The 115,343-nt window shown below is 35.4% G+C and carries 112 protein-coding genes, 1 tRNA gene and 1 pseudogene (2 of these 114 cut by a window edge); 47 read left to right on the forward strand and 67 right to left on the reverse strand.

The features are described from left to right. From V3Z67_RS01300 to lpdA, 15 genes are all read right to left on the reverse strand, one after another. A protein-coding gene (locus V3Z67_RS01300; RefSeq protein ID WP_330441619.1) for a BCCT family transporter crosses the window boundary here: on the reverse strand, positions 1 to 1,118 show its 5' portion. The gene continues 898 nt to the left of window position 1, outside the view; the window shows 1,118 of its 2,016 coding nt (coding positions 1-1,118); it begins with the start codon at positions 1,116 to 1,118; its stop codon lies beyond the left edge, outside the window. Positions 1,119 to 1,301: 183 nt separating this feature from the next. Then, positions 1,302 to 1,389: transfer RNA gene (locus V3Z67_RS01305), tRNA-Ser, on the reverse strand. 146 nt (positions 1,390 to 1,535) lie between these two features. Beyond that, positions 1,536 to 2,669: a 3,4-dihydroxy-2-butanone-4-phosphate synthase gene (gene ribB / locus V3Z67_RS01310; protein WP_330441620.1), complete on the reverse strand. Its 1,134-nt coding sequence runs from the start codon at positions 2,667 to 2,669 to the stop codon at positions 1,536 to 1,538. A gap of 1 nt (position 2,670) precedes the next feature. Continuing rightward, positions 2,671 to 4,146, reverse strand: a complete 1,476-nt coding sequence (locus tag V3Z67_RS01315; protein WP_330441621.1) for an LptF/LptG family permease — start codon at positions 4,144 to 4,146, stop codon at positions 2,671 to 2,673. Positions 4,147 to 4,154: 8 nt separating this feature from the next. Beyond that, complete coding sequence (locus V3Z67_RS01320) at positions 4,155 to 4,799, reverse strand: LolA family protein (RefSeq protein ID WP_330441622.1); 645 nt, start codon at positions 4,797 to 4,799, stop codon at positions 4,155 to 4,157. 1 nt (position 4,800) lies between these two features. Beyond that, positions 4,801 to 7,302 carry a DNA translocase FtsK gene (locus V3Z67_RS01325; protein ID WP_330441623.1) on the reverse strand — a complete coding sequence of 834 codons (2,502 nt, stop codon included), beginning with the start codon at positions 7,300 to 7,302 and terminating at the stop codon, positions 4,801 to 4,803. 43 nt (positions 7,303 to 7,345) lie between these two features. After that, entirely contained in the window at positions 7,346 to 7,714 is a 369-nt protein-coding gene (locus V3Z67_RS01330) for a diacylglycerol kinase family protein (RefSeq protein ID WP_330441624.1), read from the reverse strand. A gap of 12 nt (positions 7,715 to 7,726) precedes the next feature. Continuing rightward, on the reverse strand, positions 7,727 to 8,224 hold the full coding sequence (tpx, locus tag V3Z67_RS01335) for a thiol peroxidase (protein WP_330441625.1): 498 nt from the start codon (positions 8,222 to 8,224) through the stop codon (positions 7,727 to 7,729). Between the two features lie 120 nt (positions 8,225 to 8,344). Then, on the reverse strand, positions 8,345 to 8,863 hold the full coding sequence (locus tag V3Z67_RS01340) for a helix-turn-helix domain-containing protein (RefSeq protein ID WP_442902254.1): 519 nt from the start codon (positions 8,861 to 8,863) through the stop codon (positions 8,345 to 8,347). Positions 8,864 to 8,989: 126 nt separating this feature from the next. Continuing rightward, entirely contained in the window at positions 8,990 to 9,250 is a 261-nt protein-coding gene (locus tag V3Z67_RS01345; RefSeq protein WP_330441627.1) for a DUF6952 family protein, read from the reverse strand. Further along, positions 9,231 to 9,545 (reverse strand): thioredoxin family protein, encoded by a 315-nt coding sequence (locus V3Z67_RS01350; protein WP_330441628.1) that lies wholly within the window; start codon positions 9,543 to 9,545, stop codon positions 9,231 to 9,233. The genes V3Z67_RS01345 and V3Z67_RS01350 overlap by 20 nt, the downstream gene beginning before the upstream one ends. Before the next feature lie 18 nt (positions 9,546 to 9,563). Then, positions 9,564 to 10,202, reverse strand: coding sequence for a peroxiredoxin (locus tag V3Z67_RS01355; RefSeq protein ID WP_330441629.1), 639 nt, complete (start codon positions 10,200 to 10,202; stop codon positions 9,564 to 9,566). A 113-nt stretch (positions 10,203 to 10,315) separates the two neighbouring features. Continuing rightward, entirely contained in the window at positions 10,316 to 11,782 is a 1,467-nt protein-coding gene (gene nhaC / locus V3Z67_RS01360) for a Na+/H+ antiporter NhaC (RefSeq protein ID WP_330441630.1), read from the reverse strand. An 88-nt stretch (positions 11,783 to 11,870) separates the two neighbouring features. Then, positions 11,871 to 12,335 carry a DUF305 domain-containing protein gene (locus V3Z67_RS01365; protein ID WP_330441631.1) on the reverse strand — a complete coding sequence of 155 codons (465 nt, stop codon included), beginning with the start codon at positions 12,333 to 12,335 and terminating at the stop codon, positions 11,871 to 11,873. A gap of 175 nt (positions 12,336 to 12,510) precedes the next feature. Then, positions 12,511 to 13,899, reverse strand: coding sequence for a dihydrolipoyl dehydrogenase (gene lpdA / locus V3Z67_RS01370; protein ID WP_330123195.1), 1,389 nt, complete (start codon positions 13,897 to 13,899; stop codon positions 12,511 to 12,513). Positions 13,900 to 14,198: 299 nt separating this feature from the next. Between lpdA and V3Z67_RS01375 the strand changes: the two genes are divergently transcribed. Then, positions 14,199 to 14,456, forward strand: coding sequence for a hypothetical protein (locus V3Z67_RS01375; protein ID WP_330441632.1), 258 nt, complete (start codon positions 14,199 to 14,201; stop codon positions 14,454 to 14,456). Positions 14,457 to 14,530: 74 nt separating this feature from the next. Here the strand turns inward: V3Z67_RS01375 and V3Z67_RS01380 are convergent, their stop codons facing one another. From V3Z67_RS01380 to V3Z67_RS01390, 3 genes are all read right to left on the reverse strand, one after another. Then, positions 14,531 to 15,361: an OmpA/MotB family protein gene (locus tag V3Z67_RS01380; protein ID WP_330441633.1), complete on the reverse strand. Its 831-nt coding sequence runs from the start codon at positions 15,359 to 15,361 to the stop codon at positions 14,531 to 14,533. A 65-nt stretch (positions 15,362 to 15,426) separates the two neighbouring features. Then, entirely contained in the window at positions 15,427 to 16,422 is a 996-nt protein-coding gene (locus tag V3Z67_RS01385; protein WP_330441634.1) for a glycosyltransferase family 2 protein, read from the reverse strand. After that, positions 16,419 to 16,871, reverse strand: a complete 453-nt coding sequence (locus tag V3Z67_RS01390) for a type I restriction enzyme HsdR N-terminal domain-containing protein (RefSeq protein ID WP_330441635.1) — start codon at positions 16,869 to 16,871, stop codon at positions 16,419 to 16,421. The genes V3Z67_RS01385 and V3Z67_RS01390 overlap by 4 nt, the downstream gene beginning before the upstream one ends. 50 nt (positions 16,872 to 16,921) lie before the next feature. Here V3Z67_RS01390 and holA point away from each other — a divergent pair, with 50 nt between their 5' ends. From holA to ettA, 4 genes are all read left to right on the forward strand, one after another. Beyond that, complete coding sequence (gene holA, locus V3Z67_RS01395) at positions 16,922 to 17,926, forward strand: DNA polymerase III subunit delta (RefSeq protein WP_330441636.1); 1,005 nt, start codon at positions 16,922 to 16,924, stop codon at positions 17,924 to 17,926. A 51-nt stretch (positions 17,927 to 17,977) separates the two neighbouring features. Continuing rightward, complete coding sequence (locus V3Z67_RS01400) at positions 17,978 to 18,157, forward strand: CAL67264 family membrane protein (RefSeq protein ID WP_035130957.1); 180 nt, start codon at positions 17,978 to 17,980, stop codon at positions 18,155 to 18,157. Positions 18,158 to 18,286: 129 nt separating this feature from the next. Continuing rightward, entirely contained in the window at positions 18,287 to 20,368 is a 2,082-nt protein-coding gene (locus V3Z67_RS01405) for an ATP-binding protein (protein ID WP_330441637.1), read from the forward strand. Positions 20,369 to 20,465: 97 nt separating this feature from the next. Beyond that, entirely contained in the window at positions 20,466 to 22,157 is a 1,692-nt protein-coding gene (gene ettA / locus V3Z67_RS01410; protein ID WP_330441638.1) for an energy-dependent translational throttle protein EttA, read from the forward strand. Positions 22,158 to 22,190: 33 nt separating this feature from the next. On the opposite strand, the gene V3Z67_RS01415 is transcribed toward ettA, so the two are convergent. The 4 genes from V3Z67_RS01415 to V3Z67_RS01430 form a co-directional block, all read right to left on the reverse strand. Beyond that, positions 22,191 to 22,907 carry a hypothetical protein gene (locus V3Z67_RS01415; RefSeq protein WP_330441639.1) on the reverse strand — a complete coding sequence of 239 codons (717 nt, stop codon included), beginning with the start codon at positions 22,905 to 22,907 and terminating at the stop codon, positions 22,191 to 22,193. A gap of 102 nt (positions 22,908 to 23,009) precedes the next feature. Continuing rightward, entirely contained in the window at positions 23,010 to 23,510 is a 501-nt protein-coding gene (locus V3Z67_RS01420) for a hypothetical protein (RefSeq protein WP_035130963.1), read from the reverse strand. Positions 23,511 to 23,612: 102 nt separating this feature from the next. Then, entirely contained in the window at positions 23,613 to 24,398 is a 786-nt protein-coding gene (locus V3Z67_RS01425) for a hypothetical protein (RefSeq protein WP_330441640.1), read from the reverse strand. Positions 24,399 to 24,453: 55 nt separating this feature from the next. Beyond that, positions 24,454 to 25,284: a UDP-2,3-diacylglucosamine diphosphatase gene (locus V3Z67_RS01430; RefSeq protein ID WP_330441641.1), complete on the reverse strand. Its 831-nt coding sequence runs from the start codon at positions 25,282 to 25,284 to the stop codon at positions 24,454 to 24,456. Positions 25,285 to 25,421: 137 nt separating this feature from the next. Between V3Z67_RS01430 and aroC the strand changes: the two genes are divergently transcribed. From aroC to V3Z67_RS01475, 9 genes are all read left to right on the forward strand, one after another. Then, positions 25,422 to 26,483 (forward strand): chorismate synthase, encoded by a 1,062-nt coding sequence (gene aroC, locus V3Z67_RS01435; protein WP_330441642.1) that lies wholly within the window; start codon positions 25,422 to 25,424, stop codon positions 26,481 to 26,483. Between the two features lie 128 nt (positions 26,484 to 26,611). Next, the gene (locus V3Z67_RS01440) at positions 26,612 to 28,117 is read left to right on the forward strand and encodes a T9SS-dependent choice-of-anchor J family protein (protein ID WP_330441643.1); all 1,506 of its coding nucleotides are present in this window, start codon (positions 26,612 to 26,614) and stop codon (positions 28,115 to 28,117) included. Positions 28,118 to 28,480: 363 nt separating this feature from the next. Then, entirely contained in the window at positions 28,481 to 29,158 is a 678-nt protein-coding gene (locus V3Z67_RS01445) for a hypothetical protein (protein WP_330441644.1), read from the forward strand. A 75-nt stretch (positions 29,159 to 29,233) separates the two neighbouring features. Next, a complete protein-coding gene (locus tag V3Z67_RS01450; protein WP_330441645.1) occupies positions 29,234 to 29,773 on the forward strand; it encodes an NADPH-dependent FMN reductase in 540 nt (179 codons plus the stop codon). Next, on the forward strand, positions 29,757 to 30,437 hold the full coding sequence (locus V3Z67_RS01455; protein WP_330441646.1) for a TIGR02117 family protein: 681 nt from the start codon (positions 29,757 to 29,759) through the stop codon (positions 30,435 to 30,437). Before V3Z67_RS01450 ends, V3Z67_RS01455 begins: the two co-directional genes overlap by 17 nt. 101 nt (positions 30,438 to 30,538) lie before the next feature. Beyond that, positions 30,539 to 31,474: a transglutaminase domain-containing protein gene (locus tag V3Z67_RS01460; RefSeq protein ID WP_330441647.1), complete on the forward strand. Its 936-nt coding sequence runs from the start codon at positions 30,539 to 30,541 to the stop codon at positions 31,472 to 31,474. Between the two features lie 28 nt (positions 31,475 to 31,502). Beyond that, entirely contained in the window at positions 31,503 to 32,486 is a 984-nt protein-coding gene (locus V3Z67_RS01465) for a transglutaminase domain-containing protein (protein ID WP_330441648.1), read from the forward strand. A gap of 116 nt (positions 32,487 to 32,602) precedes the next feature. Further along, positions 32,603 to 34,456, forward strand: coding sequence for a DNA topoisomerase IV subunit B (locus V3Z67_RS01470; protein WP_330441649.1), 1,854 nt, complete (start codon positions 32,603 to 32,605; stop codon positions 34,454 to 34,456). Positions 34,457 to 34,505: 49 nt separating this feature from the next. Next, positions 34,506 to 37,148 carry a DNA gyrase/topoisomerase IV subunit A gene (locus tag V3Z67_RS01475; RefSeq protein WP_330441650.1) on the forward strand — a complete coding sequence of 881 codons (2,643 nt, stop codon included), beginning with the start codon at positions 34,506 to 34,508 and terminating at the stop codon, positions 37,146 to 37,148. A gap of 35 nt (positions 37,149 to 37,183) precedes the next feature. Here the strand turns inward: V3Z67_RS01475 and V3Z67_RS01480 are convergent, their stop codons facing one another. From V3Z67_RS01480 to V3Z67_RS01530, 11 genes are all read right to left on the reverse strand, one after another. Continuing rightward, positions 37,184 to 39,502 (reverse strand): zinc-dependent metalloprotease, encoded by a 2,319-nt coding sequence (locus tag V3Z67_RS01480; protein ID WP_330441651.1) that lies wholly within the window; start codon positions 39,500 to 39,502, stop codon positions 37,184 to 37,186. 154 nt (positions 39,503 to 39,656) lie between these two features. After that, on the reverse strand, positions 39,657 to 40,436 hold the full coding sequence (locus V3Z67_RS01485; protein WP_330441652.1) for a TerC family protein: 780 nt from the start codon (positions 40,434 to 40,436) through the stop codon (positions 39,657 to 39,659). Positions 40,437 to 40,446: 10 nt separating this feature from the next. Next, complete coding sequence (locus V3Z67_RS01490; RefSeq protein ID WP_330441653.1) at positions 40,447 to 40,818, reverse strand: DNA topoisomerase IV; 372 nt, start codon at positions 40,816 to 40,818, stop codon at positions 40,447 to 40,449. Continuing rightward, complete coding sequence (locus V3Z67_RS01495; RefSeq protein WP_330441654.1) at positions 40,815 to 41,402, reverse strand: DUF1572 family protein; 588 nt, start codon at positions 41,400 to 41,402, stop codon at positions 40,815 to 40,817. The genes V3Z67_RS01490 and V3Z67_RS01495 overlap by 4 nt, the downstream gene beginning before the upstream one ends. After that, positions 41,389 to 41,628 (reverse strand): DUF6095 family protein, encoded by a 240-nt coding sequence (locus V3Z67_RS01500; RefSeq protein WP_035131221.1) that lies wholly within the window; start codon positions 41,626 to 41,628, stop codon positions 41,389 to 41,391. The genes V3Z67_RS01495 and V3Z67_RS01500 overlap by 14 nt, the downstream gene beginning before the upstream one ends. After that, a complete protein-coding gene (locus tag V3Z67_RS01505; RefSeq protein ID WP_330441655.1) occupies positions 41,628 to 42,374 on the reverse strand; it encodes a hypothetical protein in 747 nt (248 codons plus the stop codon). The genes V3Z67_RS01500 and V3Z67_RS01505 overlap by 1 nt, the downstream gene beginning before the upstream one ends. Positions 42,375 to 42,384: 10 nt before the next feature. Then, positions 42,385 to 42,930: a hypothetical protein gene (locus V3Z67_RS01510; protein ID WP_330441656.1), complete on the reverse strand. Its 546-nt coding sequence runs from the start codon at positions 42,928 to 42,930 to the stop codon at positions 42,385 to 42,387. Further along, complete coding sequence (locus tag V3Z67_RS01515; RefSeq protein ID WP_330441657.1) at positions 42,920 to 43,309, reverse strand: hypothetical protein; 390 nt, start codon at positions 43,307 to 43,309, stop codon at positions 42,920 to 42,922. The genes V3Z67_RS01510 and V3Z67_RS01515 overlap by 11 nt, the downstream gene beginning before the upstream one ends. 5 nt (positions 43,310 to 43,314) lie before the next feature. Next, the gene (murQ, locus tag V3Z67_RS01520; protein ID WP_330441658.1) at positions 43,315 to 44,130 is read right to left on the reverse strand and encodes an N-acetylmuramic acid 6-phosphate etherase; all 816 of its coding nucleotides are present in this window, start codon (positions 44,128 to 44,130) and stop codon (positions 43,315 to 43,317) included. Between the two features lie 24 nt (positions 44,131 to 44,154). Further along, the gene (locus tag V3Z67_RS01525; protein ID WP_330441659.1) at positions 44,155 to 44,877 is read right to left on the reverse strand and encodes a ZIP family metal transporter; all 723 of its coding nucleotides are present in this window, start codon (positions 44,875 to 44,877) and stop codon (positions 44,155 to 44,157) included. A gap of 3 nt (positions 44,878 to 44,880) precedes the next feature. After that, positions 44,881 to 45,612 carry an SAM-dependent methyltransferase gene (locus V3Z67_RS01530; RefSeq protein WP_330441660.1) on the reverse strand — a complete coding sequence of 244 codons (732 nt, stop codon included), beginning with the start codon at positions 45,610 to 45,612 and terminating at the stop codon, positions 44,881 to 44,883. A gap of 76 nt (positions 45,613 to 45,688) precedes the next feature. On the opposite strand from V3Z67_RS01530, the gene V3Z67_RS01535 reads away from it, so the two are divergent. Together V3Z67_RS01535 and V3Z67_RS01540 are read left to right on the forward strand one after the other, a co-directional pair. Continuing rightward, on the forward strand, positions 45,689 to 46,834 hold the full coding sequence (locus V3Z67_RS01535) for a THUMP domain-containing class I SAM-dependent RNA methyltransferase (RefSeq protein ID WP_442902255.1): 1,146 nt from the start codon (positions 45,689 to 45,691) through the stop codon (positions 46,832 to 46,834). 63 nt (positions 46,835 to 46,897) lie between these two features. Then, a complete protein-coding gene (locus V3Z67_RS01540; protein ID WP_330441662.1) occupies positions 46,898 to 47,131 on the forward strand; it encodes a hypothetical protein in 234 nt (77 codons plus the stop codon). Here V3Z67_RS01540 and V3Z67_RS01545 read toward each other — a convergent pair. Beyond that, the gene (locus V3Z67_RS01545; protein ID WP_330441663.1) at positions 47,124 to 48,083 is read right to left on the reverse strand and encodes a hypothetical protein; all 960 of its coding nucleotides are present in this window, start codon (positions 48,081 to 48,083) and stop codon (positions 47,124 to 47,126) included. The two genes, V3Z67_RS01540 and V3Z67_RS01545, sit on opposite strands and share 8 nt — an antisense overlap. A 418-nt stretch (positions 48,084 to 48,501) precedes the next feature. On the opposite strand from V3Z67_RS01545, the gene V3Z67_RS01550 reads away from it, so the two are divergent. The 9 genes from V3Z67_RS01550 (at position 48,502) to V3Z67_RS01590 (ending at position 56,614) form a co-directional block, all read left to right on the forward strand. After that, a complete protein-coding gene (locus V3Z67_RS01550) occupies positions 48,502 to 49,746 on the forward strand; it encodes an HD domain-containing protein (RefSeq protein WP_317163499.1) in 1,245 nt (414 codons plus the stop codon). A 23-nt stretch (positions 49,747 to 49,769) separates the two neighbouring features. Continuing rightward, entirely contained in the window at positions 49,770 to 50,792 is a 1,023-nt protein-coding gene (gene lpxD, locus V3Z67_RS01555; protein ID WP_330441664.1) for a UDP-3-O-(3-hydroxymyristoyl)glucosamine N-acyltransferase, read from the forward strand. A 13-nt stretch (positions 50,793 to 50,805) separates the two neighbouring features. Continuing rightward, entirely contained in the window at positions 50,806 to 52,194 is a 1,389-nt protein-coding gene (locus V3Z67_RS01560; protein WP_330441665.1) for a bifunctional UDP-3-O-[3-hydroxymyristoyl] N-acetylglucosamine deacetylase/3-hydroxyacyl-ACP dehydratase, read from the forward strand. Between the two features lie 10 nt (positions 52,195 to 52,204). Further along, on the forward strand, positions 52,205 to 52,990 hold the full coding sequence (gene lpxA, locus V3Z67_RS01565) for an acyl-ACP--UDP-N-acetylglucosamine O-acyltransferase (RefSeq protein WP_157481551.1): 786 nt from the start codon (positions 52,205 to 52,207) through the stop codon (positions 52,988 to 52,990). 70 nt (positions 52,991 to 53,060) lie between these two features. Beyond that, on the forward strand, positions 53,061 to 53,627 hold the full coding sequence (gene efp, locus V3Z67_RS01570; RefSeq protein WP_157481550.1) for an elongation factor P: 567 nt from the start codon (positions 53,061 to 53,063) through the stop codon (positions 53,625 to 53,627). 60 nt (positions 53,628 to 53,687) lie between these two features. Beyond that, positions 53,688 to 54,620, forward strand: a complete 933-nt coding sequence (locus tag V3Z67_RS01575) for a UDP-3-O-(3-hydroxymyristoyl)glucosamine N-acyltransferase (RefSeq protein WP_330441666.1) — start codon at positions 53,688 to 53,690, stop codon at positions 54,618 to 54,620. A gap of 3 nt (positions 54,621 to 54,623) precedes the next feature. Beyond that, positions 54,624 to 54,986, forward strand: coding sequence for a nuclear transport factor 2 family protein (locus V3Z67_RS01580; protein ID WP_157481548.1), 363 nt, complete (start codon positions 54,624 to 54,626; stop codon positions 54,984 to 54,986). A gap of 181 nt (positions 54,987 to 55,167) precedes the next feature. Then, positions 55,168 to 56,040, forward strand: coding sequence for a succinate--CoA ligase subunit alpha (gene sucD / locus V3Z67_RS01585; RefSeq protein ID WP_035131199.1), 873 nt, complete (start codon positions 55,168 to 55,170; stop codon positions 56,038 to 56,040). Positions 56,041 to 56,128: 88 nt separating this feature from the next. Next, positions 56,129 to 56,614, forward strand: a complete 486-nt coding sequence (locus V3Z67_RS01590; protein WP_330441667.1) for a DNA-deoxyinosine glycosylase — start codon at positions 56,129 to 56,131, stop codon at positions 56,612 to 56,614. A gap of 391 nt (positions 56,615 to 57,005) precedes the next feature. On the opposite strand, the gene V3Z67_RS01595 is transcribed toward V3Z67_RS01590, so the two are convergent. The 3 genes from V3Z67_RS01595 to V3Z67_RS01605 form a co-directional block, all read right to left on the reverse strand. After that, on the reverse strand, positions 57,006 to 58,754 hold the full coding sequence (locus V3Z67_RS01595; protein ID WP_330441668.1) for an ABC transporter ATP-binding protein: 1,749 nt from the start codon (positions 58,752 to 58,754) through the stop codon (positions 57,006 to 57,008). Further along, positions 58,751 to 59,500: a tRNA pseudouridine(38-40) synthase TruA gene (gene truA, locus V3Z67_RS01600; protein WP_330441669.1), complete on the reverse strand. Its 750-nt coding sequence runs from the start codon at positions 59,498 to 59,500 to the stop codon at positions 58,751 to 58,753. Before truA ends, V3Z67_RS01595 begins: the two co-directional genes overlap by 4 nt. 721 nt (positions 59,501 to 60,221) lie before the next feature. Next, positions 60,222 to 61,757: a YifB family Mg chelatase-like AAA ATPase gene (locus tag V3Z67_RS01605; RefSeq protein WP_330441670.1), complete on the reverse strand. Its 1,536-nt coding sequence runs from the start codon at positions 61,755 to 61,757 to the stop codon at positions 60,222 to 60,224. A 243-nt stretch (positions 61,758 to 62,000) separates the two neighbouring features. Between V3Z67_RS01605 and V3Z67_RS01610 the strand changes: the two genes are divergently transcribed. Next, positions 62,001 to 63,377 (forward strand): FAD-dependent oxidoreductase, encoded by a 1,377-nt coding sequence (locus tag V3Z67_RS01610; protein ID WP_330441671.1) that lies wholly within the window; start codon positions 62,001 to 62,003, stop codon positions 63,375 to 63,377. A gap of 30 nt (positions 63,378 to 63,407) precedes the next feature. Here V3Z67_RS01610 and V3Z67_RS17445 read toward each other — a convergent pair. From V3Z67_RS17445 to V3Z67_RS01630, 4 genes and pseudogenes are all read right to left on the reverse strand, one after another. Further along, positions 63,408 to 63,833: pseudogene (locus V3Z67_RS17445) on the reverse strand (transposase); the annotation flags it as partial. A 387-nt stretch (positions 63,834 to 64,220) separates the two neighbouring features. Further along, positions 64,221 to 64,415 (reverse strand): hypothetical protein, encoded by a 195-nt coding sequence (locus V3Z67_RS01620; RefSeq protein ID WP_330441673.1) that lies wholly within the window; start codon positions 64,413 to 64,415, stop codon positions 64,221 to 64,223. Between the two features lie 120 nt (positions 64,416 to 64,535). Beyond that, entirely contained in the window at positions 64,536 to 64,949 is a 414-nt protein-coding gene (locus V3Z67_RS01625) for a thiol-disulfide oxidoreductase DCC family protein (protein ID WP_330441674.1), read from the reverse strand. A 1-nt stretch (position 64,950) separates the two neighbouring features. Beyond that, positions 64,951 to 67,122, reverse strand: a complete 2,172-nt coding sequence (locus V3Z67_RS01630) for an endonuclease MutS2 (RefSeq protein WP_330441675.1) — start codon at positions 67,120 to 67,122, stop codon at positions 64,951 to 64,953. Between the two features lie 122 nt (positions 67,123 to 67,244). Here V3Z67_RS01630 and V3Z67_RS01635 point away from each other — a divergent pair, with 122 nt between their 5' ends. After that, a complete protein-coding gene (locus V3Z67_RS01635; RefSeq protein WP_330441676.1) occupies positions 67,245 to 67,910 on the forward strand; it encodes a uracil-DNA glycosylase in 666 nt (221 codons plus the stop codon). Here the strand turns inward: V3Z67_RS01635 and V3Z67_RS01640 are convergent, their stop codons facing one another. From V3Z67_RS01640 to V3Z67_RS01650, 3 genes are all read right to left on the reverse strand, one after another. Next, positions 67,911 to 68,843 (reverse strand): transglutaminase domain-containing protein, encoded by a 933-nt coding sequence (locus V3Z67_RS01640; RefSeq protein ID WP_330441677.1) that lies wholly within the window; start codon positions 68,841 to 68,843, stop codon positions 67,911 to 67,913. A 25-nt stretch (positions 68,844 to 68,868) separates the two neighbouring features. Beyond that, entirely contained in the window at positions 68,869 to 69,714 is an 846-nt protein-coding gene (locus tag V3Z67_RS01645) for a substrate-binding domain-containing protein (protein WP_330441678.1), read from the reverse strand. Positions 69,715 to 69,842: 128 nt separating this feature from the next. After that, positions 69,843 to 71,357 (reverse strand): succinate CoA transferase, encoded by a 1,515-nt coding sequence (locus V3Z67_RS01650; RefSeq protein ID WP_330441679.1) that lies wholly within the window; start codon positions 71,355 to 71,357, stop codon positions 69,843 to 69,845. A 126-nt stretch (positions 71,358 to 71,483) separates the two neighbouring features. Here V3Z67_RS01650 and V3Z67_RS01655 point away from each other — a divergent pair, with 126 nt between their 5' ends. Beyond that, the gene (locus V3Z67_RS01655; protein WP_330441680.1) at positions 71,484 to 72,317 is read left to right on the forward strand and encodes an AraC family transcriptional regulator; all 834 of its coding nucleotides are present in this window, start codon (positions 71,484 to 71,486) and stop codon (positions 72,315 to 72,317) included. Positions 72,318 to 72,327: 10 nt separating this feature from the next. Here the strand turns inward: V3Z67_RS01655 and V3Z67_RS01660 are convergent, their stop codons facing one another. Both V3Z67_RS01660 and V3Z67_RS01665 read right to left on the reverse strand, forming a co-directional pair. Further along, positions 72,328 to 72,675 carry a translation initiation factor gene (locus V3Z67_RS01660; RefSeq protein WP_330441681.1) on the reverse strand — a complete coding sequence of 116 codons (348 nt, stop codon included), beginning with the start codon at positions 72,673 to 72,675 and terminating at the stop codon, positions 72,328 to 72,330. 8 nt (positions 72,676 to 72,683) lie between these two features. Further along, complete coding sequence (locus V3Z67_RS01665; RefSeq protein WP_330441682.1) at positions 72,684 to 73,631, reverse strand: isopenicillin N synthase family dioxygenase; 948 nt, start codon at positions 73,629 to 73,631, stop codon at positions 72,684 to 72,686. Between the two features lie 342 nt (positions 73,632 to 73,973). Here V3Z67_RS01665 and V3Z67_RS01670 point away from each other — a divergent pair, with 342 nt between their 5' ends. Then, positions 73,974 to 75,965, forward strand: coding sequence for an alpha-ketoacid dehydrogenase subunit alpha/beta (locus V3Z67_RS01670; RefSeq protein WP_330441683.1), 1,992 nt, complete (start codon positions 73,974 to 73,976; stop codon positions 75,963 to 75,965). A gap of 338 nt (positions 75,966 to 76,303) precedes the next feature. Here V3Z67_RS01670 and V3Z67_RS01675 read toward each other — a convergent pair whose 3' ends face one another. Continuing rightward, positions 76,304 to 76,810, reverse strand: a complete 507-nt coding sequence (locus V3Z67_RS01675; RefSeq protein ID WP_330441684.1) for a DUF2911 domain-containing protein — start codon at positions 76,808 to 76,810, stop codon at positions 76,304 to 76,306. 181 nt (positions 76,811 to 76,991) lie between these two features. Between V3Z67_RS01675 and V3Z67_RS01680 the strand changes: the two genes are divergently transcribed. Both V3Z67_RS01680 and V3Z67_RS01685 read left to right on the forward strand, forming a co-directional pair. Beyond that, on the forward strand, positions 76,992 to 78,911 hold the full coding sequence (locus V3Z67_RS01680; protein ID WP_330441685.1) for a DUF294 nucleotidyltransferase-like domain-containing protein: 1,920 nt from the start codon (positions 76,992 to 76,994) through the stop codon (positions 78,909 to 78,911). Positions 78,912 to 78,917: 6 nt separating this feature from the next. Further along, complete coding sequence (locus V3Z67_RS01685; protein ID WP_157483000.1) at positions 78,918 to 79,523, forward strand: 3'-5' exonuclease; 606 nt, start codon at positions 78,918 to 78,920, stop codon at positions 79,521 to 79,523. On the opposite strand, the gene V3Z67_RS01690 is transcribed toward V3Z67_RS01685, so the two are convergent. From V3Z67_RS01690 to acs, 5 genes are all read right to left on the reverse strand, one after another. After that, positions 79,524 to 79,967 (reverse strand): DinB family protein, encoded by a 444-nt coding sequence (locus V3Z67_RS01690; RefSeq protein ID WP_330441686.1) that lies wholly within the window; start codon positions 79,965 to 79,967, stop codon positions 79,524 to 79,526. Between the two features lie 2 nt (positions 79,968 to 79,969). Then, positions 79,970 to 81,217, reverse strand: a complete 1,248-nt coding sequence (locus tag V3Z67_RS01695) for a tetratricopeptide repeat protein (protein ID WP_330441687.1) — start codon at positions 81,215 to 81,217, stop codon at positions 79,970 to 79,972. After that, positions 81,214 to 82,527: an AAA family ATPase gene (locus V3Z67_RS01700; RefSeq protein ID WP_330441688.1), complete on the reverse strand. Its 1,314-nt coding sequence runs from the start codon at positions 82,525 to 82,527 to the stop codon at positions 81,214 to 81,216. The genes V3Z67_RS01695 and V3Z67_RS01700 overlap by 4 nt, the downstream gene beginning before the upstream one ends. 84 nt (positions 82,528 to 82,611) lie before the next feature. Beyond that, on the reverse strand, positions 82,612 to 83,268 hold the full coding sequence (locus tag V3Z67_RS01705; protein WP_330441689.1) for a hypothetical protein: 657 nt from the start codon (positions 83,266 to 83,268) through the stop codon (positions 82,612 to 82,614). A 47-nt stretch (positions 83,269 to 83,315) separates the two neighbouring features. Then, positions 83,316 to 85,223: an acetate--CoA ligase gene (gene acs / locus V3Z67_RS01710; protein ID WP_330441690.1), complete on the reverse strand. Its 1,908-nt coding sequence runs from the start codon at positions 85,221 to 85,223 to the stop codon at positions 83,316 to 83,318. A gap of 331 nt (positions 85,224 to 85,554) precedes the next feature. Here acs and V3Z67_RS01715 point away from each other — a divergent pair, with 331 nt between their 5' ends. From V3Z67_RS01715 to V3Z67_RS01760, 10 genes are all read left to right on the forward strand, one after another. Then, complete coding sequence (locus V3Z67_RS01715; RefSeq protein WP_330441691.1) at positions 85,555 to 86,163, forward strand: flavin reductase family protein; 609 nt, start codon at positions 85,555 to 85,557, stop codon at positions 86,161 to 86,163. Further along, positions 86,163 to 88,475, forward strand: a complete 2,313-nt coding sequence (locus V3Z67_RS01720; RefSeq protein WP_330441692.1) for an oxidoreductase — start codon at positions 86,163 to 86,165, stop codon at positions 88,473 to 88,475. Before V3Z67_RS01715 ends, V3Z67_RS01720 begins: the two co-directional genes overlap by 1 nt. 15 nt (positions 88,476 to 88,490) lie before the next feature. Beyond that, a complete protein-coding gene (locus tag V3Z67_RS01725) occupies positions 88,491 to 90,107 on the forward strand; it encodes an AMP-binding protein (RefSeq protein ID WP_330441693.1) in 1,617 nt (538 codons plus the stop codon). Further along, positions 90,108 to 90,536 (forward strand): acyl-CoA thioesterase, encoded by a 429-nt coding sequence (locus V3Z67_RS01730; protein ID WP_052123202.1) that lies wholly within the window; start codon positions 90,108 to 90,110, stop codon positions 90,534 to 90,536. It abuts the gene before it with no gap. A 14-nt stretch (positions 90,537 to 90,550) separates the two neighbouring features. Continuing rightward, positions 90,551 to 91,522, forward strand: a complete 972-nt coding sequence (locus tag V3Z67_RS01735; protein ID WP_330441694.1) for a carbon-nitrogen hydrolase family protein — start codon at positions 90,551 to 90,553, stop codon at positions 91,520 to 91,522. 26 nt (positions 91,523 to 91,548) lie between these two features. Next, positions 91,549 to 92,652: a cupin domain-containing protein gene (locus V3Z67_RS01740; RefSeq protein WP_330441695.1), complete on the forward strand. Its 1,104-nt coding sequence runs from the start codon at positions 91,549 to 91,551 to the stop codon at positions 92,650 to 92,652. A gap of 21 nt (positions 92,653 to 92,673) precedes the next feature. Next, positions 92,674 to 93,591, forward strand: coding sequence for a fumarylacetoacetate hydrolase family protein (locus V3Z67_RS01745; protein ID WP_330441696.1), 918 nt, complete (start codon positions 92,674 to 92,676; stop codon positions 93,589 to 93,591). Positions 93,592 to 93,617: 26 nt separating this feature from the next. Next, complete coding sequence (locus tag V3Z67_RS01750; protein ID WP_330441698.1) at positions 93,618 to 94,373, forward strand: maleate cis-trans isomerase family protein; 756 nt, start codon at positions 93,618 to 93,620, stop codon at positions 94,371 to 94,373. 63 nt (positions 94,374 to 94,436) lie between these two features. Further along, positions 94,437 to 95,018 (forward strand): GDP-mannose pyrophosphatase NudK, encoded by a 582-nt coding sequence (nudK, locus tag V3Z67_RS01755; protein ID WP_330441699.1) that lies wholly within the window; start codon positions 94,437 to 94,439, stop codon positions 95,016 to 95,018. An 86-nt stretch (positions 95,019 to 95,104) separates the two neighbouring features. Continuing rightward, on the forward strand, positions 95,105 to 96,325 hold the full coding sequence (locus V3Z67_RS01760; RefSeq protein ID WP_330441700.1) for a DUF763 domain-containing protein: 1,221 nt from the start codon (positions 95,105 to 95,107) through the stop codon (positions 96,323 to 96,325). Here the strand turns inward: V3Z67_RS01760 and V3Z67_RS01765 are convergent. Next, positions 96,322 to 97,848, reverse strand: a complete 1,527-nt coding sequence (locus V3Z67_RS01765; protein WP_330441701.1) for a DEAD/DEAH box helicase — start codon at positions 97,846 to 97,848, stop codon at positions 96,322 to 96,324. The genes V3Z67_RS01760 and V3Z67_RS01765 overlap by 4 nt on opposite strands. Before the next feature lie 162 nt (positions 97,849 to 98,010). Between V3Z67_RS01765 and nfi the strand changes: the two genes are divergently transcribed. Next, positions 98,011 to 98,721 carry a deoxyribonuclease V gene (gene nfi / locus V3Z67_RS01770; protein ID WP_330441702.1) on the forward strand — a complete coding sequence of 237 codons (711 nt, stop codon included), beginning with the start codon at positions 98,011 to 98,013 and terminating at the stop codon, positions 98,719 to 98,721. Here the strand turns inward: nfi and V3Z67_RS01775 are convergent, their stop codons facing one another. Continuing rightward, on the reverse strand, positions 98,722 to 99,234 hold the full coding sequence (locus V3Z67_RS01775) for a DUF6155 family protein (RefSeq protein WP_330441703.1): 513 nt from the start codon (positions 99,232 to 99,234) through the stop codon (positions 98,722 to 98,724). A gap of 135 nt (positions 99,235 to 99,369) precedes the next feature. Between V3Z67_RS01775 and V3Z67_RS01780 the strand changes: the two genes are divergently transcribed. From V3Z67_RS01780 to V3Z67_RS01790, 3 genes are all read left to right on the forward strand, one after another. Continuing rightward, a complete protein-coding gene (locus V3Z67_RS01780; RefSeq protein WP_035131016.1) occupies positions 99,370 to 99,744 on the forward strand; it encodes a hypothetical protein in 375 nt (124 codons plus the stop codon). 128 nt (positions 99,745 to 99,872) lie between these two features. Beyond that, the gene (locus tag V3Z67_RS01785) at positions 99,873 to 100,160 is read left to right on the forward strand and encodes a DUF3817 domain-containing protein (RefSeq protein ID WP_330441704.1); all 288 of its coding nucleotides are present in this window, start codon (positions 99,873 to 99,875) and stop codon (positions 100,158 to 100,160) included. Next, complete coding sequence (locus V3Z67_RS01790) at positions 100,161 to 101,423, forward strand: mechanosensitive ion channel family protein (RefSeq protein WP_330441705.1); 1,263 nt, start codon at positions 100,161 to 100,163, stop codon at positions 101,421 to 101,423. Here V3Z67_RS01790 and V3Z67_RS01795 read toward each other — a convergent pair. From V3Z67_RS01795 to V3Z67_RS01810, 4 genes are all read right to left on the reverse strand, one after another. Further along, on the reverse strand, positions 101,420 to 101,812 hold the full coding sequence (locus V3Z67_RS01795; RefSeq protein WP_035131030.1) for an acyl-CoA thioesterase: 393 nt from the start codon (positions 101,810 to 101,812) through the stop codon (positions 101,420 to 101,422). The two genes, V3Z67_RS01790 and V3Z67_RS01795, sit on opposite strands and share 4 nt — an antisense overlap. Before the next feature lie 329 nt (positions 101,813 to 102,141). Further along, positions 102,142 to 103,083: a cation diffusion facilitator family transporter gene (locus V3Z67_RS01800; RefSeq protein ID WP_330441706.1), complete on the reverse strand. Its 942-nt coding sequence runs from the start codon at positions 103,081 to 103,083 to the stop codon at positions 102,142 to 102,144. A gap of 80 nt (positions 103,084 to 103,163) precedes the next feature. Further along, a complete protein-coding gene (locus V3Z67_RS01805) occupies positions 103,164 to 103,508 on the reverse strand; it encodes a hypothetical protein (RefSeq protein WP_330441707.1) in 345 nt (114 codons plus the stop codon). Positions 103,509 to 103,519: 11 nt separating this feature from the next. After that, a complete protein-coding gene (locus V3Z67_RS01810; protein WP_157481461.1) occupies positions 103,520 to 103,717 on the reverse strand; it encodes a hypothetical protein in 198 nt (65 codons plus the stop codon). A 291-nt stretch (positions 103,718 to 104,008) separates the two neighbouring features. On the opposite strand from V3Z67_RS01810, the gene V3Z67_RS01815 reads away from it, so the two are divergent. Next, entirely contained in the window at positions 104,009 to 106,309 is a 2,301-nt protein-coding gene (locus tag V3Z67_RS01815; RefSeq protein ID WP_330441708.1) for an acyl-CoA dehydrogenase family protein, read from the forward strand. Between the two features lie 23 nt (positions 106,310 to 106,332). On the opposite strand, the gene menC is transcribed toward V3Z67_RS01815, so the two are convergent. The 6 genes from menC to V3Z67_RS01845 are packed head-to-tail and all read right to left on the reverse strand — an operon-like array spanning position 106,333 to position 111,883. Then, a complete protein-coding gene (gene menC / locus V3Z67_RS01820; RefSeq protein WP_330441709.1) occupies positions 106,333 to 107,367 on the reverse strand; it encodes an o-succinylbenzoate synthase in 1,035 nt (344 codons plus the stop codon). Then, positions 107,367 to 108,044, reverse strand: coding sequence for a metal-dependent hydrolase (locus V3Z67_RS01825; RefSeq protein WP_330441710.1), 678 nt, complete (start codon positions 108,042 to 108,044; stop codon positions 107,367 to 107,369). Before V3Z67_RS01825 ends, menC begins: the two co-directional genes overlap by 1 nt. 26 nt (positions 108,045 to 108,070) lie before the next feature. Beyond that, on the reverse strand, positions 108,071 to 108,973 hold the full coding sequence (menA, locus tag V3Z67_RS01830; protein ID WP_330441711.1) for a 1,4-dihydroxy-2-naphthoate octaprenyltransferase: 903 nt from the start codon (positions 108,971 to 108,973) through the stop codon (positions 108,071 to 108,073). Between the two features lie 30 nt (positions 108,974 to 109,003). Next, complete coding sequence (locus V3Z67_RS01835) at positions 109,004 to 110,521, reverse strand: PH domain-containing protein (RefSeq protein ID WP_330441712.1); 1,518 nt, start codon at positions 110,519 to 110,521, stop codon at positions 109,004 to 109,006. Continuing rightward, entirely contained in the window at positions 110,511 to 111,053 is a 543-nt protein-coding gene (locus tag V3Z67_RS01840) for a PH domain-containing protein (protein ID WP_330441713.1), read from the reverse strand. Before V3Z67_RS01840 ends, V3Z67_RS01835 begins: the two co-directional genes overlap by 11 nt. Then, positions 111,041 to 111,883 carry a 1,4-dihydroxy-2-naphthoyl-CoA synthase gene (locus V3Z67_RS01845; protein ID WP_330441714.1) on the reverse strand — a complete coding sequence of 281 codons (843 nt, stop codon included), beginning with the start codon at positions 111,881 to 111,883 and terminating at the stop codon, positions 111,041 to 111,043. Before V3Z67_RS01845 ends, V3Z67_RS01840 begins: the two co-directional genes overlap by 13 nt. Before the next feature lie 249 nt (positions 111,884 to 112,132). On the opposite strand from V3Z67_RS01845, the gene V3Z67_RS01850 reads away from it, so the two are divergent. Next, the gene (locus tag V3Z67_RS01850) at positions 112,133 to 113,329 is read left to right on the forward strand and encodes a serine hydrolase domain-containing protein (RefSeq protein ID WP_330441715.1); all 1,197 of its coding nucleotides are present in this window, start codon (positions 112,133 to 112,135) and stop codon (positions 113,327 to 113,329) included. A 4-nt stretch (positions 113,330 to 113,333) separates the two neighbouring features. Here the strand turns inward: V3Z67_RS01850 and ygiD are convergent, their stop codons facing one another. The 3 genes in view from ygiD to menD are tightly spaced (at most 38 nt apart) and all read right to left on the reverse strand, a layout consistent with a single transcriptional unit that may run on beyond the window. Beyond that, positions 113,334 to 114,164, reverse strand: a complete 831-nt coding sequence (gene ygiD, locus V3Z67_RS01855) for a 4,5-DOPA dioxygenase extradiol (RefSeq protein ID WP_330441716.1) — start codon at positions 114,162 to 114,164, stop codon at positions 113,334 to 113,336. 11 nt (positions 114,165 to 114,175) lie between these two features. Then, positions 114,176 to 115,009, reverse strand: a complete 834-nt coding sequence (locus V3Z67_RS01860; protein WP_330441717.1) for a CvfB family protein — start codon at positions 115,007 to 115,009, stop codon at positions 114,176 to 114,178. Between the two features lie 38 nt (positions 115,010 to 115,047). Next, positions 115,048 to 115,343: the 3' portion of a 2-succinyl-5-enolpyruvyl-6-hydroxy-3-cyclohexene-1-carboxylic-acid synthase gene (menD, locus tag V3Z67_RS01865; protein ID WP_330441718.1), read on the reverse strand. It continues 1,360 nt past the right edge of the window; the window shows 296 of its 1,656 coding nt (coding positions 1,361-1,656); the start codon falls outside the window, past its right edge; it ends in the stop codon at positions 115,048 to 115,050.

The following is a 115,343-nucleotide window of genomic DNA, read 5'->3' on the forward strand; positions in this document are numbered from 1 at the left end:
GCGCTGTTACCAAAAACTGACATCCAGATAAAATTGAATAGGGTAGGAAGTATAAGTACAGCCGAAATAAACTCCCTTATTGTTCTCCCTTTTGAGATTTTAGCTATAAACAAACCTACATAAGGTGACCATGATATCCACCATGCCCAGTATAAAATAGTCCAGTTGTAAAACCAGGGTAATGTTTCCTCGTCATAAACATGAGTACTAAAGGTAAGATTAAAGAAATTGTTGATGTAGTTACCTATACCTTCGGTAAAGCTTCCAAGTAAGTATACTGTTGGTCCTAGTAACAAAACAAAAAGTAATAGAATAATTACACTGATTATATTGATGTTACTTAATAGCTTCACTCCTTTATTAACTCCGGCAACAGCCGATATAATTGAGATAGTGACCAATATGCTTACAATTAGTATTTGATTGATAAAACTATTATCTGAGACTATATTTAATGTTTGTAGTCCTGAATTGATTTGTACCACACCAAATCCCAGAGTAGTTGTGATACCGAAAAAAGTACTGCATAAAGCAAAAATATCAATGGCATTACCCAGTTTTCCGTTTATCTTGTTTTTTAGTAATGGATAAAAACAACTTCTAAGAGATAATGGTAACCTATACCTGTAAGCGAAATAGGAGAGGGATAAGCCAACTATTCCATATATAGCCCATGCATGTATGCCCCAGTGGAAAAAAGTGTAAAGCTGAGCATTTTTTGCCCTATTAATGTAATGGCTTCCTGAAAATATTTCGTTAGAATAATGCTGCATTGGCTCGGCTACACTAAAATACATTAATCCTATTCCCATTCCTGCAGCAAATAACATTGAAATCCATGAGAAAAAAGAATATTCAGGTTTACTGTCATTTTTTCCCAGTTTTATATTACCATATTTGCTAAACATTAAATAAACAAGGAAGATTACAAATATGGTAACTGCCCAAACGTATACCCAGTTGAGATTAACGAATATGAAGCCTTTTATTGAGTTTAAGGCGTTTTCAGTTAGTTTAGGGTAAATTGCAGATAGTAGAGTTATAAAAATTATAAAAATTAGGCTTGGCAGAGTTACACCTTTATTAAATGTGGTTCTTAACCTGGGAAACTTTATCATTGAGTATTTTTGTTTTGTGGAGTGAGTAAAATAACAATTCTAAATTTAATAATCAAGAATAAAATTTACCGTTTCTCATAAAGAGAATTACGATGGAATTTTTGGATAGAATAGATGCTAAAAACAAAAAACCTCAAAGTTTAACTTTGAGGTTTTGATTTAAGTTTCTTTTGAAACTTCTTTTGGCGGAGAAAGAGGGATTCGAACCCCCGGACCTGTTACAGTCAACGGTTTTCAAGACCGCCGCATTCGACCGCTCTGCCATTTCTCCAGTATGTCGCTCTCATTCCCTGATTGCGGTGCAAATATAGAAAGCTTTTCCGGTTTTCAAAAACATTTCAGGTAAAAAAAATAAAATATTTTCGTGTTATTTTTTAAGCCTTTCATTTCCTTTAAGTTAAGAAAAAAATATTTTTCTTAATATTCAACATACTCACTTATTTCTAAGCCATAGCCTATCATACCTACACGTTTTGTTTGTGCAGAGTTAGTTAGTAAACGTATTTTTGAGATATCAATATCATGTAAAATTTGTGCACCGATACCAAAATCCTTCACATCCATCTTAACTTGAGGTGCTTTATTTACACCTTGTGATTGTAATTCTTTTAATTCTTTAATACGATTTAAAAGTTCAGACGGTTGGATTTCCTGATTAATAAACAATATAGCGCCTTTTCCTTCCTTGTTAATACGTTTAAACATATTATCAAGCTTTCTGTCGGCATCGTTCGTTAAAGTGCCTAAAATGTCGTTATTAACCTGAGTAGAGTTAATTCTAGTAAGTACAGGTTCTCCTTTATTCCAACTACCTTTAGTTAAGGCAATATGCACTTGCTTATTTGTTGTTTGAAGATAGGCTCTTAATCTGTAAGTTCCAAAACGGGTTTCAACCTCAAAATCCTCTTTTTTCTGGATAAGGCTGTCATGTTGCATCCTGTAAGCTACAAGATCTTCAATAGAAACTAGTTTAAGATCAAATTTTTGAGCTACTTCATATAATTCAGGTAGTCGGGCCATAGAACCGTCTTCCTTCATTATTTCGCAAATAACACCGGCCGGACTAAACCCTGCAAGCCTGGCAAAGTCAATAGCAGCCTCTGTGTGACCTGTTCTCCTTAACACACCACCTCCTTTAGCAATAAGAGGAAAAATGTGCCCTGGTCGTCCTAAATCATATGGTTTTGTTTCAGGCTTTATTAGCGCCTCAACAGTCTTAGCTCTGTCGTGTGCAGATATACCAGTGGTCACACCATTACCTTTTAAGTCGATAGACACTGTAAAAGCAGTTTCCATACTGTCGGTATTATTACTTACCATAGCATGAAGGTTAAGTTCTTTACAGCGTTTTTCGGTTAGGGGAGTACATATAAGGCCTCTACCGTGTGTTGCCATAAAGTTTATCATTTCGGGAGTAACTTTGTCGGCAGCAGCTAAGAAATCGCCTTCATTTTCTCTGTCTTCATCATCTACAACAATAATTACTTTACCGTTGCGAATATCTTCTATAGCTTCTTCTATAGTATTTAGTTTTATATTTTCGGCAGACATTTTATTCTTCGTTTGATTTTAACTTAAATAATTTTTGAAAAGGTTTAGTTATTTGATGGATTATAGAATCCATATTTATCATACCAATATCATTGGTAGCTCTGTAAGTAAGTAATATGGCTAGCGGAGTCAATACAAAAGATGACATCCAGGAGCCTAAAAACGGAGGTATACCGTTTTCCTGAGCCAGTTTTTTACCAAATGTATTTATAAAGTGGAATATTATAAAAATGATAACGGCAAAAACAATAGGAAGACCAATTCCTCCTTTACGGATAATTGCACCAAGAGGAGCGCCAATAAAAAACATTAATATGCAGGCGTAGGCAATAACAAACTTTTCAAAGAAAGCCAGCCAGTGATTATTTATGTTTTTCATTCTTTCATTTTGAGCAGCTTTACTGTTTTTAATTATGGTGATATTGCTTGTTGTATTATTTGTAGCAATATCCAGTATTCTTTGTTTTTTTGAAGTTGTAAGCAGGCTCAATAAATTATTTTTATCTTTTTTAAGCGTATCTCCTTCTTTTTCAAGATTACTCAAATCTCTTTCAGAAGTACTTATTTTGCGGGAAAGTGTATTTGTAGTACGCTTTACTATATTATCGTGAATTGATTGTGTTTCTTTAGTATAGCTGTTTTGAAGAGAATCAAGAGTATAATTCAGTTCGCTTATATTAAGCATGCTGTTTGTTTGTGAAATTTGCTCTTCATCCATGTTATTTTTATTAAGCATGGAAAGATCAATATTCATTATTTGTTTGCTAAAAGTACTTTTTGCAAAGGGCATTTTTTTCTCATCCCTTACGTTTTTGGTTTTTAGCTCTTCGTAATAATAACCGTCAAACAACTCTAATTGAAGAAGGTTAGATGATTCGCTACTTGTAAGTAAGCCTCTTTCGGCTTTGATTATGGTAGCATATTCTTCTCCTTTTTTTCTTTTGTGGATAGTAACACCAGTTAGCTGTTCACCTTTTTCACCATCTTTTTTGTTGACTTTAATATTAAAATCATCGCCTATAGCATTAAACTGACCGGCAGCAATGGCCATTGCAGGTTGTCTTTGGATAATGTTTTTTCTTAGGTTTACAAACTTATATTCTGCCTTAGGAATAACATTGTTAGCAAAAATAAACGCCACAATACTAAGAGAAATAATAAAAATAGTAAGTCCTCTCATGGCACGGCCTAATGAAATCCCCGATGATTTCATGGCTGCAAACTCATAATTTTCGGCAAAGCTACCAAACGTCATTATACTCGCCAGCAATATTGATAAGGGGAGTACAAGGGGAATCATTTTTGGAGAATAAAACAAAAGAAATTTTATTACCAACCAAACACCAAGATCTTTCCCGGCTAATTCGGCAATAAACAACCATACACCCTGTAATATAAATATAAAGAACAGGATTATAAATACAGTGGCAAATGTCGTTATAAACGATTTGAGGATATAGCGGTCTAAAATTTTCACCGGAAAAACTAGTCTAATCTATTAATATAATAATTAGGATATTTACTCTCGGTAAAGGTAAAATGATTTTTTGACAATGGCTGATTAGTTTTAAAAGAATTTATGGTAAATGTAGTTTTACCGCCATCATCGTCTACCTCAATAAGATTGTAAATATGTTTTGTTTGGATATCAATACCTATAAGTATCTCTTTAACATTGTCTTTCCCTTCGGTAGGTTTTAATTTAACGTACTGTATTTTACGTCCTTTAACGTTTTGTAGTATATCCCATGAGTATTTGTATCCTGAAGTAAAAAACGTAAGCATTTTTGAAGGAGTAAGATCATCTTTTTTCTCACTGTCGTAGCTTGAAATTGTTATTTCTTCATCTTCGGGAACAATATTGTATGTTTTCTTACCGTCAAAAATACGGGTAATTCCCATAAAATTTAAAATATACAAATCTCCCTGCATACAAACATTTCCTTTTGTTTCCTGATTTAGGTTAGTGTTTGGATTAGTATAACTATACTTAAAATCAAAAACGATATTATCGTATCCTTTAATTTTAGAAGATACATCATCCAGCAACTGTTTTGCTTTTTGAGAGTTTTGTGCGCTAAGTGAAAAGGTGATAAAAAATACTATTATTACCTTGATTAATTTGTACATTTTAAAAGTTGTTTTCTTCATTCTTAAAAAATTGCTCCAAAGCCACTAGGTCAGGTATTAAAACATTTCGGGCCTTACTGCCTTCAAACGGGCCTACAATACCTGCTGCTTCCAGCTGATCTATAAGCCTTCCGGCACGATTGTACCCCAGTTTTAATTTACGTTGAAGCAATGATGCCGAGCCCTGTTGTGCTGTAACAATAACTTCGGCTGCTTCCCTGAACATAGCATCTCTTTCAGATATATCATTATCAAGATTGGTGCCACTTTCTTCGCCTACATACTCAGGTAGAAGGTAGGCATCAGGGTAAGCTTTTTGAGAACCTATAAATTCGGTTATTTTTTCTACTTCAGGAGTATCAACAAATGCACATTGTACACGGGTTAAATCGTTACCCTGTGTGTAAAGCATATCACCGCGACCAATAAGCTGATCGGCACCCTGGCTGTCTAAAATAGTACGTGAGTCAATTTTTGAGGTTACCCTAAAGGCAATCCTGGCAGGGAAATTTGCTTTAATAATACCGGTAATAACGTTAACCGATGGTCTTTGTGTTGCAATGATAAGGTGAATACCAATAGCACGTGCCAACTGAGCTAAACGTGCAATAGGGGTTTCTACCTCTTTACCTGCCGTCATAATAAGATCCGCAAATTCATCAACAACCAGTACAATATAAGGCAGAAAACGGTGACCGTTTTCAGGATTAAGTTTACGTTGCCTAAACTTGTCGTTATATTCTTTAATATTTCTAACCATTGCATCTTTTAAAAGGCTGTAACGGTTATCCATCTCAATACATAAAGAGTTTAATGTATTGATTACTTTAGTATTATCGGTTATTATAGCTTCTTCTGTATCAGGAAGTTTAGCAAGGTAATGTCTTTCTATTTTATTGAAAAGCGTAAGTTCAACCTTTTTAGGGTCAACCAATACAAATTTAACTTCTGCCGGATGTTTTTTGTATAGGAGGGAGGTAAGTAATGCATTTAAACCAACCGATTTACCCTGACCTGTAGCACCTGCCATTAAAAGGTGAGGCATTTTTGCAAGGTCTACCACAAATGTTTCGTTTGAAATGGTTTTACCTAATGCTACAGGTAATTCCATTTCGGCATTTTGGAATTTAGGAGAAGCGATAACGCTTTTCATAGATACCATAGTAGGGTTCTTATTAGGCACTTCAATACCAATGGTACCTTTACCCGGAATAGGTGCAATAATACGTATACCTAGAGCTGATAATGATAGCGCAATATCGTCTTCAAGATTTTTAATTTTAGAGATTCGTATACCCGCTTCCGGTACAATTTCATATAAGGTAACAGTTGGACCTACGGTAGCTTTAATTTGTGCTATATCAATCTTGTAGTTCTTAAGTGTGTCTACAATTCGGTTTTTATTTTCTTCAAGCTCTTCCTGATTAATGGTAATGCCACCCGAAGAATATTCTTTTAATAGCTCTATAGAAGGTGATTGATAATTTGACAGATCTAGGGTAGGGTCAAATTCTCCAAAATCGGCCACCAGTTTTGATGCCAGATTTTCTTCTACAACATCTTCCTCTGCCGATTTTTCTATAACAAAAGTATCATCATCGGTTTTAATTGTATCATCATTAGTATCTTCAGGTTCTTTTTCCTTCACAGCAGGATTAAGGTTTATTTCTGAAGAATGACTAATGGTAGGTTTTAATGACTCTTTGTCGATTTCGAAAGCCGACTTAGTCTCGGTAGTTTTTAATTCAATGTTTTCAAGCTCAGGGTCATCTTCCTCGTCATACTCTGGTTCTTCCGCAGCTTTAATATTGTTAGTTGGAAGTGGAGCTGCAGTAAAATTACTTTCTGCCTGTTCGGCAGCCATTTCCTGAAGTTTTCTTTCTTCTTCGGCAGCTTCTCTTTCCTGCTGTCTTTTCTCAAAGTAAGCTTTAATAGCGTCGGGAGAGATTTTAATCCTAAGAATAAGAAATACAACCAAGCCAAAAATCAATACTAATAAAGTACCTGTTTTAGCAAGATAGTCCTGCATGTAAAGGTTTATTTCATAACCTATAACACCTCCTAATTGAGGTAGATAGCTGTTAAAGAAACCGAATAATACAGATAGTATTATTGCCAGGTATAAATCCCAGAAAAGTGTTTTTTTAAGTTTGCTTACAGGTAAATCTAATACAAGATAAGAGCCAAGTAAAAAGAAAAAGCGAATAAAAATAAACGATGCTACACCAAAGCCACGGTATAAAAATAAGTCAGCAAGATAAGCACCAAACTTACCCAGCCAGTTATATACTTTTTCCTGCCTGTCACCTAAAACTGTAAGTCCGCTTTGGTCAAAATCACCATAGAGGAAATAGGAAACAAATGAAAGTAACAGTGCTATTGAAAAAAGAAAAAACAGTGCTCCCAGCAAAACCTTTTGTGATCTTGATAGTTGAAATTTCTTTTTTTCTGAAGCAGGTTTAGCTTCTTTTTTATCGGTATTTTTTTTGTTGCTTTTTGCCATTTATAAACTTGATCTACTTGTAAAAATAGAATAAAACCTTAAATCAGCAGAAAAATTTAGGGTAATAAATTATTATGCCTACTATAACAGCACAAAGTGCCGCAAAAAATACGGCACCGGCTGCAATGTCTTTTATGAATCCTATCTTTTCGTGATATTGCGGATGAATGAAGTCGGCTATTTTTTCTACAGCAGTATTAAGTCCCTCTATACTTAAAACCATCCCTATAGCCAGTGTTTGGAAAAGCCATTCGGTAGCAGATATTTCAAAATAAAAACCTGCTATTGTTACCAGTACACCAATTGACGCCTGTACCATTATACTGTGTTCGGTGGCTATAAGTTTACAGGCACCCTTAAAAGCATAGGTAAAGCTTTTAATCCTGCCGCTAATAAACCTGTTGTCCTTCATTAAAGAGAATTATTAAAGTGCTGCAAGAGCATTTTCATAATTAGGCTCGTCTGCAATTTCAGAAACCTGCTCAGTATATTTTACGTTACCGTTTTCATCTAATACTACAACAGCACGTGAGTGTAATCCTTCAAGAGGTCCGTCTGCAATTGTAAGACCATAGTTATTTCCAAAAGCACCGTCTTTAAAATCAGAAAGTGTAATTACATTATCAAGGCCTTCTGCACCACAAAAACGCTTTTGAGCAAATGGTAAATCGCGTGAAATACAAAGTACTTTTGTGTTTTCAAGAGAAGCGGCCTGCTCGTTAAATTTTCTTACAGATGTAGCACATGTTCCTGTATCAATGCTTGGGAAGATGTTAAGTACTAATTTAGAGCCTTTAAAGTCAGCAAGTGAAACTGGTGAAAGATCTGCTTTTACAAGTGTAAATTCTGGTGCAGCTGTACCGTTTTGAGGCAGCTCGCCTGATGTTTTTATCGGATTTCCTCCTAAAGTTATATTAGCCATTTTAATAGATTTGATTAGCTAACAAAAGTAAGAAAATATATTATAAGAAGAAGGTGGTAGCTTTAGTTTTATAAATACATTAAGAGTATAAAAAACTATTTTAAGCTAACTGTTTAAAGACTAAAGCTCGTCTATTTTTTTACGTTTGGTTTCTTTTATTGTTTTGTAATGAGTAGGAGTGAAGCCTGTTATTTTTTTAAACTGACTAGACAAGTAAGCAGCACTACTGTACCCCATTTTGTCGGCAATCTCATTAAGAGACATTTCATCATAAACCAAAAGCTCTTTTACTTTTTCTATGCGTTGTGCTATATAATATTTTTCGATAGTTGTGCCTTCAATGTCTGAGAACAGGTTACTAAGGTAAGTATAGTCATAATGCATTTTTTCGGACAACCAAAACGAAAGGTTTTGATTAAGTACTTCGCCTGAATGATGTATAAGAGCTATAATCTCATTTTTAATCTGTTCAATAAGCCTGCTTCTCTTATCGTTGATTATCTCAAAACCTAAGCGGGTAAGTGACTCTTCCAGTTGTTGCAATTGTGAGACAGATAAATCACCATCTATAGTTACTTCTCCCAGTTCTATTGATTTTACAGAGGCTTTTATGGCTTCGAGCTCAGTTCTAACCGCCATAATACAGCGATTACAAACCATGTTTTTTATATAGAGTTGCATAGTGATTTTAATATTTAAACAAATGTAAATAATAAACGCTTCCTGTTTCCAGGAAGCGTTTATTTATCCAAATTATGATAAAACCTAATTCTTATCAATCGAACCGAGAACACGTGACATAAATGTGTTTAATGCCTCTTTACGATCCATACCGTCTTTAACCAATTTATTTACCTCAAGAGCCCCATACATATTAGAGATAAGTTCTCCAATTACATCAAGTTCTTCATCCTTAAGAGAAGGAACTTCAGTTAGTGCCTCAAGTACGTCTAGGGTTTCAATTATGTAATCCTGATCGTTATCTTCTATAAATTGCGTTAAATGCTTAATTACTGGTAACTTCATTGACTAAATCGGTTAATACGTCTAACTTGTTTGTTTGTACCTGGTTTAAAAGACTTCCGTTTTTGAAAGTAGCAAATGTAGGCAGGTTGTCTACTTTAGCCAGCTTTCTTGATTCCGGATAGTTCTCGGCATCAGCTAATACAAACGTTATATTTTCATTTTCTGAAGCCATTTTTTTGAATTTCGGCTTCATGATTCTGCAGTTACCGCACCATCCTGCTGAATATTGTACTACTACAATTGGTTCAGCCGATACGATTTCTGCAAGATTATCTTTTTCAAGTTCCTGTAACATGGCTTCATCAAATATTTATTAGTTTACACTTAGGTAAGATGCAACACCGTTACGGTCTGCAGTCATGGCTTCTTTACCTTCTTCCCAGTTAGCAGGGCAAACTTCACCTTTAGTTTGTACGTGAGTATAAGCATCAACTAATCTTAGGTATTCGCTTACATTACGTCCAAGAGGCATATCGTTTACGCTTTCGTGGAAAATTTTTCCGGTTTCATCGATTAGGTAAGTAGCTCTGTAAGTTACGTTAGAACCCTCAAGTAAAACTGAATCAGTTTCTTCATTGTATCCTGCAGTTTCAACATCTAGAATACCTAAAATGCTTGAAAGGTTTCTGTTAGTATCTGCGATAAGTGGGTAAGTAACACCTTCAATACCACCGTTAGCTTTTGGAGTATTTAACCAAGCGAAGTGAACTTCGTTAGTATCACAAGAAGCACCAATTACGATAGTGTTTCTTTTTTCAAACTCACCTAGAGCAGCCTGGAAAGCGTGAAGTTCTGTAGGGCATACAAAAGTGAAATCTTTAGGGTACCAAAATAAAAGTACTTTTTTGTTGTTTTTTACAGCTTCTTCAAACACATTGATTTTAAGGTTGTCACCCATTTCTGAGATAGCATCAACTGTAATATTTGGGAATTTTTTTCCTACTAAAGACATACTATTAATTAATTTTTATGGTTTATAATTTTTATTTGTTGCAAAGATAGATTTTAATAGCTTTTGGTTATAACTACCATTATCATTTATCCCTATTGAAATATAGAGAATCCTTATGTTGAACGTAGTTTTCCGGCTAACGTTCTGATTTTTATACCAAGAGCCGCAAACGTAAGGGTCATTATAGGACTAAGTATATTAAAAAATGCATACGGTAAATAGGTAAGGGTAGGTACGCCAAGAACTCCCGACTGGTAGGCGCCACAGGTATTCCATGGTACAAGTACAGAGGTAACAGTACCTGAATCTTCTAGTGTGCGACTTAGATTTTCAGGAGCTAATCCTTTCTCCCTGTATGCTTCCGCAAACATTTTACCCGGAACAACAATAGCTAAATATTGATCTGAAGCTGTAATGTTTAAAACGACGCAACTTCCTACAGTGCTTGCAAAAAGCCCAAAAATACCATTAGCAACTTTTAGCATTGCATTACTTATAACTTTTAGAGCACCAATAGCTTCCATAATACCTCCAAATACCATAGCGCATATTATCAGCCATATGGTAGGCAACATTCCCACCATTCCTTTAGATTCAAACAAATCCTGAAGAGTTTTATTTGAAGTTTCTACTGTGCTGCTTATGGTAATGGAATTCATTACTCCTTTATAGCCTGAAATAAAATTCAATTTTTCACCACCACCAATTTTAGCTACTAGTTCAGGTTGAAATATTAAAGCAAATAGTCCGCCTAATAATGTACCTATCAATAGGGCTATAAGCGGTTCTGTTTTTCTAATAATTAATCCAATTACTATTACAGGTACTGCGAATAACCACGGACTGATAGCGAAACTTTCCTTAATGGCAATAAGTGTAGCCTGAGTGTTTTCAGCACTACCGTCTGCTGACTGGGTAAGGCCTAAAATAATAAACAGTATTAATGTGATTAAATAGGTAGGCACTGTAGTATAAGCCATATACTTTATATGGGTAAACAGGTCAGTCCCTGCCATAGCGGGAGCAAGGTTTGTAGTATCTGAAAGAGGAGACATCTTATCTCCAAAATACGCTCCTGAGATTACTGCTCCTGCAACCATACCCGGATTAATATGCATGGTGTTTCCAATCCCTATCAAAGCAACACCAATTGTAGCTGAAGTAGTCCATGAACTGCCGGTGGCTATTGATATTATAGAGCAGATGATTACGCAGGCAGGAAGAAATATTTCGGGATGTAAAATTTTAAGTCCGTAATAAATCATAGCAGGTACAATACCGCTTACAAGCCACGTGCCCGAAAGAGATCCTACCAGTAAAAGTATAAGTATGGCTCCCGCTGTAGATTTAATATTTTTAGATACTTTATTAAGCATCTTTTCATATGGCACCTTGTTAATAAACCCAACAATAGCAGCAAAAGCTCCACCCATCAATAAAACGAACTGATTGGAACCATTAATAGCATCACTTTTAAAAATGTAAACGTTGATTGCTAAAAAGCCGACAAGTAGTATGATTGGAATTAAAGCCTGGGTAAGGCTTATTTGTTTGGTGTTTTTATCCGGTATATTATTCATGAAGTGCCTTGCGAATTAAAAGAACGCAATATAGTAAAAATCTGATATTTAGTAAGGAGGGGAGTAGTACTATTTTTAATAGCCTGAGTTATTCTTCAGTACTGTTTTTTAATAGTTGTATCATCTCTTTCATCTGTTCGATTTCTTTTTGTTGAGATTCGATTATTTTTTTAGATAATTCCTGTACTTCGGGATCTTTTAAATCAGCATGCTGACTTGATAATATAGCTGAAGAATGATGTGGAATCATTGCTTCCATATAACGCACGTCATTGATGTAAGTTTGAGTTCTAAGCATAACAAAAGCAGATGTAAAAAGCAGTACCCCCGTTATAATTAACACATTGTTCTTTTTACGGTTTTTATACATTCGCTGCATAAATAAAAGCATAATAAAGCCCATAGGGACTACCATTAATATTGTCATATAAAAACGGTTGAGGCTAAAATAAATATGCTCTTCACTGGCTACATTGGTATACATTATGGCGTACATCACTATAAACGAAACCAGTAGCATGAGTAAAAACTTTCCGTAGTTTCCTTTTTCCATTACATTGCAATTTATAGTTTAACAAAGGTAAAATTACAAATTAACTATAGGGAACTATGTTATAGATAAGTGAAAGTATTTAATACTGAATAAGATTTTTATTATAAAGTAAACTACGTAAAATAAAAAAGGCTACCCCTAAGAAGGATAGCCTTTTTTTTATTTATTTAAGTTTTTATAAGTGAATTACTTCACCATAAGCATCTGCAACAGCTTCCATAACCGCTTCACTCATAGTAGGGTGAGGGTGAACTGCTTTTAGTATTTCGTGGCCTGTAGTTTCAAGTTTACGTGCTACTACTGCCTCAGCAATCATATCGGTAACACCAGCACCAATCATATGGCAACCTAACCATTCTCCGTACTTAGCATCAAAAATAACTTTCACAAAACCATCAGGAGTACCTGCAGCTTTTGCTTTACCTGATGCAGTGAACGGGAATTTACCTACTTTAAGCTCGTATCCTTTTTCTTTAGCCTGTTTTTCTGTAAGACCTACAGAAGCAATTTCAGGGGTAGCATAAGTACATCCGGGGATGTTGCCATAATCAAGAGGTTCTACGTGCATACCGGCAATTTTCTCAACACAAAGAATGCCTTCTGCCGAAGCAACGTGCGCAAGTGCCTGACCAGGAACAACATCGCCAATAGCGTAGTAACCAGGGATATTTGTTTGGTAGTAGCTATTTACTAATATTTTATCTCTGTCTGTAGCGATACCAACTTCTTCAAGACCGATGTTCTCGATGTTTGATTTGATACCTACTGCAGAAAGAACGATATCTGCCTCAAGTATTTCCTCTCCTTTAGCTGTTTTTACAGTAGCTTTAACTCCGTTACCGGTAGTGTCTACTTTTTCAACAGAAGAGTTAGTCATAATTTTGATACCTGCTTTTTTAAGTGAACGCTCAAATTGTTTTGATACGTCTTCATCTTCAACAGGAACAATGTTCGGCATAAACTCAACAATAGTTACCTGAGTTCCCATTGCATTGTAGAAATGAGCAAACTCAACACCAATAGCTCCGGATCCAACAACAATCATAGATTTTGGTTGTTCCGGTAATGTCATTGCCTGACGGTATCCTATAACTTTTTTACCATCCTGAGGAAGGTTAGGAAGTTCTCTTGAACGAGCTCCTGTAGCTATAATGATATGATCAGCACTAATTTCGCTTGTTTTACCATCTTTATCAGTTACATCTACTTTTTTACCTGCTTTTACTTTACCGGTACCATAGATAACCTCAATTTTATTCTTTTTCATAAGGAACTGAACACCTTTGCTCATACCATCGGCAACACCACGGCTGCGCTCAATTACCTTATTAAAGTCTTTGTCAAACTCTTTTACTGTTAATCCGTAATCAGAAGCATGCTTAAGGTAGTCAAAAACCTGAGCACTTTTTAAAAGTGCTTTAGTAGGGATACATCCCCAGTTAAGGCATATACCTCCAAGGTTTTCCTTTTCTACAACAGCTACTTTAAATCCTAGCTGAGAAGCCCTGATAGCAGTTACATAACCACCAGGACCGCTTCCTAAAACAATAATATCGTATTTCATCAGTATGTATTTTACCGGTTATTTTTACGCGTACGAAAATAAGTATTTATTTGCTTATTATAAAATGTTTGGATTTATTTCGTTTTATCTAAAAAATAAATATTAAACATCCTTTTTTTGTTAAAAAGCAGATTAAGTAATAAATAATTTAGCTATACTTAACATGTGTTAACAATTTATTTGTAATTTTACCAGTATTAAATCAAACCACGACCTATAAAAGACTATCAATCTTTTTTATGTTTTTGTGATATTTAATTTATAACTAATTGTTACAAAAATAATGTAGTGAAGGAATCATGAATAACAATCCTTTTCCAGTTAACCAATTTTACCCACAAAACAAATTAAGGATTATGAGGATTTTAAGTTTAATTTTGTCAACAATCGCTTTTTTCTCTACTGCCTTTTATGCTGTAGCAGAATTTCCTGACCTTACAACAGCAGGGGGAGTGTTATATTTCCTTATGTTGGTTATTTTGCTTTTAATATTTATTACCGCTATTGTGCTGAGTTTGCCTTCAGGTATAGTAAGGTTTGGTAATAAATTTAAATAATACCACAACGAAACAATCACCAAAAACAAAAGGCTGCCAAATGGCAGCCTTTCTTATTTCTTTAACCTTGAATATTATTTCTGGTTTTTCATTTCTTTTTCAATCATATCGTAGAACTGATCGATTTTAGGAAGAATAAGTATTCTTGTTCTTCTGTTTCTTGCACGTCCTTCGGCAGTGTCGTTAGACTCTAAAGGAACATACTCGCCACGACCTGAAGCTACAAGTCTGCCCGGCTCAATACCAAAGTCCTGTTGTAGTATTCTTACGATTGAAGTAGCCCGCTTAACACTTAAATCCCAGTTATCCTGCAGTACAGGGTTTTTAATTGGCACATTATCAGTGTGGCCTTCAACCATACATTCAAAGTTTGATTTATCTTTTACAATAGCTGCAACTTTACCTAAAATTTCTTTAGCTCTGTCGCTTACCTGATAGCTACCGCTTTTGAATAAAAGTTTATCGGCTATAGATATATATACAACGCCTTTTTCAACATTAACTTCAATATCCGGATCATCTATACCAACAGCTCTTTTAACGCTAGATACTAATGCTAATGTTACAGAATCTTTACGGGTAATAGCGTCCTGTAATCTTGATATTTTAAGATCTTTTTCTTTTAGGCTTTCAAGTGTTTTTTCTAAATTTTCAGCACCTTTGGAAGATAACGTAGTAACATTGCCTACATTAGTAATAAGGTCAGAATTTGTTTTCTTTAGATAATCAACTTGTTCAGCTAATGAACTTTTTTCTGATAAACAGGTGTTCAGTTTAACTGTTGCTGTATTAAGCAGATCCTGGATCTCTTTGTTCTTTGCTTCTAACTCGGCAATCTTCTTTTTGGATCCACACGATGTCAGCGTCATTGCTGCCAATGATAGTAATAGAACGGTTCTTTTCATAAGATTTGAAAAATTAATATTTGAAACAAAATTATGTATATTCCTGCAAATATTAACGTACTGTGCTATAAACTATTGTTAAAATTTTTCTTACCCGAAATGAAATAATCGTAAACAATACTCTTTGTTTTATAGTAGTTTTTGTATTGTTTTGATTTTCTTTTGTTTAAAAATTTAAACAATCGGGTATAAAAATAAAAATGTGCTTTTAGTACAGCCCATAAATGTGCAAATTTTCCCTGAGAGACGAATCGAAGTCCGGCAATACCGTCAAAACATAAACGTATAAAAAACACCGGTATCAGTTTGCTTTTTGGCAGATTTTTAGTCATCATCCAGAGGGAATTCCTAAAATTAAGGAAAGTCTTTTTAGGATTGGTATTTTTTAGGGTAGCTCCGCCTACATGATATACATATGAACTTCCGCAAACTTTTATTTTGTGGTTTTTATTAAAAGCCCTCCAACATAAGTCAATCTCTTCCTGATGTGCAAAGAAATCCTCATCAAGTCCGCCAAGTTCCCAAAACACATTTTTACGGATAAAAAAACACGCTCCCGAAGCCCAGAATATTTCAATATTATCATTATACTGCCCGTTATCCTTTTCAAGAGTTTCAAAAATACGACCACGACAGTAGGGGAAACCATATTTATCTAAAAAACCTCCGGCAGCACCTGCATATTCAAAAGTATCTCTTTTGTAATAATCCAGTATTTTAGGTTGTATTATAGCTGTTTCGGGGTCTTTTTCAAACAATTCGGCAATTGGTAATAACCAGTTTTCGGTCACTTCAATGTCTGAATTTACTAAAGCGTATATTTCTTCATTAACCTGTTTTAAGGCTTCGTTATATCCTTTAGCGTAACCGTAATTTCCGGTATTCTCAATAATTTTTATTTGAGGAAAAGCCAATTTTACAAAGGAAACAGATTCGTCTGTAGAGGCATTATCGGCTACATATATAGCAGCGTTTCCAGAATATTTAATTACAAAAGGCAGGAACTCCTCTAAAAGCTTCTTTCCGTTCCAGTTTAAAATTACTACAGCTATATTATTCATTGGTTAAGTGTAAATTCAGGCAGGTTACGCAGAAACTGATATTGTTCCTTTTCATAATCCATTTGGCAAAAGTAATGATTTAAGCCGTTTGTAATCATCATGTAGTTGGCTTTTAAAACCATATTATAACGGGCAATTTGGTCAAAAACATTCTGTGTTATTTTTACCTCAGGGGCTTTACATTCCACAAGGAGAAAAATACTGCCGTCCGGATTAAAAACTACAGCATCATATCGTTTTGTAAGTCCGTTAACCTTAAGTACTTTCTCTACATTTATATATGATTTAGGGTATTTATGTTCAAGCAGTAAATACTGTACCACATGCTGCCTTACCCATTCTTCTGGAGTAAGGAGAATGAATTTTTTACGTATTTCATCAAAAATGGCGATTTTATTTTCACTATTTTTGAATCGGAAAGTATAATTAGGAAAATTAAGCTTTTGCATAGGGCAAATGTATAGTTTTTTTAATTTTTAACTGATTAAACAATTATCCGGTGGACGAAGTAATTAAGATTGTTAACGATATTAAGCAGGGCAATATTAAGCCCATTTATTTTTTTATGGGTGAAGAGCCTTATTATATTGACAGGCTTACTGATTATATTGAAGACAATATTCTTAGTGAAGAAGAGAAAGGGTTTAACCAAACGGTTTTATATGGTAAGGATGTTAGTTTGGAAGATGTTATGTCTAGCGCTCGTAGGTATCCCATGATGGCCGAAAGACAGGTGGTGATTGTAAAAGAGGCTCAGGAGTTGTCCAGAACTATAGATAAACTTGAGGCTTATGCTCAAAATCCGCAGCCTACCACTGTATTGGTTTTTGCCTATAAGTACAAAACACTGGATAAGCGTAAAAAGGTTACCAAAACACTGGAGAAAGCCGGACTAGTATTTGAAAGCAAAAAACTTTATGAAAATCAGGTAGGTGAATGGATAAAAAGAGTGCTTTCAGGTAAAGGATATACCATTGAACCTAAAGCTGCTGCAATGCTTGTTGAGTTTTTAGGTAACGATTTGAGTAAAATAAACAATGAGCTTGAAAAGCTGATTATAATACTACCTAAAGGTACCGCTATATCCCCTAAACATGTAGAGGAAAACATAGGTATAAGTAAGGATTATAATGTTTTTGAATTACGTAAAGCAATAGGGGAGAGAGATCAGTTAAAGGCTTACAGAATTGCCGATCATTTTTCTCAAAACCCAAAAGATAATCCGCTTGTAATGACAACGGGGTTGGTGTTTGGTTTCTTTTCTCAGTTATTGCAATATCACGGACTTAAGGATAAAAGCGCTGCTAACGCTGCGAGAGTATTAAAGGTTAACCCGTATTTTATGAAAGACTACGATATTGCATTACGTAATTATCCTATGAAAAAAGTTAGTGCCATTGTAGCGGCACTAAGGGATATTGATGTGAAGAGTAAAGGGGTGGGAGCAAATGCAATATCACAGGCCGATTTGTTAAAAGAGATGCTTGTTAAGATATTTAATTGATAAAAATGTACGATATTTGCAGGCTTAATCCTGTAATAAAGAATATACAAAATGGGAATGAATAAAAACACCATCTTCGGATGGGCTTCTTTTATATTGTTTTTAATTGGGGCGGCGCTTGTTTTACTTGGAGTTTTAAAATATCCTGACTATGCTATTGGTTTTTCGGTAGTGGGCATAGGTTTCTTTGCTATATCATGGGCTTTTAATGCTTTAAAAGGAAGGGTTTAATTTAATATTCGTTTCCTTTGAAAAAAAGATGCAATAAAATTAATGTTTTAACATTTTATGTTAGAATTTATTTTTTATTACCTTTACTTTATTGTATCCTATTTTGTTTAAGTAAAATACCCCATTGTCTTGCTGATAGAAAAAAAAAATTTTCCTATACCACCTAACGAAAAGGAAAGGTTAAAAGCTCTCCATAGCTATAATATTTTAGATACATTATCAGAAAAAGAATTTGATGATATTATTCATTTAGCTTCTTTTATATGTAATACCTCCATTGCATTAATATCAATGGTAGACTCTAAGAGGCAGTGGTTTAAGTCTAAAATTGGTATAGATGAAACTGAAATGCCTCGTGAAGAGAGTTTTTGCCAATATGCTATACTTCAAAATGATATTTTAGAAGTGAATGACGCAACAATTCATCCTATTTTTAAAGATAATCCAAATGTAACTAAAGGTTTAGAAATACGGTTTTATGCCGGTGCACCATTAGTTACTCCAGATGGATTTAACATAGGAAGTTTATGTGTAATTGATACTGTACCCCGCTCTATTAATGATGATCAGCGTAGGGCTCTATATACATTGGCTAATCATGTAATGAGCCTTTTAGAAATACGAAAAAGAAATTCTAACCTAAGAGAAGAAGTAGCCCGGCTGGCTAAAAAAGAAATTGAATCTGTTAACAGGGAACTTGAAAGTTATAAAACGGCACTGGATGAAACCTCAGGTGTATTAATTTTTGATAAAGAAGGTATAATAACTTTTGTTAATGAAACAACCTGTAGCTATAGCGGGTACACAAAAGATGAATTAATAGGCACTCATATTAGCGATACCAATACCGGATATAATATAGATAGCATCTATACAAGTTTATGGAATACGGTTAGTGCCGGGTATGTGTGGAAAAATGAAATTGAAAGCATAACGAAAAACGGTAAACCATACTGGATGGAAGTAGTGGTAGTACCTTTTCTTGATAAATCAGGATATCCATTTAAGTATGTAGAAATAGCTAATGATATAACCGAGAGGAAAGCTGTTGAAAATGAGCTTATTAAGGCTAAAGAAATTGCCGAAAAAGCAATTTTTGTAAAAGACAGTTTCATAGCAAATATGAGCCACGAAATCCGTACCCCAATGAATGCTATTATTGGTTTTACAGATTTGCTGGCCCGTACAGATCTTAATGATAAACAACGTGAGTTTGTTACTAATGTTCAAACCGCTGGAGATAACCTGTTACTTATAATCAATGATATACTTGATCTTTCTAAAATAGAATCAGGTAAATTAGTTATAGAGCATTCTAAATTTAATTTAAAATCGGCTTTAAAGCATGTTTATGATCTGCTTAAAGTTAAGGCAGAACAGTCGGGGCTTGAATTTAATCTTTTTCTTGATGCTAATATGCCTGAAACCGTAGTAGGGGATAAAGGGCGTATCAATCAGATTTTAATGAACCTTGCCGGTAATGCCATTAAATTTACCGAAGAGGGGGATGTTACAATATCTGTTAAAAAAATAGATAATACCGACACTGGCTGTAAGCTTAGGTTCTCCATAAAAGATACCGGTATTGGTATAGAAAAAGATAAGCTTGAAGCTATTTTTGATCGTTTTACCCAAGCAGAAGAAAGTACAACCCGTCGTTTTGGTGGTACCGGACTTGGTCTTAATATTGTAAAACAGCTTGTTGAGCTAATGAATGGTGAAATAGGTGTAAATAGTAAACCGGGTAGGGGATCTGAATTTTATTTTATACTGGACTTTGAAAACGTGGGTGTTGATGAAGAAATCAAAGAACAGGAAGTAGAGAAAAAACCTAGTGATTCTTTAGGAAAGCTTTCCGTATTGTTATGTGAAGATAATTTCCTTAACCAGCATTTGGCAAAAAATATTGTAAAAGGCTTTGGTTTTGATATTGACATTGCAAATAACGGTCAGGAAGGTCTTGATATGCTTGAGAAAAAGAACTATGATCTTATCTTAATGGACCTGCAAATGCCGGTTAAAGATGGTTATCAAACTACAATTTATATAAGGAGCGAATTAAAAAGCAGCATTCCTATTATTGCTATTACAGCACATTCCTTAATTGGTGAACAGCAAAAATGTTTTGACCTTGGTATGGATGGCTATGTTTCTAAGCCTTTTAAGCAAGAAGAACTTCTGGATAAGATTAGAGAGGTAATCGTAAAATAACGAATTGATAAATACTACGCAGGTAATTTGAAATCTTTACATTTCAAACTATCTTTGTTGTTTATAAATACAAAATAAATTAATCTAATTACGTATAATGTCAGACGATAAGAAAGTAATATTTTCAATGTCCCGAGTAAGCAAAACTTACCAGGGAGCAAACAAACAGGTATTAAAGGATATATACCTGAGCTTTTTTTACGGGGCTAAAATTGGTATCCTTGGTCTAAACGGTTCCGGTAAATCATCGTTATTAAAAATTATTGCCGGTGTAGATAAAAGTTATCAGGGAGATGTAGTTTTTGCTCCTGGGTATACTGTAGGCTATTTAGAGCAGGAACCACAATTAGATGAAAATAAAACAGTTATTGAGATTGTTCGTGAAGGTGTGGCCGAAACCGTTGCATTACTTGATGAATTCAATAAAATAAATGATATGTTCGGTTTACCTGAAGTATATGAGGATGCCGACAAAATGCAGAAGCTTATGGACCGTCAGGCTGAGCTTCAGGATAAAATTGATGCAGCAGGAGCATGGGAGCTTGACAATAAGCTTGAAGTAGCTATGGACGCACTTCGTACTCCGGATCCTGACACTCCTATAAAAGTACTTTCGGGTGGAGAGAAAAGAAGGGTAGCACTATGTCGTTTACTACTTCAACAGCCAGATGTACTTCTTTTAGATGAGCCTACCAACCACCTTGATGCCGAGAGTGTATTATGGTTAGAGCAACACTTACAGCGTTATGCAGGTACTGTAATTGCAGTAACGCACGACCGTTATTTCCTGGATAATGTTGCAGGTTGGATTCTTGAGCTTGACAGGGGTGAAGGTATTCCATGGAAAGGTAACTATTCTTCATGGCTGGATCAAAAAGCTAAAAGACTGGAACAGGAGGAAAAAACAGCCTCTAAACGCAGAAAAACACTTGAGCGTGAGTTAGACTGGGTTAGACAGGGTGCTAAAGGTCGACAAACAAAACAAAAAGCCCGTTTACAAAACTACGACAGGTTATTGAATGAAGACCAAAAACAACTTGAAGAAAAACTTGAGATATATATCCCTAACGGACCTCGTTTAGGGACTAATGTTATTGAAGCTAAAAGTGTAGCAAAAGCTTTTGGTGACAAGCTTTTGTATGAAAACCTAAACTTCACCTTACCTCAGGCAGGTATTGTAGGTATTATAGGTCCAAACGGTGCTGGTAAAACTACTATCTTTAAAATGATAATGGACGAGCAAACACCTGATAAAGGAGAGTTTGAAGTAGGGGATACTGTTAAAATTGCTTATGTAGACCAGAGTCACTCAAACATTGATCCTGAAAAATCAATATGGGAAAACTTCTGTGATGGTCAGGAATTAATTATGATGGGAGGTCGTCAGGTTAATTCAAGAGCTTACTTAAGCCGATTCAACTTTAGTGGTAGTGAACAGAATAAAAAAGTATCTGCTCTTTCAGGTGGTGAGAGAAACAGGCTTCACTTAGCTATGACACTTAAAGAAGAAGGTAACGTGCTTTTACTGGATGAGCCAACAAATGACTTAGATATTAATACACTAAGGGCTCTTGAGGAAGGTTTAGAGAATTTTGCCGGATGTGCGGTTATTATTTCTCACGACCGTTGGTTCCTTGACAGGGTTTGTACTCATATCCTTGCTTTTGAAGGAGATTCTGAAGTTTATTTCTTTGAAGGAAGCTTCTCTGAATATGAAGAGAACAGGAAAAAACGCTTAGGTACTGATTTAACACCTACACGTATTAAGTATAAAAAACTTATCAGATAAATAAAAAGGGGAGCTTAAAAGCTCCCCTTTTTATTATAGTAGTTTTATTAAAACTACTAATACTATTATGTTTAACGGGATGTACCATAGCACCCAGTTAAATTTATTTTTATTAAATACTTTATTATTAGCATAACCACTTAATTTTCCGTAAACCACATCTGTGGCTTTTTCATTATCTCCCGAATTTATTACCTCCCATGCTTCGTTTATTATACCGGAAAAAGGTACTCGGTTAAAGAGGAAAATCAGTATCTTTTTTACCAAATATGGCAGGTTGTTAATCCTGTTTACTATTTCGGTAGCACTTACATGGGCTTTTGCGATTTTTGTCTCTCCATTTTTAGCTTTATCACTCACAACATCTACAGCAATACCACATACTTTTTTAAAGATAGGAGCTAATCCTTTAAAAGCCTCCCTTGTAACATTTATATATATATAGTTATAGGCTTTGTAAGCATACCAACATGTGAAAACAACACCTAAAAGTAATACTAGGATAGGGGTGTAAGCCTTACTCTCTCCAAGATTAAATAATGAGTATACAAAGAAGGATAGGTTTATTATAGCAAGTATTACCAGTGCCATTATTGATTTAAAAAGTCCTTTTCCGCCATGTTTTATTACCGAAAGCGGACTCCCTAAAAGAGTTTGTAACTTTTGTAGTGTGCCGTTGTCTACTTCAAGATTGTATTCTTTAGATTGACCATTAGATGTGTCCAATTGTAAGGTGATTTCTTCTTTCATTTATATTTGGTTATTTTTTTGAAAGCCAAATATATAATAATTAATAAAAAAAGCGCTCTGTATTTTAATACAGAGCGCTTTTTTATATACTTAGGTTGTGTATTAGAATCTAAATCTAACTCCTAAAGCGATATCCGGACCAAAATTATCCTCGCGGAAATCATCAGCAAAATAAATTTCAGGTCTGAAGTCAAGTGATAATTGTAATGGAATATCAAAGTTATATTCGATACCTAAATCACCTGCTAAAAGAGCAAAAGCGCCGCTGTCTTTGTCTCCATCATAATAGCCTGGTTTGTTATCGCCAAAACTCCACGTACCAAAACCACCACCTACGCCGGCATACCAGTTAAAGCCTCCTTCAATGTTCCAAACCCATTGGTATAAAGCAACAATTTTGAAAGCATCATAGTTATCAGAGTTTCTCCATCCCAAATCAGCTTCAAGTCTGTTGCTGCTGGATAGGTATCTTTGATAAGATATCTCTCCTCCAAAACCATCATTGTCTCCAAGTCTTAAACCAAGTGCATTTTGCCTGTCCTGTGCGTTACTGCTAATTACTAAACCAAGTAGTAAAAAAGCTGATAAAAATAGTTTCTTCATAATGTTGTTTTAGTTATTTATTTAACAAATATAGTATGTTGATTTTTGTAAGAATAGTTTCTTTTCAAATATTTAACATCTTTATTTTAGGGGTGTCAGGGCTTATTGCACGTTGTAAGAAGATAAAACTTCTTCCTGATGCTCTTCAAGAGATTGGGGTAAAGGAAGTTCTATTCCAAAGGTATCAGCAAGTTCATATTGCATATCGGTTACGGTATGAACCATGCCAATTCCATTAGCATAATATTGAGTTGAAACTAAAACATCTTGTGTAGGTAGAATAGTAAAAGGAAATGGTATATCTGGAATGGAAACTACTACTTTTAAGCTTAGTTTGACAGTTACAGCTTTTACATTATTATAAGATTGTCCGTCGGGAGTTGTGTATGAGGTATAGTTATCTCCTGCCTCGGCGGTAAGAGAATAGCTAACGCTTATATTATATCCTTCTAATTCCTGTTCATTTTGTCCGTTAAAAGTTGAAAGTACAGCTCCGGTAGAAGCATTAGGGTCAAAAACAACAAAATCACTAACAGTTAAGTCTACCGGGATTTCAGGTATACCTGTATTTATACCACCGCTTAGTAAAAGTTTACCATCTACATTTCTTAAAGCGTTGTTATTTAATGCTAATGAATAAAAACCCATTGGGAAACTTTCTGTTTTAAATTTCTTATAAGTAATATTGTTTATCACAGTGTCGTTTGCAATATATAGAGAGTCTCTTCCTGTCGTTCCGGCGACATCTACATCATATACCCAGTAATTACCTATAGATAATGGAATAGCGTTATTTATATCGTTTGGGGTATTACTGTTATCATCATCATTTGAACATGAAAAAATAAATAGACTAAATAGCAGTAATAGGTATTGATTTTTTTTCATTATAATTCAATTAAGTTAGTTTGTTGGCTAAGATAATTAAATTTATTAATGAGGATTATTTCCTGTTAAAAAGTAATGCAGTCATTAATTCATTTTCCAAATTTAAATCATTCTTAGAAGTTTCTTCTTCAGTGTCTACTTCAATCTCATTCATATACCTGTACAATTTCCACTGTTTATTATGATACTCCAACGAAGTAAGGTTCTCTATCCAGTCACCTGAATTTAAGTAGTTAACACTGCCTTTCTTATTTTCTTTAACTACCATTTTAGGCTCATGTATGTGTCCGCAAACCACATAATCATAATTATTTTCGATTGCTAGGTCAGATGCTATGGCTTCAAAATCTGAAATAAATTTCACCGCTTTTTTTACACCGGATTTTATTTTTTTTGAAAGGGAGTAGGGTTCACGCCCCATTTTTACCAAACACCAGTTTACAAAACGATTGAGTAGTATTAAGTAATCATACCCTATGCCTCCAAGTTTAGCTATCCATTTAGCATGACTAACAGAGTTATCAAATACATCTCCGTGAAAAAACCAGGCTTTTTTACCATCAATTTCTAAAACTACTTTGTCTACTATAGAGAAATTTCCCATAGTGGTATCGCTAAATTTTCTAAGCATTTCATCATGGTTTCCTGTAATGTAATATACGGTAGTACCTTTTGCTGCAAAATCAAGTATACGTTTAACTACTTTCATGTGTGATTTTGGGAAGTACGATTTCCTAAATTGCCATATGTCTATTATATCGCCGTTAAGAATAAGTATTTTTGGCTTTATTGTAGAAAGATAAGCCACAAGTTCTTTAGCATGACACCCGTAGGTTCCTAAGTGCACATCTGAAAGAACAACAATGTCAACAATTCTTTTTTTCATTCAGAATGTTTTATTGCAAAATAGACTGATTAACATAAACTGGCAGTTAATTAAACATTAACTTTAGGTTTTGTATGAAATAGGTTATAAAAAGAGATAAAAGCTTAAATTTGTATCAACTCACATTTTAATATAGCATGGCAGGAAATACATATGGTAATGTATATAAACTTACCACTTTTGGGGAATCTCACGGAGAGGCAATAGGAGGAGTTATTGATGGTTGTCCTCCCGGCATATCACTTGATTTTGATGCTATACAAAAAGAGCTTGAAAGAAGAAAGCCGGGACAGTCTGCAATTGTAACACAAAGAAAGGAAGATGATGAAGTTCAGTTTCTTTCCGGGATTTTTGAAGGTAGGACAACTGGTACACCAATTGGTTTTATCATACCGAATACAAATCAGAAATCGGCAGACTATTCACATATTAAAGATATATACCGCCCTTCACATGCCGATTATGTTTATGAACAAAAATATGGTATAAGGGATTATAGGGGTGGAGGAAGAAGTTCTGCAAGGGAAACTGCCAGTAGAGTAGTAGCAGGAGCCATTGCTAAACAAATTTTACCCGATATACAGATTAATGCGTTTGTTTCCTCTGTTGGAGATATTTTTATAGATAAACCGTATCAGGCATTGGATTTTTCATTAACCGAAAGTAATCCGGTACGTTGCCCGGATGAAACCACTGCTGCAAAAATGGAAGAATATATAAGACAAATAAGAAAAGAAGGAGATACAGTAGGGGGTACTGTTACATGTGTTATACAAAATGTACCTATAGGTCTTGGTGAACCGGTATTTGATAAACTTCATGCTGAACTTGGTAAAGCTATGCTGTCTATAAATGCTGTAAAAGGTTTTGAATATGGTAGTGGATTTTGTGGAGCTAAAATGAAAGGAAGTGAGCATAATGATGCTTTTAATCCCGACGGTACAACAAAATCTAACCTTTCGGGCGGGATTCAGGGCGGAATAAGCAACGGAATGGATATTTATTTCAGGGTAGCTTTTAAGCCTGTTGCTACTTTAATTCAGGAGTATGATGCTCTAGATAATACGGGAAATATAGTAAAAATGCAGGGTAAAGGCAGGCACGACCCATGTGTTGTACCAAGAGCAGTGCCTATAGTCGAATCGATGGCTGCTATGGTTATAGCCGACTTCTACTTTCTTAATAATATCTTTAAATAGGTGTCTATTTATTAAATACTTGTGAATTAAAGTAAATAATACCCTTTAATTTATTAAGAAAAGTTAAAATTAAATTGTTTGTCATTTTTTTTTTATTATTTTTGATAGTAAATTATAAAACTATCATCATGAAGAAAAAATTACTTTTGGGAGCTTTTTTATTCGGCTCTTTTTTGACTGTTAAAGCACAGGACAGTTGCGCAGAAGCAGTAGTCGTAACACCTGGTACTTACACAGTTGATGCTGTTAATGGTACATTTGGAGCTGGTTGTTGGCAAACAGCCGCAGATAATGCCGAATGGTATTCTTATACTCCATCTGAAAATTCATTAGTAACAGTAAGAACTGATATAGATGCTAATCCTGCAGCATCTACAGATACAAGATTCTCTGTATTTACAGGTACTTGTGGAGATTTAACTTGTTATTCAGGTAATGATGACGTTAGCGGAAGTGATTACCGTTCGGCTGTTACTTTTCCTGCAGAAGCTGGTACAACTTATTACATAGCTTTTGATAACAGATGGTTAAGTACTGGTTTTGACTTTGAATTATCTGCAGAAGCAGTATCTTGTTTTACACCTACAGGATTTGCTTATTCTACTGAAACGCCTCCAACAACAACAGATGTTACTTTAATATGGAATGCTCCTTTAGTAGGTACTGTTCAGGGTTATGAATATGAGTACGGACCTCAAGGATTTGAGCCAGGAAGTGGTATTGAAACAGTTGAAGTAACTGAAGCAATGGCTACAATGCCAAATTTAGATCCAAGTACTGTTTACGATTTATATGTACGTTCAGTTTGTAGTGATACAGATTCAAGCGAGTGGGTTGGTCCATTATCTTTCAATACTGTTTTCGAACCTGTTACTCCTGATTACACATATGGATTTGAGGAAGGAAACTTTGATTTCGGTGGTTGGTCTACTGTAACTACTAACCAAAATGCTGGAGTATGGGATGTTCTACAGGCAGGTCAAAATTTACCGGCTCAGGAAGGTGATTTTTTTGCTGGAGTTGCCCCATCTGGAGCTGCATCTGATACTTGGTTGTTCTCAAGAGGTATAACTCTTACTCAAGGAGATGAAATAACTTTAGCTTACTATGTTAGACAATTTATATCTGGTGGTACTACAGGAAATACTAATAGTTTAGTTGTAAGTGTTGGTACAGAAAGAAATGAGCTTTCTCAATCAACAATTCTGAATACACATTCAAATATTACTGAGCAGGAATTTACTCTTAAAAATGCTACTTTTACAGTTCCTGCTGACGGTGTTTACTATTTTGGTTTCCGTTGCAATAGTCCGGCTCATACTCAGGCAAGCAACAGCTACCTTTTACTAGACAATGTAATTGTTGATTCTCAATTAGGAGTTGAAGATCTTTTTGCTTCTCAATTATCAATTTTCCCTAACCCTGCTTCAGACATTATTAATATTGTAAACAATGAAACTGCTTCTATAAACGGAGTTGAGATTGTAGATATTAATGGTCGTACAGTTAAATTAGTAAGATATAATGGTGTATCTGAAGCTCAGGTTAACATTTCTGATCTTTCAGCTGGTATGTACTTAATGAATGTATCTTCTGATCAAGGTACTACTACTAAGAAAATCGTTAAAAAATAATTATTGATATAATAATTATAAATAATGAGTCGTCCTAAAATAGGCTGACAAGTTTTACAATAAAATCATATTAACCAGTCAGTATTTGCTGACTGGTTTTTTTATATATAAAGAGTTAGGTATTTCATTGATAAGCCTAAGAATGTAAAATATAATACTCCATCGTTGTGCAAAACACCTGCTATTTTCAAGATGCCAAAATGTAGATGCCATTTGTTTATGATTATTTTTTAATCCAAATATATTGATGTTTGCTTTAAAGTATGGGGTGAATACTCTATTTATTTATAATTTCCGTAACTTTATATCTAACCTTTAATCGAAGTTTTAAAAAAACTTTTCGGCTAAAATGTATTAATAACTATGAAGATAAAAGCATTACTTTTTGGAGTTTTATTAATTCTTGTAAGCTGTAAAGAATCATCAATGATGGAAGAGTATGGTATTCGTTTTTATTTTCACGAACCGCAACCTGTTAATGATTCTGACCTCAAATCTTTTCCGGCAAAATACAGAGGAATTTATGCTACTACAGATGAAGTAAGGGAATTACATATAGACGAAAAAGATATTTACTACAGGTATCTGCTTAATGGTGAAATTACAAAATCAGAACTCGAGACATTAACCGATAGTATTACTTATAATAACGGAAAGCTTACTGTAATATCTCCTGATGAGAGTATAGTTTATGATACTGAGGAAAAAGGTGATACCATATTTTTTCATAAACAAATAATAGATACAGTTTTCTCCTTGTCTGAAAAGCAGAGAGCTAAACGATTTAAGAGGCAGCTTGTATTGAGTGAAAAAGATTCTGTGTATTGGTCAGCAAGAATACTGTCAATTCATAAAGATACACTGTATTGGAAATATTTTAAGGATAAAAGCGATTTTAAGAAGCTTAAAGACTTAGTTAGCAATATACGAACCGATGAGGATACACTTAAAGTTTATCTTAATCCAAGCAGAAAAGAATTTGCCAAAATTCTGTCGTTAGTACCTTCCGGTTACAATAAATATCCTAAGAAGAAAGACTGATAATAGATTGTTAAACGGCTATACTATTGTAGTATTTTTTGTAATTTTAGAAATCAACCTAAAATTATAAACTATATGAAAATAGTAGCTTTTGGCGGAAGCAGTAGTAAAAATTCGATAAATAAAAAACTGGCAACCTATGCGGCAAAACTGTTTGAGGGAGATGTGGTAGAAGTACTTGATTTAAATAATTATGAATTGCCATTGTTTAGTGTGGATAAAGAAAAGGAAATTGGTAAACCTGAACTTGCCGGTAAGTTTTTGCGGAAGCTGGAAAGTGCTGATGTATTGGTTATTTCCGTTGCCGAACATAATGCAGGTATGACCGTTGCATTTAAAAATATATACGACTGGGCTTCAAGGCAAAAGAAAGAAGTATTTGCCAATAAACCATTGTTGTTAATGTCTACCTCACCCGGTAAATTTGGAGGTAAAAACTCGCTCGAAGCTGCTAAAATAAGCCTAAAATGGTATGGAGGTAATATAAAAGATACATTCTCACTGCCATCTTTCAATGAAAATTTTGATATGGAAAACGGAACAATTTCCAATAAAGAGTTTGATAATGCGTTAAAGGATATTATACGCAATTTCGACTATGAACTTAATTCTTAAAAGGTTTTTTAAGGTTTTTAAAAAGCTAATTATAGGTCTGTTTTGCTTTATACTGGTGTACGTAATTGCTACACTGGTATTGTCTTATATTACTGTAAACAGTAATGCTGAAAAAGGTGATATTGCTGTGTATGTAAACTCTAATGGAGTACATACAGATATTATAGTACCTGTAAAAAACGAAGTAAAAGATTGGACAGGGCAAATACTGTATAGTGAAACAAAGGCTAATGATACTTTGGCTAAATATGTAGCTTTTGGCTGGGGTGATAAAGGGTTTTACCTTAACACACCAAAGTGGAGTGATCTTAAGGCAAGTACAGCTTTTAACGCTGCGTTTTATATGGGTACATCGGCAATGCATACAAGGTTTTATAAAACTATAAGGCAGGATGATAGTTGCGTTAAGCTTACTATAACAAAACAGGATTACGAAATGTTGGTTGATTATATTGAGAAAAGTTTTGAGTATGATGAAAACGGAGAGGCAATCTGGATAGCTAACAGAAGTTATGGGCAGCATGATGCTTTTTATGAAGGTAACGGTAAATACAGTTTATTTTATACCTGTAATACATGGACGAACAATGCTTTAAAAGCTTCAGGTCAAAAGGCCTGTTTATGGACAATTTATGATAAAGCTATTTTAAATAAATACAGGTGATATTTGATATTTCATGAGTTTTTATGTTTAAGTAAATAAAAACTTTAGGATTTTTAGTCTTAAATATAAAGAGTATATCTTTGAGCCTTTAAAACACACCTATGAAAAAAATAACTTTACTCTTTTTACTACTTTCAGTAACTGTTTATTCACAAGACTTTTCAACTGTAGATGCTGCGGTTGCTTCTTATCCTCATTCGTTTAGCGATGTAAATCAATTGACTCAGCTTATAAAAAAGGATTTTACGTCTCAAAATCATAAGGCAAGGGCTGTTTTTAGCTGGATAGCCCAAAATGTTCAATTTGATGATGTACAGTCGGGAAAAGCTGCATTTACGTATAAAACCGAGCAGGAAAGGATTCAAAAAGAGAAAAAATATAAAGCTGAAATAGTAGTAAAGGCTTTAAAGGATAATAAAGCAACCAGTCGTGGTTATACAGAACTGTTTGAAAAGCTTTGTAATGAGGTAGGGCTTGAATGTGTCTCTATAGTTGGTTTTCTTAAGGCTTCCCCTCAGGATATGGGTAAAAGTCCTGTAACTATTAATCATTCATGGAATGCAATTAAAATTAACGATGAGTGGAAGTTTGCCGATGCTACGCTTGGAGCAGGTATTATGGTTGATCCCGGGCAGTTTAAGCCTAATTTTAATGATGGCTATTTTTTTACTGCACCAGATAAGTTTTTCCTTAATCATTACCCAAATGATGAAAAATGGTTATTAACCCAAAAAACTAAAGAAGAATTTATAAACCTGCCATTATATTACGGCGAATATATAAAAGCAGATTATACAATTACTGAACCTTCTGCAGCTGTGGTTACAATTCCTTCTGACGGAGAAATAGTTGTAAAGTTTAAGGATGCCAATCCATATATGGCTATATATTATTTTACAGACGGAGCCAATAAACTGGAATACCTGGAAATTGATGAAAATACAATGACAGCAAAAGCTAAAGTGAATAAAGGAACTGATCATTTTTTGAATATAGTTATTAATCAGCAGTTTGTTGTGACTTATATTTTAAAATAACTGGCAGGATTATTGGTGATTATTATGTATGAAAAAAGTATCTTTTAAGTCGGCTGTAGTCTTATTAATCATTACTTTGTTTAGTAGTAATATCTTTGCTCAGGATTTTACTATGGTAGATGTAATAGTTAAAAGATATCCAAATAAATTTTCGTCGTTAGATAAGTTTGCCGAAAAGGTAAATACTGATTTTACGCGTGATGATGAAAAGGCACGTGCCATATTTACATGGATTGCTCTCAATGTGGAATATGATATTGGTAAATATGGAGTTAATGAACGCCCTGTAGGTTTTTCATATCGCACAGAAGCCGAAAAACTGGCCAAATTGAAAGAAATGGACGAAAAGCTGGCTACAACTACTTTAAAAAATAAAAAAGCAGTGTGTCATGGTTATTCGGCCTTGTTTAAGGTAATTGCCAATAAAGTGGGGCTCGAAGCAGAAATAGTTCCCGGAACTTCAAAATCACACCCTTCACATGTGGGTGCAGGTCCGGGAGCGAGAGATCATGCCTGGAACGCTGTTAAGATAGTAGGGGAGTGGAAACTTCTCGATGTTACCTGGGCTGCAGGTACGGCAACAGGTAATCCGTTACGGTTTGAGTTTAGGTTTAACGATGCTTTCTTTTTTACCCATCCTGATACGTTTTTCCTCAATCATTTTCCTGATGATAAAAAATGGTTGTTGACAGATAAAACCGAAAAAGACTTTGCTAATTTACCGCTGTATTATGGTAATTATCTTTCGGGAGAATATGAACTAATCACTCCGAAATACGGAACTTTTAAAGGGGTAAGAAATGGTGTTTTATCCTTTAAAATAAAAAATATCAGTCCACAGGATACCGTTGCTTATGCATTTAGTAAGGAACGTATTTTTAAATTGGTAAAACCTGTTTTTAACGGTGATGTAGCCGAGTTTGAAGTGGAATTCAACAACAACTCAATTGGTGTTTTAACCTTGTATATTAACAGGAAATCGGTGCTTGCATACCGCATAAACAGGGGATAGGTCATAAAACATTAAAAAACTGATAAAAGTTGTCTGACTTTTAATAAGTTTCCCCTTTCGCGCTTTCTTTTTTTCCGCAGATATAATATATTAGCAGAAAATCCATAAATTTTACTATGCTGGAGGAGAATCAGTACACTGAAGATAACATCCGCTCGTTAGACTGGAAGGAACATATCCGTATGCGTCCGGGTATGTACATTGGTAAGCTGGGAGACGGCTCTTCGCCAGACGACGGTATTTACATTCTTTTAAAAGAGGTTATAGATAACTCTATTGATGAGTTTGTAATGGGAACCGGTAAAACCATTGAGGTTACCGTGAAGGATAAAACTGTAAGCGTGCGTGACTACGGGCGTGGTATCCCTTTAGGTAAGGTGGTAGATGTGGTTTCTAAAATGAATACCGGAGGTAAGTACGACTCTAAAGCATTTAAAAAATCAGTGGGTTTAAATGGTGTGGGTACCAAAGCGGTAAATGCACTTTCAAGTTATTTCAGGGTTGAGTCAGTTAGAGATAACCAAATCAAAACTGCCGAATTCTCTGCCGGTGAACTTACTGCCGAGGAAGAGCTTGCCGAAACATCTAAAAGGAAAGGTACTAAGGTTAGTTTCCTTGCAGACGATACCATTTTTAAAAACTACAAATACCGTAATGAGTACATTGTAAAAATGCTTAAAAATTATTGTTACCTGAATACAGGGCTTACAATAATTTTTAACGGTGAAAAATATTACTCTGAAGAAGGACTTAAAGATCTTCTTGGAGAAACAATAAATGAGGACGACAGGATTTATCCTATAATTCATCTTAAGGATGAAGATATAGAGGTTGCCATTACGCACAGTAAAACCCAGTACAGTGAAGAGTATTACTCTTTCGTTAACGGACAGAATACCACACAGGGTGGTACCCATTTAGGAGCTTTTCGTGAGGCTATAGTGAGGACTGTAAAAGAGTTTTACAACAAAAACTTTGAGGCGGCCGACATTAGAAAATCTATTGTTAGTGCCATTAGCGTTAAGGTAGAGGAACCTGTATTTGAATCACAGACGAAAACCAAGCTGGGTTCTACCGATATGGGACCAAACCAGCCTACGGTACGTACTTTTGTAAACGATTTCATTAAAACTAAGCTGGATAATTTTCTGCACCGTAACCCGGATGTGGCAGAAGCGCTGCTTAAAAAGATTTTACAGGCAGAACGTGAACGTAAAGAACTTTCAGGTATACGTAAACTGGCAAGGGACAGGGCTAAGAAAGCAAGTCTTCACAACAAGAAACTGCGAGACTGTAGGGTACACTTAACCGATGCTAAAAATCCGCGAAGTCTGGAAAGTACACTTTTCATTACTGAGGGGGATTCGGCTTCGGGTTCCATTACCAAGTCAAGGGATGTTAATACACAGGCGGTTTTCAGTTTACGTGGTAAGCCGTTAAACTCGTATGGCATGAGCAAGAAAATTGTTTATGAGAACGAAGAGTTTAACCTTTTACAGGCTGCGCTTGATATTGAGGAGGATATGGAGAACCTGCGTTACAACAACATTGTAATTGCAACCGATGCTGATGTTGACGGTATGCACATTCGCTTACTGTTAATTACCTTCTTTTTACAGTTTTTCCCTGAGCTGATAAAGGAAAACCATTTGTACATTTTACAAACACCTTTATTCCGTGTCAGGAACAAAAAGGAAACCATATACTGCTACTCTGATGAGGAACGCCGCAATGCTATTGATAAACTTAAAGGCAAGCCGGAGATAACCCGATTTAAAGGTTTAGGAGAGATTTCGCCCGATGAGTTCCAGCACTTCATTGGTCAGGATATTCGTTTGGATCCTGTATTGATGGACAAGGCGACATCAGTAGAGACCCTATTGGAATTCTACATGGGTAAAAACACGCCAGACAGGCAAGAGTTTATTATCAATAACCTGAAAGTTGAACTTGATGTTATTGATGAATAATCTCAATTGAGATACATATTATTTCAAATTTTAATTTGGAAGTAAATACATGGACGAAGAAAACTTAGAGCCGTTAGAAGGCGAAAATTTTTACGAAAAGTCGGATAATCCGGAGTCACAGGATACCATTACCAAGGTAACGGGTATGTATAAAGACTGGTTTCTGGATTATGCTTCCTATGTTATCCTGGAGCGTGCCGTACCTGCCATTGAAGATGGTTTTAAACCTGTACAGCGAAGGATAATGCACTCCCTTAAGGAACTGGACGATGGCCGTTACAACAAGGTGGCTAACGTGGTGGGGCATACTATGCAGTATCACCCGCACGGTGATGCCAGTATAGGTGACGCCATGGTACAGATAGGGCAAAAGGACCTGCTTATAGATACTCAGGGTAACTGGGGTAACATTCTTACAGGCGACGGAGCGGCTGCTCCCCGTTATATTGAGGCGCGACTTTCCAAGTTTGCGCTCGATGTGTTGTATAGCCCTAAGATTACTACCTGGCAGTCGTCTTATGACGGACGTAAAAATGAACCGGTACATCTTCCGGTTAAGTTCCCGTTATTATTGGCTCAGGGTGCCGAGGGTATTGCGGTAGGTTTATCTACCAAAGTGCTTCCGCACAACTTTCTTGAGCTTATAGATGCTTCGGTTAAGATATTAAAGAAAAAGCCTTTTACACTGTATCCTGATTTCCCTACAGGAGGTGTAGCCGATATGTCTAACTACAACGACGGTATGAGGGGTGGTCGTGTAAGGGTACGTGCTAAAATTTCACAGCAGGATAAGAGTACGCTGGTTATTACACAAATACCTTTTACCACTAATACTACTTCGTTAATAGACAGTATACTTAAAGCTAATGAAAAAGGGAAAATTAAAATACGAAAAATTGAAGATAACACTGCGGCTGATGTTGAGATATTAATACATCTTCCTAACGGTGTTTCTCCAGATAAAACTATTGATGCCCTTTATGCCTTTACGGCCTGTGAAACATCTATAGCGCCGCTTGGTTGTGTTATTCAGGATCAAAAACCGCTGTTTGTAGGGGTGAGTGACATGCTTAGAATTTCGACCGACAGAACGGTGGAACTTTTAAGAAGTGAACTGGAAATTGAACTTACTGAGCTTGAAGAGCAATGGCACTTCCAGTCGTTAGAACGTATTTTTATTGAAAACAGGATTTACCGCCGTATTGAGGAAGAAGAAACCTGGGAAGGTGTTATTAAAGCTATTGATGAAGGTTTAAAACCTTTTACTAAACACCTTAAGCGCGCCGTAACCGAAGAGGATATTGTAAGGCTTACAGAAATACGAATTAAACGTATTTCTAAGTTTGATATTGATAAGGCTCAGGAGAAAATTGAAGCTCTTGAAGGTGATATTGAACAGGTTAAACATAATTTAGAGCATATAATTGATTTTGCTATTGATTTCTTCCAGAATCTGAAAGAGAAATATGGTAAGGGCAGGGAACGTAAAACAGAGATTAGGAACTTTGACAATATTGAGGCTACTAAGGTTGTTTTACGAAATACTAAGCTTTATGTTAACCGCGAGGAAGGTTTTGTGGGTACCGGACTTAAAAAAGATGAATATGTTGCCGACTGTTCTGACATTGACGACGTAATTGTATTTTTAAGAGACGGTAACATGATGGTGACAAAAGTGGATGTAAAAACCTTTGTGGGTAAAGACATTATTTATGTTGCCGTATTTACCAAAAATGACAAGCGTACCATTTACAACATGATTTATCGTGATGGTAAATCGGGACCATCATACGTAAAACGATTTAATGTAACCAGTATTACCAGGGACAAATTGTACGATTTGACTCAGGGTAATAAAGGATCGCAAATAGTATACTTCTCGGGTAATCCAAACGGTGAGGCCGAAGTGGTTACCATACTGCTAAGACAGGTGGGAAGTATCAAGAAACTTAAGTTTGATCTTGATTTTGCTTCACTAGCTATAAAAGGACGTGCTTCAAAAGGTAATAAAGTAACAAGATACCCTATTAAGCGCATTGAGCTTAAAGAGAAAGGTATCTCTACTTTAAAACCGAGAAGAATTTGGTTTGATGATACCGTACAGCGTTTAAATGTTGACGGAAGGGGAGAGCTGCTTGGTGAGTTCAAATCGAATGACAGGTTGCTCATTATTAACCAGTCGGGTAAGGTAAAAACCATTATCCCTGACCTTTCTACTCACTTTGAGGAAGGAATGATTGTGCTGGAAAAATGGGTGCCTAAAAAGCCTATTTCTGCAATTTATTTTGACGGGGAGAAAACGCGTTACTATATAAAACGTTTTTTGGTTGAAAACGAGAATAAGGAAGAAATCTTTATAACCGAGCATCCTAACTCACAACTTGAAATAGTTTCTACTGATTACAGGCCTGTTGCCGAAGTGATATTCTCGAAGGTAAAAGGAGTACAGAAAGAAACCCTTGAAGTGGATATGGAAGGGTTTATTGCCGTAAAAGGTATAAAGGCACTGGGTAACCAGTTAACCACTGATAAAGTAAGGCAGATTAACTTATTAGATTCATTACCTTATGATGAGCCGGAAGAAGAACCCGAACCGGAAGAAATGGAAGTGAAGGATGAAGTTGATTTGACAGACGGAAATACAACAATAGGTCTTGATGATGACGGACAAATAACATTATCACTTGATTAATAAAAAAGCAGCTAATTTTTTAGCTGCTTTTTTATTTAGCGTTCAATAAAAATTTTCTTCAATACTTTTTCTGAGGTTTCAGTATCGGTAACTTCAAGCAGGTAAATTCCCTGAGATAAATTTTGAACATCAAATTTATTTTGATTTAAATTTTCTCTTACAAGCTGTCCCATTACGTTATAAAGTTTAGCATTAAAATTTATGGGTGAACTAAATTCAATATAAATATAATCTTTACTAGGATTAGGGTAAATGTTTACTAATGATACTAGTGATGTTTCATTAAGAGATAGTACTGACTCGACTTTAAAATCTACTGTATTAATATCAAAATAGATACTATTATTTGCGGCTACTTTTATTCTTGCATTTTCAATATCAATATTTGGCAATACTACAACTGCACTACCATTGTTTGGTGTACTGGCTAAAAGAGTGATTGGATAGGTATATCCTCCGTCTGTAGATAATGTTATAGATACTTCCTGAGTGTTTACCGGGGCAGTATCAGTTCCGTTTACATTCCATGTTATAGTTTGGCTTGAGCCCCCATTATAAACTATACCTTCAGTATTTTGACTTGTTACTTCAAAAGGACCTGCATCTGCAACTACAATTCTTATATCATCAGAATTAATTCCGCTTGCATTTATAATCTGTCCGTTATACTCTATCTGATGGTTATCATTAACTGTAACCCTTATGTCCATTTTACGAGGATGTGTAGGTAATTGTTCCTGATTGTTAAAATTATTATTTGCAATAACATCACTTATTTTTGGAAATGTTCTTGAAGGGTTTGCATTAGGAGTTAGCCTCATGAATAATGCCCCTTGGGTATCATCGGGTACAGGGATAAACTGAGGTGGCCCCGGACTCATGTTATCCCACACATAAGTAAGATTGTCTTCAGTATTTTCATCAGTTGCTGTTGCTGTTATTGTAAAAGGAGTACTTACTGGGATTACTACATCCGGACCTACATCTATTGTAGGGATAGAGTTTCCTGTTGGCACCTGAGTACCTATTGTAGGTATAGTTAGTAAAAACTGAGCAAGTTGATGGTAGGATGCTCCATGAGCATAACCGTATTGATTACCTCCCTGAATAGTCCAGCTTCCGTTTTCGGGTTCATAATTATTACTTTCATTATTAATAGTATGTCCTTGATTAAACTGATGCCCCATTTCATGCCTGGCTACTGAAATGTCTAGTCCGCCAGATATTGCACGGTTAAAATCAGCAGCACAACCTCCTCCTAAATATGGAGTGGTAAGAAGAACATGGCTTAGATCATAGTTTTCTGCACCTACTGTTTCATCAATTACAGTTTTTTGTATATTTAATATTTCTTCAATACCAGTGCATGCAAAAGAACCAATTGGCAAGCTTTCCCAGGGATCTGTTTCAGCATTTTCAAAAAATAATTGCTCATTATCGGGTATAAGTTCAAACCTAACGCAATATTCTCTTCCATAGGTATCATTAATGGTTTCCAGCCATTCATCAACTAAAATTGCAGTATTATTTACACCTCCGTTCTCCTGTGTAAATTCTCCGATAGTAGAAACTGCCAGCCTGAAAACCCTTAAGTTTTCACCTCTTGCAATATTAATATTAAAATAAGGTGAAGGGCAGTAGGACTCCAAATTTTCAGGATAAAAAACCTGTGTTTGGGATAGAGATGTCAAACTGTCGGTTATTTCAAAGCCGAATAAATTAGCTACCTGATTCATTGAGTATTCTTCTATTGCTCCGGGATAAGTCCATGCATTACCAGCTAATAAAACTGATCCGCCATTACTAACAAATTGCTCTAAAGCTTGCAGTTCGCTTATTGAATAAAGTTCCTGATAGTTCCAGTCATTAGGTAGTATTAAGATATCAGTGTTTGTGAGTGCGGAGGTTGTTATATTTCCGGAAAAAGAATTAAATGTATAGTTGTTTTCTGCAAGAGCAGTTTGAAGGATTGTTGTATTTTGACTATCAACCCATTCTTCTTTGAGCTTAACTCTACTTGTACCTGAATTAAGCCAGTTCATTACATTAATTATAAACTGTAAATTATCTTCTTCATTAATATTTTGATCTATAAACATATACTCATCACCTATAGCTATAACTTTCCCGTTTTCATATTGAGTAGCTACCGAAAAATGAGGAGGATTATCCAGGCAAGGTTGCGAAGTAATTAAGGGGATAATATTTGCTTGATTGTTGATGTTATATAATCCTGAAGGAAATATATATTCAAGTAATTGAACATTATTAAATATTTCATCTAAATCTTGTGAATTTCCTTTTTGACATCCTACTATACATAGTATTACTGCGATTAATTTCTTTTTAAACATAGTTGTGGTTTGTTTGACTATTAGTTAATAATTCGTTAAAATTATAAAAAAATATATAAGGTATAGTGAATATGTTGCTGTAAGTCAAATAATTATGTTTTTCATAAAAAAAGCTGTCTAAAAGACAGCTTTTCATTATTTAAGGAAATAAATTTTATTTTTTTGCATGCTTCCTGATTTTCATATTAAGAAATTCTACGCAAACAGAAAACGCAATGGCGAAGTATAAATAGCCTTTTGGGATTGCACCAACATGTTGTCCTGCCAGTTGTGCATTAGATAAGTGCATACTTTCGGTTATCAGCATAAAACCTATGAGTATTAAAAAGGCAAGCCCTAATATTTGAAGTGAAGGATTATTGTTTACAAATGTACCTACTGGTACCGCAAACAACATCATGATACCTACAGATATTACTACAGCAGTAATCATTATTATAAGAGCGCCTTCAACACCGTTTGTCATACCTACAGCTGTTAGAATAGAATCTACAGAGAATATTATGTCAATCATCAGTATTTGTAATATAATGCCTGAGAAAGACTTTTTTTTGCTACTGGTATTAAGATGTGATTCCTCTTCACCTTTATGGTCTACCTTTTCATGTATTTCTTTTGTACTCTTGTATATAAGAAAAAGTCCTCCTACTAATAGCACCAAAGCCTGTCCGGTAATATCGGCGCTAAACCATCCCCAGTCAATAGGGAGAAGTACGATTTTCATAGCAATAAGCCATGTTACACCAAACAGTAGCGCTATACGCATAAACATTGCCAGGAAAAGACCAAGCCTTGTGGCTTTTTTACGCTCTTCTTCCGGTAGTCTACCGGTAACAATAGATATAAATATAATATTATCTATACCCAGTACGATTTCTAAAAACGTAAGGGTTAGTAAAGCTACCCATGTATTAGGATTTAAGAAAATTTCCATAACTGTGAAGTTAATCAATTTTTGTTACAGTTCCCTTCTGTTTATTGCTGTCTCCCACAAAAGAGTACTCAAAAGTATATGTATCTCCTTTTGTGGTTAGTATTTTCATGTGTACGGCTTTTTTTTCCTGCATGTTTTTAGGATGTATTTTTTGTACGATATATTCGCAATCATTAATCCATCGAATAGAAGCCGTATCACTTTTACCTTCATAGGTATCTATTTCAAGGTCTTTAGTTCTTTCAAAAATGGTGGTTTGTGTTTTACCGTCTATTTCCTGCTCAAACTTAAACTTCCCTGTTTTGAAATCAGTACAATTACGTTCCTGTTGGTAGCATGAAGCTAATAAAAGTATTGCAGGTAGTATTAGTAGTTTTTTCATTGGTTATTTTTTTTAATCTTGTTGAGTTCGGTATCTAAAAAGCTTCTTTGTCCTTTTTCCTGTTCAAACTTCTGTTTGTTATAATCTCCCGACTTATTTTTGGGAATGGTAAGGCTATCCCAAGGAGTGTTTTTAATTTGTTTGGCAAAAAATACTATTTGTCCAATATGGTATGGGTAGTGGGAAAGCTGTCGGTTTATGGCTTCCATAACAGTATGCCCTTCATTTCTTATATAGATAATATTAGTAAGGTTCTCGGGAGTAAGACTGTTTATTGTGTTAAACAAACATGACCATCCTTCTTCCCACAGCTTCATAAGGTTTTCTTTATCAGTAGCAGGCTGTTCAAACTCATCATCACGGTTTCTCCAGTCTTTTTTCCCATCTGTAGTTAGGAAATCTGTCCATCGGGACATCATGTTTCCGTGTAAGTGCTTTACAATTACAGCTATGCTGTTTGAGTCATCATTAACTGTGTAAAAAAGCTGTTGTGGTTCCAGTTGTTCCATAGCTCTTTCGGCTACGTTTTTGTAGTACTCAAACTGTTTTTTTACACTGTCAAGATATTGTTTACTGATGCTCATTTTTATCTCCTTCAAAAAGACTTTTCATTATAGTTTTTATTCCTAAAAACATAAATACCATAGCGCTGATACAAATTATTATACCTACACCCAGTATAGGTACATAAAACGGGTGTCCCTGATTTTTAAAGGAGCTGTGTATTATTACAGGTCCCATAACAAACATAGGTAATGCCCATCCTAAACGTGTAAGGCCTTTTACAAGTATTTTTTTATCTGTTGCCATTAATTTGTTTCATCATTTGATGATTTTATTAGTTCGCTAATATGATTTAAAGCAGACTTTAATTTTTCAGATTTTAGCTTTTTATTCATGTCTTCAATAGTTCTTAACATAGAAGAGTAATTAGCGTTAGGGAATGTTTTATTCAATAGCTCATAATTTTCCATTAAAACATTACTATATGCACTGATGGCTGCTTCATCTAATGCGTGTTCATCTGTTAAGAATGAAATACCATATATAAAATTGTCAACGATTATTTGTTCGTTATCAGTTATAACATCTTTAACCTGATCAGGATTTACTGCATCCTGAAGGATAGTATTATTTCCCAGGTTGAAATATTTAATTTGAACAAAATATCCCCAGTCTCTAATTTTTACGAGTTCCTGTGGATATACAAAATTATCTTGTTTATCTTTTAGAGAATAACCATCTACCAGGCTTCTCCATATTGAAAAAAGCTCGTCAGAATAATTTTTGCGATATTCTAAACCAAGGTTTTCATCATCTAAAATGGCTGAAATATTATTTTTATCAGTTAATCTCAGAAAAACATCCTGATTATTACTGTATCCCGGTAATTTTTCATCATCAGGAGTATTATATAGAATTTCTCGTGAAACATTTTTGTAATCTTCTAAATCCCATACAGGCTTCTCCATAGGATAGTTTGACGAATTGTCTTTACAGGAAGTAAATGATATTATTAATACAATTAATAAGAATTTTGTTGTGTTTTTAATCATCTTTAAGGTGTTATTTGTATTCATTTAAAGTATATAAAAGACTGTCTATTTTTTTTTGCCAAGAAAGTTGTTTACCTACATAATAGCTATGATAAGTTTCTTCATCATATTCCATTTGCATTTGGTTTTCAAGAGCTTTAAATTCTTTTAGAAGGTTATCTATATCAATATTATCTTTTTTGTGCTCTGTAAGCTCTTTTCTCAATTTACGTGCAATATACTCAGTAATGTGAAAATGATAAACCTCATGCTTGAGTAATTTGTCGCCACCAATGATATTTGTTTTATAAACGTAAGATCGGGATGGGTGAAACAAGGCTTTAACTGTGTAGCCTGAAGCTGTTTTTATTTTTTTGATTTCGGTTTCAATAAAAGCAAATTCGTTTCCACCATCTAAGTTCTGACCTATTTTTTTGAGTCCTCTAAAATCAGATAATGTTATATCACTGTTTTGGGAGTGAGCTATAGGTGTCGAGTAATTAAAATAATTGACATCAAAAGCTATACTTACAGCTATTAATATTAGTGATATGCCAATTAGTAGTTTATTTAGCATACCTATTGTTTATGTGTTTTTTGAAAGGTAAGTATGGTGTATACATGATACTGGCAGGAACGATGCTTAATATAAGTTGTATTGCTAACGCTGTATAATTAAAATATTTATCAGAAAGTAATATAAAGTAATTATAACCATAGTTTAAAACCATATGCAAAGCTATAATTGCGAGTATGGATTTTAAATAAAAATTATAGCTAATATTTCTTTTTAATTGTAACAACCAATAAGGTATTGATATTGAAAATATAATCCCAATAGCAATAAGCCTTGTAAATAGATTAATTACTGTAAATATTTCCATTATTTTACAAAGGGAAAATGTAAGTAACCCTAAAACTAAAAAACCTTGCAGGTATTTTTTGTTTTCAGCCATAACAGCTAGTGTTTTTGATAACTTTCTATTGCTTTCCTAACGTTTTGATGCTCCTGTAACAGCTTTTCTGCTTCTTCACGGGGGATGTTAAGTTCATCCATAATCATTCGCACACCTCTGTCTACAAGTTTATGGTTGCTTAGCTGCATGTCTACCATTTTGTTGCCTTTTACACGACCCAACTGAATCATCACAGCAGTAGATATCATATTAAGAACCAGTTTTTGTGCAGTACCGGCTTTCATGCGTGAGCTTCCCGTTACAAATTCAGGACCTACAACCACTTCAATAGGGTATTGGGCTGTTTTAGCTAACGGACTGCCTTCATTACAGGTAATGCATCCGGTAAGGATTTTATTCTCATTACATTTTTCAAGTCCGCCAATAACGTATGGGGTAGTGCCCGAAGCTGCTATACCTACTACAATATCGTTATTGTTTATGTTGTATTCTGAAAGATCTTTCCATGCCTGTTCCTTATCGTCTTCGGCAAACTCTACGGCTTTTCGTATGGCAGTATCGCCTCCGGCAATAAGACCGATAACCAAGTCAAAAGGAACGCCAAAGGTAGGAGGACATTCGGAAGCATCTACAATTCCCAGTCTGCCACTGGTACCGGCACCTATATAAAATAACCGCCCGCCATCTTTCATTCTTGGAATAATCTGTTCTATTAAGGCTTCAATTTGCGGTAGCGCCTTTTCAATAGCAAGAGGTACGGTTTTATCTTCGTTGTTTATATTATGAAGCAACTGAGAAACCGACATCTTTTCAAGATGCTCGTATTTTGAACTTTGCTCTGTAGTTTTGGTAAACGACATGAATAATTGTGTTTTAGGGTAAAATTACAGAAAATAAGCCATAATAACTCCCAGTACAATAGCTAAAAGCTTAGCAAGGTTGAACTTATGACCTTCATTACTTTCAAAAATAATGGTTGATGATATGTGGAATAAAATACCAATAACTACAGCCGAAATCTCTGTAAAGTAATGTTCTATAAAATGTAATTGTTCTGACAGTAATGTTCCCAGCGGAGTCATAAAGGCAAATACAAGCATAAACAGCATAACAATGGTTTTATTAAGTCCGCTGTTTATAAAGAAAGCCGTTAGTATAATAGCAATGGGGAAGTGGTGTATAGCAATACCCCAAGCCATATCATGATGATGGCTTACCGGCATACCTTCCAGTAATGCATGTATACATAAGCTTATAAAAAGTAGCCATGGCATTTTTGAGTGATCATGTTCATGATCGTGTCCGCTTCCGTGTACATGTCCGTGTTCGGCACCTTTAGAGAAATATTCCAAAATAATCTGGAATATAATACCTGCCATTATGTATAACCCAATAGGGCTGTTATGAGAATGGTCGTGATCATGACCGTGATGAGCATGCAGACTTGCTTCATAAACTTCGGGCAACAGGTGCATAACGGTTAATGAAAGAAGGAACGCACCACTAAAAGCCAAAAGTAGCTTAAGGTTTTTACGGTTAGTGGGCTTTAGTATTAAAGCCATTGCATAACCTAAAATTACCGATAGTAAGGGCAGTATATATATCATGGGTTATTTAAAAATCATTATTAAACGTTCAGATTCATTTTTGTAAAACTTATGCAGTTTATAGTCGCCAAAAACATCAAGCAGGTAAATACCTGCCTCTTCCATCATGGCTTCAAAATCTTCAAGAGTAAGGGCTTTTACCTTTTCGGTGAAATGGAACTGTTGGCCATTATCGTTAAAATCAATTTCTTTTATAATATGGTTGTCTTCCACATAACGCTTTATGTGAAACTCTATACCGTCTTTTACTTTAGTTTCCTGTGGGACTAAATCTGTAATTACTTTATGAACATTCATAAAGTCTATAACTGCAAAACCATATTCGGTTAAGCTGTTGTGAATTGCTTTTAATGTAATGAGATTGTCATCGTCACTCTCAAAATAACCAAAACTGGTAAATAGGTTAAATATGGCATCATACTTCTCGTTACATGTATCTCTCATGTCGTGCACTACAAAATGTAGTTTATCGTTAGTATGTTTTGATGCCTCTTTTATGCTGTTTTCCGAAAGATCGGCTCCGGTTACATCATATCCAAGCTTATTTAAGTATATGGAATGACGACCTTTTCCGCAGGCTAGGTCTAATATTTTAGCGTTTTCGGGGAGGTTTAAATAACCGGTAATATTGTCCATAAAGAGCTGAGCCTCTTCATAGTCACGGTCTTTATAGAGTATATGGTAATAGGGTGTATCGAACCAGGATGCAAACCAGTTGTTTGTTTCTTTTTGCATATTCATTTAATGTACCCGCAAATTTAGTTTATTTTTGCCAAGAATTTGAGCGTGAATTATGGAAAATAATTATACAATGATAGCCAAAACCTTTTTTGGTTTTGAGGAGATACTGGCAAACGAATTAAGAGCCCTTGGTGCACAGGATGTAGAGCAGGGGGTAAGAATGGTAAGCTTTAAAGGCGATAAGGGCTTTATGTACAAAGCTAATATTGCCCTGCGTACAGCTTTAAAAATACTTAAACCGGTTAAAAAGTTTAAGGCTTATAACGATAAGAGCCTTTATAACGGAATTCAGTCGGTTGACTGGAGTGAGTATATTAATGTGAACGATACTTTTGTGGTTGATGTTACATTAAGCTCTGATCATTTTAACCATTCTCAGTTTGTTGCCCTTAAATCTAAAGATGCTATTGTAGACCAGTTTAGGGATAAGTTTGGTAAAAGGCCTGATATTGATAAAAACTATCCTGATTTAAGGATAAACGTCCATATTCATGACGATCAGTGTTCTGTAGCGCTCGATACTTCGGGAGCTTCGTTACACCACAGAGGGTATAGAACAGCTACTAATATAGCCCCAATAAACGAGGTGCTTGCAGCAGGTATGCTGTTGCTTTCGGGCTGGAAAGGTGAGAGCGACTTTTTAGACCCAATGTGTGGTAGTGGTACTATACTGGCAGAAGCAGCTATGATTGCCTGTAATATTCCGGCAAATATAAACCGCAAGGAATTTGCTTTTGAAAAATGGCACGACTGGGATAACGATCTTTTTGATACCATAGTAGAATCACTACTTAAAAAGACAAGAGAATTCCATTATACCATTAAAGGTTATGATAAAGCTCCGTCTGCAGTAATGAAGGCAAAAGACAATATCAGGAATGCTAATCTTGATGAGTATGTAGCTATATCACAGGAAAACTTTTTTGAAACACAAAAGCAGAGTAAAGGTCCGCTTCACATGGTATTTAACCCTCCATACGGGGAAAGGCTTGATATTAATTTAGAGCGTTTTTACAGGGAACTGGGAGATACTCTAAAACAAGCGTACCCTAATACTAACGCATGGTTTATTACAGCTAATCTTGAGGCTCTTAAGTTTGTGGGGCTAAAACCATCGCGTAAAATAAAACTGTTTAACGGTAAGCTGGAAGCAAGGTTGGTGAAGTATGAAATGTATGAAGGCAGTAAGCGTACGAAATTTCAAAACAGGGACTAAGTTTTAGTCCCTAAAAACTTAAGTATATAATATATTCAGTAACACTGAAAAAATAAATTAGTTATGAGTAAAAAGAATAAGGCTTTATTGTATAACTTTTTAGGATTTACATTTTTTTATTTTATAGTTTATATCCTTATTGTGACTTTTACTCACATGACGGGATATATGGTTCCTGTAACATCAGCAGTGGCTTCTACAATATTATCTCCTAAATTTCAGGCAGTACGTTTTCAGGGTGGAGAAAAAATATTTATGAAGTGGCTTTTTGTAAAGGGGGTTAAGGAGGTTAAGTAACAACTAAACTTAATAAGTAAAGTGTTGCTGCTGTAAGCCCCAATAAAACCAAACCATATATAAAATCAGAATCTTTATTAAGTCTTTCAATTATAGGTTCTTTACCATATAATGCTATAAATTTTAGCCTTATTGGTTTTTGGTATAAAAGGAATATTACAGGGGAAAGAGAAAGATAGAAAATAATATCTTTATCTTTTTCATCAGTATGGGAGGTTAGTAATAGTATAATACCGTAAATAGCTAGTATTACGGAAAAAACAAGGGCTTTTTTATACGCTTTTGGATGTTGTAGTAATTCATACTCACCGAACAGCAACAATCCATATCCGAAAAATACCAATACGTTATAGAGGGAAAAATTTTTATGTGAAAAAATAGCACTAGCTATTAGTATCATAACACAAATGGCAATTATGATGTTGAGCTGAAAGGAAGCCGATGACTCAGTATTATCATTTGTTTTGTAGTTTTTCTTCTCTTTAGGTTTTATTATTTTTGAATGTTTGGAATCACTTAGCTTAAAATCAGGTAATGTAAAAATTACATCACTATTATTTATCTGTTTTGATTTTCCTCCAAAATCAAATTTTAAAACCTCATTATCTGTAGTTGTTGCATATACATTATCAAACTCTTTACTATTTTCATCAATATAAATCATAGCCTGTTTTCCTGTAAAGTGACTTTCTAAAGTAGAATAGGCTTTTAAGCTAATGCTATACTCAATGTTTATAGGAAATTTGATGTAATTAACAAGAAAGAAAAACAGCTCATTATCCAGTCTCTTATCTGCGATTATTATGTGCTTATTGTTACTTACCGGGTTAATTTGGAATATAAAATCAGGATTAAGTACATCGCTATATGCTTCAATCCATTGTTCAAGTGCCTTAATAAGTAGGGCATAAGTGCCTCCTGTAATATATATAGTGTTTTGTTTTATATCCATTTTTTATGACTGAATGACGTTCACAAATATAGTTTGCTTGTTGTTAAAAAAAATCGGGTAATTTGTAAAGTTTGTCTATGATAATATAATCAAAAAAGGCCTGCAAATTTTGTTTACAGACCTTTTCCTTCAATAACCTAAGTAACAAAAAATAACGTTATTATTGTTTTCAGGCCGGTTGAAGATTTTTGTTAATAACCTATTCGGCTGAAGTTGGATTGTTTACGCATTTCTTTAAATAAACACCATAAAATTAAGTATTTACAATATAAATTTTGGCTTTAGCAACAAAATTAACCTAGGTTTAACGTTTGTAGTAAAATAGCGTTAATAGTATGTTTAACAGTGTTAAAAAAACTATGTTTACGGCTTTTCTCATAGGAGAGATATTGTATATTTGTTGAAAATTACCTAATTAGTGAACAATATCAATAAACTTAAAATATTTAACGATCCTATTTACGGATTTGTTTCTATTACTAATCCGCTTATTTACGATCTTATTCAGCATCCTTACTTTCAGCGTTTAAGACGTATTTCCCAAATGGGGATGTCCTATCTTGTTTATCCCGGAGCACATCACACCCGTTTTCATCATGCATTAGGATGTATGCATATTATGCAGAAAACCGTTCAGGTACTGCGCTTTAAAGGAGTGGAAATATCTGAGGCGGAAGAAAACGCACTTTACATAGCCATTTTATTACACGATATAGGACACGGACCTTTCTCTCACGCTATGGAGCATAGCATAGTGGAAGATGTTAACCATGAGTCTATCTCTTTATTATTTATGGATAAGCTAAACCGTGAGTTTAACGGAGAGCTTGATCTTGCTATAAAAATATTTAAAGGAGAGTACCACAGGAAGTTTATGCTTCACCTTATTTCCAGTCAGCTTGATATGGACAGGATGGATTACCTGAAACGGGACAGTTTCTATTCGGGAGTTGCCGAGGGTAATATTAATTCTGAAAGGCTTATCCAAATGCTTGATGTGCAAAATGATATGCTGGTAATAGAAGAGAAGGGTATATATTCTGTAGAGAAATTCCTTGTTGCCCGTAGGCTAATGTACTGGCAGGCTTATTTACATAAAACCAGCCTAGCTGCCGAACTTGTACTGACTAAAATACTTAAAAGAGCTAAAGAGCTAACCCAGCACGGCAGGATACTTACAGCCAGTAGTCCGTTACAGTTTTTCCTTCAAAATAAAATATCTCTGGAAGATTTTAATGATAAGGTGTTGTATACTTTTTCAATGTTGGATGACTTTGATGTTATTTCTGCTATTAAAGAGTGGCGTTTTGAAGACGATTTTGTACTGAGTAACTTGTGCAGAATGTTAATTGACAGGGATCTTCCTAAAATCAGGCTACAGTCTGAAAAAGTAAGTAAGGACGAAGTTAAAAAGCTAAGAGATGAGTTTGTTTTGAAATATAAACTGACTGAAAAAGAGGCTGACTATTTCGTTTTTAAAGGCAAAATTAAAAATCAGGCATATAATAAAACTGATGAACCGATACATATATTGAAAAAAGACAGAACTGTTGAAGATGTTGTTGAAGCTTCAGACCAACTGAACCTTAAAGCATTATCCAAGCCTGTTACTAAGTATTACCTGTGCTTCCCAAAAGTGCTTTTGGAAAAAGCAGTCATTTAATTAAATTTTATATTTTTGTCGGGATGAAATTTACAGCAGAACAAATAGCGGGTATTTTAGAAGGAGATGTTGTGGGGAATCCGGAAGCGGAAGTTCATACTCTTGCTAAAATTGAGGAGGGGATTGACGGTTCTCTTACTTTTTTAGCAAATCCAAAATACTCACCATATATATATACTACAAAAGCAACCATTACAATTGTTAACAGAACTTTTGAGCCTGAATCAGAACTTAGCACTACACTTATCAAGGTAGATGATGCTTACAAATCGTTCTCTAAGCTACTTGAATACTATAATCAGGTTAAGCTTATGAAATCAGGTATTGAGCAACCTTCTGTAATATCTGATAATGTAGAATATGGAGAAGGTCTGTATCTTGGTAGTTTTTGTTACATAGGTAAAAATGTTAAAATAGGTAACAACGTAAAAATTTATCCTAACAGTTTTGTTGGTGATAATGTTACTATTGGTGACAACTGTATTCTTTTTGCAGGAGTAAGAGTATATTCTGAAACTGTTATGGGAGATAACTGTACTATTCATTCGGGGGCTATTATTGGTTCTGACGGGTTTGGTTATGCGCCAAATGAAGAAGGAGAATACCATAAAGTACCTCAAATAGGGAATGTTATTCTTGAAGATAATGTAGATGTGGGAGCATGTACTACTATTGACAGGGCTACACTGGGGTCTACAGTTATAAAAAGAGGTGTTAAGCTGGATAATCAAATACAAATTGCACACAATGTTGTAATAGGAGAAAATACTGTTATAGCATCGCAAACCGGTATTGCAGGATCTACCAAAATTGGCAAAAGCTGTATTATAGGCGGTCAGGTTGGTATAGTAGGGCACATTACCATAGGTAATAATGTACGCATACAGGCACAATCGGGAGTATCTAAAAACCTTGCTGATGGTGAAACTGTACAGGGTACACCTTCACTGGGATATTCTGATTTCAATAAGTCATACGTACACTTTAAAAATCTGCCTAAAATAGTAGCAGATGTAGAGGATATTAAACAACAAATCAAACAATAATAAAAATAGATTTATGGTTAAGCAAACCACAATCAAAAGTGAAATTTCATTAAAAGGGGTAGGACTTCATACAGGTAAAGAAGTAACTATGACTTTTAAGCCTGCACCGGTAAACAACGGATATACTTTTGTAAGGGTAGACCTTGAAGGACATCCTATTGTAGAGGCAGATGCCAACTATGTAGTAAACACGCAAAGAGGTACAAACCTTGAAAAGAATGGAGTTAAAATACAAACTTCAGAGCACGTTCTTGCTGCATTTGTGGGTTGCGATGTTGATAATGTTATTATAGAACTGGATGCTTCTGAGCCACCTATTATGGACGGTTCTTCTAAATATTTCGTAGAAGCTGTTGAAAAAACAGGAGTAGAGGAGCAGGATGCAGAAAGAAAAGTATATGTGGTAAAAGAGGTAATCTCTTATACTGATGAGACTACAGGAAGCGAAATTATTGTTATGCCTTCTGATGAGTATCAGGTAACCACAATGGTTGATTTTGGTACTAAAGTTTTAGGTACTCAAAACGCAACTTTAAAAAGCCTGAAAGATTTTAAAGCTGAAATTGCAGATGCAAGGACTTTTAGTTTCCTTCATGAGCTTGAAACGCTTTTAAATAACGGTCTTATAAAAGGTGGTGACCTTAATAATGCTATTGTTTATGTGGATAAGGAAATATCTCCTGAAACAATGGAAAACCTTAAGGTTGCTTTTGGTAAAGACTCTATTGCAGTTAAGCCAAACGGTATTCTTGATAACCTAACGCTTCATTACCCTAATGAGGCTGCGCGTCACAAACTGCTTGATGTAATAGGTGACCTTGCACTTGTAGGGACAAGAATTAAAGGTAAAATTATAGCAAATAAACCAGGACACTTTGTAAACACTCAGTTTGCTAAAAAACTGTCTAAACTGGTAAAAATAGAACAGCGCAATCAGGTGCCTGTTTTCGATTTGAATCAGGAACCGCTTATGGATGTGAACAAAATTATGAGCATGCTGCCTCACCGTCCGCCATTCTTATTGGTAGATAAGATACTTGAGATGAGTGAAAGCCACGTGGTAGGACTTAAAAATGTTACCATGAACGAGAGCTTCTTTGTAGGTCACTTCCCTGGTGCTCCGGTAATGCCGGGAGTACTTATAGTTGAGGCTATGGCTCAAACAGGGGGTATATTAATATTAAGTTCTGTACCAGACCCTGAGAACTACCTTACTTATTTTATGAAAATTGACAACGTTAAGTTTAAGCAAAAGGTATTACCAGGTGATACACTTATATTTAAGTGCGATCTTATTTCTCCTATAAGGAGAGGTATTTGTCACATGCAGGCTAACGCCTATGCAAACGGTAAACTTGCAGCAGAAGCAGAACTAATGGCGCAAATTGTCAAAAACAGTTAAACAAGACTTTATGAATCAACCTTTAGCATATGTACATCCGGGGGCTAAAATAGCCAAAAATGTAGTGATTGAGCCTTTTACTACTATTCACAATAATGTAGTAATTGGGGAAGGTACCTGGATAGGATCTAACGTGACCATTATGGAAGGGGCACGTATTGGTAAAAACTGTAATATATTTCCGGGGGCAGTAATCTCTGCACCACCACAGGATTTAAAATATCAGGGAGAAGACACTACTGCCGAAATTGGAGATAACACAACCATCAGGGAGTGTGTAACCATTAACAGAGGTACTATTGACAGAATGAAAACTGTAATTGGTAACAACTGTCTTATCATGGCTTACTCTCACGTTGCTCACGATTGTTTTGTGGGTAACTTTTGTATCTTCTCTAATAATACTAACTTAGCAGGGCACATAACTGTAGGCGACTATGTTGTTTTAGCAGGTTTAACAGCAGTACACCAGTTCTGTACTATTGGTAACCATGCTTTTGTAACCGGTGGTTCGTTAGTACGTAAAGATGTTCCTCCTTTTGTAAAAGCTGCAAGGGAGCCACTTTCTTACGTTGGTATCAACTCTGTTGGACTAAGAAGAAGAGGATTTACTTCAGAAAAGATTAGTGAGGTACAAAATATCTATCGTATTCTTTACCAAAGAAATTACAATACAACTCAGGCTATCGAAATTATAGAAGCCGAAATGGAAGCTACTCCGGAACGTGATGAAATTATCATGGCGGTTAGAAACTCGTCAAGAGGTATAATGAAAGGATATACAGGAATGTATTAATACATTTTTGTAAGGCTGAAAAATACAGACACAAGCAAACAAAGTAATAAAATTTTAACAGTAAGTAATAATGGCTAGTACATCAGACATTCGCAACGGACTATGTATTAAATACAATAACGATATCTATAAGATTATCGAATTCTTACACGTTAAGCCAGGTAAAGGACCGGCTTTCGTAAGAACAAAACTAAAGAGCTTAACAACAGGTAAAGTACTTGATAACACTTTCTCTGCAGGTCATAAAATTGAAGACGTAAGGGTAGAAACTCACAAATTCCAGTATTTGTATCCTGAAGGAGATCTTTTCCATTTTATGCATGCCGAAACGTATGAGCAAATTTCTCTTCAAAGAGATATTCTTGATGCACCGGATCTTTTAAAAGAAGGAGAAATGGTAATGGTTATCATTAATACTGAAACTGAAGCTCCTCTATCTGTAGATATGCCGGCTTCTGTTGTTCTTGAGGTTACTTATGCAGAACCGGGTGTTAAAGGTAACACTGCAACAAATGCAACTAAACCTGCTAAGGTTGAAACAGGTGCATCTGTAAACGTTCCTTTGTTTATTAACGAAGGTGATAAAATTAAAATTGATACTGCAACAGGCTCTTATGTTGAGCGTGTTAAAGAATAATTTATACTAAAGGCCAGTTTAAAATAGTTTAAACTGGCTTTTTTATCTTAATTCATTTTTATGAAATTCCCTAAAGTTTATACTATTAAGGAAATCGCAGCAATAATTGACTGTGATTTTGTAGGTGATGAGAACTTCCCGGTACACGGTATGAATGAAATTCACGTGGTTGAACCGGGAGATATAGTTTTTGTAGATCATCCTAAATATTATGATAAGGCATTACAGTCGGCAGCGACCATTGTACTTATCAATAAAGAAGTAGATTGCCCTGAAGGCAAAGCACTTTTAATTTCAGACGATCCGTTTAGGGATTTCAATAAACTTACCAAACATTTTCAGCCTTTTAAAGCGGCAGGAGCAGCTATAGCATCTACAGCTAAAATTGGAGAGGGTACTGTTATACAGCCTAACGTTGTAGTTGGCGAAAATGTTACTATTGGTAAAAACTGTCTTATTTATTCTAATGTTGTGATTTATGACAATGCTGTTATAGGTGATAGTGTTATTATACATGCAGGTACCGTTTTAGGGGCCGATGCTTTTTATTACAAAAAACGCCCTGAAGGATTTGATCAGTTACTTTCCGGTGGTCGTGTTGTAATTAAAGACAACGTGGGTATTGGTGCATTATGTACTATAGATAGGGGAGTAACAGGTGATACTACCATTGGTGAAGGTTCTAAAATTGATAATCAGGTGCATATAGGCCATGATACTGTAATAGGTAAAAAATGTCTTATCGCAGCACAAACCGGTATTGCAGGTTGTGTTATAATTGAAGATGAAGTTACAATTTGGGGTCAGGTTGGTACTACCAGCGGTATTACTATAGGCAGTAAAGCAGTGTTATTAGCACAGTCGGGCATTAGTAAATCTCTTGAAGGCGGAAAAGTATATTTTGGCTATCCGGCAGAAGAATCGAGAGAAAAGCTAAAACAACTTGCACATATCAAACGTATTCCCGAAATTTTAGAAAAATTAAAAAAATAAGATATGGGAGCTAAAGAACTGGTTTTGGAGTATTATAATTCACAGGCTTATGCAAATGCAGAAGCCCTGAAACGTTTTATTCATAACGACATTGTATTGCAATGGAACAGTTCTAAAGGCTATCTTGAGCTTGATAAGGATGATTTACTGGCTTTAGCTGCCGAACTGAATAAATCTTATATTTCATCGCGTGTAAATATATCTCATATTATTGAGGAAGGGGATACTGTTAGTGTACGTTACACTCATTATGTCCATGCATTTGAAAACCCTGATGAAGAAATGGTATTAGCCAATTTTATGGTTATTTGGGAAATAAAAGACAATCAGTTTTATAAAGGTTTTTTAATGAGTCAGTTAGCTTAACGGTTGATTTCTCTATAAAAGTAAGCGACCAGATGGTTATCATTCTGTCAAAAAAATATAAAGAAAAAAGCGTAGGCTTTTTTAATGAATTAAGTGTATAAAAATCAAAAAAAGCTTTATATATAATTAGTAAAAAGCTATTTTTGCATTGCGATTTAAAAAATAATTTAAAAAATATATCATGAGTGTTCTGGTTAATAAAGATTCCAAAATAATTGTTCAGGGATTCACAGGAAGCGAAGGTACTTTCCACGCTACCCAAATGATTGAATATGGCACTAACGTAGTAGGTGGTGTAACACCGGGTAAAGGTGGTACTACTCACTTAGATCGTCCTGTATTTAATACTGTAAAAGATGCAGTTGAAGTTGCAGGTGCTGATACATCTATCATATTTGTTCCGCCGGCATTTGCTGCTGATGCAATTATGGAAGCTGCTGAGGCAGGTATCAAAGTAATTATAGCTATTACAGAAGGTATTCCTGTTGCAGATATGATCAAAGCTTATGACTACATACAAGGTAAAGACTGTCGTTTAGTAGGTCCTAACTGTCCTGGTGTTATCACTCCGGGTGAGGCTAAAGTTGGTATCATGCCAGGTTTCGTATTCAAAAAAGGTAATGTAGGTATCGTTTCTAAATCAGGTACTCTTACTTATGAAGCTGCAGACCAGGTTGTAAAACAAGGTTTAGGTATTACTACAGCTATCGGTATTGGTGGTGATCCAATTATCGGTACTACTACTAAAGAGGCTGTTGAACTTTTAATGAACGATCCTGAGACTGAAGCTATCATTATGATAGGTGAAATTGGTGGTCAGCTTGAAGCAGATGCTGCTAAATGGATTAAAGCTGACGGTAACAGAAAACCGGTTATTGGTTTCATTGCCGGAGAAACTGCTCCTAAAGGTAGAACAATGGGTCACGCAGGTGCGATTGTTGGTGGTGCTGACGATACAGCAGAAGCTAAAAAACGTATCATGAGCGAAAACGGTATCCACGTTGTTGATTCTCCAGCTGAGATAGGTAAAAAAGTAAAAGAAGTTTTAGGATAATTTCTTTAGATTATAAAATTAAAGCCTCACATTGTGAGGCTTTTTTTATGGCTTAAACTTATATTGTACTATGTTTTATAATGATAATATGAAAAAAGCATTTCCGCCCTTAGTGCATAGTAAATGTACTATACTGATACTTGGTACCCTGCCGGGTGAGAAATCATTGGAATTGGGGGAATATTACGGTAATAAGGGAAATCAGTTTTGGAAACTGATGTATAACTTGCTTGGCGAAGATTTCTCTTTAGATTATGAAGACAGGAAATTACTTTTGGGAAAGTATAATATAGCCTTATGGGATGTGCTTGAGTTTTGCGAAAGGCAGGGGAGTCTTGACAGTAATATTAAAAATGAGATACCTAACAATTTTGATGATTTTTATAGTAATCATCCTAATATAAAGCATGTGTTTTTCTCCAGTAAAAATGCTGCGGCATATTATGATAAATATGTTGGGCGCAAAGACAATCTTAATTATGATGTGTTGCCTTCTCCAAGTGGGGCAAATGCTACTAAATCATTTACTGAGAAACTTGAGATATGGACAAAAAAAATTTTGCCACTGACTTAAAAAATCAATGGCAAAAAATTTTCTTCATGATGTCTTTGAATTGCTCACGAAGTAAAATACCTCCTTAACCGTCTTTGGCGGTAGCTTCTAACGCTTAACTCAATAAGGAGCTTTAGCCTGTTTTTTAAGTTAGTCCATTTCATAATACTGTGGGGTTGATTTTGATAGTAGCAAGTTCAGTATTTATTATTTAAATATTTCTAATTTTATATTAAATTTTTATTAAAAGTATTTGTTGATTAAAGATTTATTTTTTAAAATATTAACGACTGTATTCTTATATTATTGTGTTTTATTACAATAATACTTACGTAATTATTGGTTAAATGGTTTTATTTTTAAAAGCATATGTTAAAAAAGCTACCAATTAGTAGCTTTCATTAGTATTTTGTTAACTCTCAACAGCAAACTGAGAATAGTAGAGGTTTTTGTAATACCCTTCATCTTTATTGATGAGCTCGTAGTGTGAACCTGCTTCTACAATCTTACCTTTGTCCATTACAATAATTTTATCAGCATTAATAATGGTGGCAAGCCTGTGTGCAATTACGATAGATGTTCTTCCCTGTGTAATGGTGTCTGTAGCATTTTGAATAAGCTCTTCAGAATAAGTATCTATTGAAGATGTTGCCTCATCCAGTATCAATATACTTGGGTTACTTACATAAGCTCTTAAAAAGGCGATAAGCTGTCGCTGACCCGACGAAAGCATTACTCCGCGTTCTTTTACATTATAATCATAACCATTAGGTAATGACATAATAAAATCATGAACACCAATATTTTTTGCAGCGGTTATAACCTGTTCTCTTGTTATATTGGGATCATCCAGTGTAATATTATTAAAAATAGTATCTGCAAAAAGGAAAACATCCTGTAGTACTACAGCAATTTGTTTTCTAAGGCTCTCTAAGGTAAAGTCTTTAATGTTGGTGCCATCTATACATATTGTACCACTATCTATTTCGTAAAAACGGTTTAGCAGGTTTATAATGGTCGATTTACCGGCACCAGTAGCACCAACTATAGCAATGGTTTCTCCTTCTTTTACATCAAGGTTAATTCCTTTAATTACTTCTTCATCCTCAATGTAACTGAAACGAACGTCTTTAAAGTTTAGGTTTCCTTTAAAGTGAGTAGCTATAAGAGTACCTGCGTCCTGTATTTTCATTTCTGAGTCCAGTAATTCCAATACCCTGTCGGAAGCGATTATACCCATTTGTAGCTCATTAAACTTATCAGCAATTTGTCTTAGTGGGTTAAACAGCATACTTATAAACATGGTGTAAGCAAACAAATCACCAAATGTGGTTATGTTGTCTCCGTTAAGAATGTTTAAACCTCCGTACCATATAATGATACCTAATGTGATAGACGAAATAATATCGGCAATAGGGAAGAAGATGGAGTTGTATAAAATGTTTTTTAACCAGGCTTTATTATGCTTTCTGTTTATGTCCTTAAACTTTTCGTACTCAATTTTCTCACGATTAAAAAGCTGAACGATTTTCATACCTGTAAGTCTTTCCTGTACAAAGGTGTTAAGATTTGATATTTGAGCACGAACCTCCTCAAATGCCGCCTTCATTTTGATTTGGAAAATTCGGGTAGCGTAAAGTAAAACCGGCATTGCCAATAGTACTATAAAGGTAAGCTTCCAGTTCATGTAGAACATAAAGCCCAGTATAACAATCATTTTAAGGAGGTCACTGATTATCATGAACAGCCCCTGACTGAAAATTCTGGCGATAGATTCGATATCAAAAACGGTACGGGTAACCAGTTTACCTACGGGTTCGTTGTCAAAAAACTTCATTTTGAAACGTGAAATCTGACTGAAAAGTTTCTCACGAATATCCTTAACGATATCCTGTCCCAGCCAGTTTGCCCAGTAAACAAAGTAAAACTGTGAGGTTACCTCAAGCATTAAAACAATGCCCATTGCAATAATGTAATACAGCAGGCCTGTTTCATCTTTGGGGCTTATATATTCGTCTACCGTTCTTTTTAAAAGGTATGGTCTAAGGGCAGCAAAAAGCGATAGCGATATGGCAAAAAAGATAACAGCATTATAGCGACCCCTGTAAGGTTTGGTAAACTTTAGTACTTTTTTTAGTGATGTGGATTTTATTGCTTTCATATTATTTCTTGATCGATGTACGGATAAGCTACCTTTGTTAGGTACAATCCATGTGCGGGAACCGAGAAGCCAGCTTTATTCCTGTCACGACTCTCTATAATTTCCCTAAATTCCTGTAAGGTTAGTTTGCCCTGTCCCACATTTACCAATGTGCCTACAATTGCCCTTACCATATTTCTTAAAAATCTGTCGGCAGCAACTGTAAATACCAGTTTGGTATCATTTTGTTGCCAGTTGGCTTCCATCATTACGCAGTTAAATGTTTTGACATCAGTATGCGTTTTGGAGAAGCATTTAAAATCTTTATACTCAAAAAGGATTTTGGCAGCCTCGTTCATTTTATCTATATCCAGTTTGTGGAAATAATACCAACTGGCTTCGTTATCAAAGGCATCCTTATAGGTATGTATATGATATTCGTAGGTACGGCTGGTAGCATCAAAACGGGCATGCGCATCGTCATGTAGTGGTATTATCCTGTAAACCACTATATCTTTTGGTAAAAATGCGTTGAGTTTTTTTGTCCAGAAGCTACTGTCCAGTTCCTTATCAAAATCAAAATGGGCATACATTTGTTTTGCATGCACACCTGTATCTGTACGGCCGGCCCCTGTAACATCTATAGGTTGTTTTAGCAGGGTAGAGAGGGCTTTATTTAATACTTCCTGTACCGATATACTGTGTGGCTGATACTGCCACCCGTGATAGTTTTTTCCGTTATAAGCAAATTCAATAAAATACCTCAAAACCTGTAGCTAATTTTTTATGCAAAGATACTATTTTTTGGGTATTGACGGCGTAAAGTTACAGACAGGCAAAGTAACAAATTATATGTTTTAACAGTGTTAAATGTGAATTATCTTTTTGAAATGATGATAAAACAGTATAAGATTATAAATTGTTGATAACGTTGTTTAAAACTAGTCAAAAATATTTAAATTGTAAATAATATTTATTTAATTTTATACTAACACATATGGTTAATATTTGATTACAACTATGTAATCTTGATACTTGATTAGGATGATGCTAATTGACAGTTAAACACAGTAAAGGAGATTTCAAGAAAGTCTTGAATATCCAAACCAATTTTTTCAGATTTAATCTGGAAGTATCAGAAGGTAAATTGAAGATTTTAAAGCGAATTTTCAATGGGATTGTTGCAATTTTAAGGTTCATTTTTATTGTAAATCATAGCGTTACTGTTAAAGAGATACTTATATTTATAAACCTGTTAAAAGCAATAAATTCTATTTTTAAATAAAAACTCAGGTAAACTTTAAAAGCCTAATAATACTGAGATAGGCTTGTCTCTCTCAGTATTATTAGGCAATTTATCAAAGAAGCCAAATGTTATAATATATAATTGGATCAAATATTTGTCCAATATTAAATTCAATATTTAAGCGTATAGTTTATATTGCGCCTTTTTATTATCAACCGTTACTACTTAAATCTAAAATTTATTTACCCCAACCATCCTTCACGGTCAAGGCTTCTATATTGAATAGCTTCTGATATGTGTTGTGGTTCAACATTCGTTGAACCTTCCAGGTCGGCAATGGTACGTGATACTTTTAAAATCCTGTCGTAGGCACGAGCTGAAAGATTAAGCCTTTCCATAGCTGTTTTTAAAAGTTGTAACGAAATTTCGTCAAGGTCGCAGTACTCTCGTATCTGTTTGGTATTCATCTGTGCATTATAGTGTATGTTTTCCAGATGTGCAAAACGATTTGTTTGTATCTCTCTGGCTTCCATAACTCTTTTCCTTATATCTGTACTGCTTTCAGCTTTTTGTTTGTCTGAAAGTTTCTCAAAAGGTACAGGAGTAACTTCGATGTGAATATCAATCCTATCTAATAGCGGCCCCGATATTTTACTCATATAACGCTGCATTTCATGTGGTGACGAACTTACCGGAGCGTCAGGGTCATTGAAATATCCACCCGGACTGGGATTCATACTGGCTACCAGCATAAATGATGAAGGGTAGGTAATGGTGAATCGCGCACGGGAAATGGTAACCTCTCTGTCTTCTAATGGCTGACGCATAACCTCGAGTACGGTTCGTTTAAACTCGGGTAGCTCGTCTAAAAATAGTACGCCGTTATGTGCCAGTGAAATTTCACCCGGTTGCGGGAAAGTTCCGCCTCCTACGAGTGCAACAACAGAGATTGTATGATGCGGATTTCTAAACGGACGTTGGTTCATCAGTCCCACATCTTTTATTTTTCCTGCAACACTATGAATTTTTGTGGTTTCAAGTGCTTCCTTAAGTGTCATAGGTGGTAGTATGCTTGGCAGTCGTTTGGCAAGCATGGTTTTACCTGCTCCAGGCGGACCTATGAGTATAATGTTATGCCCGCCTGCTGCTGCAATTTCCATACAACGTTTTATACTTTCCTGTCCCTTTACATCGGCAAAATCAAATTCAGGGAAATCAAGTGTTTTATAAAATTCTTCGCGGGTATTGATTACAGTAGGTTGTAAAGTGCCTTTTCCGCTAAAAAAGTCGATAATTTCGGTAACGTTTTCTATTCCGTATACATCCAGTCCGCTAACAATAGCAGCTTCCTTTACGTTTTGTTTAGGCAGGAAAAAACCTTTAAAACCTTCTTCCTTTGCCTTAATAGCAATAGGGAGTACACCTTTAATAGGCTGTAAGCTTCCGTCTAGCGAGAGCTCACCCATTATAATATACTTATCAACTTCTTCAGATGGGATTTGTCCTGAAGCCGCAAGTATACCTACTGCAAGAGTAAGATCGTAAGCAGATCCTTCCTTTCTTAAATCGGCCGGAGCCATATTAATGGTAATCTTTTTACCGGGTAACTGATAGCTATTATTTTTTAAAGCAGCAGCAATACGGTAGCTACTTTCTTTAACGGCATTATCGGGCAATCCTACAAGGTGATATCCTATTCCTTTATCAATATTAACCTCTACGGTTATGGTTGTGGCTTCAACACCAAATACGGCGCTTCCAAATACTTTTATGAGCATGTTATTAACTTAAATGGCTTATAATTAATTTTTTTATGTTTTGTGGTAACAAAGGTATTGCGGTAATTAGACACGTAGGAAATGAGTCATCATAGAGAGGTAAAAAACAAAAGTTTTTCATGTATTGGTAAGGTTGAGTTTTAAGTGCTTAAAAATAGGAAAAAAATATATGTGTAAGTTAATTAAGTCCTTTAAAACTATTTTTCTTCCTACCTTTAATAGCAACTTGCTAATAATGTAAAAATGATGAATAATAAACTGGTAGTGATAGGTGGAGATGCAGCCGGAATGTCGGCAGCATCAAAAGTAAGGAGAGAACAACCCGACAGGGAAATAATTGTTTTTGAAAAATCGGATTATACTTCTTATTCTGCCTGTGGAATACCCTATTTTATTTCTGAAAAGGTAAAAACTTATCAGGAGCTTATAGTGCGTGATCCTGAGACTTTCAGGAGCAAATATCATATAGATGTACGAACGCAACATTTGGTACTATCGGTCGATACTGATAACAAAAAAATTAAAGTACTGAATAAGGAAACCGGAGATGAGTTTTGGGAAAGCTATGACCAGTTAATGATAGCTACAGGAGGTAAAGCATTTTGTCCTGATGTGGCAGGATATGATTCTGAAAACGTATTTGGTGTTACCACACTTAAAAGCGGAATTAACATTGAGCGTTATATCGAAGAAAAAAAGCCTCAAAGAGCAGTTATAGTGGGCGGAGGATACATAGGTCTTGAAATGGCTGAATCTCTTTTGGAACGTGGGATTAAAGTATCATTAATTAACCGATCTGAACAGGTTATGAATACGCTTGATCCCGATATGGGTGCTTTGGTATCAGAAGCTTTAAGAGGGCTGGGTGTTGAGTTATTTTTAGGTGAAGCGCTAACCGGATTTGATGTTAAAGAAGGTAAGGTAACTGCCGTGATAACTGATAAGCAAAGTATTCCTGCTGATATTGTGATACTTGGTATGGGATCTCGTCCTAATACTGATTTTCTTGAAGGTAGTAAAATACAATTGGGAGCCCGTGGAGCAATAAAAGTAGATAGTCAGTTACGTACTAATATTCCTGATGTATGGGCAGCGGGTGACTGCACCGAATCGTTACACTTAGTAAGTAAAGAACATGTTTATATAGCACTTGGTACCATAGCTAATAAAACCGGACTGGTAGCGGGTAGTAGTATAGCGGGTGAAAAAACAGTTTTCCCCGGTGTGGTAGGTACTGCCGTATGTAAAATATGTAGTTATGAGGTTGCCCGAACCGGGCTGCTTGAAAAGCAATTACAAAAGCTTAATATCGATTATGTTAAGGCTAGTATTGAAAGTCGTACGAGAGCGCATTATTACCCCAATTCCAAAAAGATTGTGGTTAAATTACTCGCGGAAAAGAACAGTGGACGACTATTAGGCGGACAGATAATAGGTGAGGAGGGAGCCGCCAAACGTATAGATGTTTTGGCTACTGCCTTAACACATAATCTTACCCTGCAAAATATTATTGATTTGGATCTTTCTTATGCACCTCCGTTTTCCCCGGTTTGGGATCCTGTGCAAACAGCAGCAAGAAAACTTATAAGTAGTATATTGACTAGTCCTAAAATAGGTTGACAGGTTTTACAATAAAATCATATTAACCAGTCAGTATTTACTGACTGGTTTTTTATGTATAAAGTTAGGTGTTTTCATTGATAAGCTCAAGTGTGGTCTTCTGTTATTATATGTCTTTATTGATGTTTCTATAAGCTTTTCTAATGTTTCTTACATTTATATATTAAGAATTCATTATTTAAAATACTATTTATTCTTTCTGCCAAGGCATTTTGATAACAATCATACCCATCTGTCATTGATGGTGTTATGTTGTTATTCTTCAATACGTCTTGATAAACTTTTGAACAGTACTGTAATCCTCTGTCTGAATGATTTATAAGTGGCAGTTCTGATTTTCGATCTCTAATAGCCATCTTTAAAGCTTTGATAACATTTTCACTACTCATAATCATCACTAAGATTATGACCTACTATTTTTCTGCTATATGCATCAGTTGCTAACGATAAATAATGTGTTAAAAGATTTTACATAAGTGATATCACTAACATAAACTTTTTCAGGACCTTCAATCCTACTATCCTTTAAAAGGTTCTCATGTTTGTGAAATCAATGTTTTGAGAAAGTTGTTTTTAGTATAACTTTTCTTTGGCTTAACCAGCAATCCTTCTTTTCGTAAATAATTAAATAAGGCATCTCGGCCTATCTTATATCACCCTTGGAAAGTTCCTGATAAAGCAGGTAATATAGTTTGCAGATTCCAATACGTGGCATTTCTAATCTTAAAGCTACAACCATAGCTTTTACCTGAAGCAATTCAGTTTCTCTAAAACAGATTCTTCTTTGTTCCTGATATAAAGCTTGTCTGCTTATCCCAAACAATCGGCAACTTCTGGACAGACTTATTCCTGCTCTTTCTCTGAGCAGGAAGATGGTTTGGGAGAAAACTTTTTTCTGATTTGAGTTCCATATTGATTATCTGATATATCAATCATTTCATTAAGAATCTTATTTCTAAGCTTCTCATCAGCCAGTTCTTTTTCAAGCCTTTTGATAATCTGAGCTGGTGTTTCTTTGGATTTATATATAAATAACACATTTTGTTTACTCTAGTCTAAGTTACCATATTTTCTGAGCCAAAGCAAAACTGTACTTCTACCCAGGATGCCGTAAACACAATAATCCTTTAATTTAAAATTTGTTTTAGCTAATATAGACTATAAAAATTTTGCCTTCATTTCAGGAGTAGGAATCATACACTCATCTTTTTTTCCATACCATTTATATCTGTTTTTAGCAATGTAGTCGTAAACAGAGTTTGATAGTGATTTAGGTAAAATGCTAAATACTTTCATTAAAGTATATATTCCTCCTAAAGCTGATGCTATTTTTATTGCTGCTTCTGCTTTATAATAATAAGCTATGCTTGGTTCGTATAATATTATAGAGTCTGTTTTAGAACGGTCTACGCCAATATGCTTTATAATTTGTTCTCCCAGTTCAGATTGTAGTGCGACAAATCGGAATATATCTTTTTTGTCACGCTTAATAATAAACTGAACGGTAGAGTCACATAAATTACATACCCCGTCAAACAATATTATCTTTTTATTTACAGGTAAATTTTCCACTTTACTTCTTTTTAATGGCTTCGACAAGCTCTAAAGAATCAAGATCAACTTTAGAGGTGAAAATGCCGTAATTTACGGTAGCTTTGTTTTTTTCAATACTATCAAGAGTACCTACAGCTTTACCGTCAATCATTCTAACTCTGTCACCAATTCGTATGATAGCTTTTGGCTTGATTACAGATTGTTCTTTTATTTTTTTCTCTTTCTTTTCTTTGCGTATTTCTTCTACCTTTTCTTTTACTTCGGCAACTACCTTTTTCTGTACAACTTCTTTGGCTTTCTTTTCCTTAACCGTAAGTTTTTTACGTTTGGAGTTTTCAATCTCTACCATTTTAAGAAATTCGCCTATTAGCTCTTTCTTGTTTTTGTTATTGAAGTATTTCTCACTAATGTCATCCAGTTTTTGCCCCATATAAATAAGGCGCTGATTAGAGTCATACAGTTCCTGGTAACTTTCCAGCTTCTGCTGAATTTTACTATTTATACTCTCCATTTTCTTGCTTTCCTCTCGTGCTTTTCCTTCTTCTTCTTTAAGGGTTTGTGAGGTTTTTTCAAGTTTGGAGCGTTCCTTTTGGAGGTTAGCTATTGTTTTATCAAAACGAACTTTTCCTTTTTCAATTTTCTTTTTAGCTCTGTTTATAAGCCCAAAAGGTATGCCGTTTTTCTGAGCTACCTCAAAGGTAAACGAACTACCTGCCTGTCCTAGTATAAGTTTGTACATAGGTTCAAGTGACTTTTCGTCAAAAAGCATGTTAGCATTTGTAGCAAAAGGCAATTCGTTAGCCAGCATTTTAAGATTGGTATAGTGAGTGGTAATAATACCAAAGGCTTCACGGTTGTAAAATTCTTCAAGGAAAGTTTCTGCCAATGCACCACCAAGCTCAGGGTCTGATCCTGTACCAAACTCATCAATAAGGAAAAGTGTTTTGTCGTTGCATTTCCTTAAAAAGTAATTCATGTTTTTAAGACGGTAGCTATAAGTACTTAGATGATTCTCGATAGACTGGTTATCTCCAATATCTGTAAGTATTCTATCAAAAAGGAAAGTTTCACTACGCTCATGTACAGGGATTAGTAAACCACATTGCAACATTAGTTGTAACAAACCTATTGTTTTAAGTGTAATACTTTTACCACCGGCATTTGGTCCTGATATAACTATAATCCTATTATCAGGTGTAAGCTCTATGGTTTGCGGATAGGTTTCCTTCTTTTTCTGTTTGTTGTTAAGATAAAGAATAGGATGGAAGGCTTCCCTGAAAAACATTCTTTTTTCGGAAGTAATTTTGGGTAACAATCCATTGATTCTTCGGGCATATTTAGCTTTACCGGAAACCACATCTATATCGGTTAAAAACTCCTGATACTCCTGCAATAGCGGAATAAAAGGGCGTATAATATCACTTAACTGTTTTAAAATACGTTTTATTTCCTCTTTCTCCTCATATTCATAATTGTTCAGTTCACGAGAATATCTTAAGGTAGCTTCAGGTTCTATATAAGTAATACTACCTGTTTTAGAGCTACCCATAATTGTACCTTTCACTTTACGCCTGTACATTGCCAAAACAGCAAGTACTCTGCGGTTTTCAACAACACTTTCCTTAATATCGTCAAGGTAACCTAAGCCGTTATACTGACTTAATGCCATAGCGAAACTTTGGTTAATTTTTGTTTTAACCACATTCATTTCCTTGCGTATAACCTCAAGCTCAGGAGATGCATTGTCTTTAATTTCTCCGTACTTGTCAATAACCTTATCAACACTCTTTACAATTTCCTTAGTGTATTCAACATCGAGAGCTCTTTTATATAGTGAAGGATAGTATTCCTCAAATTTCTCAAGGAATTTAATAAGGGTATTTGCAGTGTCCGATATATTTGAAATTTTCCTGAAAGCAGGAGCTTCAAGATAACTGTCCTCAATCGAAAGAAATTTTATTTCATTTGTGATAGATTCAAATCCGTGGTTGGGTAGTGCATTATTATTGTCAAAAGACGAAACATACTCAGAGGTCTGTTTTAAAGCCAGCATAAGCTCCGTGTCATTTTTAAAGGGAGCAATATTCATGGCTTTTTCCTTACCGTTTTCTGTAGTACAGCTGGCAGCAACAGTCTCAAGTATAGTATTAAATTCTAAATCTTTAAGGGTTTTATCTGTAATGGTAATCATTTTTATTCTTCAGCAAATTTTATACAAAAATACTACATATTTACGCTATTTATACAACTTTAAAAAGCTTTATAGAGCCTTTTATCTGTAATGGTTATATTTGTGAAAAATCCAAACTAATAATGCAGGTTAAAATACATCCTTCATGGAATGAGGTTTTGTCAGATGAATTTGAAAAACCTTACTTCAATTCCTTAATAGATTTTGTAAAACAGGAATATACCCAAGCTACATGTTACCCCAAAGGCAGTCAGATATTTTCGGCATTTGATCATTGTACCTTTGATAAGGTAGAAGTGGTTATTATAGGTCAGGATCCATACCACGGCCCCGGACAGGCAAATGGGTTGTGTTTTTCGGTAAGCGACGGTATCCCAATGCCTCCGTCATTAATCAATATTTTTAAGGAGATTGAAGCCGATTTAGGTAAACCTTTCCCACAAACAGGAAACCTGGAACGTTGGGCTGACCAAGGTGTATTGTTACTTAACGCAGTTTTGACTGTAAGACAGAGTGAAGCCGGAAGCCACCAAGGTAAAGGTTGGGAAGCGTTTACCGATGCTGTTATTCAAAAAATATCAGATGAAAAGAAAGATGTTGTTTTTCTACTTTGGGGCGGATTTGCCAAAAAGAAAGGTGCACGTATTGACAGACAAAGGCATTTGGTACTTGAAACAGGACACCCGTCACCCTTGAGTGCTAACAGAGGGCTTTGGTTTGGTAATAAACACTTTAGTAAAACCAATGAATTTTTAAAGGAAAAGGGTAAAAAGGAGATTAACTGGTAATTATTCAAGAGTCAATGCTCCCAGTATCTCTTCCGACATAAAAGGACCACCGGGATACATTGCCGTATAGTCTAAATTAAGCCATATCTGGCCACGTTCGTCTATATGGTAATGTATTTCCTTGCCACGACTTTCATTTACAAATAATACTTCTTTTATAAGGTAATTGGCCGTTTCTAAATCGGCTTTGTTACCTACAAGCATTTCAGGATATAAATGCCCGCCCGTATGGATTAGGCGTGGAGTGCCTCCAATAGCTCTTATACAGGCCGCCATTAGTATGGCGTGATCATCACAATCTCCCGAAAAATGCTGTAAAGACTCTGATGCATAAGCTATATATTCACGCCCTTTTGGGTCGTTTACATAATTCCATTTATTTCGTATTTCCTTAAATACTGCAAAGCACTGTATTAAGAGCCTGTCTTTCCTATTACTTTTTACTTCATTAAAGTATTTTCTGGTGGCTGAAAGTGCAAAATTCCTAACCTTAGGATTATTGAAGTCTATTGCATCAAGCGTTTTAGATTTATTAGGGAAGGGTAGTAGCTTAGATACAATAACATCCTGCGGATTCGGGCTGTCTGCCATTGCATATACCATGGCTCTGTAATCTTCAAAAACAGCATTAAAACCATATTTCCCGAAAATAGAGCCGTATACAAGAGCAATAAGGTAAAAGAATATGCAAACAATAAGGACTGTTTTTAAAAGTCTTAAAATAAGTTGTATAACAATTACCAAAACAACAAATATTAAAACCCTGTCCAAGTGCAAGGGCCAGTTAGGGTCAATAAGGTTTTGGTGTAGTATTATAAAAAGTGGAATGGCAATAAGTACATTCAGTACAAAAATGATAATAGAATCCCATGGCTTCTTTATCTGAAGCTTACTTTTAAATTTTTTAATGGATTCAGAATTTATTTTTGCCATTTCTCTTTTAACAAAACGCCAGGTTTTATCTGGTTACTGCTTCAAACGATGTTTTGTTCTCAATGATATTAAGGCGTACCAGCTGATCCTGTACTTTATCAAACGTAGTTTTATCGAGTTTCGTTTGTGACCATTTGGTTAGTTTTAACCACTCTCTTATGTCTTCAACTTTTTGGTTGTATTTATCAGATAAAACAACATCAATGTTTTCAATTTCCTTAAAACCTGTAGTTTTATTATTGATTATCTCAAGAATCGTACCTATGGCATCTGGATTGTTTTGTAAAACTTCATTTCTTACAGCTATTACAAAACACGGCCATGGAGTAGGGCAGTCGCCTACACGCCTGAAAATACCGTTGTCTACTAAAGGCTTTGTCATAAATCGTTCCCACATAAAGTAATCGGCTTTTCCATCAGTCAAAGCATCAATAGCACCATCTATGGTATTTACGATTTCAAAATCAAGTTTTGAAGTGTCCCATCCCTGATTTTCGGCATTTACAAAAGCCATTAAATGAGAACCAGATCCATAGCGGCTTATGGCTACTTTTCCCTGTTTAATATCGTTTATGTCGTGATAAGCAGAACCTGCAGCTACATGTATTCCCCATATAAGTGGAGAATCAACATAAACCTGAACAATTTTTGAATCGTTCCCGGCAACAATATCCTTAATGATACCTTCCGTTAAAATAACGGCAATATCTGTATCGCCATTGCGAAGCATTTGGCAAAGCTTACCGGTACCTTCGGGTACATCAGTCCATTGTAAATCAATATTGTGATTAGCGAATTCGTTACTCTGGATGCATAAATGCCAGGGTAGGTTAAAGTGTTCCGGTACACCTGCTATTTTCAATGTGGTCATTATTACTTTTATTAAAAAGATAAAGGTAATAATAGAATAATATGCCTCAAAACTTTTACAGGCATAAAAAATCCCTAAAATGCATAAAGCCTCTCAGGGATACTGAAACAAATTACAATATTTGCAAATTATGAATTTTCTGCTGTACAAAGCGCTTTCATGGTGCCGTTATTTACATAGTTTAAATGCCATGAAAAAGCCTCTTCCAGTAAATGTGGTGTATGTCCGCCTCGCTCACAGGCTCTGTCATAGTAGCTTTGTATCGCTTCACGGTAATCCGGGTGAACACAATTATTAATTATTTGTGAGGCTCGCTCACGAGGAGCCATTCCACGCAAATCTGCCAGTCCGTTTTCGGTCACTAATATATCAACATCATGTTCTGTATGGTCTACGTGAGAAACCATAGGCAAAACATGAGATATTGCATTATCGTGTTTTGATACAGAAGGACAAACAAAAATGCTCAGGTAAGCATTTCGTGCAAAATCACCGGAGCCTCCGATGCCATTCATCATTTTAGAGCCTGTAATATGTGTAGAATTTACGTTACCGTAAATATCAAATTCAATAGCAGTATTGATAGCTATAACTCCAAGTCTGCGAATAACTTCGGGAGCATTGCTTATGTTTTGAGGTCTAAGAATGATCTTATCTTTGTAATCATCAAAATTAGCCATAAGATGATCATAGCATGATTTTGAAACAGTTATGGATGAAGCTGAGGCAAAATCCATAATACCCGAATCTATAAGTTCAAAAGTGCTATCCTGTAACACTTCAGAATACATTGTTAAATGCTTAAAGTTTCCTTTTGAAAAGCCGGAAAGCACCGCATTAGCTATTTTACCTATGCCTGCCTGTAATGGTAATAGTGACTCGGTTAACCTGCCCGATTTTACTTCGCTTTCAAAAAATGTCATCAGGTGATTAGCTATAGCTTCTGTTTTATCGTCTGAAGATGTTTCCTGTGCCGGACTATCAGGAAGTTCTGTAAACACAATTCCGGCAACTTTTTCCGGATCTACATGTATATATTCTTTTCCTATTCTTGTATTAACGCTGGTAATAGGCAATATATCCCTAACAGGATATTCTCCTGGGATAGCTACATCATGTATACCTTTGAAATTAATAGGTATAGATGTGTTTATTTCAATTATCACTTTATTTGCCAGTTTTGCAAATGTAGCCGAGTTACCTATTGATGTAGTAGGGATTATGTTGCCTTTACTGTCAATTTGAGAAGCTTCAATAATAGCAATATCAAGAGGAGGGAGGTGCTTATTATTTAACAATTCGGCAGTTTCACTTAAATGCTGGTCAATAAAAAATACCGAACCGTTGTTTATTTTTTCTCTTAATACCGAATCCACCTGAAAAGGCATTCTTTTATATAAAGCATCGGCACGAGCCAAATCACTATCTGTAGTGTGCCCTAATGAGGCACCTGTGATCAGTGTAATCGCTATGTTTTCATTTGCAGCTCTGGCGGCAAAGGCTGGTAAAACCGCTTTACTATCTCCGGCTTTTGTAAAACCACTGGAACCTACTGTCATTTTATCTTTAAACATTGCGGCAGCCTGCACAGCTGTTATAATCTTATCCTTGTAATCCTCATATTTTATTCTGTCAATTTGCATAAACGAATTTATTTAAACGAAAAATTGATTATAATTAAATAATTATAGTGCTATAATTCTATTTTCGTAATTGTATATGGCAATTTTACGAAAACGTTTTATTGGCGGTATATTTGTAAAAGACAAATGTTTATTCATTTAAGCCAGTACCTTTTTATGATTACTGATAAGTATTATATAACTGAAGTAGATAAGGAAAATACCAGTATATATTGCCATCATGATTTGATGGGGGAGTTGCTTATTCCACCACATACTCATTTCAAGGCTCAGTTTTTATATGTTGAAGGCGGTATAGCTTATGTAAAAACAAAAAAGAACACCTACTTTTTACCGGCAAGGCATTATATGTGGATACCTCCCGGAGTGGAGCACAGTATTCATCCTAACTCTGAAGATGTGATGATGCGTAATCTTTATTTTCCTGTAGAGAAAAATGATTTGGGTTTTTATGATGAAGAAGGGATATATCCTGTAAATGACTTGCTATTGAATCTTTTACTGTTTACTAACAGATGGAAAGGAAACCTGAAACCGGATAACCGAAACTACGTTATAGTAAAGGCGTTAAAGGTTTTACTACCCGAAGTATCGGGGACTAACCTGTCATTATCACTACCAATTGCAAAAGACAGTCGCCTTATTAAGGTTACCGATTATATAACTAATCATTTGAGTGATAATATTACATTCTCAGGGCTGGCAAATCAATTCGGATTAAGCACAAGAACACTACATCGCATTTTTGTAAAGGATATGGGGATGTCATTTATTCAGTTTTTTACCATATCACGCATGCTAAAAGCGGTAGAACTATTGCAGAATAAGGAAATGCAGGTAAGTGATGTAGCGCTTGCTGTGGGGTATAACAGCCTACCTACATTTAGTAATACTTTTTACAGGATATTAAGACAACGCCCGTCAGAATATGCTAACGGGCGTAATATATTAGAGCAATAGGGAAGAGGCATTATCCGCCCACCCTTTTTACTTTATAACCTTCTTTAGTTAGGTATTCCATTATTTTATCTCTAAAGTTGCCCTGTATTATAATTTCTCCGTCTTTAGCTGTACCGCCTACGCCGCAAAGTGTTTTTAGTTTTTTTGCAAGACTTTTAAGGTCGTCATCATTACCTTCAAAACCCTTTATAACAGTAGCGATTTTACCGCCGCGGTTCTTCTTGTCAAGATGTGCTTCAAGTTTTTGCTCCCCATTTTCGGGAGTTTCAGTTGTTTCTTCGTTTTCAAATTCGAAATCCTTATTGGTTGAAAAAACAAATCCGCCAAGATCTTCTAAACTCTTTAATTTCTTTCCCATAATCTCTTTTATTTTATAAGCCCCAGTTCTACAAGTCGTTCATGTAAAAATTCACCGGCTGTGATATCATCAAACTGCTTAGGGTTATTTTCATTGATACAGTTTTCAAGGCAGTTAAGTTTCATATCGGCTACAGGGTGCATAAAAAACGGTATAGAATAACGTGAAGTACCCCATAACTCCTTTGGAGGGTTTACTACCTGATGTATAGTTGACTTTAGTTTGTTATTGGTATGCCTTGAAAGCATATCGCCTACATTTATTACAAGCTCATCCGGTTGAGCTATGGCATCAATCCATTCACCATTATGGTTTTGCACCTGTAATCCGCGTCCTTGAGCACCCATAAGTAGGGTAATAAGATTAATATCCCCATGAGCTGCAGCCCTTACCGCATTTTTAGGCTCATCGGTAATAGGAGGGTAGTGTATTGGTCTTAATATACTATTTCCTTCAGATACGTATTTATCAAAGTAAAACTCATCGATACCCAGATAAATAGACAATGCTCTTAAAACATAAATACCTGTTTTTTCAAGCATTTTATATGTTTCTTTTCCAGCTGCATTAAAGTCATCCAGTTCTTTAACATCCACATTTGGAGGGTATATCTCATTGTACTTTGAGTTTGGATCTAAATACTGTCCAAAATGCCAAAACTCTTTTAAATCACCTTCTTTACGACCTTTGGCGTGTTCCTTTCCAAAGGAAACATAACCGCGTTGCCCGCCAATTCCCGAAATTTCATACTGTTCTTTGGTTTCCAGCTGAAGATTAAAAAAATCCTTTACCGAAGCATAAAGCCTGTCTACAAGTTTCTGGTCAAGAAAATGACCTTTAAGCGCTACAAAGCCTATGTCTTCGTATGCTTTACCGATTTCATTTACAAATTTTTGCTTGCGTTCCGGATTATCCGAAAGGAAATCACGCAAATCTACACTGGGGATGTTATGCATAAACTCAGTTAATTGATATTTTATATTGTCGCTTTTCTAAGCATATAACAAAGGTAAAATAATTATTTCTGTAAAAGTTAAAAATATAAAAGCAGTAATAAAACACTATTCTTTTTTGCCATAAATAGTAAAACAGTTGCTAATTTTGAAAGCATGATATAGGTAACTTACTAATTATCGCTCGTGTGATTTTATTATGATAGTTACATTTTTAAAAAAGGAAACTGAAGTAAGTGAAAATGGATACTAACTAAACTAAAACGTTTGAAATTTTCAAATTATAACATTTGGATCTTGTATTGTTATTTTTTATACATTTGAAGAGTCAATTCAAAACCATTTATGATTACCAGCACACTACAATTCGACAGGAAAAATTTATCCAATCAAATATTACTTGATTTATATAAAAAGTTATTAAAGCCCAGAATGATAGAGGAGAAGATGCTTATTCTTATCCGTCAGGGCAAAGTATCAAAATGGTTTTCCGGTATAGGGCAGGAAGCAATTTCTGTTGGGGTAACCGCCGTACTTCATAAAGATGAGTATATTCTTCCTATGCACAGGAACCTAGGTGTATTTACAGGAAGGGATATACCCTTATACAGACTGTTCTCACAATGGCAGGGTAAAGCTAATGGTTTTACCAAAGGTCGTGACAGGTCCTTTCATTTTGGTACACAGGAATATAAAATTATTGGAATGATATCGCATTTAGGTCCGCAATTGGGTGTGGCCGACGGTATAGCCCTTGCCAATAAACTTAAAGACAATGGTAAAGTAACTGCCGTATTTACAGGGGAAGGAGCTACCAGTGAAGGAGATTTTCATGAGGCGCTTAATATAGCTGCTGTATGGGATTTACCGGTACTTTTTGTTGTTGAAAATAACGGTTACGGATTATCTACACCAACCAATGAGCAGTACAGATGTGAGAATATTGCCGATAAGGGTGTTGGGTATGGTATGGAATCTCATATTATTGACGGTAACAACATACTTGAGGTTTATAATAAATTAAACGAAATAGTTGATTCTGTTAGAGAAAATCCTCGTCCGGTTTTACTGGAGTTCAAAACATTCAGAATGCGGGGGCATGAAGAGGCGAGTGGTACAAAGTATGTCCCGCAGGAATTGATGGATATGTGGGCTGTTAAAGATCCGGTAGATAATTATAAAAATTACCTTATAGATGAAGGTCTACTTACTGATGAAGAAGATGAAGCCATAAGAGCCGAACTTAAAAAAGAAATAGATGAAAATTATCAGTTAGCATCTAATGAGGAACCTATAGAGGCTTCGTTAAGTGAAGAATTAAATGATGTATATAAAGAATTTATATATCAGGAAGTTAAATCAAATAATAAATCTGATAATGTAAGGATGATTGACGCAATTTCACAGGGATTAAAACAGTCTTTAGAACGTCATGAAAACCTTGTGATAATGGGACAGGACATAGCCGAATATGGTGGAGCATTCAAAATTACAGACGGCTTTGTAAAAGAGTTTGGTAAAGACCGAATCAGGAATACACCTATATGTGAATCGGCTATTGTTTCTGCAGGTATGGGACTTTCTATTAACGGATACAAGTCGGTTATTGAAATGCAGTTTGCCGATTTTGTTTCTACAGGATTCAACCCAATTGTAAACTATTTAGCAAAAGTACATTACAGATGGCAGGAAAATGCCGATGTTGTAGTACGAATGCCTTGTGGAGCAGGTGTACAGGCCGGGCCGTTTCATTCACAAACAAATGAGGCTTGGTTTACCAAAACACCAGGCTTAAAAGTGGTTTATCCGGCATTCCCTCATGATGCTAAAGGCTTACTGGCTACTGCTATAAACGACCCTAATCCGGTTATGTTCTTTGAGCACAAAGCCTTATACAGAAGTGTTTATCAGGATGTTCCTAAAGATTATTATACATTACCGTTTGGTAAAGCATCGTTACTTAAAGAAGGAAATGATATTACGATTATATCCTTTGGTAGCGGTGTACACTGGGCTTTGGAAATTTTAGAAAATAATACTGAAATAAAAGCTGATTTACTGGATTTAAGAACACTACAACCATTAGATACCGAAGCTATTTATAATTCGGTTAAAAAAACGGGTAAAGCAATTATACTTCAGGAGGATACAATTTTTGGAGGAATTGCCAGTGACATATCAGCAATGATAATGGAAAACTGTTTTGAATATCTTGATGCGCCGGTAAAACGAGTTGGTAGTATTGAAACTGCAATTCCGTTTACAAAAGCGCTTGAAGATCAATATTTACCAAAAAACAGATTTGAGTCTGAATTACTACAATTATTAAATTATTAAAAATAAAAACCTCTGCCGGTTTATTGCCCCCAAAATTCGGCAGAGGTAAAATTTAACCAATGCTAACTTAATAATTAGTACTGCAAATTTATAATGATTTTAAATAAGTAGCGTTACAATATTAGGGAACAGATTTTATAGTCTTTTTAAAGGACTTTTTATTGCATTAAAAAAAATAAAATTGACAAATGTTCGGTTTATATAAAATACAATATTTGAAATATAATATACATTATGTAAAATAAAATAAGAAATAAGTCTAGCCCATTAAAGGCTCTATAAATAAAAAACTCCGCCTGTATTAAGTAAGCGGAGTTTTTATAAAGTAAAATTCTATATTATTTTACACTGATTGGAATTTCAAGATATTCCCAAGTTAAAGTCACATTATTACTGTTAACGCTGTACTCTAAGCTTTCAGTTAAATTTGTTTTCTTTTTAGGCTTAACTGTTATACGAAGTTGATCTTGTGAAGAATCGTATTTTGAAGCAGACATGCTTCTGTCTTTACCAAAAATAATTGTGAAGTTTCCTTCTTCAGGAATTATGTAAAAAGAATATTTACCTGCAGGAAGTTTTTTTCCTTCAACAGTAATTTCTCTGTCAACAGCAAATACTGTTGGAGCATTTGCACCTGCTCTCCATACTTGACCGTAAGGAACAAGTCCGCCCCAAATTTCTCGTCCTCTTACAGATGGGCTGCTGTAAATAATATTAATGTTAGCCTCGTTTATTTTCCCGTATGCTGATGCTGCCGGACTTAAAGGTTTTTTATCCTGAGCACTGGCTAAAACTGTAAAAAATACAGTAAACAATACGGTTGCAATTTTTTTAGAAATTTTCATGTTCACTAGTTTTGAAAGTTAATCCTGTAAATTTAATAACATTAATTAAATGATGAATTTTATTTTTAGTTTATTTTAAGCTTTTAGCGTATTTTTTTAACAAACAATTGATTTATAAGATTGTAATTTCTTTGCAACGAATGTTAAAAAGTAGTATTTTTAATTACTAAATCACCTTTTTATGAAAAATCCTGTTGCTGAGAATGTTGCTAAATTTTTAAAGCACTTCCCCCCTTTCAGTAGTATGACTTTTGAGGAGTTGTTTGGCATAGCTAATCTATCTAAAATAATTTACCTTGAAAAAAACCAAATACTATTTAAGGGTGGTGAGGAAACACATGAAAACTTTTATGTTGTTAAGAGTGGTGCTGTGGGTTTGTCATTAACCTCTGATGCTGAAGAAACTTTAGTGGATAAATGTGACGAAGGCGATATACTGGGATTAAGACCATTTTTTGCTAAAAATCATTATTTAATGACAGCAAAAGCGCGTGAGGATTCAATTATTTGTTCTATTCCTATAGCAGTATTTGAACCTTATATTACAGATAATAAAGAGGTTTTAAAATTTTTACTTCAAAGTTTTGCTTCTCATACACGTAATCCTTATGATAAGGAACATAGCGGAAAACTGATTTCTGAAAACATGATATTTGCAGAACATACTACAGATATACAGTATTTTCAACCCATAAAATATACCAAAAACCCTGTTACAGCTAACCTAGATGATGTAGTTATGTATATAGCTAAAACAATGTCAACCAGTTCTATAGGTAGCGTTATTATACAAAAAGACCAGCTCCCTATAGGTATAGTAACCGATAGAGATTTACGCTCTAAAATAGCTACAGGACTTTTCCCTATTACAATTACGGCCGATAAGATTATGACAGCTCCTGTTATTACTGTACCGGAAAATATTTCTGTAGCCGAAGCTCAAATGCTTATGCTTAAGTATAATGTTGGTCATTTATGTGTTACAAAAGACGGTACAGATAAATCTCAGGTAACAGGTATTATATCAGAACATGATGTAGTTGCGGCACAGGCAAATACTCCGGGTATGTTATTAAAACAAACACGCCGTGCTTTTGATGTCAAAGAGTTGAAAGTGGTTCGTGATAGAATGACCGAGCTGATACAGAATTCAATAGATAAAAACATACCGGTATCTCATATAACTAATATAGTCGCCGAAATAAATATTGCAATTACCAGAAGAGCTATTGAACTTGCCATTGAAGAAATGGGAGTCCCTGCTCCTGCCCGCTTTGTTTGGTTAAATATTGGCAGTCAGGGACGTAAAGAGCAGTTATTACTAACAGATCAGGATAATGCGCTTATTTTTGAAGACATAGATTCTAATGAATATGAAACGGTTAAGAGTTATTTTCTTGTTCTTGCCGACAAGGTTGTACGTACACTTAGAAATGTAGGTTATGAAATGTCTCCTGATGATGTAATGGCCAATAATCCTAAATGGTGTAAATCAGTAACTGACTGGATTAAACAATACAATATATGGATAAACTCTCCCGAAGAGAAAACTGTACAGTTAAGTACATTGTTTTTTGATATGGACTTTTTATACGGAACTCCTGAAATAGAACAGGTTATTACAGATAATATTGAGAAAAGCATACAACAGAATAAAAAGTTTTTTGCTTATCTTGCGGCTGATGCATTAAAAAATCCGGCACCTTTAGGCTTTTTCAGGCAGTTTTTGATAGAGAATGATGGAGAACACAAAGATACTTTTGATATTAAAAACAGAGCTTTAGAACCTCTTGGCGATGCGGCCAGAGTATTAGCACTTAGTCATAACCTTGTAGATTTTACGGGTACATACCAGCGTTTTAAAAAACTGGCTGAATTGGAACCCGAAAATGAGGAATTATATACGAACTGTGCCGATGCTTTTAATGTATTAATGCGTTTTAGGACAGAAGAAGGTTTAATAAGTAATTCTGACGGAAGATACCTTAACCTAAAAGACTTATCAAAATCTGATAGGCTTAAACTTAAAAACTGCTTTCAGCCTATAAATGAAATACATGATCTTTTAAAAAACCGTTTTTCTCTTACATATATCAACTAATATAATATGGCATTAGACTGGCTGATAGGAACTAATTTACCTCAATTCTGGAAAAATTATCTTGCTCATTTTGAGAAGGATGATAATCATGAAGTGCATAAACGTTATGTGGTTTTTGATATGGAAACCAGTGGACTAAACTGGAAAGACGATGTTATTCTTTCCATAGGCGCTATTGGTATAAATGATAATGCCATTGAGATTGGTGATTTTTTCGAGATTTTTATTAAACAGGAAAAATTCAATTCACATTCGGTAGCATTTAGTGATGTTATTAAAGATGATGATGAAAAGTTTGTAGAAGCCGAAGCTATTATTCAATTTCTAAACTTTATAAAAGATGCCACACTTGTTAGTCATAATATAAACCTTGATTTAGAAATGATTAATCAGGCGTTAAAAAGGCTTGAACTGGGACGACTTAAAAATACATTTATGGATACTAATGCTCTTTTTCAAAGGTGGCAGCACCATGTACAGGATACTCAGGTAAGCCTTGATGAAGTGTGTGATGCCCTTAAAATAAAAAAGAGCGACAGGTTAACAGCATCCGGTAACGCGTATACTACCGCTCTGGTATTTTTAAAACTTAAATCTAAACTTGGGATTTAATTATCTTTTATAAAAAATATAATCGGTTACTAATGGAGTAATGCCATACTCTTTACAATCACTGGCGATTTGTCCCCTGTGATACGTTGAGTGGTTAACGATATGGAACAATATATCTTTAACTGTATTAGTATACTTATCTCCTTTTGAGTTTTTATAACTTAGTATTTTAGAAAAGTCATATGACTCAACTATTTCAATTGAAGTATTGTAATTGTTTTTATTTATACTCTTGAGATCGTTTAAATCTCTCATTCCCCAAACACTAGTTGCACAGAGCTTCTCCTCTATCCTGTGATTCCAAATTTCATGGGCATTAATGGTGTGATTTATAAGTTTTAATGACTTTTCAGGTAAAGTGATTTCAGAAGACAAAAGAGCATTTATTACCATTTCATTAAAATGAAAAGTATATTCAAACATCTCTTTAAAAAAATCTTTCATAATCAGTTTTTACGATTAATAGAAAAATAGTTTCCAAGAAATTGAAAAGCAAGAAACCCGAAAAAGTATATTATAGCTATATTATCGGGTACTATGTGATTTACAAAAGTTTGGAATACAACATAACCTCCCAGTAAGAACATTATAATATTGTAGCCAACAAATATATTTCTGGGCTGATTGAATATTTTACCAACCGGAATCATCATGGTAAAAGTAAATATGGCGAGTATTAAAAAAGCTTGGTCTTTGCTCATAAAATAACCTATAACACTCAATATAGATGTTCCTAAAAAGATGCCAACAAGTGAAGACGACATTTTTTCCTCCTTACTAAGGAGATGCTTACCATAATAATTAAGACGCAGAAATAAATTACTTACAGGTCCTATTATCCAGGTAGAAAAAGCAAATAATGCCAATAATACTATTATAGGTATAAGGAATGGTCTTAATGTTTCGTTGTTTGCCGCTACCCTTTGTAAAAATTTTGTCCCAAAATAAAAACCTAAAATAACCCCCCATTGATATTTAGAGGTAAGGTTTGACATCCAAAAAGAATACTTTAAAAACAATCTGTAAAAAATAAACCTTGCTTTAAGTGCTTCAACCATTCCGGCTTGAGCAAAACTGTTATCAGGATCATTTTTTAAAGCTTCACTAAAATGCTCTAATGCCTTTTTCTTATCTCCTTTTTCCAGTAGTCCCCATCCATAATTAGCATGTGTGTGCGGGTTGTTAGGATTTTCGTGTAAAGCCTCTTCAATAGTTCTGAAAGACTCATCTTTATTATTTAATTTTAGTAAAGCGGTACTCCTCATGTTTAATGCGAATACATTATCGGGAGCTAAACTTAAAGCCCTGTCGGCAACATCAAGTGCATCCTGATATTTCTTTTGAGCCAATAATATATTCGACAGAATAACATAATTGTTCTCATCTTCAGGAAGTAAACTTATCGCAGTATTAGCATATTTCTCGGCTTCCTTGTATTCATCTTTATAAAGATAAATTCTTGATTTAAGATAAAAAAGTGAACTCTCATGAGGACTTAAAGCAATAGCATTATTAACTAACTCTTCTGCCTTATCATATTTTTTTTGCTGAAAGTTCGCTTCACTTAACAGGGTAAGTGTATCAATATCGTTAGGATTTTGAGTAAGTAACTGGCCTAAAATATTTTCTGCTTCACTATACCTTCCTTGTTGTAATAATAGCGCTGCTTTTTGAATTAAACCGTCGGTTATCATTTTTTAATTTTTAAGTAAGATAAAACATCATCATACAGCCCTGATTCATTAGCATATAAAGCAAAGTTTCTGGCAGATACAAACCACTCTTTAGTACTGGCTTTATGGACCTTAATAGCCTTACTTATATCCTTATCTTTAATAGGTTCGGGGATTCCTGTTTTAAAAGACTCCTCCAGTTTACTTTCAATAGATATATCTATAATAGCCTCAATATCTGCCCCCGAATAATCGGGAGTTGATTTTGCAAGCTTTTTATAATTAATGTTTTCTTTTGGCTTATTATTCAGTTTAATTTCAAAAATAGATTCTCTGGCTTCCTCATCTGGAGGCGGAATAAAAATTATCCTGTCAAACCTACCCGGTCTTCTAAAAGCTGGGTCTAAGTGCCACGGTGCGTTTGTGGCTCCAAGTACAAGTATACCATCGTTATCAGACTCTATGCCGTCTAATTCCTGTAAAAACTGATTAATTAAGTGTCTTGAGCCCGAGTTTTTCATATCACTCCTACTGGCTCCAAGAGCATCTATCTCATCAAAAAACAGTACACAGGGTTTATTTTGTCGGGCAACTTCAAAAATTTCATGTAGATTTTTCTCACTGTTGCCAATCCACATATCTAATATATCATTAAGCCCTACACTAATAAAGTTAGCCTTAATTTCTCCGGCGGTAGCCTTTGCTATATAGGTTTTACCACATCCGGGGGGACCATATAATAAAATCCCTCCTCCTGTTTTTTTACCGTAAGCCTTATATAAATCGGCATGATTAAGCGGATGGATAATTTTAAGTTCAATTTCCTTCTTTATTTTATCCATTCCTCCTACATCCTTAAAGCTTATGGTAGGTTTAGTTAAAAATTTATGGAAGTCAGATTCTTCATCAATATCGTCTTCAGTAATCTGTATATTACCGGCACGCAGTTCGGCGTCAAGTTCTTCATCTCTAAAAGCAGGCACAAGTTCCAGTACATGCTTATAGATTTCTCTTGCCTGGGCAGGCATATCTTCTTTTAAAAGCGTTTTGGCATATAATACAAGTAGGTTAACATTATCTGGGTATAGCTTTAATGAATCTTCAAGTATAACACTACAGGTAGCATATTGTTTTTGCCTATAATAGGTAGTAGCAAGACCCAAACGTATTACCGAATTATCCTGCATCCCTAAAAGTTCCTTGTACTCCTTTTCAGCTTCTTCAAAACGGTTAAGTGCCAAAAGGCTTTCGGCTAAATGTATTTTTAAAGGGATATTATCGGGTGAATATTTTAAGGCCTCCCTTAAATTATTTATAGTGGAATCATCCATACTCATTACTCTCTCTTTTTTACTCTATTCTATATATAGCTTAAAATTAAGCTAAAAAGAATAACACAAATCAATTATTTTAATTTAATATTGGCATCCCCGTTCTAAAACAAGAATCTTTCTCAGCTTTTCGTATTTAACGAGAACCATTTTTTCGATAGACTCACTGTCTTTAACAATATAGGTTTGCCTGAATAAACCGCTTGGTAAATCTTTACCCGATGCCCAGCAAAAATATGGAATCGTTCCGGGCGTTACATTAGGCAGATGGAAATCGGTACTTTTTTGAATTATAAAGTGCCTCTCTCCTGTTTCAGTAGCAGCTTTTTTATCTACAGTTTTTATTACATAATGCTGTAGCGTATCTTTTTTAATTATAGTGTCGTTAAGCTTTTGAAAATCAAAGCTCACTACGGCATTTTTAGCCGATGTCAAATCCTGTTTCTCTGTAGAAGAACAATTTACAATAATGTCTTCCTCATCAAAAAAACGGGTTTTATCCATTTTCAAAACGGCTTTTTGTCCGGAAGCATGTAGAAACGTTAACGTTACCTGTTTGCCTTTATCCAGTACCGAGAGTATGTAACTGTTATCTTTTGAGTTGGAAAATTCAAAAGTTTTCTCGGCATCAGCCTTTTCTGTTTTAATGAATTGATACTCTGTATAGGTATCAAACTCGTATCGCTGCCCAAATCCGGCGAAGGATATAAGCAGCAATAGCAGTAAAAAGTGTTTGTTCATTAGTTTGGTTGGTGGTTGTTTAGTTTTTTAGTTGGATTTGTGTTATTCTATATTCTTTCGTTTTTTATTTCATCTACAATTTCAGGGTTTAACAATGTGGTGGTATCGCCGAAGTTAGTGAATTCACCTTCGGCAATTTTTCTTAGTATACGTCTCATAATCTTACCCGAACGTGTTTTAGGTAAACCTGAAACGAATTGGATTTTATCCAGTTTGGCAATTGGACCAATGTGGCTTGATATATGTTCGTTAATTTCTTTTCGCAGGTTATCCCTGTTTCTGTCTTCACCAGATTCTTTAAGAGTAATAAAGCCATAAAGCGCATTACCCTTAACATCGTGTGGGAATCCAACAATAGCTGATTCAGCCACTGCAGGGTGTTCGTTAATAGCATCTTCAATAGGTGCTGTACCAAGGTTGTGACCTGATACGATTACAACATCATCTACCCTACCTGTAATTCGGTAATACCCCACTTCATCACGAAGTGCACCATCTCCCGTAAAGTATTTACCTGGGAAAGCTGTAAAATAAGTTTCCTTAAATCGCTGATGATCTCCCCAAATGGTTCTTGCCATACCCGGCCAAGGGAATTTGATACATAAACTACCTACTACCTGATTGTCTTCAATCTCATTACGCCTTTCATCCATAAGTACAGGCTGTACTCCCGGTAACGGTAATGTGGCATATGTAGGTTTTGTGGGAGTTACAAATGGTATAGGCGAAATCATAATACCACCTGTTTCTGTTTGCCACCAGGTATCTACAATAGGAGATTTTTTCTTTCCTACGTGGTCATTATACCAGTGCCATGCTTCTTCGTTTATAGGCTCTCCTACAGAACCTATAATTTTAAGAGATGACAGGTTATATTTATCTACCCATTCCCAGTTTTCTTTTGCCAGTGAACGGATAGCTGTTGGCGCAGTGTAGAACTGTGTTACTTTATGCTTATCTATAATTTCCCAAAAGCGACCGAAATCAGGATATGAAGGTACCCCTTCAAATATTACTGTTGTAGCCCCGTTAAGTAAAGGACCGTATACTATATATGAGTGGCCGGTAATCCAGCCAATATCGGCTGTACACCAGTACACATCATTTTCTTCATAATTAAATATATTCTTAAAGGTATAAGCCGAATAAACCATATATCCTGCAGTAGTATGCATCATACCTTTGGGTTTACCGGTAGACCCCGATGTATAAAGGATAAATAATGGATCTTCTGCATCCATTATTTCGGCAACATTGTTAGATGGAGCACTGTCCAGTAATGGTTGTAACCAGTAATCCCTATCCTCTTTCATGTTAACTTTACTGTTAGTACGTTTAACAACCAATGTTTTTTCTACACAAGGGCATTTTTCCAGTGCTTCATCAATGATACCTTTTAAATCTATGGTTTTGTTACCTCTAAAACCACCATCAGACGTAACTACCAGTTTACACTGTAAATCAAGTACTCTTGATGTTACAGCCGAAGCAGAAAACCCTGCGAAAATAACAGAGTGCACTGCTCCTATACGTGCACAGGCAAGTACAGTAATAGCCAGCTCAGGAATCATAGGCAGGTATATACACACCCTATCCCCTTTTTTTACGCCCTGATCACGCAGTACATTAGCCATTTTAGTAACCCTTTCATAAAGCTCATTATAGGTTATATGTTGTGCTTCCTCATCAGGATTATTAGGTTCAAATATAATAGCAGTTTTCTCTCCTCTTTTAGCTAAATGCCTGTCTATACAGTTTTTAGTGATGTTCACTTTTGCATTAAGAAACCATTTAACTTCCGCCTCCTGCATATCAAACTCTACAACCTTATCCCATTTTTGATACCAGGTAAAGTTTTCATCGGCAATTTTATCCCAAAATTTTCGTGGTTCTCTGATAGATTTATTATAGTGTTTAAAGTATTGTTCCAGACTTTTTATCTGATAGTAACTCATTTTTCTTGCGGTTTAGGTTAATAAGTGTCATATCGACACTAACAAAAATACAATAATAAGGTTATTGCCCTATGGCTTTTTAAATATTTTCCTTCATTTTTTTGATAAAGCAAAAAATATATTTTTAACCCAATATTTTTATGTAGTATATAATTTTAAATATATTTTTTTAAGAAATATGTAAATTATAAATTTGCTGTCAATCAGTAAAATATTAGTCTAATAAAACATAAATATTAGATTTTTATTTATAAAACATATTTTTATAACATAAATCTGTAAAATTTGATAATAATTTTTTCTTTTATTTGCAGTAAATATTACACTTCTAATGATAATTGATCCTTTAAATATAACCCAAAGCGAAGTTTATAAAATACTAAGTGGATCGGTAATACCAAGACCTATTGGCTGGGTTTCCACAATAAGTGAAAACGGTGTTCCTAATCTGGCTCCTTTCTCCTTTTTTAATGTAGTGGGTGAAGATCCACCACATGTTATGTTTTCTACCGTAAGACCCGGAGATTCTAATAAGGATACTTTAAATAATGTGTTGACTACAAAACAGTTTGTGGTTAATATGGCTACTGAAGATTTGGCTGAAGCTGTAAACAACAGTTCGGCAACACTACCTCCTGATGTTAATGAGTTTGATTATGCCGGAGTGACTCAGGCACCCTGCTCTAAAGTTAAGGCTCCAAGAGTGTTAGAAAGTCCTATAAGTTTTGAATGTGAACTGGTACATCATTACTCACTTGAAGATCATAAACATGGCGGTGCTACTATTATGATAGGCCGCATAGTGATGTTTCATATAGATGAAAGCGTATTGCTTGATAATTATAAAATTAACCCGGAAACATACAGACCTATTGCCCGACTGGCAGGTTCTAACTATGCAAAACTGGGTGAGATATTCTCAATAAAAAGACCTCAATAATGAAAATAACAGTTGTAGGCGGAGGCCCTGGAGGCTTATATTTTTCGATACTTATAAAAAAGGCAATCCCCGATTGTGATATAACAGTTTACGAACGTAATAAGGCAGATGATGCCTTTGGTTTCGGAGTAGTGTTTTCTGATGAAACCCTTAGTGAATTCCTAACCCGCGATCCAAAATCGTATGATTTAATCCGAAACCGTTTTGCGTACTGGGACGAACTTGATGTAGCCCGAAACGGTGAAAAAGTACGTATTACCGGTAATGGTTTTTGTGGTTGTTCCCGTAAAACATTATTACAGCTTTTGCAGCAACGATGCCTTGAAGAAGGGGTTAACCTTAAGTTTGAAGCCAATGTAGATGATATATCCCGGTTTAAGGATTCAGATATTATAGTGGCTGCCGATGGTATTAACAGTGCAATACGTGAGCAGTTTGCTTCTGATTTCGGTACTAATATAGAACTGCAAAGCAATCGCTTTGTATGGATGGGGTCTACAAAACCACTGAATGCTTTTACTTACTTCTTTAGAGAAACACCTCATGGTACTTTTGTAGCACATACCTATCAGTATGAAGAAGGAATGAGTACCTGGATTTTTGAGACTACTGATGAAACCTGGAATAAAGCAGGTTTTAACGTTACAGATGAGCAGGATACCATCAATAAAATATCTGAGATTTTTAAGGAAGAATTAGACGGTCATCCGTTAATAACTAATAGGTCACACTGGAGGCAGTTCCCTGTTATAACCAATAAAAAATGGAGCGCAGGTAATATTGTTTTACTGGGGGATTCAAAAGCCACGGCCCACTATTCCATTGGGTCGGGTACTAAACTGGCAATGGAATGTGCCATAGCACTTGCCGATTCGGTAATAAAACATAAAACCGACACCAAAGCTGTTTTTGATAACTACGAAAAGTTACGTCGCAATCGTGTTGAAGTGATTCAGCATGCGGCTAATGTATCTCTGGAATGGTTTCAAAATATGGACAGGCACATTCAGCATGACTTTATGCAATTTGCCTTTAGTGTAATGACAAGGGCAAAAAAGGTAACTTTTGAAAACCTCGCACTTCGCGACCCTTCTTTCCCTAAAAAAGTACTGGCAGAATTCAATACCAATGCAGGAAACGAAAACCTGCAAACATCTCCTGCTTTTACATCTTATAAATTAAGAAATGTAAAACTGGAAAACAGGATAGTTATGAGCCCAATGGAACAGTATTCTGCTGTTGACGGAATTGTAAACGACTGGCATCTTATGCACTATGGTTCAAGGGCTGTAGGTGGTATCGGTCTAATTTTAACCGAAGCTACAGCTATTTCACCAACAGGTAGAATTACACCTGGCTGTCCCGGTATATGGAATAATGAGCAGGTTGGAGCATGGGAAAGAGTAACTGATTTTATTCATTTAAACAGTTCTGCTAAAATTGGAATTCAAATAGGACATTCAGGAAGAAAAGGAGCTGTTAAGTTTCCCTGGGAAGGTAATAATGAACCTCTTGATAATGCATGGGGGCTAATGTCGGCCTCACCTATTCCGTTTAACGATAAAATGGCTGTACCTGTAGAAATGACTCAGGAAGATATGGATATCATAACTTCAGAGTTTGTTACGGCAGCCCAAAATGCCGATAAGGCAGGGTTTGATATGATTGAGCTACAGGCGCATCATGGTTTCCTGTTGGCTTCATTCCTTTCTCCTTTAACAAATACGCGTACAGATGATTTTGGCGGTAGTATAGAAAATAGACTTAAATTCCCAGTAAGGGTATTCAAGGAAATGAGAGCTGCTTTTAACAGTGACAAACCTATGAGTGTACGTATTTCGGCCTGTGACTGGACTGAAAATGGTATAACAGAAGCTGATGTAGTGACTATTTCAAAGGCATTTAAAGATGCAGGAGCCGATATAATAAACGTATCTACAGGATTAACGGTTGCTAATCAAAAGCCTATTGTAGGCAGAATGTGGCAAACACCATTCTCTGACATGGTTAGAAATACAGTACATGTGCCGACTATTACAGCCGGATACATTCAGGATATAGACCAGATCAATACTATACTTCTAAACGGACGTGCTGATTTAGTAGCTCTAGGAAAAACATTGTTGTTAGATCCGTCATTTGTTAGGAATGCACAGGCGTATGAACAGCATAAGGCTGATAATCTTGAAGATTTAGACATACCTAAGCCCTACTCTTTTGCAACATCACACTTATATCCATACCGTGGAGGAGAGCGCAAAATGCTGGAGGGTATGAAAAAGGCATTAAAACCATTAACGCATAAAAAGTAATTAAGCATTACAACAATGAAACATTACGAAGATAATTTTGCACACGACCATTTACCTGTTGTCAAACTACAGGCACAATGCTTTACAGGACATCCTGATTTTGAGTTTCCTGAAGATTTGAATTGTGTAGAAAGACTGCTTGACAGACATATTACCGAAGGTAATGGCGATAAAATAGCAGTCAGGACTTTTGATATGCAATGGACTTACAAAGACCTATATGAAAAGTCTAACCAAATAGCTCATGTTTTAGTTGAAAACATGGGACTGGTTCCCGGTAATAGGGTGCTTATCAGGTCGGCAAATAATCCTATGTATGTAGCCTGTTGGTTTGCTATACTCAAAGCGGGTGGTATTGTTGTAGCAACTATGCCCCTACTTCGTGAAAAGGAACTTAGTGTAATGGTTGAAAGCGCCGAGATTTCACATGCTTTTTGCGATTACCGCCTTGAAGACGAAATAATGGCAGTTAAGAGTCCGTTTTTGAAACAGGTTATTACTTTTGACGGTTCGGGAAAAGGAATTTCTAAGCTGGAAACGCTAATGGCTCAAAAACCAAAAGAGTTCAGTAATTACAAATCAAAATCAGATTCACTTTCTATTATAGGCTTTACGTCGGGCACTACCGGAAGGCCAAAAATGACTTCACATTACCATAAAGATATATTATTAATATGTGAGGCATTCCCTAAATATTCCTTACAGCCTACTTCAAATGATGTTTTTACAGGTAGTCCGCCATTAGGGTTTACCTTTGGTTTGGGTGGTTTGGTGTTATTCCCTTTTTACTTTGCTGCATCTACATTTTTAATAGAGAAACCATCACCTGACTTGCTTTTACAGGCTATTCAAGATTACAAGGTAACAATATGTTTCACTGCTCCTACTGCTTGGAGAATACTTACACAAAAAGCGAACGAATATGATATTTCATCGCTTAGAAAATGTGTTTCAGCCGGAGAAACCCTTCCCGCTAAGGTATGGGAAGATTGGTATAATGCTACCGGACTGAAAATCATAGATGGTATAGGTTCTACAGAAATACTTCATATCTTTATTTCATCTAATGAAGAAAACATGCGTGTTGGTGCTACAGGACTACCTATTAGGGGTTATGAAGCCATGATTGTTGATGAAGACGGAAATGAACAGCCTAACGGAACTCCGGGAAGGCTTGCTGTACGGGGTATAACCGGATGTAAGTATCTTAATAATCCTGAAAAACAACAACAGTATGTCCAAAACGGCTGGAATATTACAGGAGACATCTTTAAAAAGGATAACGACGGTTATTTTTGGTTTGTGGCTCGTGGTGATGATATGATTATTTCATCCGGATATAACATTTCGGCTATTGAGGTTGAAAACGTACTTATTACACACAACGATGTTGCCGAATGTGCTGTAGTAGGATTACCTGATGAAAACAGAGGTATGCTAGTTTGTGCCTACCTTGTTCTAAAAGATAAAAATAAAGCCTGTAATGAACTTACCAAAGCCATCCAGGATTGGTTTAAAGAAGTTGCAGCTCCTTATAAATACCCGAGAGAAATAAAGTATGTCGATGTATTACCTAAAACAGAAACAGGTAAAATACAGCGATTTAAATTAAAAAATACAGTTCAGGCTTAAATGGAAAAAGCATTTATAAAGAAAGAGAAAGTACGTTTTCAGCATGTCGATTATGCAGGTATCGTTTTTTACCCGCGTTTTCTGGAAATGCTAAACTGTCTTGTGGAAGATTTTTATGAAGAAGCATTAGAGCTTCCGTTTAAAAACATACATAAAACAGGAGGTATCCCTACTGTTGATTTAAAAATACAGTTTAAAAAAGCTGCCCGCCTTGGCGATGAGCTTACCAAATACCTTTGGCTAAAAAACATTGGCGGGTCATCTATGGTATGCGGATTTAAGTTTGAACATGAAGATGGTTCTACCTGCCTTGAAGGCGAGGTTACACTTGTAAAAGTTGATTTCCTGAATGACAGAGGTGATATAAAAGCGAGTCCGTTTACAGATGCTATGCGAACTGTATTGGAGAGATATAAATCAGAGAATTAATAATTCGAAATATAATGTTAGAATTACCAAAATTTAAAGCTGCTGCCGTACAGGCTGCTCCCGTGTTTCTTAATGTGGAAGCTACGGTAGATAAGGCTTGCTCTATTATTGCGGAAGCATCGGGTAACGGAGCGTCACTAGTTGCTTTTCCTGAAGTATTTGTTGCCGGCTACCCCTACTGGAACTGGATAATGACTCCTGTACAGGGTAGCAAATGGTATGAAGTTTTATATAAAAACTCTATAGCTGTACCCGGACCTGAAGTAGCCAGAATTTGTGAAGCCGCAAAAGAACATAATTGCCACGTAGTTATTGGTGTAAATGAGCGCGGGCAAAGCCTTGGTGAATTATATAATACCAATCTTATAATAGATAACAAAGGTAATCTTGTAGGTAAGCACAGGAAACTGGTGCCTACCTGGGCTGAAAAGCTTACCTGGACTGGCGGAGACGGTTCGTCCCTTAAAGTGTACAATACAGAAATTGGACCTATAGGTACGCTTGCCTGTGGAGAAAACACCAATACATTAGCACGTTTTACGCTACTTACTCAGGGAGAACTTATACATATAGCTAATTATATTTCGCTTCCTGTTGCCCCGCCCGACTATAATATGGCAGAAGCTATTAAAATCAGGGCTGCAGCACACTCATTTGAAGGTAAGCTGTTTACAATTGTATCCTGCTCTACTATTACTCAGGAAATAATGGATGTTATGAAAGAGGATGTCCCTAACGTGGAAGAACTCCTAACAAGGAAAAACAGTGCATTCTCGGGTATTATAGGACCTAATGGTGCTGTAATTGGAGAGCCGCTTATTGATGATGAAGGTATTGTTTATGCTGATATCGACTTGTCGAAATGTATTCAGCCAAAACAAATGCATGATATATTAGGGCACTATAACCGCTTTGATATATTTGATTTAAAGGTAAATACTGCTCCTAAAAAGAATATAACTTTTACCGATAATCTTGAAGAATAAACATTCAACTTAAAAACTATATTAGTATGGATACAAAATACGATGACAGTGTACTGGGCCGTGCAAGAGTACAGGACACTCCGGAATTAGAAGCCTACTATGCCGAACTGAACAAACTTGGCGCCGGTGCTTTATGGACCGTAGCAAACGATATTGAGCCATGGGAACCAAAACCTTCGTCGGTACCTATGTTATGGCGTTATGAGGATTTAAGAGAATTGGTTTTAAAATCATCAGAACTCGTAACTCCCGAACAGGCCGGAAGACGTGTTGTTTACCTTGTAAACGATAAACGCAGGGATGTAAGTGCTGCTGTAGGTTGGCTTTATACCGGTATTCAGGTAACAAGACCGGGAGAAAGTACCTCTGCTCACCGCCATAAGGCCTCTGCCCTTCGTTTTATTATGGAAGGTGAAGGTGGTTATACAGTTGTAGATGGTAATAAGATAATGCTGGAAGTTAACGATTTTGTTATCACCCCAAACAGTACGTGGCATGAGCACGGTGTGGAAGAAGGCGGAAAAACCTGTATTTGGCAGGACGGACTTGATATTCCGCTTGTAAATGCACTGGAAGCTAACGACTATGCAGTTCTTGATGGGAAACAACCTCTTGAAAAACCGGTTAACTTCTCTCCGCTAACTTATGGAGGTGCAGGACTTGTACCAGCCGATCAGGAATGGAATAAGCCTTACTCTCCAATTTTTAAATATTCATGGAAACAGGTATACCCTGCGCTACAGGAAGCTGCAACAGTTAATGAGGGTTCACCTTATGATGGTGTACTGATGCATTATAGCAACCCTGTAACCGGAGGACACGTAATGCAGACTATGGGAGCTTCTATACAAATGTTACGCCCTGGTGAGCATACTAAAGCCCATAAACACACAGGGTCATTTGTATACCAGTGTGCTAAAGGAAAAGGTTACTCTGTTATAGGCGGAAAGCGTTATGACTGGAAAGAAAGAGATATTTTCTGCGTACCTTCGTGGGTATATCACGAGCATGTAAACCTTTCGGAAACAGAAGATGCATGCCTGTTCTCGTTTAATGATTTACCTGTGATAGAATCACTGGGGTTATATCAGGAAAAAGCACATCCTGACGGATTCCAGAAAATTGAATAATAATATTACAAACAAACAATAATGAAATTAGTTACTTACAGAATAAACCACACGGCCTCAAGCCTTGGATTTATTGAAGATAATATGATAGTTGATGCCGAAAAACTGGGGCATTTAAAACAGAGTCCGCTTCCTAACAATATGCTTGATTTTATTGATTTAGGTGAAAGCGGAATAAAACAGGCTGTTCAGTTATTAAATACTGCTACTAAAGAGGAACTGGAAGAGTGTTCTATACCATTAGGAAATGCTACCCTACTTGCGCCTATTCCAAGACCAAGAAAAAATATTTTTGGTATAGGGCTTAACTATACGGAACACGTTGCCGAATCAGCTCGTTCATTGGACACTTCTAAAGATCTTCCGCAACAACCTGTTATATTTACTAAGCCTACGACAGCCGTAACCGGACCTGAAACAGATATTATTCACAACCAAAAAGTAACTCAACAACTGGATTATGAAGTGGAACTTGCCGTAATTTTAGGTAAAGGAGGGAAAAATATAGCTAAAGAGAATGCTCTTGACTGTGTTTATGGCTATACTATTATCAACGATATTAGTGCAAGAGACTGTCGTCGTGCAGGACAATGGATTGTATCTAAAGGTCAGGATACCTTTGCTCCTATGGGGCCTGTACTGGTAACTAAGGACGAGATAAAGGATCCGCATAACCTTAATTTATCCCTTAAACTTAACGGGGTTGAAAAACAAAACTCAAATACTAAATTCATGTTGTTTAATATAAACGATCTGATTCATGATTTGAGTACGGTGTTTACCCTTGAAACCGGTGACATAATCGCTACGGGTACACCAGCAGGTGTTGGTGCAGGAAGAACTCCGCAGGAGTTTATGTGGCCGGGTGATGTTGTAGAAGCAACAGTTGAGGGAATTGGTACGCTTAAGAATACCATTGTAGATTCTGAAAGCTTATAGTTAAACTTAAAGTATAACTTTAAATAATGAATAATAAAGTATATAGAATAGGTCAGATAGTCCCAAGTTCAAACGTAACCATGGAAACGGAAATACCTGCCCTGTTACGTTCCCGTGAAACTATAGCGCCAGAACGTTTTACATTCCATTCCAGCAGAATGAGAATGAAAAAAGTAACAAAAGAAGAACTGGAAGCAATGGATGCCCAGAGCCTAAAATGTGCTCAGGAGCTATCTGATGCACGTGTAGATGTTATGGGATATGCCTGCCTTGTTGCTATTATGAGCATGGGGCGTGGTTACCATTGTGTTTCGGAAACCAACTTACATGAGGAAACCGTTAAAAACGATGCCCCTGCCCCTGTTGTTACAAGTGCCGGAGCATTAATAAACGGATTAAAAGTATTAGGTGCTAAAAAAGTAGCAGTTATTACTCCTTACATGAAACCACTTACCGAAATGGTTGTTGATTATATTGAACACCAGGGATTTGAAGTGGTTGATTATATAGCTCTTGAAATACCGGATAACCTTGAGGTTGCTGCGCAAAACCCTAAGAATCTTTTAGACATCTATAAAAGACTTAATCTTGAAGGTGTAGATGTTATTGTAGCATCTGCCTGTGTGCAAATGCCTTCTCTTGAGGCTATTGATGCTATTGAGAAAGAAAGCGGAATCCCAGTAACATCAGCAGCAGTATGCACTACATACGAGATGCTTAAAAAATTGGGATTAGATACCAAAGTACCTATGGGTGGCGCCTTATTAAGCGGAAAGTACTAAATTTTATCAGTATATTTGAAATGGATTCTCCCCTCCTAGTGAGGGGAATTTATTTTTAGGTATATGGAAGAAAAAAAAGTAAAAGTAATATCCTCTGAACTTTTATCAGATAACTGGGGAGTATTACGTAAAGTAAAATACGATTTTAAGCTGCAGGACGGCAGTTGGCAGCAACAGGAGCGCGAAGTATATAATCGTGGTAACGGAGCTGTAATAATTCTTTATAATAAGGAAAAAGGTACGGTTATACTTACGCGTCAGTTACGTATACCTACATGGTTTAACGGTAATGCGGACGGGATGATGATTGAAGCCTGCGCAGGGCTTTTAGACGAGAATGATCCGGAAGAATGTATTAAACGTGAAACGCAGGAAGAAACGGGTTACAGGATTACCGAGGTTAAAAAGATAATGGAGGTATATATGTCTCCGGGTTCAGTAACCGAAATAATACACTTTTTTACAGGTTCGTATTCAGAAGATATGAAAATCAGTGAAGGCGGTGGTGTTGAAAGTGAACACGAAAATATTGAAGTGCTTGAAATGCCGTTTACACAAGCCATTAATATGATTAAGAATGGTGAAATAAAAGATGCAAAAACCATAATGCTACTACAATATGCTCAAATTAATTGTTTAGTGTAAAAACAATATAACTTTAAAACAAACAGCCGTGTTTAACATTTTTAAGCACGGCTGTTTTGTATTTTTACATATTCATAATTCATAGCATGAAACACTCCGGATCAGCAGATTTACCATTACATAACGGACATGTACCTCTTTGGCTTTCCGAAAGGATGTCAAAACTGGGACTTTCCATTATGGAGACTATTGTGATGGAATTTTCTGCAGCCGAGGCTATAAGTAAATTATCCAATCCGTTTTGGTTTCAAAGCTTTGGTGCTGTTATGGGGATGGATTGGCATTCATCAGGCATTACCACTTCTGTATTGGGCGCTTTAAAGCGTTCGGTAAATCCGCATGCTAAAGAGTTGGGTATTTACATTTGTGGCGGCAAGGGTAAACATTCCACTAAAACTCCGGAAGAATTACTTGCTGTAGGTTATAAAACCGGACTGGACGGTGTTCAACTGGCTAACTTCAGTAAGCTTACTGCTAAGGTGGATAATACTGCTATACAGGATGGGTATCAGCTTTATCAGCATAACTTTATAGTGACCGATAAAGGAGATTGGTGTGTTATACAGCAGGGAATGAATGACAGTAATGCTATGGCACGCAGATATCATTGGCATTCAAAAGATTTACAATCGTTTATTGATGAACCCCATACGTTTATATATGGTAAGAATAAAGGTGAAATTTTAAACCTTACAGCCCATAATGCAGTTTCGGCTAGGGAAAAATCATTGGTTATAGCAAATGAGAATCCGGAAAGGATATTGAAGGAAATAAACCATCTTGTAATGCCTAGTCACCATGATGTGCGTATGAAAGATGTAAACATGAAACGTTTAGGAGCAATGCTTTGGGTAGCTCATGAAAATAAGCCTGAAGATTTTGAAAGCCTGTTAATGCTTAAAGGAATGGGGCCACGTTCATTACAGTCGTTGGCATTGGTAAGTGAAGTAATTTATGGTACTCCTACCCGATTTGAAGATCCGGCACGTTTTTCTTTTGCTCATGGTGGTAAAGATGGGCATCCGTTTCCTGTACCCGTAAATACTTTTGATGAAACAATTAATACCCTACAGACAGCTATTCAAAAAGCAAAAATTGGTAATAGCGATAAAATGCATGCTATCAGGAAACTTTCTGAAATATCATGGGAAGCCGAAAAAGGATTTAGCCCAAATGAAAATTTTGATGCTTTAGTACAAAGAGAAAGGGATGAATCGTATAAATATGGAGGAAGAACTATTTTTGGAGAAGCACAGCCTCCTAAAAAAGACAAACCTTCTTCAGGAGGACAGCTATCGTTATTTTAATCTTCTTCCATAGCATATTTTCTAAACAGCTTACCTATGCTGGTACCTAGTCGGGTTCTGTAATCCTCCATCAGCCATTCACGGTAATTTTTTGTAGTTCTTGTAAGCAGGTTAGAGTACTGTTTTACCCTATATTCAATATCCGGCTCCAGTAATTTTGCCAGTTTACGGGCTTCGGGTATAGTCTCACTATTTTCAACACACATTTGTGCGTGTTGCATAATAGACTTATCGATAACCGATTTAGGCTTCATCTTTAACTCGGCTGCAACTTTAAATTCGTCCTCAACATCAAATTCTACATCGTCAGAGTTAGGGAATTTATTTCTTATTTCCTCAGGCATAGTATAAACGTGAAGGCTTTCTATTTCAGCATCGGTACGAATACTATCCAGGAATAATTCGGGATTTTTAAAAATGTAATGCCAGTCTACAGGATCACTCCATAAACCGAATCGCTGCGCATTATTACCTAAATCAATTACAGTAAATGTATCTTTCCCCGGCAGTTTACGTGAACCACGGCCTATCATCTGGAAATACAGTGTTAGCGAACGTGTCGCCCTGTTAAGGATAATAGTTTCTACCGTAGGCTCATCAAAACCGGTTGTTAAGATGGAAACCGACGTTAATATAGCGTCAGGAGTATTTTTAAACCAGCTTAATATCTTTTTACGCTCCATTTCGGGCGTTCTGTTATCAAGATGTTTAATAGGTAATCCGGCAGCTTTAAAGGTTTCATATACATATAGTGATGTATAGATACCGTTGTTAAATATCAGGGTTTTTTTACCTTTTGAACGGTAATCATAAGCCTGTAGCAGTAAATCCTGCATAACGGCACGCGAATACAGCTCGTCAGACGACGCTACCGTATAATCACCATTAATACCAAGCTTTAACGATGTAAGTTCTACATCATAATCATACATAGCTGCCTTAGCCAGATAACCTTTATCAATAAGTGACTGAATAGGTTCTCCCGTTATTAATTCGCTATAGGTTTCATACATCGGTAAATCGATGTTTGAACTTAGCGGAGTAGCTGTTACTCCCAAAAACAATGATTTTTTGAAAAATGAGAACAGTTTTCTAAACGAGTTATAGTGCGCCTCATCGACAATTACAAGCCCTACGTCATCCATGCGGAATTTTTTATCCTTAAGCCTGTTGTTTAAGGTTTCTACCATGGCTACATAGCACGAGTATTCATTGTCATATGGCAGCTCTTTTACGCTACTGTCTATAACAGTGTTTTTAACCCCAAAGCTTTTAAGCATTTTTGAGGTTTGTTTACTAAGTTCTATTCTGTGCGTAAGTACTAACACCTTACGGTTATATTGTTCTAAGTATCTGCGGGCTATCTCAGAAAAGATGACAGTTTTCCCTCCACCTGTAGGTAACTGGTACAACAGATGATAGTTGTCAGGCTTGCCTTCAAACTTTTCGAAAATCGTGTCTATATCGTTTTTCTGATATTGGTACAGCTCTTTCCTGTCTACTTCCTTAACTTCTCTTTCCATACAGTTCGATAAATACCAAAAATAAGGTGGTTGGAGCCTTATTTTGTGTTTAAAAAATCTTAAACTTTTGCAATCCCTTAATTTAAGGAAACATTAGCAATATACACTATTAAACGGGGAATTTTAATTTGTATTTTAGAAGTTCTTCTTTAAAGGTGTGATATGCTAAATTATAATGCCATTTCGATTACAGATGCTACTGCTGTTCAAAATGAACTAAGGCAAAAGTTGATTTTGCAAACATACGATAAAAATATTACTACTATAGCAGGTGGCGACATTTCACATAATAAAGATAGTGATACTGTTTACGCAGGTATAGTTATACTAAGTTATCCGCAAATGGTTTTACAATCCTATTCGTTAATTGAGTTCAAAACAAAATTTCCCTATGTGCCACAATATTTAGGTTTTAGGGAGGTGCCGACATTAATAGAAGCATGGAAACAGATACCTGTAAAACCTGATACACTGGTTTTGGACGGACAGGGAATTACTCATCCAAGACGTATGGGTATCGCTTCTCATTTTGGTGTTTTGCAAGATATTCAAACTATAGGTTGTGCTAAAAGTATGCTTTATGGAAGCTATGATGCATTAGCAGATGAGAAATTTAGTGCCAGTCCCATTTACAGCGGAAACGAATTATTAGGTTATGCACTACGCACTAAAACAAATGTAAAGCCTGTTTATATCGCTCCGGGGCATAAAGTATCTGTAGAAGACTCGTTAAGAATAATGAAACAGTGTACTATAAAGCATCGCATCCCAGAACCTACACGCCTGGCGCATGAAAAAGTTAATCTATTTAGAGTAGGAAAACTTAAGGAAGGATATCATTTAGCAGATGTACAAACCAACCTGTTTACGTAATTATTCAAAATTATCGTAAATGCGTTCAAATTCCTTTCGGTTTTCCCATTTCTGTTCAAAAGCTTCGTCATGTATGCTTTTTAGACGGGTTTTAAAGTCGGGAGCCATTCCGTTAGCTACAATATAATCAGCAGCCTGTTTATAGGAATTAAGCATACTTTTATAAAATGTAACCTGTTTTACAAACTTCTCTGCCGAATAGCTTTGGGCTATTTCAATATTAAACAACATAACATCGGCTACCATAAAAGGGTTGGCACCCAGTGTAATAAAATGCTTAATGTATTTTTGAGCAACCGATCTTCTCATTTTTGATTTTTTCCCTTTTACAGGAAAATATTCGTTAGAAATCTTCAATTTAGCCTCCTGCTCCAGCTTATCTTCCTTAGGGTTAAAAACAAAATCATAGTAGGTTTTAACATCACTAAACTTATCGTAAATTTCTAAAAACTGTTCTTCAAGCTGATTTTTAGTAAGTTGAGAGAGGTATTTTTTAAGGTCGCGTTTACTCATATGTAGTTTTATATCGCTCAAAAATAAGGTTTAATAAGGCTTTTGGCAATTATTTAAAAAAAAGATATGGAAAAATTAGATAAAATAGTATTTTTGCAATCCTTAAACAAGTTCAAAACTAAATCACTTTAAGCTGTGGAGAATCCGAGTGCACAAAAACTGATCAAGAAAATTCAGGTTGATTTGTTTAAAAACGGTTTTGTTGCTGAGACGCTAATAACCGACCTGAAAAAACTGCGTGAATATGCGCTTGAAGAGCAAGTACCTGTATTAGTAAAGGCAATACGTTTAACGTATGAACACCTTGAAGCAAACGGTGCGTTTTTAATACCAATACCTGACGATGAGCCTGTAGATGAAGAAACAGAACTTATTACAGATGGTAACACCGTGAGTACAGAAAACAATATGGAAAGCTTAGAATACCTTATTTCCTTATTTACTGATTTAGGCAATAAAAACAACATGCTTGACTTAAGAGAATACAACAAAGCATTACAGGAATTTTAATAATTTACATCGGTTATATAATTAGGGCTGTTTGGAAACAAACAGCTTTTTTATTTATACTACACAATTAACTTTTACAGTTTTTTAGAATAATTCTTAATTACTACCTTTGCCGAAAATTAAGCATTATGATCAAATTCTTTAAAATTATAGCTACCCTTGAGGGTGTTTCTTTTTTAGCTCTTTTATTTATTGGTGTACCTTTAAAGTATACAATGGAAATGGAACAGATTGTAAAAATAATGGGGCCTATACATGGTTTTCTTTTTATTGCTTATATAGTTCTTGCTATTATGCTTAACAGCGAGCACAAATGGCCTACAAAGAAATTTGTTATAATATGTTTGGCTTCTGTCATACCTTTTGGTACCTTTTACATTGAAAACAAATATTTTAAAGAATCTGCTAATTCATAAATGGAAGTATTTAACTGGGCATACAAATTATTCAGGGATTTAGATTTTAGCCGTACATCGGCTACTTATGCCAATCTGGTAGTTAATATTATTGTTATAATAGTAGTAGCACTTATTCTTGATTTTATATCTAAAAGAATACTTGTGGCTGCTTTTACCGTTTTTGCAAAGCGTACTAAAACTGCCTTTGATGATATTTTAGTAGAAAATAAAGCTACAAAGTATGTTGCTCATTTAGTGCCTACTTATTTTGTTTATGTAACTATTCCAATTGTATTAAAGAGTTTTGCCTACTGGGAGAAGTTTTTTGAAAAAGGAATGAGCATATTTATAATTTTCCTTTTCCTATGGATTATACGTAGTGTATTACATTCATTAAAAGATTACCTTAAAACCAAGCCTGCTTATAGCGATAAACCAATTGACAGCTATATACAGGTATTAATGATTATATTATGGCTATTTGCCAGTATTTCAATTATACTTACCCTGTTTGGTCTTAAAGTAGAGACTCTTCTAGGTGCTTTAGGAGCTATTTCTGCAATTATATTATTGATATTCAGAGATACTATACTTGGGTTTGTTGCCAGTATACAGGTTAGTGTGAACGATATGGTTCGTATTGGTGACTGGATTACTATAGATAAGTATGGAGCTGACGGTGATGTGATTGAAATTAACCTTGCCACGGTTAAGGTTAGAAACTTTGATAACACTACCACTACTCTACCTACTTACAGCCTGATATCTGATTCATTTAAGAACTGGAGAGGAATGGTAACTTCAGGAGGTAGAAGGATAAAAAGAAATATTCTTATAAAAACGAACTCAGTTAGATTTGTTTCCGGTGACGAGATTGAAGAGTTTAAAAAGATTCAGCTTATAAAATCTTATATAGATCACCGTCAGGCTGATATTGATAAGTTTAACAGTCAGAATTCTGTTGATAAGAGCATACAGATAAATGGTCGTAATATGACTAATCTGGGCTTATTTAGAAAATATATCAATCAGTATATTGAAAGCCATCCGGCTATCAATAAAGATATGACTATGATGTGTAGGCATTTACAACCTACAGAAAAAGGTATACCTATTGAAATTTATGCCTTTACTACAGATAAACGTTGGGTGAATTATGAATATATCATGGCCGATATATTTGACCACGTTATTGCAGCCGTAAAGTACTTTGATTTGGAAATATTTGAACTTCCGTCAAATAATAATACTGTATTTGTAGAGACAGATGGCGAACATTAACGATTCGCTATCCTGTCTTTTACATATTCTATTTTAGTTTTACCATGCGGGCTTGGTCTCCCAAAACTATCAAGGTTAACCATAGTAATATTATCTACCGTAATAATCTTTTCATGAGTCATTTTATTACGCACCTCACATTTTAGTACTATTGATGAATTGCCAAACCGTACTACATCAATACCAATCTCTACAATATCTCCCTGTTTGGCAGAACTCATAAAATTGATTTCAGACATATGTTTGGTTACTACACGCTGATTTTCAAGCTGTACTATAGAATATAAAGCGGCTTCTTCGTCAATCCAAGCCAATAGCTTTCCTCCAAATAAAGTTCCGTTTGGATTTAAGTCTTCGGGTTTCACCCATTTTCTTGTGTGGAATCTCATTGTGGTAAGTTTTTACTTAAACAAGTTTATAATTTATACTGTTTTAACGTATGCAAAAAACAATATTTGACCGAAAAGGTTTTTGATAAAATTAAATGTATTGAGTATGTTAATAATATACTACAAAGATACGTATATGTTGACTTTTAGCAGTTATGATGCTAAAGGTTTTTCCTATAATATTATAACTTAAAAGGTTAGCTTTACCACTTATAATATTATAATTCTTCGTATATAAATAAATTGCATTTTAGGTAAAAATATAAAAGTAATTTGGAGAACGGAGCTGGTGAAGTGTATGTGAAAAAGGATGATTTATATTTTAATTTTTAATCCATAGTATCAATTATCCATGGACGATCCTGTCCACCAAAGTTCTTGGCTTCTATATATATTTTCTTGACTGTAGGAAATTTTTCCTTTATTTCGTCTTCAAGCTCTTTTATAGTAATAAATAGATTGTCTACCGTCATATCACTTTGAAATTCCACATCAAGAGCCAATAAAATTTCATAGGGAGCAAGATGCATCGTTAAAGGAAAATATAATGTTTTTACCCTTTTATCATTACTAACCAAATCATATATACCTTTTACAATGGTACTGTTAGCACTCTCCCCTACTAGTAGCCCTTTACTTTCCCTTACCATAATAATTGCTACAATAATAAGTACAGCACCAATAAGCATAGATGCAAGTGCATCAAAAAACGGATTGTTGTAATAATGTCCTAAAAAAACTCCAAGCAGTGCTATTACTAGTCCGGTAATAGCAGCGCTTTCTTCATATATCACAGCAAACAGCCCTGGGTCTTTACTAAGGCTTAGTTCTTTCCAAAAGCCTCTTTTTCCGCTATTCTTATTAAATTGCCTGATAGCATAAATTAAAGAAGTTCCTTCAAAACCTATTGAAGCAAACAATACAATATAATTCCAAAAAGGATCTTTTAACTCTACAGGGTGTTGTAAATGGGTTATCCCTTCATAAATAGACATACCACCACCAAGTGAAAAAACTAATATAGCAACGATTAGTGTCCAAAAATAAATTTCCTTACCATGCCCAAAAGGATGTGTTTTATCTGCCGGTTTCTGACTTCGCTTTATTCCTAAAAGTAATAATAATGAATTACCGCTGTCTACCGTACTATGTATACCTTCAGAAACCATAGCCGAACTTCCAGTAAAGGAAGCTGCTATAAATTTTACAACTGCAATGGCAAGGTTTGCAGCCAAGGCACCATAAATTGCTATTTTAGAATTCCCTGTCATTAATTGGTTTAGTTTATTATGAAAAAATCCCCAATATTATTACAATATAGGGGATTGATATAAAAGGATTACTTGGATTCTTAATTAGTATATCGTTCGTTAGATTCTTCAAAATCGTCATCATCACTGGAAACTGACTTATTTTGATCTTCATCCAAATCGATATTATCACTTAAAACGGAATCATCCTGATTAAAAGCCTCTGAATATATACTGTTCCCTCCTTCTTCATCCCATTCATCCCTACCGTTAAAATCGTCAGGATTAATATTGTCAGAATCAGTCTCACCATTTTCTTTGGTGTAAGAAACTCCCGGCTGTTCCATAGCAAGGTACTTATTAGGATTTCCTATACTATCAGATTCGTTTTGTTTGTTTTCGTGAGGTTTGTCATTCTCATTATGTTTTCTCTCTTCATTTCCCATAGCAACATTTTTTAGAAAAGTAAAATAGCTGTTATATCATTAATTTTTAAAAGTCTCAAATTCGTTTTAATAAGGTTTTTAAGTAGCAGATTACAAGACAGAACTTCATTTACCTGTGCTTCTTTTTCCTGTTGTGCGGCAGCCTCTTCATAAGAAACGGTTCTCATGGCTCCAACACCTCCCGACTGTGTCATAATTATGCGTTCCATGGCAATTTAATTTAATAGATGATTACTCTTTTATTGTTTGTTTTATGTACTCCTAAGTTATTAACTTATTTTCTAATTATTATGTAATTCAGCATTAAATAATTGCCAATTGGCAAACTTTAACTTTAATAGCGTCATTCACAAAATGTTATAAAAAAACTTTAACATAATCCCTTTGTTTTTAATGAGTTAAATAATGAGTTTTAATCTGTTTGTTGAGTTTACAATTAACACTATTTTAAAAGTAAAAAGTAAGGAATTGCCTATTTTTAATATTCTAATCCAATTAAAATGAATATTACATTTCTTAACGACCCTAAACTCACCATATTACTCCCTGTTATTTATTTAGCCTGGCAGGATGATATATTAACAAAAGAGGAATATACAGCTCTGAATGATTTTATAAATAATCAGGATAATTTCTCTAAAGCCGAAAAGGATTTCCTAAAATCAAAAATTGATTTAAATAATCCGCCGGGACGATCTGAACTTTTCTTTTGGAAAGACCTTATTAATAAAGCACTCAATAACCATAAACCTGGAAACCTTACAGAATTAGGCTTTTTTATTGCAAATGCCGACAGAACTACTTACAGTAGAGAAGATATTAAGGTAATTGAACCACAACTCTTAAAACTTGAAGTGCAATTAGGTATTATAAGTAATGAGGCTATCTCTTCCCTATGTGAAACTCACAATACTATTACCAATAAGCTTAAAACGGTTGAGAGCTTCAGTAAAGAAAAAATGACTGCACTTCTTGACGGTAATCAGTCAGCGATAATAAACAGGGTTAAAAAGGTAATAAGCCAACCTGAATTTTCTTTCGAAACTTCAACCGATATAACTGTATATAGAGAAAAAGTACTTGAATGGTGTAAAATACTGGCAAAAGAAGGTTTTGGAAGTCATGCGTATCCTAAACAGTATGGAGGTGCCGGTGATATTGAAGGATACTTTACCATAATGGAAACTATTAGCTATCATGACCTTAGCCTTGTAATTAAATTTGGAGTCCAGTTTGGATTATGGGGAATGAGTGTTATGTTCCTGGGAACCGAAAAGCATTTTGAGAAATACCTTAATAATATTGGTACTTTAGATATACCCGGAGGTTTTGCCATGACAGAAACCCATCACGGATCTAACGTTAAAGGACTTGAAACTACTGCAACCTATAATCATAAGGACAGAAGTTTTACTATACACACCCCCACACCATTTGCCCGTAAGGAATATATAGGAAACACGGCCCTACATGGTGAAATGGTTACCGTATTCGCTAAACTCATTATTGATGATAAGGACTATGGTGTAAATGCTTTTATTGTTCCTATAAGAGATAAAGATAAAAATGTATTACCTGGTATTAGGATTGAGGACTGCGGACATAAAATGGGTTTAAACGGGGTTGATAACGGGGTTATTTATTTTGATAACGTAGTTATACCTTATGATAATATGCTGGATCGTTTTGCTCAGGTTAATGAAAAAGGTGAATTTGAAACCTCTATACCAAGTGATAACAGAAGGTTTTTTACCATGCTGGGAACACTTGTAGGAGGACGTATAGGTATACCACGTTCGGCACTGGCAGCAGCTAAAACCGGATTAACCATTGCTGTTAAGTATGGTGATAACCGAAGGCAGTTTGGTCCTAATGGCGGAATGGAAGTTCCTATACTAAACTACCGCATGCATCAGCAAAGGCTTATGCCCTATCTGGCTAATACTTTTGCCATACATTTCGGGCTACAGTATCTTACCAAGCGTTTTATGAACCGTACCGAAGATGACATGCAGGAAATAGAAGCTCTCGCTGCAGGTATGAAATCATATTCCACATGGAATACACGTGATGCCTTACAGGAATGTCGTGAAGCCTGTGGTGGTAAAGGGTATCTATCTGAAAACCGTATTGACGATTTAAAAAATGATACTGAAATATATACCACATTTGAAGGTGATAATACCGTACTGATGCAGCTGGTAGCTAAAAACCGTTTAGGAGAATTCCGTAAACAATTTAGCGAGATGAATATAGCTACTATTTTTAGTTATGTCTTGGATCAGGCTAAAACAGCAGTTACCGAAAAGAACCCTTTTACAACAAGAAATATAGATGACAGTCATTTAAAAGATACTGAATTCCATTTACATGCTTTTCAATATAGAGAGAAAGAACTGGTCAGTTCTGCAGCACGTCGTTTTAAACGCTTGGTGGATGACGGACTTGATACTTTTGATGCAGCTAATATAATGCATCCCCACATGTTGCAAATAGCATTTGCTTATCTGGACAGGGTATTTTTAGAGCAATTCCAGTTACAGTTAAGATCAGCAGATGATTCTTTAAAAGAAGTATTAACAAGACTTTATAATCTATTTGCAATTAATAAATTACAGGAAAACAAAGCATGGTACCTAGAGCAGGGGTATATGGAAGGTGTTAAAACCAAAGCGATAAGAAAACTTTTTAGTCAGCTATGTTGGGAAATAAGACGGGATGCTGTCCCTATTGTAGAATCGTTTAATATACCTGAAAACTGCCTTGCTCCTATTATAACTAAAGATTCAAAACAAGCATAAAAAAGAGCCTAATGGCTCTTTTTTTATAGGTTTACCTTCCATGGAAGATCGTTTCTATATGTCAGCTCACCATTTTTAACCTCAAGCGGACAGTCAAAATTATTGGTATATAATCCACCGGTTCCTAATCCCTGCGGCATAGGATTACCAAGTGTATAGGTCCATTGTGCTATAGCGTTTAAACCTATATTACTTTCCAGTGCCGATGTTACCCACCAGCCTATACCTAACTCTTCGGCTATTTCAATCCATTCGGATGAACCCTTAAAACCTCCTACAAGACTTGGTTTTAAAATAATGTATTGAGACTTGATTTTTTGAAGCAGTTTACGCTTGTTTTCATACCCAAAAACACCTATAAGTTCTTCATCTAGTGCTATAGGTAACGGGGTGGTTTTACACAAATCTGCCATAGCTTCTCCCTGTTTCTGTTTAATAGGTTGTTCAATACTATGTAATTGGTATTTTGATAGTTGAGTTAATTTATTTAAAGCTTCAGTTATGCTAAAAGCTCCATTGGCATCAACTCTTATTTCTATCTGTTTAGGAGAGAAATTCTCACGTATAAAAGATAATAAAGCTAATTCCTTATCAAAATCAATAGCACCTATTTTGAGCTTAATACAATTAAAACCCTGTTCCAGTTTGGCATCAATTTGCTCTTTCATATATGCCTCATCCCCCATCCAAACCAGTCCGTTTATGGCGATATTTTTTTTACCCTTTGTAAATTCTGAAGAAAATAAAATAAAAGGATTATCGGCCTCCAGAGACTTAAAAGCCATTTCTATACCAAACTGTATGGAAGGAAATTCGATTAATGCATCCCAGAGTTTTTCTACACCCAAATGAATGTTCTCACACGTCAATTTTAGCTTTTCTTCATAATCATCCCTATCGTCAATACTAAGACCTCTTAATATTCCGCACTCACCTATCCCCTTTTTACCATTATGTTCAATAATAATAAACCAGGTCTCCTTTTCAGTAAGAACGCCCCGCGAAGTTCCGCTGGGGCGTTTAAAATTTAGTATATATTTTTTGTAAGTAGCTTTCATTACAGCTCTAATGACCCTCCTATTTCTAATAGCATTAAATCCTTGTCCTTATCGTAGAATTTCTTTTTAGCTTCCTCGTGGTTAATTTTAATGTACCCAAAAGTATCGTAGTGATACCCTAATACTTTGTCGCACTCAAGAAAATCAGAAGCTATGATAGCGTCTTCCACATCCATAGTGAAGTTGCTGCCAATAGGAAGTATAGCAAGATCAAGTTTTGTACGAAGCGGGATAAGCTTCATGTCATAAGTTAGGGCTGTATCTCCGGCAATGTATATGTTTTTGTGTTCGCCTTCAATCACAAAACCACCTTGGTTACCACCATAAGTTCCGTCAGGGAAAGAGCTTGAATGAATAGCAGTTACATATTTCACTTTACCAAAGTCAAAATTCCAGCTACCACCATGATTCATAGGATGTGTATTGAAGCCTTTTTTTTCATAATACCCGGCAATCTCTGCGTTAGAAACTATAGTTGCACCTGTATTATTAGCAATCGCTTCAACATCAAGAATATGGTCACCATGCGCATGTGTAATAAGAATATAATCAGCTTTAAGCTGAGTTATATCAATATGTTTAGCCAGTTCGTTTGCGGTAATAAACGGGTCTACAATTATATTTTTTCCACCTACCTCAATTCCAAGGCTGGCATGTCCGTAATAGGTTATTTTCATAATTTTAAAGTTGTGAGGTTATTATATTAAAACTGTAATACGATACTTAATAGTACTGACAGAAAAAATGTTCCTAATGCTACTTTTTTAAGCTCAGGATCCAGTTCCTTTGGTATAGTATTTTTACTAACGGTTTTTATATGCAGTAAAAACGGTATGTAAGCCAAAAGGAATAGATATTGCAAAGGCTTAAAGTTATACAAGATAGCGAATAACAGCGTTAAAAACAACGCTGTAAGGATTATGAAATAGTGATATGTTTTAGCACGTTGAGGCCCTAATTTCACTACCAACGTATTTTTACCCGACATGGCATCTGATACCTGATCTCTCATGTTGTTCAGGTTAAGTACAGCTACACTAAGCAGTCCTATAGATATAGCAGGTAGTAAAATAAGTGTATCGAGTTCTTTAGAGAAAAGAAAGTAGCATCCTAATACACTTACAAGACCAAAAAAGATAAATACAAATAAATCTCCTAACCCTTTGTAACCATAAGCCGATTTACCTACAGTATATTTAATCGCAGCAGCTATGGCAGCTAAGCCTAAAAAGAAAAATAATAATGAGTAGACAAGATTCTCTTTCCCAAAAGAAAGGTATATAAGAGCTATTGCAGCACCAAGGGTTAGCAATGAGGTTACTATTATCCCTTTTTTCATTGCTTTAATTGTAATAGCTCCACTTTGTATGGCCCGTTGCGGACCAACACGGTTTTCGTTATCAGTACCTTTTACACCGTCACCATAGTCATTTGCAAAATTTGAAAGTACCTGTAACCCCAAGGTTGTTAACATAGCGAAACCGAAAATACTCCAATTAACCATTCCCTGAGAAAAAGCATAAAAACTACCTACCAGTATCCCTGATACTGATAATGGTAAGGTTCTTAATCTTGCGGCTTCAAACCACGCTTTAGCATTTGCCATTTATATAAACTTAATTTTAATCGTTAATTATTACATCCAGTTCTTATTGGTAGTTTCAACCTGATATAACCAATGATTAGTTAGTTCTTTTAGCCTTGTATAATCGGTAAGTCCGAAAACCAAATTACCTCCAGCCGTATGCAGGGTTACAATACCTATATCAGAACTTTTGTGCCAAAAATACTGGGTAAGGCTAATACCCTGAATTTTATGAGGTGCCAGTATTTGGGTATCAACATCCCATGCTCCCCCTTTTTTTATAATGAAATCGTTATTCACAAAAAGTCTGTAATTCCTAAAAGAGAAAAATACAATTAGCCCTACAAAAATAATGTATATAGGTAAGAATATTATATAATCTCTCATTTCGGGAGATAAATATGAAATAAAGAAAAATACTCCAATTGGTATTACAAGCGACTTTATTATCATAAATATCAGTTTCCTTATACTTGGTTTAAGCGCTACGCCTTTCTCCGGAATTTTATTAAGAAGAAATTTAAGCAGTGTATCTCTTTCATTATCATCACATCCAGGAATTTCTATAGCCGACTGTAATTGCTTTTTATTAGTACTCTGATTAAATGCCTGACTTATTCTAATATCCTGTATTCCCAGTTTCTTTTGGAAAAAATTTCTGCCAATAACCAGTAACTGTACTTTTTCAGGGCGTATTATAGTACTCTTAGTGCTTAACAGTCCGTGTGATAAAAGTAATGAGTTTTGTTTGCGGGTTATTTTAAATCCAAAATAGCGTATTATGGTACGTCCAAGATTAATGAATAGCGTAAGGAATAATATACCAACAATAATAAAGGTGATGAATCTAAGCAGTAGTTCAGGGTCGAAATAACTGTCCAGTGTACCTTCTTCATAACCTGCGGCTTCAATAAAGTCTTCTATATAATGGTATATGGTAATTATAAACGTAAAAAGAAGGGCAAAACTACGGGTATAGTTTGATGTGATTCCGGTTTTAAAAAGCGTAAGAAGACTAATTTGTATAAACGGATGTTCTTTTTCGCTACTTCTTGTTATTACTTTCACTTCCCCTTCTTCGCTGGTAACATCATCATTAGTTTCATATTCATTTTCAAGAAGTCTCTCTTTTAGCAATAATGCCAAATCATGATTTATGGCTCTTATGGAAACTTCTTTTTTGCTGCTTCCGGCAGTATCTACCTCAAGCGCATAAACATCAATTACACGCTGTATAAGCGATTGATTTATATTTACTTGCTGTATCTTATCTAAAGGAATAGCTAACCTGCTTTTATTTAGTATTCCGTGGCGTATAACAAATTCCTGATTTTTTTCGTCGAGAAAAAAAGTGAAGTTGAGATATTTGAGATAGGCTATAACCGCTACCAAGACAATTATAGTAACCGCCCCTACTATAACAGAGAATTTATCATAATCCTTTAGCCTGAATATCCAAACAATAAGTAAAGGCCATAACCCTTTGATTACACCTCTAAGTGTATCGGCAAACATTACTACAACACCTACAAGTGACTGTCGTTGTGGTTTACTAAAATCACTCTTCATTAGGAGTACTCTGTTTTAATATTTTTCCAACCAAAAGCTGTTTAATGTTTTCGGCCTGCTCTTTTTCGATACCTGCTATTTTTACATCACTACTATCACCTCCTGCTGTAAAAACTTCTATAGCCGCAAGCCCGAACTTACGTGAAAAAATACCTTCATGCAGCGCAACATGCTGTACACGGTTGTAAGGTATAATAGTAGTTGTAGTGGCTAAGACACCTTTTTTATAAATAACATCATGTGTTCTAAAAGCATACTCCCTGTTTTTAAAACTAAGGTTTACAAACACAATAGTGATTAATAGCAATAAAAGGTAAACAATAACTGCCGGAATTATATAGGGATGTACTTCTTCGTTAAAATAATATAATGCTCCAATAGCAATAGGCAGTATTAAATAAACAACACCAACATTAAAGTACATTATCTTTTTATAATCAGGGTGTAGTGCAGTAAGCACTGCTTCCTCAAACTTAGGCAGGGAAGCAGTATCTATTACATCATTTGTAAAGCCGTTATTTATGGTATCCATTTAATATCCCTAAAGTTAGGTTTTCTTTTTTCAAGGAAAGCGTCACGACCTTCTTTTGCCTCTTCGGTCATATAAGTTAAGCGTGTAGCTTCTCCGGCAAATACCTGTTGTCCAACCATTCCGTCATCAGTTAGGTTAAAGGCAAATTTAAGCATCTTAATAGATGTAGGAGATTTGTCCAGTATTTCCTGAGCCCACTCATAGGCAGTATCTTCAAGTTCAGCGTGAGGAATAACAGCATTAACCATTCCCATTTCATAAGCGTCCTGAGCCGAGTAGTTTCTTCCTAAAAAGAATATCTCACGGGCACGTTTCTGTCCTACCATTTTAGCAAGGTAAGCAGACCCGTATCCACCATCAAAACTGGTAACATCAGCGTCAGTTTGTTTGAATATAGCATGTTCTTTACTGGCAAGTGTAAGGTCACAAACCACGTGAAGGCTGTGCCCACCTCCTACTGCCCATCCCGGTACTACAGCAATTACCACTTTTGGCATAAAGCGGATTAATCGCTGTACCTCAAGAATGTTTAGCCTGTGCATACCATCATCACCTACATAACCCTGATGCCCACGTGCTTTCTGGTCACCACCACTGCAAAAAGAGTATACTCCGTCTTTAGAAGAAGGACCTTCAGCAGAAAGTAATACAACTCCTATCGAGGTGTCTTCTCTTGCATCGAGAAAAGCTTCAAAAAGTTCGCTGGTTGTTTTTGGCCTAAAGGCATTACGTACATTCGGCCTGTTAAAGGCTATACGGGCAACACCATTACATTTTTTATAGGTAATATCTTCAAATTCCTTTACGGTTTTCCAGTCTATAGTACTCATGTGTCTTTAATATTTCCCGTAAAAATACGGGATTTTTTGGCATTTGCCAATACATTTGAATAGGGTAAAAAAATACAGATAAAATAACTGTTATAAATTACTTTTATTCAGTTTTTTATGTGAAATACATGCAATAACACATTGTTTTAAGTGTTAACCTTTAAAGAAAACAGGGGCAATAATCCAATCTTTATTTATATTTGCGTTTCCACCCCTATTTAAACAGTTTAGAATACACAGATTAGCATAATGAAGTTTTTAAAATTTATCCCTCTAATAGTATTAATAACTCTAGCCTCCTGTAAAAAGGAAAAACATACACTGGCACATCATGAAGTTAAGAAAGAAATAAAAGATACGATTTTAAGAATAAAGCCGCTTGATATTACACTTAACAGGGTTCCGAAGGCTTTTGTAGATTCAAAATACAAGAGTATTGATAATTTTTACAATCATATTTGGCCAAAACATAACCTAAGCGGAGGATTTCTTGTTGCCAAAAACGGACAGGTACTTTATGAAACCTATGGAGGAATAGCCAAGAGAAGTACTAAAGAAGAAATTAATTCCCATACTGCACTACACCTGGCTTCAGTTAGTAAAGTACTTACGGCGGCTGTCGTATTAAAGCTAATTGATTTTAAGAAGCTGGAACTTGATCAAAAAGTAAATTCAATATTACCGGAATTTCCTTATGATGATATTACTATAAAAATGCTTTTAAATCACCGAAGCGGACTCCCAAACTACGCCTATTTTTGTGATAATGCTGAAATTTGGGACAGAAGCATGCTTAAAAATCAGGATATACTGGATTTAATGGCAAAACATAAATTTGATTTATACTTTAAATCCGATAAGAAGTTTGGTTACTGTAACACTAACTATGCTATGTTAGCACTGGTTATAGAGAAAGTAACCCATATGAATTACAGGGATGCCATGAAGAAGATAATATTTGAACCTCTTGGCATGAATGATACTTATGTTTTTGATTACGAAAAACATAAAGATACAGCAAGTCTTTCCTATAAAGGAAATAATGTTTTATATAAGTTTGATTTCCTTGACGATATATACGGAGATAAAAATATATACTCTACCCCAAGGGATTTACTGAAGTTTGACATGGCAACCTATTCAGATGATTTTTTAAACCCCGACCTTGTAAAAAAAGTATTTAAAGGCTATAGTTATGAGCATAAAGGGGTTAAAAATTACGGACTTGGAATCAGGCTACGTGAGTGGAAAACAGGTGAAAAGCTGTTTTACCATAACGGCTGGTGGCATGGTAACACATCGTCTTACGTTACTTTAAAGAAAGATACTGTAACTATTATAGCGCTTTCTAACAAGTTTAGCTATAAGCCATATAAAGTATCTAAGCTGGCACCATTATTTGGTACTTACCCTATGAAAGATGCCGACGAAGATTTATTTGATTAAGGAGTTATCCTATTTTTACCGATGTCATATTTAATGAACCTCCTACAAGCTTATCATTAAAGAAGCTTAGTTCGTCTTTATTATCCTGTAATCCCAGTATATACATTAATGGGTAATAATGGTCTGGTGTTGGGATTGCCAGTTTAGCCGATTTACTGAGTTTTTCATATTCCATAAGCGCTTTATGGTCACCATCCTGTATTTTCTGTTTGAAGATATCATTCATTTCAATAGCCCAGTCAAAACCATAGTTTGGTTCATTTAGTTTACGCCAGTCTATCATACGAAGATTATGTACCATATTACCACTACCTATAATCAGTACACCTTTCTTTCTTAAAGCTGAAAGTTGTTTTGCCAGATTATAATGATATTCTGCAGGCTTACCATAATCAATACTTAACTGTAAAACCGGAATATCAGCATCAGGATACATATGTCTTACAACAGTCCAGGTACCGTGGTCAAGCCCCCAATCGTGATCCAACCCTACATTGGTACTTGTAATTAAGTTGGCTGTTTCCTTTGCCAGCTCAGGACTGCCCTTAACAGGATATTCTACCTCAAATAGAGCCTGAGGAAAACCACCAAAATCATGAATAGTTTTAGGTTCTTCCATAGCTGTAACATGAGTACCTCGTGTTAACCAGTGTGCAGATACTACTATTACAGCTTTGGGTTTTGCAACTTCTTTACCCATCTTGGCCCAGGTTTGCGAAAACTCATTATCCTCAATACCATTCATGGGCGATCCATGTCCTATAAACAACACAGGCAGTTTTATATCTTCTTCCGTTAAACTGTCAGCCCAGTTTTTAAAGTTATGTAGTGACATGGTAGTCTGTTTTATTCGTTTATCAGATGGATACCATCTTCTTTAATCTCAATAAGTCTTTGTTTGTATAAAGAACCTATCGCCTTTTTAAATGCTTTTTTACTCATTTTAAGCACCGTTTTTATATCCTCAGGATGGCTGTTATCATTCAGTCTTATAAAACCTCGGCTTTCACGAAGTTCTTCCAGTATATACTGAGCGTTTGGCTCTATACTGTCGGCACCGCCTTTTTGAAGCGTAATATCTATTTTATTATCAGGGCGAATGAGTTTTACATAACCGATTACCCTATCACCCGTACGCAAATCCTGATATACTTCATCTTTATATAAAAGGCCTTTATGTTTACCATTAATGATGACATTGATACCCATCTCGGTAATATGGGAAATAATCAAGTCTACTTCCTCACCTTCCTCTACAGTAAGCACTTCATTATTCAGAAACTTACTGGTTCTGCTTGAACCTACTAAGCGACCTGTTTTATCATCAATATGCATATGGATTAGGTAGCGCTTACTTTTTTCCATAGGTCTTGCCTGTTCTTTAAAAGGTACAAACAAGTCTTTTTCAAGCCCCCAGTCTACAAATGCTCCAAATTTATTGATATAGCTTACTCTTAAATATGCAAAATCATTTAAGGTAATATATGGCTTTAATGTAGTAGCCACTAGCCTTTCCTCATGATCAAGATATACAAAAACAGCCAACTCATCCCCTACTTCAAATTTACGGGGTACATACTTATTAGGTAATAAAACATCCTTACTACCATCGGTTAAGTATAAACCAACGCTGGTATCTCTTTGTATTTTTAACGTATTATATTGTCCTATCTCAATCATCCTATGTGGTTTATTATATAAATGTACGAAGTTTTAGCTTAGGCTAATTCTTTAAAATATTGTTTTAATATCTGGTCGTTCTCCTTTACAGGAGTAAATACTTCAAGTATTTTCGGACTATCAGATTTATTGAAAAATGCTTCAAGGCTACTGTTAAGTTCTTCAAGGCTATGTGCCTGAGAATATTCAAAACCAAACATCATGGCAAGATGTTCTCCTGTCAGGTTGTGCTCGGTTTCAAAATAGGTATTAAATACAGCTGTTTCTTTATGTCCGGGTAATATCCTGAATATACCCCCGCCACCGTTATTGATAAGCAGAATTTTGAAATCTT

Source organism: Flavobacterium sp. C4GT6, from assembly GCF_036347315.1.
Classification (GTDB): domain Bacteria; phylum Bacteroidota; class Bacteroidia; order Flavobacteriales; family Flavobacteriaceae; genus Flavobacterium.

Coding starts and splice junctions, on each gene's coding strand:
- ribB (WP_330441620.1), bottom strand. CDS start 2,669: ATGTCTGCCGAAAATATAAAACTAAATACTATAGAAGAAGCTATAGAA.
- V3Z67_RS01320 (WP_330441622.1), bottom strand. CDS start 4,799: ATGTACAAATTAATCAAGGTAATAATAGTATTTTTTATCACCTTTTCA.
- V3Z67_RS01325 (WP_330441623.1), bottom strand. CDS start 7,302: ATGGCAAAAAGCAACAAAAAAAATACCGATAAAAAAGAAGCTAAACCT.
- V3Z67_RS01330 (WP_330441624.1), bottom strand. CDS start 7,714: ATGAAGGACAACAGGTTTATTAGCGGCAGGATTAAAAGCTTTACCTAT.
- tpx (WP_330441625.1), bottom strand. CDS start 8,224: ATGGCTAATATAACTTTAGGAGGAAATCCGATAAAAACATCAGGCGAG.
- V3Z67_RS01340 (WP_442902254.1), bottom strand. CDS start 8,863: ATGGCGGTTAGAACTGAGCTCGAAGCCATAAAAGCCTCTGTAAAATCA.
- V3Z67_RS01345 (WP_330441627.1), bottom strand. CDS start 9,250: ATGAAGTTACCAGTAATTAAGCATTTAACGCAATTTATAGAAGATAAC.
- V3Z67_RS01350 (WP_330441628.1), bottom strand. CDS start 9,545: ATGTTACAGGAACTTGAAAAAGATAATCTTGCAGAAATCGTATCGGCT.
- V3Z67_RS01355 (WP_330441629.1), bottom strand. CDS start 10,202: ATGTCTTTAGTAGGAAAAAAATTCCCAAATATTACAGTTGATGCTATC.
- nhaC (WP_330441630.1), bottom strand. CDS start 11,782: ATGAATAATATACCGGATAAAAACACCAAACAAATAAGCCTTACCCAG.
- V3Z67_RS01365 (WP_330441631.1), bottom strand. CDS start 12,335: ATGGAAAAAGGAAACTACGGAAAGTTTTTACTCATGCTACTGGTTTCG.
- lpdA (WP_330123195.1), bottom strand. CDS start 13,899: ATGAAATACGATATTATTGTTTTAGGAAGCGGTCCTGGTGGTTATGTA.
- V3Z67_RS01375 (WP_330441632.1), top strand. CDS start 14,199: ATGAATAACAATCCTTTTCCAGTTAACCAATTTTACCCACAAAACAAA.
- V3Z67_RS01380 (WP_330441633.1), bottom strand. CDS start 15,361: ATGAAAAGAACCGTTCTATTACTATCATTGGCAGCAATGACGCTGACA.
- V3Z67_RS01385 (WP_330441634.1), bottom strand. CDS start 16,422: ATGAATAATATAGCTGTAGTAATTTTAAACTGGAACGGAAAGAAGCTT.
- V3Z67_RS01390 (WP_330441635.1), bottom strand. CDS start 16,871: ATGCAAAAGCTTAATTTTCCTAATTATACTTTCCGATTCAAAAATAGT.
- V3Z67_RS01400 (WP_035130957.1), top strand. CDS start 17,978: ATGGGAATGAATAAAAACACCATCTTCGGATGGGCTTCTTTTATATTG.
- ettA (WP_330441638.1), top strand. CDS start 20,466: ATGTCAGACGATAAGAAAGTAATATTTTCAATGTCCCGAGTAAGCAAA.
- V3Z67_RS01415 (WP_330441639.1), bottom strand. CDS start 22,907: ATGAAAGAAGAAATCACCTTACAATTGGACACATCTAATGGTCAATCT.
- V3Z67_RS01420 (WP_035130963.1), bottom strand. CDS start 23,510: ATGAAGAAACTATTTTTATCAGCTTTTTTACTACTTGGTTTAGTAATT.
- V3Z67_RS01425 (WP_330441640.1), bottom strand. CDS start 24,398: ATGAAAAAAAATCAATACCTATTACTGCTATTTAGTCTATTTATTTTT.
- V3Z67_RS01430 (WP_330441641.1), bottom strand. CDS start 25,284: ATGAAAAAAAGAATTGTTGACATTGTTGTTCTTTCAGATGTGCACTTA.
- aroC (WP_330441642.1), top strand. CDS start 25,422: ATGGCAGGAAATACATATGGTAATGTATATAAACTTACCACTTTTGGG.
- V3Z67_RS01440 (WP_330441643.1), top strand. CDS start 26,612: ATGAAGAAAAAATTACTTTTGGGAGCTTTTTTATTCGGCTCTTTTTTG.
- V3Z67_RS01445 (WP_330441644.1), top strand. CDS start 28,481: ATGAAGATAAAAGCATTACTTTTTGGAGTTTTATTAATTCTTGTAAGC.
- V3Z67_RS01450 (WP_330441645.1), top strand. CDS start 29,234: ATGAAAATAGTAGCTTTTGGCGGAAGCAGTAGTAAAAATTCGATAAAT.
- V3Z67_RS01455 (WP_330441646.1), top strand. CDS start 29,757: ATGAACTTAATTCTTAAAAGGTTTTTTAAGGTTTTTAAAAAGCTAATT.
- V3Z67_RS01460 (WP_330441647.1), top strand. CDS start 30,539: ATGAAAAAAATAACTTTACTCTTTTTACTACTTTCAGTAACTGTTTAT.
- V3Z67_RS01465 (WP_330441648.1), top strand. CDS start 31,503: ATGAAAAAAGTATCTTTTAAGTCGGCTGTAGTCTTATTAATCATTACT.
- V3Z67_RS01470 (WP_330441649.1), top strand. CDS start 32,603: ATGCTGGAGGAGAATCAGTACACTGAAGATAACATCCGCTCGTTAGAC.
- V3Z67_RS01475 (WP_330441650.1), top strand. CDS start 34,506: ATGGACGAAGAAAACTTAGAGCCGTTAGAAGGCGAAAATTTTTACGAA.
- V3Z67_RS01480 (WP_330441651.1), bottom strand. CDS start 39,502: ATGTTTAAAAAGAAATTAATCGCAGTAATACTATGTATAGTAGGATGT.
- V3Z67_RS01485 (WP_330441652.1), bottom strand. CDS start 40,436: ATGGAAATTTTCTTAAATCCTAATACATGGGTAGCTTTACTAACCCTT.
- V3Z67_RS01490 (WP_330441653.1), bottom strand. CDS start 40,818: ATGAAAAAACTACTAATACTACCTGCAATACTTTTATTAGCTTCATGC.
- V3Z67_RS01495 (WP_330441654.1), bottom strand. CDS start 41,402: ATGAGCATCAGTAAACAATATCTTGACAGTGTAAAAAAACAGTTTGAG.
- V3Z67_RS01500 (WP_035131221.1), bottom strand. CDS start 41,628: ATGGCAACAGATAAAAAAATACTTGTAAAAGGCCTTACACGTTTAGGA.
- V3Z67_RS01505 (WP_330441655.1), bottom strand. CDS start 42,374: ATGATTAAAAACACAACAAAATTCTTATTAATTGTATTAATAATATCA.
- V3Z67_RS01510 (WP_330441656.1), bottom strand. CDS start 42,930: ATGCTAAATAAACTACTAATTGGCATATCACTAATATTAATAGCTGTA.
- V3Z67_RS01515 (WP_330441657.1), bottom strand. CDS start 43,309: ATGGCTGAAAACAAAAAATACCTGCAAGGTTTTTTAGTTTTAGGGTTA.
- murQ (WP_330441658.1), bottom strand. CDS start 44,130: ATGTCGTTTACCAAAACTACAGAGCAAAGTTCAAAATACGAGCATCTT.
- V3Z67_RS01525 (WP_330441659.1), bottom strand. CDS start 44,877: ATGATATATATACTGCCCTTACTATCGGTAATTTTAGGTTATGCAATG.
- V3Z67_RS01530 (WP_330441660.1), bottom strand. CDS start 45,612: ATGCAAAAAGAAACAAACAACTGGTTTGCATCCTGGTTCGATACACCC.
- V3Z67_RS01535 (WP_442902255.1), top strand. CDS start 45,689: ATGATAGCCAAAACCTTTTTTGGTTTTGAGGAGATACTGGCAAACGAA.
- V3Z67_RS01540 (WP_330441662.1), top strand. CDS start 46,898: ATGAGTAAAAAGAATAAGGCTTTATTGTATAACTTTTTAGGATTTACA.
- V3Z67_RS01545 (WP_330441663.1), bottom strand. CDS start 48,083: ATGGATATAAAACAAAACACTATATATATTACAGGAGGCACTTATGCC.
- lpxD (WP_330441664.1), top strand. CDS start 49,770: ATGAAATTTACAGCAGAACAAATAGCGGGTATTTTAGAAGGAGATGTT.
- V3Z67_RS01560 (WP_330441665.1), top strand. CDS start 50,806: ATGGTTAAGCAAACCACAATCAAAAGTGAAATTTCATTAAAAGGGGTA.
- lpxA (WP_157481551.1), top strand. CDS start 52,205: ATGAATCAACCTTTAGCATATGTACATCCGGGGGCTAAAATAGCCAAA.
- efp (WP_157481550.1), top strand. CDS start 53,061: ATGGCTAGTACATCAGACATTCGCAACGGACTATGTATTAAATACAAT.
- V3Z67_RS01575 (WP_330441666.1), top strand. CDS start 53,688: ATGAAATTCCCTAAAGTTTATACTATTAAGGAAATCGCAGCAATAATT.
- V3Z67_RS01580 (WP_157481548.1), top strand. CDS start 54,624: ATGGGAGCTAAAGAACTGGTTTTGGAGTATTATAATTCACAGGCTTAT.
- sucD (WP_035131199.1), top strand. CDS start 55,168: ATGAGTGTTCTGGTTAATAAAGATTCCAAAATAATTGTTCAGGGATTC.
- V3Z67_RS01590 (WP_330441667.1), top strand. CDS start 56,129: ATGAAAAAAGCATTTCCGCCCTTAGTGCATAGTAAATGTACTATACTG.
- V3Z67_RS01595 (WP_330441668.1), bottom strand. CDS start 58,754: ATGAAAGCAATAAAATCCACATCACTAAAAAAAGTACTAAAGTTTACC.
- V3Z67_RS01605 (WP_330441670.1), bottom strand. CDS start 61,757: ATGCTCATAAAAGTATTTGGAAGCGCCGTATTTGGTGTTGAAGCCACA.
- V3Z67_RS01610 (WP_330441671.1), top strand. CDS start 62,001: ATGATGAATAATAAACTGGTAGTGATAGGTGGAGATGCAGCCGGAATG.
- V3Z67_RS01630 (WP_330441675.1), bottom strand. CDS start 67,122: ATGATTACCATTACAGATAAAACCCTTAAAGATTTAGAATTTAATACT.
- V3Z67_RS01635 (WP_330441676.1), top strand. CDS start 67,245: ATGCAGGTTAAAATACATCCTTCATGGAATGAGGTTTTGTCAGATGAA.
- V3Z67_RS01640 (WP_330441677.1), bottom strand. CDS start 68,843: ATGGCAAAAATAAATTCTGAATCCATTAAAAAATTTAAAAGTAAGCTT.
- V3Z67_RS01645 (WP_330441678.1), bottom strand. CDS start 69,714: ATGACCACATTGAAAATAGCAGGTGTACCGGAACACTTTAACCTACCC.
- V3Z67_RS01650 (WP_330441679.1), bottom strand. CDS start 71,357: ATGCAAATTGACAGAATAAAATATGAGGATTACAAGGATAAGATTATA.
- V3Z67_RS01655 (WP_330441680.1), top strand. CDS start 71,484: ATGTTTATTCATTTAAGCCAGTACCTTTTTATGATTACTGATAAGTAT.
- V3Z67_RS01660 (WP_330441681.1), bottom strand. CDS start 72,675: ATGGGAAAGAAATTAAAGAGTTTAGAAGATCTTGGCGGATTTGTTTTT.
- V3Z67_RS01665 (WP_330441682.1), bottom strand. CDS start 73,631: ATGCATAACATCCCCAGTGTAGATTTGCGTGATTTCCTTTCGGATAAT.
- V3Z67_RS01670 (WP_330441683.1), top strand. CDS start 73,974: ATGATTACCAGCACACTACAATTCGACAGGAAAAATTTATCCAATCAA.
- V3Z67_RS01675 (WP_330441684.1), bottom strand. CDS start 76,810: ATGAAAATTTCTAAAAAAATTGCAACCGTATTGTTTACTGTATTTTTT.
- V3Z67_RS01680 (WP_330441685.1), top strand. CDS start 76,992: ATGAAAAATCCTGTTGCTGAGAATGTTGCTAAATTTTTAAAGCACTTC.
- V3Z67_RS01685 (WP_157483000.1), top strand. CDS start 78,918: ATGGCATTAGACTGGCTGATAGGAACTAATTTACCTCAATTCTGGAAA.
- V3Z67_RS01690 (WP_330441686.1), bottom strand. CDS start 79,967: ATGAAAGATTTTTTTAAAGAGATGTTTGAATATACTTTTCATTTTAAT.
- V3Z67_RS01695 (WP_330441687.1), bottom strand. CDS start 81,217: ATGATAACCGACGGTTTAATTCAAAAAGCAGCGCTATTATTACAACAA.
- V3Z67_RS01700 (WP_330441688.1), bottom strand. CDS start 82,527: ATGGATGATTCCACTATAAATAATTTAAGGGAGGCCTTAAAATATTCA.
- V3Z67_RS01705 (WP_330441689.1), bottom strand. CDS start 83,268: ATGAACAAACACTTTTTACTGCTATTGCTGCTTATATCCTTCGCCGGA.
- acs (WP_330441690.1), bottom strand. CDS start 85,223: ATGAGTTACTATCAGATAAAAAGTCTGGAACAATACTTTAAACACTAT.
- V3Z67_RS01715 (WP_330441691.1), top strand. CDS start 85,555: ATGATAATTGATCCTTTAAATATAACCCAAAGCGAAGTTTATAAAATA.
- V3Z67_RS01720 (WP_330441692.1), top strand. CDS start 86,163: ATGAAAATAACAGTTGTAGGCGGAGGCCCTGGAGGCTTATATTTTTCG.
- V3Z67_RS01725 (WP_330441693.1), top strand. CDS start 88,491: ATGAAACATTACGAAGATAATTTTGCACACGACCATTTACCTGTTGTC.
- V3Z67_RS01730 (WP_052123202.1), top strand. CDS start 90,108: ATGGAAAAAGCATTTATAAAGAAAGAGAAAGTACGTTTTCAGCATGTC.
- V3Z67_RS01735 (WP_330441694.1), top strand. CDS start 90,551: ATGTTAGAATTACCAAAATTTAAAGCTGCTGCCGTACAGGCTGCTCCC.
- V3Z67_RS01740 (WP_330441695.1), top strand. CDS start 91,549: ATGGATACAAAATACGATGACAGTGTACTGGGCCGTGCAAGAGTACAG.
- V3Z67_RS01745 (WP_330441696.1), top strand. CDS start 92,674: ATGAAATTAGTTACTTACAGAATAAACCACACGGCCTCAAGCCTTGGA.
- V3Z67_RS01750 (WP_330441698.1), top strand. CDS start 93,618: ATGAATAATAAAGTATATAGAATAGGTCAGATAGTCCCAAGTTCAAAC.
- nudK (WP_330441699.1), top strand. CDS start 94,437: ATGGAAGAAAAAAAAGTAAAAGTAATATCCTCTGAACTTTTATCAGAT.
- V3Z67_RS01760 (WP_330441700.1), top strand. CDS start 95,105: ATGAAACACTCCGGATCAGCAGATTTACCATTACATAACGGACATGTA.
- V3Z67_RS01765 (WP_330441701.1), bottom strand. CDS start 97,848: ATGGAAAGAGAAGTTAAGGAAGTAGACAGGAAAGAGCTGTACCAATAT.
- nfi (WP_330441702.1), top strand. CDS start 98,011: ATGCTAAATTATAATGCCATTTCGATTACAGATGCTACTGCTGTTCAA.
- V3Z67_RS01775 (WP_330441703.1), bottom strand. CDS start 99,234: ATGAGTAAACGCGACCTTAAAAAATACCTCTCTCAACTTACTAAAAAT.
- V3Z67_RS01785 (WP_330441704.1), top strand. CDS start 99,873: ATGATCAAATTCTTTAAAATTATAGCTACCCTTGAGGGTGTTTCTTTT.
- V3Z67_RS01790 (WP_330441705.1), top strand. CDS start 100,161: ATGGAAGTATTTAACTGGGCATACAAATTATTCAGGGATTTAGATTTT.
- V3Z67_RS01795 (WP_035131030.1), bottom strand. CDS start 101,812: ATGAGATTCCACACAAGAAAATGGGTGAAACCCGAAGACTTAAATCCA.
- V3Z67_RS01800 (WP_330441706.1), bottom strand. CDS start 103,083: ATGACAGGGAATTCTAAAATAGCAATTTATGGTGCCTTGGCTGCAAAC.
- V3Z67_RS01805 (WP_330441707.1), bottom strand. CDS start 103,508: ATGGGAAATGAAGAGAGAAAACATAATGAGAATGACAAACCTCACGAA.
- V3Z67_RS01810 (WP_157481461.1), bottom strand. CDS start 103,717: ATGGAACGCATAATTATGACACAGTCGGGAGGTGTTGGAGCCATGAGA.
- V3Z67_RS01815 (WP_330441708.1), top strand. CDS start 104,009: ATGAATATTACATTTCTTAACGACCCTAAACTCACCATATTACTCCCT.
- menC (WP_330441709.1), bottom strand. CDS start 107,367: ATGAAAGCTACTTACAAAAAATATATACTAAATTTTAAACGCCCCAGC.
- V3Z67_RS01825 (WP_330441710.1), bottom strand. CDS start 108,044: ATGAAAATAACCTATTACGGACATGCCAGCCTTGGAATTGAGGTAGGT.
- menA (WP_330441711.1), bottom strand. CDS start 108,973: ATGGCAAATGCTAAAGCGTGGTTTGAAGCCGCAAGATTAAGAACCTTA.
- V3Z67_RS01835 (WP_330441712.1), bottom strand. CDS start 110,521: ATGAAGAGTGATTTTAGTAAACCACAACGACAGTCACTTGTAGGTGTT.
- V3Z67_RS01840 (WP_330441713.1), bottom strand. CDS start 111,053: ATGGATACCATAAATAACGGCTTTACAAATGATGTAATAGATACTGCT.
- V3Z67_RS01845 (WP_330441714.1), bottom strand. CDS start 111,883: ATGAGTACTATAGACTGGAAAACCGTAAAGGAATTTGAAGATATTACC.
- V3Z67_RS01850 (WP_330441715.1), top strand. CDS start 112,133: ATGAAGTTTTTAAAATTTATCCCTCTAATAGTATTAATAACTCTAGCC.
- ygiD (WP_330441716.1), bottom strand. CDS start 114,164: ATGTCACTACATAACTTTAAAAACTGGGCTGACAGTTTAACGGAAGAA.
- V3Z67_RS01860 (WP_330441717.1), bottom strand. CDS start 115,009: ATGATTGAGATAGGACAATATAATACGTTAAAAATACAAAGAGATACC.